Origin of the sequence: uncultured Desulfovibrio sp. (assembly GCF_944324935.1) — a bacterium.
Taxonomy (GTDB): domain Bacteria; phylum Desulfobacterota; class Desulfovibrionia; order Desulfovibrionales; family Desulfovibrionaceae; genus Desulfovibrio.
In genome coordinates this window covers 1-83,886 of sequence record NZ_CALUYG010000005.1, presented here as the reverse complement: position 1 = coordinate 83,886, position 83,886 = coordinate 1, and the positions used below count along the sequence as shown (strand labels likewise).

The 83,886-nt window shown below is 62.6% G+C and carries 76 protein-coding genes, 4 tRNA genes and 3 pseudogenes; 51 read left to right on the top strand and 32 right to left on the bottom strand.

The window, feature by feature from the left end; genetic code table 11:
• Window positions 1–131 precede the first annotated feature (131 nt).
• The 3 genes from Q0J54_RS02365 to rpsB all read right to left on the bottom strand — a co-directional run bounded on the left by Q0J54_RS02365 (window position 132) and on the right by rpsB (window position 3,590).
• The gene (locus Q0J54_RS02365) at window positions 132–1,688 is read right to left on the bottom strand and encodes a transporter associated domain-containing protein (RefSeq protein ID WP_296303715.1); all 1,557 of its coding nucleotides are present in this window, start codon (window positions 1,686–1,688) and stop codon (window positions 132–134) included.
• Window positions 1,689–1,841: 153 nt separating this feature from the next.
• Window positions 1,842–2,699 carry a translation elongation factor Ts gene (gene tsf / locus Q0J54_RS02360; protein WP_296303713.1) on the bottom strand — a complete coding sequence of 286 codons (858 nt, stop codon included), beginning with the start codon at window positions 2,697–2,699 and terminating at the stop codon, window positions 1,842–1,844.
• A gap of 147 nt (window positions 2,700–2,846) precedes the next feature.
• Window positions 2,847–3,590 (bottom strand): 30S ribosomal protein S2, encoded by a 744-nt coding sequence (rpsB, locus tag Q0J54_RS02355; protein WP_296303712.1) that lies wholly within the window; start codon window positions 3,588–3,590, stop codon window positions 2,847–2,849.
• 963 nt (window positions 3,591–4,553) lie between these two features.
• Here rpsB and Q0J54_RS02350 point away from each other — a divergent pair.
• Genes Q0J54_RS02350 through Q0J54_RS02335 form a run of 4 tightly spaced genes read left to right on the top strand, consistent with a single transcriptional unit; the run spans window position 4,554 to window position 10,501 of the window.
• Window positions 4,554–7,469 carry an insulinase family protein gene (locus Q0J54_RS02350; RefSeq protein ID WP_296303711.1) on the top strand — a complete coding sequence of 972 codons (2,916 nt, stop codon included), beginning with the start codon at window positions 4,554–4,556 and terminating at the stop codon, window positions 7,467–7,469.
• A complete protein-coding gene (locus tag Q0J54_RS02345; RefSeq protein ID WP_296303708.1) occupies window positions 7,469–8,428 on the top strand; it encodes a glycosyl transferase family 1 in 960 nt (319 codons plus the stop codon). Before Q0J54_RS02350 ends, Q0J54_RS02345 begins: the two co-directional genes overlap by 1 nt.
• Window positions 8,425–9,207, top strand: coding sequence for a cobamide remodeling phosphodiesterase CbiR (gene cbiR / locus Q0J54_RS02340; RefSeq protein ID WP_296303706.1), 783 nt, complete (start codon window positions 8,425–8,427; stop codon window positions 9,205–9,207). Before Q0J54_RS02345 ends, cbiR begins: the two co-directional genes overlap by 4 nt.
• 37 nt (window positions 9,208–9,244) lie before the next feature.
• Window positions 9,245–10,501, top strand: a complete 1,257-nt coding sequence (locus tag Q0J54_RS02335; RefSeq protein WP_296303705.1) for a phosphoesterase — start codon at window positions 9,245–9,247, stop codon at window positions 10,499–10,501.
• A gap of 146 nt (window positions 10,502–10,647) precedes the next feature.
• Here the strand turns inward: Q0J54_RS02335 and Q0J54_RS02330 are convergent, their stop codons facing one another.
• Window positions 10,648–11,871, bottom strand: coding sequence for a polysaccharide deacetylase family protein (locus Q0J54_RS02330; RefSeq protein WP_296303704.1), 1,224 nt, complete (start codon window positions 11,869–11,871; stop codon window positions 10,648–10,650).
• 218 nt (window positions 11,872–12,089) lie between these two features.
• Between Q0J54_RS02330 and Q0J54_RS02325 the strand changes: the two genes are divergently transcribed.
• From Q0J54_RS02325 to trbJ, 12 genes are all read left to right on the top strand, one after another.
• A tRNA-Val gene (locus tag Q0J54_RS02325) sits at window positions 12,090–12,165 on the top strand.
• A 5-nt stretch (window positions 12,166–12,170) separates the two neighbouring features.
• A tRNA-Asp gene (locus Q0J54_RS02320) sits at window positions 12,171–12,247 on the top strand.
• A 477-nt stretch (window positions 12,248–12,724) separates the two neighbouring features.
• Window positions 12,725–13,702, top strand: a complete 978-nt coding sequence (locus Q0J54_RS02315; protein WP_296303703.1) for a helix-turn-helix domain-containing protein — start codon at window positions 12,725–12,727, stop codon at window positions 13,700–13,702.
• Window positions 13,703–13,727: 25 nt separating this feature from the next.
• Window positions 13,728–14,051, top strand: coding sequence for a TraK family protein (locus Q0J54_RS02310; protein ID WP_296303702.1), 324 nt, complete (start codon window positions 13,728–13,730; stop codon window positions 14,049–14,051).
• A gap of 12 nt (window positions 14,052–14,063) precedes the next feature.
• Window positions 14,064–14,792, top strand: coding sequence for a conjugal transfer protein TraL (locus Q0J54_RS02305; protein ID WP_296303701.1), 729 nt, complete (start codon window positions 14,064–14,066; stop codon window positions 14,790–14,792).
• Between the two features lie 8 nt (window positions 14,793–14,800).
• On the top strand, window positions 14,801–15,232 hold the full coding sequence (locus tag Q0J54_RS02300; RefSeq protein WP_296303699.1) for a hypothetical protein: 432 nt from the start codon (window positions 14,801–14,803) through the stop codon (window positions 15,230–15,232).
• Window positions 15,233–15,234: 2 nt separating this feature from the next.
• The gene (trbB, locus tag Q0J54_RS02295) at window positions 15,235–16,212 is read left to right on the top strand and encodes a P-type conjugative transfer ATPase TrbB (RefSeq protein ID WP_296303697.1); all 978 of its coding nucleotides are present in this window, start codon (window positions 15,235–15,237) and stop codon (window positions 16,210–16,212) included.
• Window positions 16,205–16,408, top strand: coding sequence for a Com family DNA-binding transcriptional regulator (locus tag Q0J54_RS12190; RefSeq protein ID WP_367172216.1), 204 nt, complete (start codon window positions 16,205–16,207; stop codon window positions 16,406–16,408). Before trbB ends, Q0J54_RS12190 begins: the two co-directional genes overlap by 8 nt.
• A complete protein-coding gene (locus Q0J54_RS02290; protein WP_296303696.1) occupies window positions 16,401–16,718 on the top strand; it encodes a TrbC/VirB2 family protein in 318 nt (105 codons plus the stop codon). The genes Q0J54_RS12190 and Q0J54_RS02290 overlap by 8 nt, the downstream gene beginning before the upstream one ends.
• 8 nt (window positions 16,719–16,726) lie before the next feature.
• The gene (gene trbD, locus Q0J54_RS02285; protein ID WP_296303695.1) at window positions 16,727–17,029 is read left to right on the top strand and encodes a conjugal transfer protein TrbD; all 303 of its coding nucleotides are present in this window, start codon (window positions 16,727–16,729) and stop codon (window positions 17,027–17,029) included.
• Window positions 17,029–19,452 (top strand): conjugal transfer protein TrbE, encoded by a 2,424-nt coding sequence (locus tag Q0J54_RS02280; RefSeq protein ID WP_296303694.1) that lies wholly within the window; start codon window positions 17,029–17,031, stop codon window positions 19,450–19,452. Before trbD ends, Q0J54_RS02280 begins: the two co-directional genes overlap by 1 nt.
• Before the next feature lie 9 nt (window positions 19,453–19,461).
• Window positions 19,462–20,259 carry a P-type conjugative transfer protein TrbJ gene (gene trbJ / locus Q0J54_RS02275; RefSeq protein ID WP_296303693.1) on the top strand — a complete coding sequence of 266 codons (798 nt, stop codon included), beginning with the start codon at window positions 19,462–19,464 and terminating at the stop codon, window positions 20,257–20,259.
• Window positions 20,260–20,314: 55 nt separating this feature from the next.
• Here the strand turns inward: trbJ and Q0J54_RS02270 are convergent, their stop codons facing one another.
• Complete coding sequence (locus Q0J54_RS02270) at window positions 20,315–20,668, bottom strand: hypothetical protein (RefSeq protein ID WP_296303691.1); 354 nt, start codon at window positions 20,666–20,668, stop codon at window positions 20,315–20,317.
• On the opposite strand from Q0J54_RS02270, the gene trbL reads away from it, so the two are divergent.
• From trbL to Q0J54_RS02195, 15 genes are all read left to right on the top strand, one after another.
• On the top strand, window positions 20,667–21,767 hold the full coding sequence (gene trbL / locus Q0J54_RS02265; RefSeq protein ID WP_296303690.1) for a P-type conjugative transfer protein TrbL: 1,101 nt from the start codon (window positions 20,667–20,669) through the stop codon (window positions 21,765–21,767). The two genes, Q0J54_RS02270 and trbL, sit on opposite strands and share 2 nt — an antisense overlap.
• Window positions 21,768–21,787: 20 nt before the next feature.
• The gene (locus tag Q0J54_RS02260) at window positions 21,788–22,510 is read left to right on the top strand and encodes a VirB8/TrbF family protein (RefSeq protein ID WP_296303688.1); all 723 of its coding nucleotides are present in this window, start codon (window positions 21,788–21,790) and stop codon (window positions 22,508–22,510) included.
• Window positions 22,510–23,433 carry a P-type conjugative transfer protein TrbG gene (trbG, locus tag Q0J54_RS02255; RefSeq protein ID WP_296303687.1) on the top strand — a complete coding sequence of 308 codons (924 nt, stop codon included), beginning with the start codon at window positions 22,510–22,512 and terminating at the stop codon, window positions 23,431–23,433. The genes Q0J54_RS02260 and trbG overlap by 1 nt, the downstream gene beginning before the upstream one ends.
• Window positions 23,430–23,936 carry a hypothetical protein gene (locus tag Q0J54_RS02250; protein ID WP_296303686.1) on the top strand — a complete coding sequence of 169 codons (507 nt, stop codon included), beginning with the start codon at window positions 23,430–23,432 and terminating at the stop codon, window positions 23,934–23,936. The genes trbG and Q0J54_RS02250 overlap by 4 nt, the downstream gene beginning before the upstream one ends.
• Window positions 23,933–25,141 carry a TrbI/VirB10 family protein gene (locus Q0J54_RS02245; protein WP_296303685.1) on the top strand — a complete coding sequence of 403 codons (1,209 nt, stop codon included), beginning with the start codon at window positions 23,933–23,935 and terminating at the stop codon, window positions 25,139–25,141. The genes Q0J54_RS02250 and Q0J54_RS02245 overlap by 4 nt, the downstream gene beginning before the upstream one ends.
• Before the next feature lie 14 nt (window positions 25,142–25,155).
• The gene (locus Q0J54_RS02240; protein WP_296303684.1) at window positions 25,156–25,611 is read left to right on the top strand and encodes a hypothetical protein; all 456 of its coding nucleotides are present in this window, start codon (window positions 25,156–25,158) and stop codon (window positions 25,609–25,611) included.
• On the top strand, window positions 25,608–27,611 hold the full coding sequence (locus Q0J54_RS02235; protein ID WP_296303683.1) for a type IV secretory system conjugative DNA transfer family protein: 2,004 nt from the start codon (window positions 25,608–25,610) through the stop codon (window positions 27,609–27,611). Before Q0J54_RS02240 ends, Q0J54_RS02235 begins: the two co-directional genes overlap by 4 nt.
• A 2-nt stretch (window positions 27,612–27,613) precedes the next feature.
• Window positions 27,614–28,150 (top strand): S26 family signal peptidase, encoded by a 537-nt coding sequence (locus Q0J54_RS02230; protein ID WP_296303682.1) that lies wholly within the window; start codon window positions 27,614–27,616, stop codon window positions 28,148–28,150.
• Complete coding sequence (locus Q0J54_RS02225; RefSeq protein WP_296303681.1) at window positions 28,150–28,335, top strand: hypothetical protein; 186 nt, start codon at window positions 28,150–28,152, stop codon at window positions 28,333–28,335. Before Q0J54_RS02230 ends, Q0J54_RS02225 begins: the two co-directional genes overlap by 1 nt.
• A complete protein-coding gene (locus Q0J54_RS02220; RefSeq protein WP_296303680.1) occupies window positions 28,322–30,598 on the top strand; it encodes a zincin-like metallopeptidase domain-containing protein in 2,277 nt (758 codons plus the stop codon). Before Q0J54_RS02225 ends, Q0J54_RS02220 begins: the two co-directional genes overlap by 14 nt.
• A complete protein-coding gene (gene topA / locus Q0J54_RS02215; protein WP_296303679.1) occupies window positions 30,595–32,736 on the top strand; it encodes a type I DNA topoisomerase in 2,142 nt (713 codons plus the stop codon). The genes Q0J54_RS02220 and topA overlap by 4 nt, the downstream gene beginning before the upstream one ends.
• A gap of 12 nt (window positions 32,737–32,748) precedes the next feature.
• Window positions 32,749–32,925: a hypothetical protein gene (locus tag Q0J54_RS02210; protein WP_296303678.1), complete on the top strand. Its 177-nt coding sequence runs from the start codon at window positions 32,749–32,751 to the stop codon at window positions 32,923–32,925.
• Between the two features lie 11 nt (window positions 32,926–32,936).
• Complete coding sequence (gene rdgC, locus Q0J54_RS02205) at window positions 32,937–33,827, top strand: recombination-associated protein RdgC (protein WP_296303677.1); 891 nt, start codon at window positions 32,937–32,939, stop codon at window positions 33,825–33,827.
• 106 nt (window positions 33,828–33,933) lie between these two features.
• Window positions 33,934–34,185, top strand: coding sequence for a hypothetical protein (locus tag Q0J54_RS02200; protein WP_296303676.1), 252 nt, complete (start codon window positions 33,934–33,936; stop codon window positions 34,183–34,185).
• The gene (locus Q0J54_RS02195) at window positions 34,160–34,738 is read left to right on the top strand and encodes a hypothetical protein (protein ID WP_296303675.1); all 579 of its coding nucleotides are present in this window, start codon (window positions 34,160–34,162) and stop codon (window positions 34,736–34,738) included. The genes Q0J54_RS02200 and Q0J54_RS02195 overlap by 26 nt, the downstream gene beginning before the upstream one ends.
• A gap of 12 nt (window positions 34,739–34,750) precedes the next feature.
• Here Q0J54_RS02195 and traI read toward each other — a convergent pair whose 3' ends face one another.
• The 5 genes and pseudogenes from traI to Q0J54_RS02165 form a co-directional block, all read right to left on the bottom strand.
• Window positions 34,751–36,547, bottom strand: a complete 1,797-nt coding sequence (gene traI / locus Q0J54_RS02190; RefSeq protein ID WP_367172215.1) for a TraI/MobA(P) family conjugative relaxase — start codon at window positions 36,545–36,547, stop codon at window positions 34,751–34,753.
• Complete coding sequence (locus Q0J54_RS02180) at window positions 36,544–36,882, bottom strand: conjugal transfer protein TraJ (protein ID WP_296303672.1); 339 nt, start codon at window positions 36,880–36,882, stop codon at window positions 36,544–36,546. The genes traI and Q0J54_RS02180 overlap by 4 nt, the downstream gene beginning before the upstream one ends.
• Window positions 36,883–37,003: 121 nt before the next feature.
• A pseudogene (locus tag Q0J54_RS12185) lies at window positions 37,004–37,351 on the bottom strand (transglycosylase SLT domain-containing protein); the annotation flags it as partial.
• The gene (locus Q0J54_RS02170; protein ID WP_296303670.1) at window positions 37,348–38,394 is read right to left on the bottom strand and encodes a Rha family transcriptional regulator; all 1,047 of its coding nucleotides are present in this window, start codon (window positions 38,392–38,394) and stop codon (window positions 37,348–37,350) included. The gene Q0J54_RS02170 and the pseudogene Q0J54_RS12185, both read right to left, overlap by 4 nt.
• 78 nt (window positions 38,395–38,472) lie before the next feature.
• On the bottom strand, window positions 38,473–39,342 hold the full coding sequence (locus Q0J54_RS02165) for a site-specific integrase (RefSeq protein ID WP_296303669.1): 870 nt from the start codon (window positions 39,340–39,342) through the stop codon (window positions 38,473–38,475).
• Between the two features lie 52 nt (window positions 39,343–39,394).
• On the opposite strand from Q0J54_RS02165, the gene Q0J54_RS02160 reads away from it, so the two are divergent.
• The 8 genes from Q0J54_RS02160 to Q0J54_RS02125 all read left to right on the top strand — a co-directional run bounded on the left by Q0J54_RS02160 (window position 39,395) and on the right by Q0J54_RS02125 (window position 48,993).
• Window positions 39,395–39,467: transfer RNA gene (locus tag Q0J54_RS02160), tRNA-Asp, on the top strand.
• 288 nt (window positions 39,468–39,755) lie between these two features.
• Window positions 39,756–40,499: a ribosome maturation factor RimP gene (rimP, locus tag Q0J54_RS02155; protein WP_296303668.1), complete on the top strand. Its 744-nt coding sequence runs from the start codon at window positions 39,756–39,758 to the stop codon at window positions 40,497–40,499.
• Between the two features lie 62 nt (window positions 40,500–40,561).
• Complete coding sequence (gene nusA, locus Q0J54_RS02150) at window positions 40,562–41,896, top strand: transcription termination factor NusA (RefSeq protein WP_296303667.1); 1,335 nt, start codon at window positions 40,562–40,564, stop codon at window positions 41,894–41,896.
• Window positions 41,874–42,128 (top strand): YlxR family protein, encoded by a 255-nt coding sequence (locus Q0J54_RS02145; RefSeq protein ID WP_296303666.1) that lies wholly within the window; start codon window positions 41,874–41,876, stop codon window positions 42,126–42,128. Before nusA ends, Q0J54_RS02145 begins: the two co-directional genes overlap by 23 nt.
• Window positions 42,121–45,126, top strand: a complete 3,006-nt coding sequence (gene infB, locus Q0J54_RS02140) for a translation initiation factor IF-2 (RefSeq protein WP_296303665.1) — start codon at window positions 42,121–42,123, stop codon at window positions 45,124–45,126. Before Q0J54_RS02145 ends, infB begins: the two co-directional genes overlap by 8 nt.
• A gap of 166 nt (window positions 45,127–45,292) precedes the next feature.
• Window positions 45,293–46,321: an IS30 family transposase gene (locus Q0J54_RS02135; RefSeq protein ID WP_296303664.1), complete on the top strand. Its 1,029-nt coding sequence runs from the start codon at window positions 45,293–45,295 to the stop codon at window positions 46,319–46,321.
• 646 nt (window positions 46,322–46,967) lie between these two features.
• On the top strand, window positions 46,968–48,302 hold the full coding sequence (sat, locus tag Q0J54_RS02130; RefSeq protein WP_296303663.1) for a sulfate adenylyltransferase: 1,335 nt from the start codon (window positions 46,968–46,970) through the stop codon (window positions 48,300–48,302).
• 460 nt (window positions 48,303–48,762) lie between these two features.
• Complete coding sequence (locus tag Q0J54_RS02125) at window positions 48,763–48,993, top strand: hypothetical protein (protein ID WP_296303662.1); 231 nt, start codon at window positions 48,763–48,765, stop codon at window positions 48,991–48,993.
• A 255-nt stretch (window positions 48,994–49,248) separates the two neighbouring features.
• On the opposite strand, the gene Q0J54_RS02120 is transcribed toward Q0J54_RS02125, so the two are convergent.
• Window positions 49,249–49,325: transfer RNA gene (locus Q0J54_RS02120), tRNA-Arg, on the bottom strand.
• 97 nt (window positions 49,326–49,422) lie between these two features.
• On the opposite strand from Q0J54_RS02120, the gene Q0J54_RS02115 reads away from it, so the two are divergent.
• Together Q0J54_RS02115 and Q0J54_RS02110 are read left to right on the top strand one after the other, a co-directional pair.
• A complete protein-coding gene (locus tag Q0J54_RS02115; protein WP_296303661.1) occupies window positions 49,423–50,028 on the top strand; it encodes a UbiX family flavin prenyltransferase in 606 nt (201 codons plus the stop codon).
• On the top strand, window positions 50,025–50,723 hold the full coding sequence (locus tag Q0J54_RS02110) for a metal-dependent hydrolase (RefSeq protein ID WP_296303660.1): 699 nt from the start codon (window positions 50,025–50,027) through the stop codon (window positions 50,721–50,723). Before Q0J54_RS02115 ends, Q0J54_RS02110 begins: the two co-directional genes overlap by 4 nt.
• Window positions 50,724–51,056: 333 nt before the next feature.
• On the opposite strand, the gene Q0J54_RS02105 is transcribed toward Q0J54_RS02110, so the two are convergent.
• The 5 genes from Q0J54_RS02105 to Q0J54_RS02085 form a co-directional block, all read right to left on the bottom strand.
• The gene (locus tag Q0J54_RS02105) at window positions 51,057–51,518 is read right to left on the bottom strand and encodes a hypothetical protein (protein ID WP_296303659.1); all 462 of its coding nucleotides are present in this window, start codon (window positions 51,516–51,518) and stop codon (window positions 51,057–51,059) included.
• A 537-nt stretch (window positions 51,519–52,055) separates the two neighbouring features.
• Window positions 52,056–52,994, bottom strand: coding sequence for a DUF4928 family protein (locus Q0J54_RS02100; protein WP_296303658.1), 939 nt, complete (start codon window positions 52,992–52,994; stop codon window positions 52,056–52,058).
• Complete coding sequence (locus Q0J54_RS02095) at window positions 52,981–54,063, bottom strand: DNA cytosine methyltransferase (RefSeq protein ID WP_296303718.1); 1,083 nt, start codon at window positions 54,061–54,063, stop codon at window positions 52,981–52,983. Before Q0J54_RS02095 ends, Q0J54_RS02100 begins: the two co-directional genes overlap by 14 nt.
• A 53-nt stretch (window positions 54,064–54,116) precedes the next feature.
• Complete coding sequence (locus tag Q0J54_RS02090; RefSeq protein WP_296303717.1) at window positions 54,117–54,548, bottom strand: very short patch repair endonuclease; 432 nt, start codon at window positions 54,546–54,548, stop codon at window positions 54,117–54,119.
• Window positions 54,549–54,680: 132 nt separating this feature from the next.
• Complete coding sequence (locus tag Q0J54_RS02085; protein ID WP_296303657.1) at window positions 54,681–56,987, bottom strand: hydratase; 2,307 nt, start codon at window positions 56,985–56,987, stop codon at window positions 54,681–54,683.
• 317 nt (window positions 56,988–57,304) lie between these two features.
• On the opposite strand from Q0J54_RS02085, the gene Q0J54_RS02080 reads away from it, so the two are divergent.
• Window positions 57,305–58,213, top strand: coding sequence for a DMT family transporter (locus Q0J54_RS02080; protein ID WP_296303656.1), 909 nt, complete (start codon window positions 57,305–57,307; stop codon window positions 58,211–58,213).
• An 84-nt stretch (window positions 58,214–58,297) separates the two neighbouring features.
• On the opposite strand, the gene Q0J54_RS02075 is transcribed toward Q0J54_RS02080, so the two are convergent.
• The 6 genes from Q0J54_RS02075 to Q0J54_RS02050 form a co-directional block, all read right to left on the bottom strand.
• Window positions 58,298–59,779 (bottom strand): APC family permease, encoded by a 1,482-nt coding sequence (locus Q0J54_RS02075; protein ID WP_296303655.1) that lies wholly within the window; start codon window positions 59,777–59,779, stop codon window positions 58,298–58,300.
• A 256-nt stretch (window positions 59,780–60,035) separates the two neighbouring features.
• Entirely contained in the window at window positions 60,036–61,565 is a 1,530-nt protein-coding gene (locus tag Q0J54_RS02070) for an aldehyde dehydrogenase family protein (protein ID WP_296303651.1), read from the bottom strand.
• 245 nt (window positions 61,566–61,810) lie between these two features.
• Window positions 61,811–62,476 (bottom strand): Crp/Fnr family transcriptional regulator, encoded by a 666-nt coding sequence (locus Q0J54_RS02065; RefSeq protein WP_296303654.1) that lies wholly within the window; start codon window positions 62,474–62,476, stop codon window positions 61,811–61,813.
• A 108-nt stretch (window positions 62,477–62,584) separates the two neighbouring features.
• On the bottom strand, window positions 62,585–63,736 hold the full coding sequence (locus tag Q0J54_RS02060; protein WP_296303653.1) for an iron-containing alcohol dehydrogenase: 1,152 nt from the start codon (window positions 63,734–63,736) through the stop codon (window positions 62,585–62,587).
• Window positions 63,737–63,869: 133 nt separating this feature from the next.
• On the bottom strand, window positions 63,870–65,192 hold the full coding sequence (locus Q0J54_RS02055) for an MFS transporter (RefSeq protein ID WP_296303652.1): 1,323 nt from the start codon (window positions 65,190–65,192) through the stop codon (window positions 63,870–63,872).
• A 238-nt stretch (window positions 65,193–65,430) separates the two neighbouring features.
• The gene (locus Q0J54_RS02050) at window positions 65,431–66,960 is read right to left on the bottom strand and encodes an aldehyde dehydrogenase family protein (RefSeq protein WP_296303651.1); all 1,530 of its coding nucleotides are present in this window, start codon (window positions 66,958–66,960) and stop codon (window positions 65,431–65,433) included.
• A gap of 220 nt (window positions 66,961–67,180) precedes the next feature.
• On the opposite strand from Q0J54_RS02050, the gene Q0J54_RS02045 reads away from it, so the two are divergent.
• Window positions 67,181–67,603, top strand: coding sequence for a hypothetical protein (locus tag Q0J54_RS02045; protein WP_296303650.1), 423 nt, complete (start codon window positions 67,181–67,183; stop codon window positions 67,601–67,603).
• Between the two features lie 164 nt (window positions 67,604–67,767).
• The gene (locus tag Q0J54_RS02040) at window positions 67,768–68,565 is read left to right on the top strand and encodes a sulfite exporter TauE/SafE family protein (protein ID WP_296303649.1); all 798 of its coding nucleotides are present in this window, start codon (window positions 67,768–67,770) and stop codon (window positions 68,563–68,565) included.
• On the opposite strand, the gene Q0J54_RS02035 is transcribed toward Q0J54_RS02040, so the two are convergent.
• From Q0J54_RS02035 to Q0J54_RS02015, 5 genes are read right to left on the bottom strand one after another with little or no spacing between them, the layout of a single operon-like run.
• Window positions 68,525–69,031 (bottom strand): GNAT family N-acetyltransferase, encoded by a 507-nt coding sequence (locus Q0J54_RS02035; protein ID WP_296303648.1) that lies wholly within the window; start codon window positions 69,029–69,031, stop codon window positions 68,525–68,527. The two genes, Q0J54_RS02040 and Q0J54_RS02035, sit on opposite strands and share 41 nt — an antisense overlap.
• Window positions 69,022–69,414: a TIGR04076 family protein gene (locus Q0J54_RS02030; RefSeq protein ID WP_296303647.1), complete on the bottom strand. Its 393-nt coding sequence runs from the start codon at window positions 69,412–69,414 to the stop codon at window positions 69,022–69,024. Before Q0J54_RS02030 ends, Q0J54_RS02035 begins: the two co-directional genes overlap by 10 nt.
• A 19-nt stretch (window positions 69,415–69,433) precedes the next feature.
• Complete coding sequence (locus Q0J54_RS02025; protein ID WP_296303646.1) at window positions 69,434–70,039, bottom strand: class II aldolase/adducin family protein; 606 nt, start codon at window positions 70,037–70,039, stop codon at window positions 69,434–69,436.
• Between the two features lie 2 nt (window positions 70,040–70,041).
• Window positions 70,042–71,079 (bottom strand): thiamine-phosphate kinase, encoded by a 1,038-nt coding sequence (thiL, locus tag Q0J54_RS02020; RefSeq protein ID WP_296303645.1) that lies wholly within the window; start codon window positions 71,077–71,079, stop codon window positions 70,042–70,044.
• Window positions 71,080–73,383, bottom strand: a complete 2,304-nt coding sequence (locus Q0J54_RS02015; RefSeq protein WP_296303644.1) for an ATP-dependent helicase — start codon at window positions 73,381–73,383, stop codon at window positions 71,080–71,082.
• 160 nt (window positions 73,384–73,543) lie between these two features.
• On the opposite strand from Q0J54_RS02015, the gene Q0J54_RS02010 reads away from it, so the two are divergent.
• Window positions 73,544–74,125 carry a hypothetical protein gene (locus Q0J54_RS02010; protein ID WP_296303642.1) on the top strand — a complete coding sequence of 194 codons (582 nt, stop codon included), beginning with the start codon at window positions 73,544–73,546 and terminating at the stop codon, window positions 74,123–74,125.
• A 233-nt stretch (window positions 74,126–74,358) separates the two neighbouring features.
• Here the strand turns inward: Q0J54_RS02010 and Q0J54_RS02005 are convergent, their stop codons facing one another.
• From Q0J54_RS02005 to Q0J54_RS01995, 3 genes are all read right to left on the bottom strand, one after another.
• Window positions 74,359–74,919 carry a Spy/CpxP family protein refolding chaperone gene (locus tag Q0J54_RS02005; RefSeq protein WP_296303641.1) on the bottom strand — a complete coding sequence of 187 codons (561 nt, stop codon included), beginning with the start codon at window positions 74,917–74,919 and terminating at the stop codon, window positions 74,359–74,361.
• A 47-nt stretch (window positions 74,920–74,966) separates the two neighbouring features.
• A complete protein-coding gene (locus Q0J54_RS02000) occupies window positions 74,967–75,173 on the bottom strand; it encodes a hypothetical protein (RefSeq protein ID WP_296303640.1) in 207 nt (68 codons plus the stop codon).
• Between the two features lie 615 nt (window positions 75,174–75,788).
• Complete coding sequence (locus tag Q0J54_RS01995) at window positions 75,789–76,217, bottom strand: periplasmic heavy metal sensor (RefSeq protein ID WP_296303639.1); 429 nt, start codon at window positions 76,215–76,217, stop codon at window positions 75,789–75,791.
• Between the two features lie 180 nt (window positions 76,218–76,397).
• Between Q0J54_RS01995 and zraS the strand changes: the two genes are divergently transcribed.
• From zraS to Q0J54_RS01965, 6 genes are all read left to right on the top strand, one after another.
• Window positions 76,398–77,891 (top strand): two-component system sensor histidine kinase ZraS, encoded by a 1,494-nt coding sequence (zraS, locus tag Q0J54_RS01990; RefSeq protein ID WP_296303638.1) that lies wholly within the window; start codon window positions 76,398–76,400, stop codon window positions 77,889–77,891.
• Window positions 77,888–79,261: a sigma-54 dependent transcriptional regulator gene (locus Q0J54_RS01985; protein WP_296303637.1), complete on the top strand. Its 1,374-nt coding sequence runs from the start codon at window positions 77,888–77,890 to the stop codon at window positions 79,259–79,261. Before zraS ends, Q0J54_RS01985 begins: the two co-directional genes overlap by 4 nt.
• Before the next feature lie 19 nt (window positions 79,262–79,280).
• Window positions 79,281–79,901, top strand: coding sequence for an HD domain-containing protein (locus tag Q0J54_RS01980; protein WP_296303636.1), 621 nt, complete (start codon window positions 79,281–79,283; stop codon window positions 79,899–79,901).
• Between the two features lie 108 nt (window positions 79,902–80,009).
• Entirely contained in the window at window positions 80,010–81,161 is a 1,152-nt protein-coding gene (locus Q0J54_RS01975; RefSeq protein ID WP_296303635.1) for a tRNA(5-methylaminomethyl-2-thiouridylate) methyltransferase, read from the top strand.
• A 123-nt stretch (window positions 81,162–81,284) separates the two neighbouring features.
• Window positions 81,285–81,647 (top strand): RNA polymerase-binding protein DksA, encoded by a 363-nt coding sequence (gene dksA / locus Q0J54_RS01970; RefSeq protein ID WP_296303634.1) that lies wholly within the window; start codon window positions 81,285–81,287, stop codon window positions 81,645–81,647.
• 116 nt (window positions 81,648–81,763) lie between these two features.
• On the top strand, window positions 81,764–83,395 hold the full coding sequence (locus Q0J54_RS01965; RefSeq protein ID WP_296303633.1) for an NFACT RNA binding domain-containing protein: 1,632 nt from the start codon (window positions 81,764–81,766) through the stop codon (window positions 83,393–83,395).
• A gap of 154 nt (window positions 83,396–83,549) precedes the next feature.
• On the opposite strand, the pseudogene Q0J54_RS12180 reads toward Q0J54_RS01965, so the two are convergent.
• Window positions 83,550–83,636, bottom strand: a pseudogene (locus tag Q0J54_RS12180) (DUF3825 domain-containing protein); the annotation flags it as partial.
• Window positions 83,637–83,732: 96 nt separating this feature from the next.
• Window positions 83,733–83,886 (bottom strand): annotated as a pseudogene (locus Q0J54_RS01960) (IS30 family transposase); the annotation flags it as partial.

The window sequence follows — 83,886 nt, the reverse complement described above, 5'->3', positions numbered from 1 at the left end:
TCCGGTGACAGGACAACTGTGGAAAAAATGAGGGAAGACGGGGTCTTCTGTGTGTCAACTTTCGTTTGACAATCTGCTGAAAAAAATCCCCCTTTTCCCCCGCAAAAAATACCGCAACGCGACAGCGACGCTTAGGCTCCGCGGCGGACGGCGCGGACTTCGTCGATGCGCTGGCCGTCCATGCGGCGGATCTCCATAGTCCAGTCGTCGATGCGGCAGGTTTCGCCTTCGGCGGGGATGTGTCCCATTTTTTCGAGGAGGAGGCCGGCGAGGGTGGCGCTGCTGCTGCGGGCGGGGATATGGATGTTGAGCCAGGCGGTCACGGCGTCCACGGAGAGGCGTCCGGGCATGAGCCAGCTGCCGTCGGGCTGGCGGCAGGCTTCGGGGCCGGCGGGCATGTCGCCCATCTGGCCGGCCAGCACGCCGAGCAGGTCATTGGGGGTGATGACGCCGACGACGCTGCCGTATTCGTCGCGGACGAAGGCCAGGGGCACGGGATCGTTGCGGAATATCTCCAGCAGGTCGGACAGGCCGGCGTGCTCGAAAATATCGGGCGCTTGGCGCAGCAGCGGGGTCAGGGACCATTGGGCATCCGGGCGGCCGGCGCTGACGGCCAGGTCGCCCGCGTGGACGACGCCGAGCACCTCATCGTGGTCGGTATCCAGCACGGGCAGCCAGGCCAGCGGCGCGGCGGCGGCAAAGGCGCAGGCGGCCTCACGGTCGGCGTCGCTGGCCAGCCAGCGCACCCGCTGACGGGGCGTCATAATGAAGCGGGCGGTGCGTCCGCTCAGGCGGATGACGCGGGCCACCATATCCCGTTCTTCGGGGGCGAAGAGGGCGTCGCTGTCCGGCTCGGTGGCGAGGGCGGCGGCGTCCAGCCGGGCCTCCTCCTCGCCGTAGCGGCTGCCGCCCAGCAGGCCCAGCACGGCGCGGGCCGTGGATTCGCGCATATCACGCATGCTGATACGCTTGCGCCGGTTGCGCAACGCGATCTGGTTGCAGCATTCCACCAGCACGGAGAAGCAGATGGCCGCGTAGAGATAGCCCTTGGGCAGATGGAAGCCCAGGCCGTCCATGACGAGGCTCAGGCCGATCATAAGCAGGAAGCCCAGACAGAGGATGATGACCGTGGGATGCTTTTCCACAAAGTTGGTGAGGGGCGCGGCGGCGAGCACCATGACGCCCATAGCCGCGATAACGGCGAGCATCATTACCGGCACATGGCTGACCATGCCCACGGAGGTGATGATGGAGTCCAGCGAGAAGACCGCGTCGAGCACGAGGATCTGAGCGATGACCTGCCAGAAGTTGGCGTGGCCGTCCTGCGCGCCGTAGTCCAGCATATGGCCTTCGAGGCGTTCGTGCAGTTCCATGGTCCCTTTGAAGAGCAGGAAGACGCCCCCGGACATAAGGATGATGTCCCGCCAGGAGAAGGGCTTGCCCGCCAGGCTGAACAGGGGCTCGGTCAGGCCCACGATCCAGGCCACGGCGGAGAGCAGCACGAGCCGCATGGCCAGCGCAAGGCCGAGACCGGTCAGGAAGGCATGGCGCCGCTGATGGTCGGGCAGGCGCTGGGTGAGGATGGAAATGAACACAAGGTTGTCGATGCCCAGCACCACCTCAAGCAGTACGAGCGTCCCCAGACCGGCCCAGGCCGAGGGATCGGCGATCCACGTCATATCCCACATGATGATTGCTGACTCCCGCGCGCAGCGCGCTTTCCGATGTTACACGGCATTACGCTATGTCGTGAACTGTTACAAAAAAAAGGGGGGGCGCAAGCCCCCCTTCGTTCAGCAGCAAAAAAGCGTTTTGTCCGACATATATCCGTCATGCCCGCCTTACTCAGCCGCAAGCTGGATGCGGGTGAAGCCCGCCACCTTGATGTCGTCGCCCACGGCCTTGGCCACTTCACGCACCACATCGGCCACGCTCTTCTTGTCGTCGCGGATGTAGGGCTGTTCCAGCAGGCAGACTTCCTTCTGGAACTTCTTCACCGCGCCGTCAGCGATCTTGTCCACGATCTGGGCGGGCTTGCCTTCCTCGATGGCCTTCTGGCGGTAGACTTCGCGTTCGCGGGCCACGGCTTCCTGATCGAGGCTGTCGGCATCCAGGGCCAGGGGGTTGGTGGCGGCCACCTGCATGGCCACGTTCTTGGCCAGTTCCTTCACTTCTTCCTTTTCGGCGGTCTCGGCCTTGCCGCAGTGCAGATCGACGAGCACGCCGATCTTGCGATTGGCATGGATGTACTGGCCGATGACGTCGCCTTCGCCGGACTTGCTGTGACGGGCGAACTTGCCGAGCTGCATGTTTTCGCCCACGGAGGCGATGAGCTGGGTCACTTCTTCGCCAATGATGTTCTGCAGGGCGTCGGCATCGGCGGGATCAGCTTCCAGCACGTTCTGGGCGACCTTGCCGGCAAGGGCTTCGAACTGCTCGCCGCGGGCCACGAAGTCGGTCTCGCAGAGCAGGGAGGCCATGGCCACATGCTTGCCGTCGGCGCTGACGGCCACGGTCACGAGGCCTTCGCTGGTGGCGCGGCCGGACTTTTTGGCGGCCTTGGCCATGCCCTTCTGGCGCAGCCAGTCCACGGCCTTTTCGAGGTCGCCTTCCACTTCCACCAGGGCTTTCTTGCAATCCATCATGCCCGCGCCGGTCTTTTCGCGCAGTTCTTTCACCAAGCTAGCGGTAATAGCCATTTTTCTTCTCCATTATCCGGCATGGCCGGTTACGGCAAAAATACGGAAGGCGGAAAGCGCGCCGTGCGTCCTTTCCGCCGGGGACGGCAGGCGCGTGGCAGGAGGCGTTCCCGTCACGCGCCGACCGGGGAGCGTCCGCTCCGGCAATTATTCGGCAGCGGCTTCGGCGGCCTTCTGCATGGCCTCTTCGGCGTTGACGTCGCCCTTGGCCATGGCGGCGCCTTCCTGGCAGGCTTCGGAGAAAGCCGTCACGAAGAGCTTGATGGCGCGGATGGCGTCGTCATTGCCGGGGATGATGTAGTCGATGACGTCGGGATCGCAGTTGGTGTCGGTGACGGCCACGATCGGGATGCCGAGCTTGCGGCATTCCTTGACGGCGATGTCTTCACGGTTGGGATCGATAATGAAGGCCAGCTGCGGCAGGCGATCCATGTTCTTGATGCCGCCGAGGGTCTGTTCCAGCTTCTGCATCTCGCGCTCCAGCAGGAGGATTTCCTTCTTCTGGTAGCGGTTGATGCTGCCGTCGGCGAACATGCCTTCCAGCTTCTTCAGGCGATCGACGCTCTTCTGGATGGTGACGAAGTTGGTGAGGGTACCGCCCATCCAGCGGTTGGTGACGTAGTACTGGCCGGCCTTGGTGGCCTCGGTGGCCACGGCTTCCTGAGCCTGACGCTTGGTGCCGATGAAGAGCACCTTGCCGCCCTTGGCCACGGTGTCCACCACCTTGTCGTAGGCCACGCGGAAGAGCTTCACGGTCTGCTGCAGGTCGATGATATGGATGCCGTTACGGGCGCCGAAGATGTAGGGGCGCATCTTGGGGTTCCAGCGGCGGGTCTGATGCCCGAAGTGCACGCCGGTCTCCAGCATCTGCTTCATGCTGACATAAGCCATTGTTCGATCCTCCAAAGGGTTGTTGTCTTCCACCCCGGCCCTGACCCTGCAACCGGCCGCCGGACGATGCGCCACGACGGCAGGCACCCCGGGCCGCTGCCAGAGTGTGCTTGATGAACGGGGCTGTATAGCCCGGATGCGAAAAAATGGCAAGGGGGGCCGCGGGCCGTCCCCCGGCTTTCGTGCGGGGCGCTGCCGATTCGGGGGAGGATATGGGCCGGCCCCGTCAGGCCGGCCCTGCGAAAAACGGCAAAAGGCTCCCTTTGCAAGGGAGCCTTGGCCTGCGACCGGGAAGCGGGACGCCTCACAGCGCAAGACGGCAACGCCCCGCATGACCGTCGGGAGACGGCGCCGGAATGCGGTGGGGACTGCGTTACCTGGGGGCGACCTGTCGGGGGGCCGCTGCCGTCGCGGGGGCCGTTGCCGGGCCCGGAATCGTCGCGCGGCCCGTAGCCGCCCGCTCCGTTGTTCCGGGGCCGGAAGTTGCCGCCGCCCTGTCCCTGCCCGCGGCCGCGTCCGTCACGCGGAGACCGGCGCTGTCCGTTGCCGGTACAGTCCCTGCCGGAGCGGGGGCCGTCGCCGTCGGGGCCGATACCGTCGCCGTAGCGGGCCTCCGCCGTCCGCGGGAAAGCGTTCATCAGTGCCAGTCCGACACAGGAAAGGCCAAGGGCGGCAAAAAATCGTCCGCGCGTCATGGGGGTTCTCCCCTGCCCGCGATGAAGATGTCGCCCCTGCTCTTGCATCGGGCGTGCCAGTGCGAAAAACGACGAATGGCGCGGGGCTTCCCGCCTCAAGCTGTATAAAAAATGGACAGCAGAGGCGGTCCCGCCCTGTCCGCTGTCCAGAAAATAGGCAGCCGGCGGACGTTGCAAAGCGCGGCACAATCCGTATACTGCTTCCACTCGACATCGCGCGGCGCTCCCCTTCCAACAGGGACGCCGCGGCCAGCCCACAGGACGACACATGAAGACATACGGCTTTGAGATCCTCACCGAACGCGCCCTGCAGGAAGTCCACGGTACCGCCCGCCTCTGGCGGCATGCCGTGACCGGAGCGCAGCTGCTTTCCATCAGCAACGACGATGAAAACAAATGTTTCGGCGTGAGCTTTCGCACGCCGCCGGCGGACTCCACGGGCGTCGCCCATATCCTGGAGCATTCCGTGCTCTGCGGCTCGGACAAGTATCCGGTCAAGGAGCCGTTCGTGGAGCTGCTCAAGGGCTCGCTCCAGACCTTCCTCAATGCCTTCACCTTCCCGGACAAGACCTGCTACCCCGTGGCCAGCGCCAATCTGCAGGATTTCTACAATCTCATGGACGTCTACATGGACGCCGTCTTCCATCCGCGCATCAGCGAGGACATCTTCCGGCAGGAGGGCTGGCACATCGAGGCCGAGTCTCCCGACGAGCCGTGGTCGTACAAGGGCGTGGTCTATAATGAGATGAAGGGGGCCTATTCCTCACCGGATTCCGTGCTGGCGGAGCAGAGCCAGCAGGCCGTCTTCCCGGATACGCTCTACAGTCTGGACTCCGGCGGCAATCCCGAAGTGATCCCGGATCTGACGTACGAGGCATTCCGGGATTTCCACAGCCGCTATTATCATCCTTCCAATGCGCGTTTCTTCTTCTGGGGGGACGACCCGGAGGAAGAGCGCCTGCGTCGCGTGGCCGACGTGCTGAGCGGCTACGCCGCCCGGCCCGTGGATTCCGCCGTGCCCCTGCAACCACGCCGCGAGACGCCCCGGCATATCGAAGTGCCCTATGCCGCGGCGGATGGCGAAAAGCGCGCCCTGTTCACGGTCAACTGGCTGCTCGGGGAGCGCGGCGACGTCCATCAGGCCCTGCTCATGGAGATGCTCGAGCATATCCTGGAAGGGCTCCCCGGTTCGCCCCTGCGACGGACGCTCATCGCCTCCGGGCTGGGTGAGGACACCACGGGCTGCGGTCTGGAAACGGATCTGCGGCAGATGTATTATTCCACGGGCCTCAAGGGCGTGGACCCGCGCAAGGTCCCGGAAGCCGAACTGCTCATTTTCGAGACGCTGGCCTGCCTCGTGGAAGAGGGCATCCCCGTCGCCGCCGTGGAGGCCGCCGTCAACAGCGTTGAATTCGCCTACCGCGAGAACAATTCCGGCCGCTTCCCGCGCGGGCTTGCGGCCATGATCCAGGCGCTCTCCACCTGGCTGTATGACGGCGACCCGCTGGCCGCCCTGGCCTGGGAAGCGCCGCTGGCCGCCATCAAGGCACGGCTTGCCGCCGGCGAAAAGCTTTTCGAGGAGGCCATCCGCACCCACTTCCTCGACAACATGCACCGGGCCACCGTGGTGCTGCTGCCGGATCACGGGCTGGAGAAGGCCCGGCTGGATGCCGAAGCCGCCCGGCTGCGGACGGCGCAGGAGGCTTGCGACGCGCAGGCCCGGCAGCGGCTGGTCAGCGAGACCGCCCGGCTCCAGGCGGCGCAGGAAGCGCCCGACAGCCCCGAGGCCCTGGCCACCATCCCCAATCTGCATGTGGCCGACATGCCGCCGCGCAATACGCCCCTGCCCTGCGCCGGGCAAAGCCTGTCCTCCGGCAATACCCTGCTCTGCCATGAACTGCCCGCGCAGGGTATCGCCTATGTGGGGCTGCTCCTGCCGCTGGATACGGTGCCGCATGAGCTCCAGCCGCTGCTGCCGCTCTTTGCCCGCTGCCTGACCGAGGCCGGCACGGCCCGTCGGGATTTCACGGAGCTGGGCGCGTACATGGCCGCCAAGACCGGCGGCGTGGGCGCGGACATGGTGCTGGCCACCCACCGGGAAAACCGGGGGGCGGTGCGTTATCTCGGCGTCATGGGCAAGGCCGTACAGGACAAGATCCCCGATCTGTTCGCCATTTTCCGGGAGATCCTGCTGGAACCCCTGCGGGAGAGCGATGTGCTGCTGGAGCGCATGGGCCAGATGCTGCTGGAGGACAAGGCCCGGCTGGAGCATGGCCTTGTGGCGGCGGGCCATGCGGCCGTGGGGCTGCGGCTGCGGGCCCATTTCACCGAACTGGGCCGGCTGGCCGAGCGCACGTCCGGCCTGAGCTATCTGCAGGAGGTGCGTCGCCTGCTTGAACGGCTGGAACAGGACCCCCAGGGGGTGCTGGCCGATCTGGAGAGCCTGCGACAGCATGTGGTGGCCCGGCCCGGCGCGCTGCTGGACGTGACCGGCGAGAGCCCCGCCCTGCACCGTGTGGAGGAAGAAGGCGCCCGCCTGCTGCGCAGCCTGCCGGACGTGCGGGCGGGCGAGCCCGCTGCCGTGCGGCCGCTGGACCTGCCGGATGCCGAAGCCTTCTTTGCCCCGGCGCAAGTCAACTATGTGGGCAAGGCGGCCAACCTCATCGATCTGGGGTATCCGTACCGCGGGTCCATGAGCGTGGTGCTGCGTTCCCTGCGCATGGGCTATCTCTGGGAGCGGGTGCGGGTGCGCGGCGGCGCGTACGGAGCCATGTGCACGCTGGATCGTCTGGGCGGCAACCTCGTGCTTGCCTCCTACCGGGACCCCAATGTGGACGAAACGCTGCGCGCCTATGACGAGCTGTCCGCCTTCCTGCGGGCCAATCCCCCGGACGCCGCCCAGCTGGAGCGGGCCATCGTGGGAGCGGTCGGCGATCTGGACGCTTATCTCCTGCCGGATGCGCGGGGGGCGCAGGCCCTGAGCCGCTACCTGACCGGCGATACGGATGAGCTGCGCCAGCGGATGCGCGAAGAGATCCTCGCCACCACGGCCAGAGACTTCCTCGATATGGCGGACGTGCTGGAGGAAGTGGCCAAGGCCGGCGTGATCTGCGTGCTGGGCGGCGCGGCGACCCGTGCCGCCGCCGAGGCCCACGGCTGGGCCGGACAGGAGATCATGGCCTGATGTCGCTGCAGGAAAAACGCCATCTCACGCTGGTGCTGGGCATGCATCGCAGCGGCACCAGCGTGCTGGCCCGGGCGCTGCCGGTGCTGGGCATACAGCTGGGGGAGCATCTGCTCCCGGCGCATCCCTGCAATCCCAAGGGCTTTTTTGAGGACGCCGACATCAATGCGGGCAACCGCGCCCTGCTGAAGGAACTGGGCACGAGCTGGGAGAGCCCGGTGAGTTTCCGCGATCTGCAGGGACATCTACGGCGGCTGGCCACCTCGGGATACGGACAGGCCGCCCTGGCGATCATCCGGGAGCGGGGCGAGGCCGCCGACAGGCAGGCGGCGGAATGGGGCGAGGCCCTGCCCGCGCCGCTGGCCTTCAAGGAGCCGCGCATGAGCCGTCTGCTGACGTTCTGGCGGCCCATCTTCCTTGCGGCGGGCTGCTCCCCGCATGTCTGCCTTGCCCTGCGCCATCCGGCGCATGTGGCCGCGTCCCTGACGGCGCGCAACGGCTTTTCGGCGGCGCAGGGCTGGCGGCTCTGGCTCTACCATACGCTGGACGCCCTGGACGGCAGCGTCGGTCTGCCTGTCCTTGTGGCGGACTATGACGCCCTGCTGGCAGCGCCGGAGGCGCAGCTCCGACGCTTGGCCCGCCATCTGGGCCGTCCCGTGCGGGAAGAGGCCCTGCGCGTTTTCAGCGAGTCCTTTCTGGACAAGGGGCTGCGACATCACGCCGCCGCGCCGGGCGGAAAGGCGGATGAGAGCGCGGCCGCCGCGGGAGAGCTGCCGGGCGAGGCGGAGATCCTCCTGGCCGAGGACATGTACACCGCCCTGCGCGCCGCGGCGAGCGATCAGTATGACGTGACGGCCCCGGCCTTTGCCCGCCGCCTGCTGCGCTGGCGTAACGCGCTGGAGGCCCTGCCCCCGGCTCCCTGCATGACGGCGACCATTGATGTGGGAGGGGGAAAATGAGCACTGTGCCGGACGCTCCCTCTTCCCCGCCCTCTTCCCCCGCGCCGGTAGCCGCGCCCTCCTTCGTTCTGCCGGGGACCATCGCCGAAAACGCCCGTTTCCTGGCCGGCCGGGTGGAAGAGGTGGCGCTCTGCTTTTTCGAGAATGCCGCCTGCCTGGCCTATACGGAACGGGATCTGCCGCCTGATCTGCGCGATCTGCCCTTGCGCTGGCATGTGCACCTCCCCTTTGATCTGCCGTGGCCGGAAGACGCCACGACGGCGGCGGCCTGCCGGCCCGCGCTGGACTGCGTGCAACGCCTGCTGGACAAGATCGCCCCTCTCTCGCCGCGCTGTGCCGTACTGCATGCCCCCAATGCTCCGACGGACATCCGTCAGGAGCAGCTACGGCATGCTTCCCGGTTCTGGCATGAATACCATGATCTGCCGCTCCTGCTGGAAAACACCTATAATTGCGATGTGCTGGAGCTGGGCGATGGTTTTCTGGACGAAGCCGGCCTGGGGTTCTGTCTGGACGTCGGACACCTTCTGGGCTATGCTCAGCATGCCTTGCGGGCAAGCATCCTGCCCTCCCGGGCGGCACTGCTGCACTGGAGCGCGCCGTGCGGGCGGGATGCGCATGCCGCGCTGACCCGCTTCACGGACGAGGAATATGCCCTGCTGCGGGAGCTGATGCCGCGCCTGTCCGCCGAGGCTGTCCACTTGCTGGAGATTTTCCGCTGGCGGGCGCTGGAAGAATCCCTGTCCGTGCTGGCCCGGCTGCGCGCCTGCCCGGCGTAGCCCTCCCGTCACGAGCAAAGCAGAGCAGGAGCGTCGCATGAGCGCCACATCGCCTCTTGTCGCAGCCATGCGTCAATGGCGGCACACCCTGAGCAAGGAAGAACGCTGGTGCATCCTCATCGTGGCCGATCCTGATGCGCTGGCGGCGGCAATGGCCCTCAAGCGCATCATGCAGCACAGGGTCAAGGCCGTGGACATCATGCGCGTCAACGAGGTCACCCGGCCCGACAATCTGGCCATGATCCGTTACCTCCACATCCCGGTCAAGGCCTGGCAGCCCGAAAAGGCCGCCTCCTACGACCGCTTTGCCGTGGTGGACTCCCAGCCGCATCATCACGTCTGCCTCAAGGACATCCCCTTCAGCCTGGTCATCGATCATCATCCCCTGCCGCCGGAACCCTACAAAGGGGCGCAGTTCTACGACGTACGGCCTGATGTGGGCGCGACCTCAAGCATGATGACCCGCTACCTGCAGGGCCTGCGCATCACGCCGGCTCCCCTGCTGGCCACGGCCATGCTCTACGGCATCCGCACCGATACCGCCGCCTTCGAGCGCAGCGGCGGCGAGGACGACTTCCGCGCCTATCAGTGGCTTTCCCGCTATGCGGACACCGCCATCCTGCGCCGCATCCTGCGCAGCGAGTACCTGCGGGAATGGCTGCCGCTCTTCAGCCGCGCCTTCCGCTCCCTGGTGGACTGCCGGGGGGCCGGGGCCCAGGCCTGGCTGGGAGACGTGAGCAGCTCCGATCTGCTGGTGGCCGTGGCGGACTTCTTTACCCGCGTGCATGGCCTGCGCTGGATAGCCGTCAGCGGTATCGTGGCCAGGAGTACGGTGGTGGTGATCTTTCGCGGCGACGGCAGCCGCGACATCGGTCGCATGGCGGATGCCTGTTTTTATGATGTCGGCTCGGCCGGCGGCCATCGGCGGCTGGCGCGGGCCGAATTTCCCCTGGCGGCAGTCCCCGAAGGGACGAAGCCGCAGGATTTCGTCTTGCGCCGCCTGCAAACGCGCAAGCTGCGCGCCATCACCGCGCGCCCGGCAGCGCCTGAGAACGGCACGGAGACCACCGCCCAGGTCGAAAAGCCCGCCGCAGCTCCCACGCCCCCCGCAGCTCCCGCCGCTGCCGAGGCTGCCGGCCGCCCCACGGCCGACCGGACGGCCGAGCCCCGGCCTGCCCGCAAGGCCGCGCCTGCCCGCCGCCTGCGGGAACATCCCCGCCGCAGCACGCCCGCGCCGGACAGCCACGGTGGCCAGACCGACATGGACGAAGAGAGCGGACGCGAAAACGACTAGGGTCCGTCAATATTCTTCGCCGCCTGATTGAGGGGAGGGGGACCGCCCCGCCTCGTGCAGGCGACGCCTGATGCCCGGGAACCAGGTTGTGCCCGGGCGTTTTCTTTTTGGCGAGGCGACTGTGCGGCGGGAGGAAGGCTGCCGCCCTACAGCGTGTCGGACGAGGCCGCCGCGCGTGAACGGCGTGGTTCGGGCGTTTCCGTACGGCCCTTGATGCTGCGGCCGGCGCCGGCCTGGGCGCCCTGCGGCAGGGGATAGGGCTGCACCACCCGGTAGCGCGGCGCGGCATTGTCCCGGCGCGCCGCTGGCGCGGTCGGCCGCGGATGCACGATGCGGTACACAGGGGCTTTTTCCCGCCGCGCGGCGGCGGGCTGGGATGGCCGGCGCGGGCCGGTTTCGACGGAAGCTGCCGCCGCCGGTGCGGGAGCTGCCGGAGCGGCGCGCGTCGCGTCGAGGGCAGCGGCGGCAGCGGGAGCGTCGGCGGGCTGCGACTGACCGGCCGCCGGGGGCGTCCACGGATGACTGCAACGGGCCATGGGAACCGGCGTCGTCCCGGCCGGGATGGCGCTCGAGGTCGCCATCATGGCATCGGGGAAGCTCTCCGGCGGCATTTCCTCCGCCTGTTCCGAATGCGGGGGCGTCCGCTGGGTCATAAGCAGAGGCGGCGTTTCATCCAGCACATCCAGATATTCGCTGACGGTCACGAAACGCTGGCAACCCCCGGCCCGCAATTCGGCAATGATGCGCGGCAGATCGTCCACCGTCCGCTTGAGCGAATCGTGGAAAAGAAAGATGCCGCGCAGCTCGCCGGGACCGTACACATGGCCGAGCGTATTGGGCAGCAGGGCATAGTTGACGGGCAGGCGTTTCCAGTCGTGGCTGTCCTGCGACCAGAGCATGATGGCAAGGCCCATCTCATCGGCCAGAGCCAGCGTATCCTCATTATATGCGCCGTAGGGAGGACGGATGTAACGGGGACGCGCGCCCAGTTCCCGCAGAAGCGTGTCCGTCCTGGTCAGTTCCTCGAGCTGCTGCTCCTTGTTCAGGGCCCGCAGCTTGGGGTGAGACCAGGAATGGTTGCCGACCTCATGCCCTTCGGCCACGATGCGCTGGACAAGCGCGGGGCGCAGGGCGGCATTTTTGCCGAGCAGAAAGAACGTGGCATGGATGCCGTAGCCGGACAGCATGTCCAGCAGGCGGCTCGTGTTGCGGGACGGGCCGTCGTCAAAGGTGATGGCGCAGAGGTTTTCCCGCATCTGCTGCCGGCTGATGCTCGGGCCGTCATAGACGACCGCAGCCCCGCGGGCGATGCCGCCCAGTGGCGGCCATGCCGCCAGACACAGCAGCACTATCAGACTTCTCCAGCGCATACTCCGCAACCCCTCTCTTCTGCCTTTTTGCGGCTTTTGCCGCCTCGACGAGGCTGTATCTACCATCGGCCGGAGAGCGCCGCAAGCAAAGCGGCAGCCAAAGCACGACAATTCTTAAATTATTTCATAATGTTAAAAATTTTATACAAAAAATTCCTTTTTTTGAAAAAACTTCTTGACGGAGGGGGTGGTTTTGCGTAGAACCAATCTTGCGACGAGGGCAGTTAGCTCAGCTGGTAGAGCACCGCCTTCACACGGCGGGGGCCACAGGTTCAAGTCCTGTACTGCCCACCACACCCGGAGCGGTAGTTAAGACGGTTATAACGCCGGCCTGTCACGCCGGAGGCCGAGGGTTCGAGTCCCTTCCGCTCCGCCAGAACGCACCTCCCCCAAGGGAGTACGATACCTTTACCCTGGAATGCTTCGGCATTTCGGGGTAAAGGTGTTTCCGCATTCTTTTTCGTTTTCCTCCACTCATCCTGTGCTTTTTTCGCGCATCTCCTCAGCCCCATTGGCGTTGCAGTCCGCAGCAACGTCAATGGGGCTTTTTCTTTTTTCCATCAGCTACTTCGATAAGGCGAAACGCGGCCGACACCTTTGTGACCGGGCGCGTCGTCGTGGGATCGGTATCCACGGCCTGACGAGCCAGCCGCTTGCACCGCTCAAAGGAGACGCATTGAGCAAAACGTAGGACACAAGAAAAAAGGCTTTCGTGTAGCACCACGAAAGCCTGATCTGCGGGAGTGATCCACCACAGATTTGATGGATCGACTCTAGCCGGAAGGCTTAGCGGCGTCAAGCTCCGCAGCTCTCTTTTACGCTTTTTTTTGTGGCCTGTCTGGAGTGATCACTCATGGAAAAGGAAACTTTCCGCCCCCGTGGCAATATTTCAGGCCCCATTCTCCCGCGCTACGCGCTGACGCTGAAAATCTCGCTTGGAGCAAAGATGCTGTACACATTGCTGTGTGATTACGCCGGTGACAAGGATCACTGCTGGCCCTCGCAGGCGACGCTTGCCCGTCTGCTCGGTTGCAGCGTGTCCAGCATCAAGACGTATCTGCGCGAACTTGCCGGGCAGCGGCTCATTGCCGTCGAGCTGCGCGAATGCAGATCCTCGACCTACTACCTGCTCAAGCCGTCCTTTCTTTCCGCTCGCGCGGGCCAGTCAAATTCTGACGGGGGGGAGGCAAATTCTGGCTACATAACGAACTGTAGGAAGAAAGAAACAAATTATCCCCCTACCCCCACGCCTCCGACAGCAAAAGAACCTCCTTCGACGCGACAGCCTCGCCGGGGGGTGGGGGATTTTTTCTCTGCCAATTTAGATTTTGAAAAGCTGTGCCAGGCATACCCGCGCAAGGAGGCCAAAGAGCTTGCCCGCGCGGTGTGGCATCGGCTCTGGCGGCATGGTCAGCTTCCTGGGCTGGATGTGCTGATAGCGGCGCTGGACAAGTTCAAGGCATCGGCCATGTGGCTTAAGGAGCATGGCCGTTTTGTGCCGCAACTCGTCAACTGGCTGCGCGGGCAACGCTGGCTGGATGAGCTGCCGTCATCTCCTGCCGCCGTTGCGACGGACAATGACGCCAAGGTGCGGGCCTGGGAGGCCGCACAAGAGCGGCGGCAGGCCGATCCCGATCTTGAGGCGATGCGGCCGCAATTCGAGGCGTTCCTTGCCCGCTTCCGGGATACACGCCTGCGCGGTCCGGCATGGGGTCTGTGGACGCTGCTGCACAAGGCCGGACGCGCCCCCCAGGCGCACGACGTGGCCGATACCGCTTCCTGCTTGTTGCCGCTTGATTTTCTAAAGCAATGGAAACGCGCCCATGCGTAGTTTCCAACGAAGCATGTGAACGCCAATGGAAAAAAAATGTCTGCCGGGTGAGGCGCGAGTGCAGTTCATAGCGTGTCTTGAGCGCATTGAAAGCATGGTGGCCAAGGGACACACCATCAAGTCAATATACAGGACACTGTGCTCCGAAAAGAAGATTTCCATGACGTACAGGACTATGTGCACGTTATGGAAAAAACGGCATCCAAAAGAGAAAAAGCATCCAGCCTCGCCTGCCGGGCAGGCCACCCTTCCCGTTGTGGCGGAACATAACAATGCGCCTGCCGTTGCCGCTGAGGAAAAGAAATCATTCGGACAAGACCCGCCGAAGGAATACACGGACATCATATAAGGGAGTTTTACGATGGCAACAACGCATTTCATCTTGCAGGGAAAGGGCGGCGTCGGCAAATCCATGATCGCCGGCCTGCTGTATCAGTCCCTGCTGAAGGCAGGAAAGGACGTATGCGCCTTTGATACCGACCCGGTCAACGCCACGCTTTCGGGCTATGCGGAGTTCAACGTCACCCGCATCGAGATCATGCGGAACGGCGACATTGACCCGCGCCAGTTCGACCAGCTTTTTGAGGGGCTGATGTCGGCTCCCGCATCCTCGCATGTGCTTGTGGACAATGGCGCGTCCTCCTTTGTGGCCCTCGGCGCGTACCTCCAGCAAAACGAGGTGCTGCCCACGCTGGCCGAGGAAGGGCACACCGTCTTTTTCCATACGGTCGTCACCGGCGGCCAGGCCGTGGTCGATACGGCCAGGGGCCTTTATCTGCTCGCGGACAGCTTTCCGACCACGCCCCTTGTGGTGTGGCTCAATCCCTTCTTCGGAGAGATCGTCCTTGATGGCAAGCAGTTTGAGGAGTTCAAGGTCTATCAGCAATTCAAGTCGCAGTTCCATGCGGTCATCCGCCTGCCTGACGCGCCCAGGGCCACCCTGGGCAGGGACTTGGAAGAACTCTTTGCCAAGCGGCACTCATTCGAGGCGGGCATGGCCTCCAGCACCACCAATATCGCCGTCAAGAGCCGTCTGCGGCGCTACTGGGCCGAAGTGTACAGGCTCATTGAGCAGGCACAGATTTTCTAGGAGCGGCCATGAGCGAAGTGAATGAAGAAAGAGCCGCTGAAAGCGGTGCTCCAGCTCCCCTGCCGGATGGCGTCGGCCTGAGCATAGAGGATGTCCGCGAACTGCTTTTCAGGCGGCACAATGTCGCGGTTCCGGCTGACGACCCGACGCTCATGCAGGTGACCATCGCCAATGCCCTGCTCACGGAACAGGAAAAACTCCATGAGCGGCACAAAGAGGCGCTGACCCGCTTCATGGGGGAGCTGACCGACGCCTATGCCGCCACGGTGCGGGAAGGCGCGGAAAAGGTGACGGATACCCTGTCCGCCCTGACGGCGCAGGGCCTGAATGAGGCGGCGCGGGATATGGTGAAGTTTCGGACGACGCTTTTTCTCTGCACGGCCATAAGCGCGGTGTCCGCCCTGCTGATCGTGGCCGTCTTCGTGCTGAAGGGGGCATAGCCATGCTGGATGACGCCACACGGGAACGGCTGCTCAAGAGCCTGGAACACAACTGCGGCCCGGTCATCATGGATGCCGTGCGCGATCCGGCGGTCATTGAGATCATGCTCAATCCCGACGGGAAGATTTGGACGGAAAAATATGGGGAAGATCAGAAATGCGTCGGCGAACTTTCGCAGGCCCAGAGCCGTCTGATCCTGTCCCTTGTGGCCAGCGCGCTGGATGAGACGGTCAGCGCCCGCAGTCCCGTGGTGGAAGGGCTGTTCCCTCTGGACGGATCGCGTTTTGAGGGGACATATCCGCCCATTGTCGGGCCGTGCGCGTCCTTCTCCATGCGGAAAAAGGCGTCGCGCATCATCACCCTGCCGGAATACCTGGAACAGGGAGTGATCACGCCCGATGTCATCCCGCTGCTGAAAGAGGCCATACTCGCGCGGCAGAACATTGTCGTCGTCGGCGGCACCAGCTCCGGCAAGACCACCTTCGTCAACGGCGTCATCCACTTTCTGGACGAACTGTGCCCGCATGATCGCATCGTGATTCTGGAAGATACCGCCGAACTCCAGTGCCAGTCGCCCAACGCGGTCTTTTTCCTGACCTCGGAACTGGCCGGCATCACCATGCGCGACCTGACAAAGGTCTGCATGCGCTACGCGCCCAAGCGCATCTTTGTGGGCGAAGTCCGGGATGCCGCCGCTCTGGAACTGCTCAAGCTGTGGAATACGGGACACCCCGGCGGCATCGGCACGTTCCATGCCGATTCGGCCACCGACGCCCTGGAGCGGCTGGAAGAGCTGGTGGAAGAAGCCGGCGCAGGCCCCAAGCAAAAACTCATCGGCCGGGCCATTGATCTCATCGTTTTTATGACCAAGACGGCGCGCAATACCCGCGAACTGCGGGAGATTGTCCGCGTCAAGGGCTACAGCAAGAAGGATGACGCCTATGTGACGGAAGTCGTCTATCGGAGGACGGATGGATAAGGCGTCCCTCACCAATGTCCACGGCCTGCAAGCGATACGATGCGGGAAATGCCGCAAGATCATCGCATATGGCTATGTCATTCGCGGGCATATCGAACTGAAGTGCGCTTCCTGCGCAACCATAAACACCTTGAGGGTCTTGAACCCCAACCACGAGCCGCATGACGGCCCCACACAAGAGGCTTCTCATGCGTAACGCCAGATTCCTTGCTTTCGTTCTCCTTGCCTGCGGCCTTCTGTCCCTGCCGGAAGCGGCTTTTGCCTCCGGCGGCATCTCGGAATTTTCCGGGCCTCTGGAAAAGGTGGTGGGCACGGTGACCGGCCCTGCCGGCAAATGGATCTCCATCGTGGCAATGGCGCTCTGCGGCATCATCTTCATCATGAACAAGGATGACATTTCGGGCGGCTTCAAGCTGCTGCTGTCGGTGGTGTTCGGCATTTCGTTCATTGCGTTCGCGTCGAGCATCGTCAACAGCGTCTTCAGCTTTTCCGGGGCGCTCATCTAGGTTCGGCAATGGAAGTCCGCAAGATTGCCGTGCATCAATCTCTCCAGCGGCACAACTTCGTGATGGGGGCGGAGCGTGAGCTTGTGATGACCTCCGCTCTCATCGCGCTGCTTGTGGGCATCGGCGGCCTGACGCTGCTTTCCGGCGCGGCAGCCGCCGTCTTCTGGATCGTCGCGGTCTTCGTGCTGCGCCGCATGGCCAAGGCCGATCCCATCATGAGCAAGGTCTGGATGCGGCACGTCAAACAGAATGACTTTTACAGCGCAAAGGCAAGCCGCTGGCGGCCTTTGGGCGGGTTCAGGGTGAAGTGATGCTTGACCTCAAAGGCTTTCGCTCCAAGGCGACAGGATTGCCCGATCTGCTGACCTATGCCGCGCTCGTTGATCCGGGGATCGTTCTGCAAAAGGACGGCTCCTTTCTGGCGGCCTGGGAGATACGCGGACAGGACACGGCCAGCTCCACGCCGGAAGAACTGGCCTACGTCTCGGAACAGTTCTCCCAGGCGGCAAAGCGCCTCGGCACGGGCTGGATGCTCCATGTGGATGCCTGCCGCGCCACGCAAAAAGCCTATCCCGAACCGGAACGCTCCCACTTCCCGGACAGGGTGTCGCAAATGCTGGACGACACACGTCGGGCCTTTTTCGGGCAGGATGTCTGCTACAGCACGGCCACCTATCTGACGGCCACCTATCTGCCGAACTTTCACGCGGCCAAGATGGCCGGGGTGGCAAAGATCGGCGTGGAAAGCCAGTCCGCATTGGAAAAGGGGCTGGAGACCTTCAAGACGACGCTGCTGGAACTCGAAGACGCGCTGTCCGCCGTGCTGCGTCTGACCCGCCTGACGGAATATGAGCTGTTCGACGATGCCGACGCTCCTTTCATCCATTCGGATCTGCTTGCCTTTCTGGAGTATTGCATCACGGGCCGCCTGCATCCCCTGCGCGTACCGCATACGCCCATGTATCTGGACGCCCTGCTTGGCGAACTGCCCCTTGTGGGCGGCCTGATCCCCTCCTTTCAGGATGGAGCGGAAACGCGGCATCTGGCCGTGTTGAGCATTGACGGCCTGCCGCAGGAATCCTGGCCGGCCATGTTCGCCATGCTGGATTCCGCCCCCTTTGCCTATCGTTTCAGCTCGCGTTTCATCTGCCTTGACCAGTTCGACGCCGAAAAGGAGGTGACAAGCTACGTCAAGGGCTGGAATCAGCAAGTCCTGGGCTTTCTGGATCAGTTTTTCAACAATCCCAACGCCAAGGTCAACCGCGACGCCCTGCTGATGCGCGAAGATGCGGAAGTGGCCAAGACGGAGATCCAGGCCGGCATCGTCGGCGCGGGCTACCTGTCCTCCTGCATCATCCTCATGGATACGGATGTGAACGCCTTGCAGGACAATGCCCGCGAATTGCGGCGACAGATCCAGACAAACGGTTTCGGCGTCCGTATCGAGTCCATCAATGCGCTTGAGGCATGGCTCGGCAGTCTGCCGGGCAACGGCTATGCCAACTTGCGCCGTCCGCTCGTCAATACGCTCAACCTTGCGGACTTTCTGCCGCTGCAAAGCATCTGGGCCGGTCAACCGGCCTGCCCCTGCCCTTTCTATCCGCCCGATTCGCCGCCCCTGGCCGTATTCGTGACGGAAGGGGAAACCATACCTTTCTGGTTCAATCTTCATGTGGGCGATCTGGGGCATACGCTGATCTTCGGCCCGACAGGCGCGGGCAAGTCCACGCTGCTGGCCACGCTGGCCTGGAACTTCCGGCGCTATGCGGGGGCGCGCCTGTATGCCTTTGACAAGGGCATGAGCATGTATCCGCTCTGCGCCGGGGTCGGCGGCGATCACTATGACGTGGGGCAAAGCCTTTCCTTTGCGCCGCTCCAGCGCATCGCGGAGTCGGCGTCGGAAATGGCGTGGTGCGAAGAATGGCTCATCGGCCTGCTGGAACTCCAGAAAATAACGGTGCTGCCGTCGCACAGGAACGCCATACACGAGGCGGCCCTGCTGCTGGCCGAACAGCCGGAGAACATGCGTTCCCTGACCAATTTCGTGCATCTGGTGGCGGATATGTCCATCCGGGAAGCCCTCATGCACTACACCAATGCCGGGGCTATGGGCCGCCTGCTGGATGCCGAAACGGACAACCTCGGTTTTTCTCGCTTCATGGTCTTTGAGATCGAAGACCTCATGAATCTGGGCAATGAGAACCTGATCCCCGTTCTGCTCTACCTCTTCCACCGTATCGAAAAGAGCCTGGACGGCGCGCCCTCGTGGATCATCCTGGATGAAGCGTGGGTCATGCTGGGGCATCCCGTGTTCCGCGCCAAGATCCGCGAATGGTTGAAAGTGCTGCGAAAGGCGAATTGCGCCGTCATCATGGCCACGCAAAGCCTTTCGGACGCCCGAAACAGCGGCATCATGGATGTGCTTGTGGAGTCCTGCCAGACGAAAATCTATCTGGCCAACCCCTTTGCCCGAGACGACGAACAGTACGAGCTTTACAAGTCCTGCGGCCTGAACGACCGGCAAATCTCCATTCTGGCCCGCGCCACGCAGAAGCGGGACTACTACATAACCAATGCCTATGGGCGGCGACTGTTCCAGCTCAAGCTCTCCCGGAAGGAACTGGCCTTCGTCGGCGCATCGGACAAGGAGAGCATCGCCGCCATAAAGGCCCTGCAAGGGGAATACGGCGAGCACTGGGTCGAACATTGGCTTGAACAGCGCAATGCGCTTTAGGAGGCACACATGAAGAAAGGGATACTGACGCTTTGCTGGCTTGCTCTTGCGGCTCCGGCATATGCCGGAACCGTCTATTGCACGAACTGCTCCACGTCCGCCATGCAGGCGTTGGAACGGGCCATTGCCGACTCACAGCTTGCGGAACTGAAGACGGCCTATGACCAGTATGTGCAGCAGACGGCCGCGCAACTGCAAATGGTACAGCAGAATATCGAGCAATATGCCAACATGGTGCAAAACACCGTACAGCTTCCGGCAAACCTCATCGGCGAAATATCCGGCGAACTGTCCAAACTGGGGAAGATAACCGGCACGCTGAACACCCTCCGCAATGACATTACAGGCATGGCCGGCGTTTTTGACGAGTTGTACCGCACGCGGGACGAACTCAAGGAACTGGCGAACATGCCCAAGGAACTGCTGTCCGGCGAAGGTTCGACCAGGTATGAGGGCTATTGGGACAACTGGTCGAAGCGGGTGGATGACGCCGCCAAGTCCACGTTCCAGCTTTCCGCCAGCCAGTTGCAGGAGCTGGAAAACTCCGGGCAGCTTGAGGACTACATCAACCGCCTGCTGTCCACGCCGGACGGCCAGCAGAAGGCGATCATGGCGGGCAACCAACTGGCCGCGCTCCAGATTCAGGAATCCCGGCAACTGCGCGAACTGGTGGCCACCAAGTTCCAGTCGGATCTGTCTGAACAGCAAATGCGGCAACGGCAGAAACAACTTTCGGAGGAGATCAACCGAGCCAAGACGGATTTCTCCTCACTTAACTTCACTCCCAAGGATGACCCGCGCTACTGATGCAGAAAAAAGGCGGCCTCGCCATTGAGGCCGCCCCTGTGGACTATTCGGCAAACTATTTTGGACACTCTATGCGTTTATACGCTCTACCTTCTGTCGGCGATGTCTGTTTTTTCTTGCTCACCATGAAAGACTCATCGGTGATGGATTCTCGTAAAATATATCGAATGGTTTCTCGCTCTTTAAGTTTTGGATGCCTTGTTTTCATAATAATATGTGTATCTGTTTCTTCAAAATTTAGCTCAAATTCAACATCGTTTGCAATTTTTTTATAATAATTATCATTTATTTCATAGTTGCTTCCATAGGATCGCCAACATCCTTTCAGTTTATCAATGTCAGAATCGGCATTGCAGACGCCAATGGAGAAAAGCACCATGCAACAGGCAAGCAGAATGATTTTTTTCATGGGGATACTCCTTGTGGTGTGTGTTTTCTTTTCCGAAAACGCCAGTGCCGCATCTGGAGCAAATTCTGACATAATTGCTAACATTGTCAATAAATATCGTGAGCAATCTCAACAAATTATCAGTGTAACGACAAAATATGCCCAGAACCTCTTTGGTCTCTGTGTCGTGCTGGAAATAGCCTGGCTGGGCGTCAATGCTGCACTGGGCAGGGCGGATATGGGGGATGTTATCAAGAAATTCTGCATCACTCTTGTGGTGTGTGGTTTCTTTCTTGCGGTGATCAACAATTTCTATCCCTGGACACAGCAGGTCGTGAACGGATTGCAAGACATTGCCGGAGAGGCTGTCGGTTCAAATGATTCCTCTGACCTCGCCTTCAAGAAAGGACTCCAGCTATGCAACGATATGTTTACAGCAATAGATGAGATGGATTTTATGGATGATGCCGGATTAATATTGCTGTGGATTTTTACTCTGCTCATTGTTCTTGTCATTTTCTGCATGATTGCGGCTCGTGTCATCGTCTACAAATGCGAAGCACTCATTGCTATGGCCGCCTCTTGTATCCTGTTGGGCTTCGGCGGTTCCAGCGTCATGCGTGAATTTGCCATGAATACCCTGCGCTACATCCTGTCCGTGGGCTTCAAGCTGTTCACCATGCAGCTCATCATCGTCGCCGGCTACCAGTTCATCACTGATCTGGTGATGCAGGAGCCTGACGTGCCTCTGGCCCTGACCATCCTCGGCTGCGTCATCGTGCTGTTTGTCCTGCTCAATACGCTGCCCGGCATTGTGGCCGGGCTGGTTTCCAGCGCGTCCGGCGGTTCCGGCACTGGCCTCGGCGCTCTGGGCAAGACCGCCCTCGGCGCGGCTGCCGTTACCGCCGCCGGGGCCTATGCCGCCGGTCGCAATGTAGGCATGGCGGCCTCCATTGCCCGCGCGGACGGGGCAACAGGGCTGGGCCTGGTGAGCGGCACGGCCCGGAACCTGTGGAACGCCTCGCGGGATTCCGCGCACAACAGGGAGGATCGCCAGAACACTGTGGGTTCGTCGCTGCGGACGATGCTTGAAGCCACAAGGTCGAAAAATCTCAAGTGAACAGGGAGGGAGGATATTCCATGGGATTCTTCAAGAAAAAAGCGCCGGTCGAACCGGAAGGCGAAAAGCGCCCCTCTTCTGCCGGCAACCCCTATCTCAACGCCCGCACGGAATGGCTGGAACGCTATGGCTCGTACATCAGCCGGGCCGCGCAATGGCGCGCCGTGGCCTTCATCACGCTCATCATTGCCGTGATGTCCATCGCCTGCAATGTGATCCAGGCAAATCAGGTGAAAACCGTGCCGTACATCATCGAAGTGGACAAGCTCGGCAAGTCCATCGTGGTTAACCGTGCGGACACGGCAAGCGCGGCCCCCCTGCGACTGGTACAGGCGACCATTGCCAACTGCATCCAGGAATGGCGCACGGTCACTGCCGACATTGAGCTGCAACAACAGATGATCCAGCGGCTTTCCTTCTTTTTTGCCGGAAGCGCCAAGGGGGTGCTGAAGGAATGGTACGCCACCAACAATCCCTATGAGATCGCCAAGGCCGGGCGGCTTGTCCATGTGGAGATCAAGTCCCTGCCCTTGCGCGTGTCGGAAAACAGCTACCGCGTGGAATGGCTGGAAACCACCCGTTCCCACGCTGGGGCCACGCTGGAATCCCGCATGTATGAGGCCACCGTCACCATCCAGATCACGCCGCCCACGTCCGAAGCCGTACTGATCCACAATCCCGGCGGCGTCTACATCACTCAACTGTCGGCAAGTCGCATCTTTGCCGCCTCCAGGAGCAACTGATGAAAAAGCTGATCCTTGCCCTGCTGTTGGCCCTGCCCTCCCCTGCCCTTGCGGCGCAGGCGGCGCAACCGTCCGGCTATCCCCCGCAACTGGACTACGGCTCCGGGGGCACGGCGTCCGCAAAGCCCCTGCCGGATTATCTGGGGCTGGATACCGTGCCGCTGACCAAGGGCGAACAGCGCGCCCTGCGCCTCTCGCGGGAATGGACGGGGCGCGGGCCTGCGCCGGTGCTCTCTTTTTCCGGCAAGCTGATCTACGTCCACGGGGCCAGTATGCCCACCATCCTCGCCTCGCCCATGCAGGTCTGCGACGTGGAACTCCAGAAGGGAGAGAAGGTGCACGAGATCGTCATCGGCGACTCGGCCCGCTGGATGATCGAGAGCGGCACGGTCGGAACAGGCTCCGGGGAAACCGTGCATCTGTTCATCAAGCCGGTGGATGCCGGGCTGGAAAGCACGGCCGTCGTCACGACCGACAGGCGCGTGTACCATCTGCGCCTCATTTCGCAACGCTCCGGGCACACGCCCTATGTGGGCTTCACTTACGCGGATCAGTTGAAAATCGATCTGGCCGAACGGCGGGCGGCCGAAGTGCGCGCGGCGCACTGGAACTCCACCGAGGTCGAGGGACAGCGCGTCGATTTGAGCAAGCTCAACTTCGGCTATGTGGTCAAGGGGAAAGCCGCCTGGAAGCCGCAACGGGTCTATGACGACGGACAGCAAACCTTCATCCGCCTGCCCGACGGGAACAAGACGGCTGAAATGCCGGTGCTGCTCGTCCGCAAGGGCAAGCAGGATGTCATGGTCAATTATCGCGTCGCGGACAAGGCCATGATCGTTGACGGCATCTTTGACACCATTTCCCTGGTGCTGGGCGTCGGCTCGGCGCAGGAAGAAGTCATCATCAGCAGGAGCGGGAAATGAAGCGTCTTCTTTTGCTCATCCTCTGTCTGGGCCTCACGGCCTGCGGCTACAAGGGACTCGGCGGCTCCTTTGTGGGCAGCCTGCCGGATGCCGACGCCACGGCGGCCATTGCCTCGGATGCGGCCGCCTTTCTGGCCTCGGAATACGCTCCGGGCCATACGACGATTTTTGTGCCGTCCCCGGAAAAAGATGCCCAAAACGGCTTCTCGACCGCCTTTGAGGCGGCATTGCGGCAGCGCGGCTTCAGCGTTTCCCCGGAAAGCGGCGGAAATGCGCTCACCGTGGCGTATACGCTGGATGATCTGAAGGGGGAAGACGGCAGCAACGGCGGCGCATGGTATCTGCACCTTCGTATTTCCGACGGACAAGCCTTTGCGCGTTCCTACCTGCCTTCCGGCCGTCCCGAAGCCGGACGCAGTGCCACCACGCTGGAAAAGGGCCTCGGCGGCAGGCTTTCGGACAAGGCGTCCGACACATTTGACGCGGCCAGGGAGGCCCTATGAGCGGTGATGCCTCGCCCAACGGGCTGCAACTCAACGCGCAACCCCGCATCGCCAGAATGGGCAAATGGCCCATTTACGCCGTGCTGCTGGCTCTCCTGATCCTGGGGGCCGTGCTCGTATACAGCGTGAATTTCGCCCACGATCAGGAGGAAAAGGAGGAAACCAAGGAAGCCGTGGTGCGGGAGGAAGACAAGCCGCTCTGGTTGGTGGAAGGCTCCGGGCTGGCGCTCAACCCCAACGGAGACAGGACAAGCGGCGTTCTGGCTCCCGAACGTCCGCAGGAGCCTGTCGTCATCATCCAGCGCAACACGGAAGAGCAGAAACAGGTCGATCAGGAGGCCGAAAATATCCGTCGCCAGCGGGCGCAGGCGTATCTTTCCGCGCTGTCCGCGCCGCTCATGGCCAAACGCGAAAAGCGGGAGGACGGCGGGCAGGCCGCGGCCCCTGCGGCAGGCGGCGGGAACGCCGGGATGGATACGATCTCCGCCGATCCGGTTTCGCAGGGTTCCTATGATCCCGCCGCCGACAGGGACAAGGAAGCCTTTTTCTCGCGGGCGCGCAAGGATACCTCATGGACGCTTGCGGAACAGCGGACGGCGGGGATGCCGCTGGAACTCAAGACCGGCGCGGTCGTGCCCGGCGTGATGCTGACCGGCATCAATTCGGACTTGCCGGGCAACATGATCGCGCAGGTATCGCAGAACGTCTATGACACGGCCACGGGGCGGAACCTGCTCATCCCGCAGGGGGCGCGCCTTTATGGCGTCTATGATTCCCGCGTCGTCTACGGTCAGCAGCGCGTTTTGATCGCCTGGAACCGCATCATCTTCCCGGACGGGTCGTCCATGTCCATCGGGGCCATGCCCGGCGCGGATATGGCCGGCATGGCGGGTTTTTCCGACGAGGTAGACAATCACTATCTGCGGATTTTCGGCTCGGCCGTGCTGATGTCGCTGGTCACGGGCGGCATGGCCTACGCTATGGATTCGGCCAACAGCAACGTCGGTTCCTCGGATAACGGCACGTCCATGCAGGATGAGATGACCTCGGCTCTGGCCGCACAGCTCGGCCAGACGACGACCACGCTCCTGCAAAAGAATCTGAACATCAAACCGACGCTGGAAGTGCGGCCCGGCTATCAGTTCAACATCGTGGTGACAAAAGACCTGGTCTTTCGGCAGCCCTATCAGGCATGGGGACGCTAAACATGGGGGAAAGCATGGCTGACGAACAAAATAAACGCTGGCTTGTCACGCTGAATCTCAACAATACGTCTTTCGTTTCGGAAGAAGAGCTTATTGATAAAGATTTTCAGCGGGAAAATACGAACTGCATGATTTGGGGAATCGGCAGCACAAGGGAAGATGCCGTCAAAAATGCTGTTGATAATTTGTTGGTCGATGATGTGTTGCATTGTTCACTGTCAGATTCCGATCTCTGTGACTTCGTCGAAAACCACGGAGGTAGGGAAGCCGTTATCCACTCATGGTTCGATGACGATGGCGATCCTCATTTGCTACCTTATGGGGAGGTGCTGGCGGATTTTTGCAAGCGCCACAACCTTTCCCAAGCGGCACGCTTGGAGCTTTCCAATTTATTCAGCCTTTCCTGGAAAAGGGGTGATACTCCCGACATGTTTCTCCCCTCGCCGGGCAAGAACAGGAGGGGGGTATGAAGCACAACTACGGTATACAGGAAACAGCCGCAAAGGGCGGCAAGGGGCTGAAAACCGCCCTGCTGCTCTGCGTCCTCGCGCTTGCGGGCCTCGCGGCCATGTGGACGGCAACGGAAAAGGCGGCGTTCGAGTACGGCTTTCAGCCCGCGCTCGGCAAGCCCCTGTTCGTGACCGGCGGCTTTGCCTGGTATCCGCCCTGGGCCATTTTCTCGTGGGCGGACGCGCTTGACCCGGACGTGCTGGACAGGGCGCAGACGCTTGGCCAGATCGTCTTCATCCTGCCGCTGCTGCTGGGCGGCGCGCTCTATGCCGCCTCCCGCAAGCAAAAGGGCAATGCCACGCTGCACGGTTCGGCCCACTGGGCCACCAGGGCGGAAATTGAGGCCCTGTCCTATTTTTCCGGCAAGGGCGTGTACGTCGGCGGCTGGTGGGACAAGAAAGCTCGGCAACAGCGGTATCTCCGGCACAACGGGCCTGAACATATCCTGTGCTTCGCGCCCACGCGCTCCGGCAAGGGCGTGGGCCTGATCCTGCCCACCCTGCTCTCGTGGCCCGGTTCGTCCATCGTTCTGGACATCAAGGGCGAAAACTGGGCGCTGACGGCCGGCTGGCGCAAGCAGCAGGGCCATACCGTGCTGCGGTTCGACCCCTCCGATGCGTCCGGCTCCGGCTGCTGCTTCAATCCTCTGGAAGAAATACGCCTGACGACGCTGGAATGTATCCAGGATGTCCAGAATATGGCGCTCATGCTCGTTGACCCGGACGGCAAGGGGCTTGACGATCACTGGACAAAGGCGGCCTTTGCCTTCTTCTCCGGGGTGATTCTGCATTGCTGCATCACGGTAAGGGCATATCAAAACCGCACGGCAACGCTCAATGACATCGTGCTTATGATGTCCGCCGAAGATAAGGACATCAAGACGCTGCTTCAGGAGATGATGCAGGAACCCCATGACGTGCTCATGGATGGCTTTGCTCCTGACGCGGATAAGCGCGTCGGTGCCGCCTGCCATACCTTCATTGCATCCTCGGCCAAGGAAATGGACTCCAAGGCGGAAAACGAGGCATCCGGTGTCCTCTCCTCGGCGCTGGTCAACATGGCCCTGTATCGTGATCCCATCGTCGATCTTAATACCCGTACATCCGACTTCCGCATCCATGACCTCATGAACCGCGACAAGCCGGTTGACCTGTTCCTTGTGGTCAGTCCGGCGGCCATTGACCGGGTGCGGCCGCTCATGCGCCTGATCGTCGATCTTATCATCCGGCGCATCTGCGCCTCGATGGAGTTCAAGGACGGCGCAAGCGTGGCCGCCTACAAGCATCGCTGCCTGTTGATGCTGGATGAGTTCACCTCGCTGGGCAAGCTGCCCATTGTCGAAAAGGCCATTGCCTACATCGCCGGATACGGCGGCAAGATGTATATCATCGTTCAGGATACCAAGCAGTTGAACGGCGTATACGGCAAGGACAACGCCATTATGGCCAACTGCCATGTCCGTATCGCCTATGCGCCCAACGACCCCGAAACAGCGGAACTGCTGTCGAAGATGACGGGCCAGACGACTGTGGTGGAAAAAAAGGTGTCCATCTCCGGCGGCAAGGGGGGCACGTCTCGCTCCACCAGCATCTCGGAGACCGCCCGGCCCCTGCTGACGGCCGATGAATGTATGCGCCTGCCCGGCGCACAGAAAAATGCGGAAGGCAAGGTGACGGCTCCGGGGCACATGCTCATTTTCACGGCCGGCAATTCCCCCATATACGGGATGCAGATACTCTATTTCCTTGACCCGGTCTTCAGCCGCCGGGCCAAGATTCCCGCACCGGGCATTACCCCCCGATTCCCCGCCGGCATTTCCGACTCCCTGTACCATCCGCGCCCTGCGGACTGGTACGGGGAAGGGGAGGCCGTCGAACCGACAGCGGCACAGCCGGAAGCCCCGAAAACCGCGCCGGAAGCACAGCCCGGAAAGCGGTTTGCGGATTTCCTTGAGGGCTGATCATGAAACGCCTTCTTCCCCTTGCCTGCTTTTTGCCCGCTTTGCTCATGGGCCTTGTCGCCCTGGGACTGACCGGCGGCTATGCCGTCAACGTCACCCCCTCGCTTGAGCGGGGCATCTACAAGGCTTCGACGGCGTCTCCCTCCCGTGGGGACATTGTCGGATTTTGCCTTGACGGCGCAGGCGCGCATCTTGCGGCGGAACGCGCCTACCTTGCGCCCGGCTCCTGCACGTCGGGACTCCGGCCGCTGCTGAAGTATCTGGCCGGGATGCCGGGGGATGTCGTCACGGTGACGCCGGACGGCATCCTTTGCGGCCCTGCCGCCGGGCCGCGCTGCCTGTGGCCCGTCAAGGCTCTGCCCGTCGATTCGCAAGGCAGGCCCCTGCCCCCTTCCCTGCTGCATGACGGCGTCATCCCCGCCGGGCAAGCCCTTGTGCTGACCGCGCATCCCGGCGGATTCGACAGCCGCTATTTCGGCCTTGTGCCGCTGGCCGGGCTGACAACCTATACCCCCTTTTTCATGACAGGAGGTCGCTGATGGACAAGGAATATGCCAATGCCGCCGCGCGTGATGCCTTTTTGCAGGCGGAAGACGGCTTTGCCGTGGAACTCGACCCGGAACTGGCCGACGCCCTGGGGGCGTTCACGGAAGAGGCCCTGACCCTTCAGGATATCCTGGAGGACATTCAGGAGGCGCAGGAGGGCACGGATGTCGGCGAGTAAAGCGTTCCATGAAGAGTTTGCCGCCAGGGTCATCGCCATGCTGGAAAACGGCACCGCGCCCTGGCAAAAGCCCTGGACGCCCGCGAAGGAACTTGCGCCCTACAATCCCATTTCCGGCGTCACCTACAGGGGCGGCAACCGCCTGTGGCTGTCCATGCTCTCCACGGGCGATCCGCGCTGGATGACGTTCAAGCAGGCCGTCAAGGCGGGCTACAAGATCAGGAAAGGCAGCAAATCCGTTCCCATTGAGTATTTCGTCACGCAGGTGACGGAAGACAGGCTGGATGAGAACGGTCGCCCCGTCCTGGATGAGGACGGCAATCCCGAACGTGTGACCCGGCATTTGGAGCGGCCCATGCTCAAGATCCATCGGGTCTTCAACGCGCAGGATGTCGAGGGCTTGCCGCCCCTCGAAGTGTCCAAGCCGCTCTATGAATGGGAACCGCTGGAAAAAGCGGAGGAAATCCTGTCCAGGTCGGGGGCCGTCATCAAGCACGATCAGGCGGATCGCGCGTTCTACAGCATTGCGCGGGATGAGATTCATCTCCCGCCCAGGAGCAACTTTGACGCGCCCGACAAATACTATGCCACGGCGCTCCATGAGCTTGGCCACTGGACGGGTCACGAAAGCCGCATGGATCGTCCGTTCGGGGTACGCGGTTCGGAAGGCTACGCCAAGGAGGAACTGCGGGCGGAAATAGCCTCCTGGATGCTCGGACAGGATATCGGCGTGGGGCATGATCCCGGTCAACATGCGGCCTATGTCCAGTCATGGATAGCCGACTTGAAGGACGATCCGCTTGAGATACTCCGCGCCTGCCGTGATGCCGAACACATCAAGGAATACCTGATGGGCCTTGAGCGCGAGCACTCGCTCCAGACGGAACGCGAAGCGGACAACGAAAAGGGGCGGCGTTCGGCGGTTCTGGACAGGGGCGTTCCCGATGTCGGGCGCGAACCGTCACGGGCCGCTCCGGCTTCGGAAAAAACGTGGCTGGCCGTCCCCTACTCGGCCCGGCGGGAGGCAAAGGCCCTCGGCGCCAAATGGGATGCTCGCGAAAAGCAATGGTATTGCCCGGAAGGAGGCGATTTGGCTTCCCTGCAAAAGTTCATGCCGGGGGAAAAGGCCCCTGCGCCGGAAAAAACATGGCTGTCCGTACCCTACAGGGAGAAAAACGACGCCAAGAGTCTGGGGGCGAAGTTCGACTGGAACGAAAAACGCTGGTTCGCGCCGGAAGGTGTTGACCTTGGGCCGCTGCAACGCTGGCTTCCCGCCGTGGAACAGGATCGGCAGGAGCATCTTGAGCCGGCGCAGGAATTTGCCGTCAAGCTGGCCGAACTCGGCCTTGACCTGAAGGGGCAACTGCCTGTCATGGACGGGCAGATCCATCGTGTGCCGCTGCTGGCCAAAAACGGCCGGGGTCTTGACGGCGCATACTGCCTCCATGCCGACGGCATCCCGGCCGGCTGGGCGCAGAATCACGTCCAGGGCGACAGAGTCAAGCTCATTGCCTCCGGCGTGAGGCTTTCTCAGGCCGAAATGGAGCAACAGCGCGCGGAACGTGCGGCCCGGATTCAGGCGCAACAGCAGGCCCGTGCGCTTGAATACGACAATGCCGCCGCCCGCGCTCAAAGGCTGTGGGACAGCTTTGGACCCGCCGGAGATCATGCCTACCTGCAAGAAAAGGGCGTTGAGGCGTTTGGCATCAGGCAAGTGGAAGTGGAAGCGGGCAAGTCGCGTCTGGTTGTGCCGCTCCACAATATCGACGGTGAGTTGCGAGGCTATCAAACCATTGATGACGACGGGCGGAAAAGATTTTTCGCGGGCATGGAAAAGCGCGGCAATTTTTGTCTGCTGGGCGACGAGGGCAAGGACTTGTCGCAAGCGGAGATCGTCATTTGCGAGGGCTACGCGACGGGGGCCAGCATCCACATGGCCACGGGCGCGCCGGTGGCCGTGGCCTTTGATGCGGGCAATCTCAAGCCGGTGGCCGAAGCCCTCAGGGAAAAGTATCCCAACGCCGCCATAACCATCTGCGCCGACAACGATCACGGCAAGGAACAGGAGACGGGCAGGAATGTGGGCGTGGAAGCCGCCCGCGACGCCGCCCGTGCGGTTCAGGGCAAGGTCAGGATCCCGATTTTCACAGCCGATGAAAAGCAACAGGGTTTGACGGATTTCAACGATTTGCACAAGGCTCGCGGGCTTGATGCGGTGCGGCGTCAGCTCGGCCGGGCGCAGGAAAAAGGAGTGGAGCGATGAAGCTGCTGATTGTGGAAAGTCCCGGCAAGATCAAGAAGCTGCAAAGTATTTTGCCGGCGGAATGGCGGGTGGCCGCCTCCGTGGGCCATATCCGCGATCTTCCCCAGGAGGGCTACGGTCTTGAGCCGCCCGATTTCCGGCCGGTGTATCAGATCACGCCGGAAAAGAAGGACGTGGTGGCCAGACTCAGGACGCTGGCCGCGGAAGCGGATGAAGTCTATCTGGCCTCCGACCCTGACCGCGAAGGTGAGGCCATTGCGTGGCATCTCAAGGACGTGCTCGGCCTGTCGGCCTGCAAGCGCGTGACCTATACGGCCATAACGAAAGACGATGTCGAGGCCGGCATTGCCGCGCCACGCGACATTGATATGGCCCTTGTCCATGCCCAGGAGGCCCGCCGGGCGCTGGATCGTCTCGTGGGCTACAAGGTTTCCGGGCCGCTTTCCCGCGCCTGCTCGGAAAGCCGCCTGTCGGCCGGTCGCGTCCAGAGTCCCGCCGTGCGGATCGTCGTTGACAGGGAACAGGAGATCAGGTCGTTCGTCTCCACCACGCATTACGGCGTGGAACTGACCTTTGACCGCGTGGAAAATGTCTCCGAAGGCTGGAACGCGGTCTGGCTGCCCAGGGAAGGCTGGCTGGATGAGGACAATCCCTATGTGCTTGACAAGGCCGTGGCCGACAGGGTGGCCGCCGTCAGAAGTCTGGATGTCCTTGCCTTTGAGGAAAAGGAGGCTGCCACGGCTCCGCCCGCTCCGTTCACCACCTCCAGCTTGCAGCAGGCGGCGGGAAATGCGCTGAAATTCACGCCCAAAAAGACGATGGAGCTTGCCCAGAAGCTCTATGAAGCCGGACACATCACCTATATGCGGACGGACAGCCCGAACCTGTCCGAAACAGCCATAGCGGAGATTCGCGCCTATGCCGATGCCCGGGGGCTGCCCCTGCCGCCCGCGCCCCGAACGTGGAAAAGCAAGGATGGGGCGCAGGAGGCCCATGAGGCGATCCGGCCCACGCATATCGACGTGGAAGAAGCCGGAGAAAATGCGGATGAACAGGCGCTTTATGCGCTTATCCGGCTGCGCGCGCTGGCCAGTCAGCTTGCCGATGCGGTCTTTGCCGTGCGAGTGGCCCGCCTTGGCGCGGATGTGGACGGCAGGCAGGCGATCTTTGAGGCCAGAGGCCGCACGCTCGTGCATCCCGGCTGGAAACAGGTCTTGGCGGCCGATGCCGCCGATGATGAGGATGCCGAACCGTCCAACAGTGTCCCCCTGCTGAAGGAAGGGGCAACGGCTGTCGTGCAACAGGGCACGGTCTCCACGAAAAAGACCAAGCCCAAACCGCGCTACAAGCAGACAACGCTTATCCGGGAAATGGAACGGCGCGGTATCGGTCGTCCGGCTACCTATGCGGCCATTCTGGACAACATCATTGTCCAGAAAGCCTACCTGCGGGAGGAAAAGGGCTGGCTAGTGCCCACGCCACGGGGCGAAGCCATTGTGGCCGCCATGCAGCCTGTCTTTTCCTTCATGAATCTTGATTTCACCAAAAGACTTGAGGACGCCCTTGACGATGTGGCCGGCGGCAAGACTTCGTATGCCGACTGCGTGGGCCTCGCCTATGACACGCTCATGGCCGAACTGGCCACGTTCCGCGAAAAGACGGCTGTCCCCTGCCCCGCCTGCGGGAACAGGGACACCTTCTATCACAACGTCAACCCTGAAAGGGGCTGGAATTACTGGAAGTGCAAGGAGTGCAACGCCTCGTTTGAGGATGACGGCGGCCGCCCCGGCTCCAGAAAGGAAAAGAAGGAGATCCCGCTGTCGGAATTTGACTGCCTCGCCTGCGGTTCCGCCAAACTGCGCCGCATTACGGGCACAAAGAACGGCGCGGCCTACGATTTCTTCAAATGCTCGGACGACAACTGCGGCGCGACGTTCAACGCCGTTGACGGCAGGCCCGTTCCGCGTGAGGAACCGACCCTCTCCGAATTTGCCTGCAAGCAATGTGGCAAGCCGCTGTCCGTCAAGCCTACGCGCAAGGGAGGCATCTACTTCTCCTGCACGGGCTATCCCAAATGCAAGCAACGGTACTGGGCAAAGGACGACAACTCGCCGGATTATGACAATCCCCCGAAATAAGGAGACGACAGAATGACGCCAGAGGAAAAGCTGTATACGTTGATGGCCCATGCAGAGGACTTACAGCAGCACGCGCAGACCTTGCAAACCTACGCAAAGACAACGCTGGAAAAGCTCGACAGGCAAATTGCTATCTTTCAGGATATGGTAGGAAATTTAGGAAATCAGAACGGCAGTTCGTCGGATTAAGGAGCGTGGTTATGGCAGGCTTTCTCGGAAACACGACCTCTTTCAGCCTCTTTGAGGCTTCCGTCCCCCAGCGGATGGATTTTGCCGATGCGGTGCGCGCCCTGCCCTTTTCCGATGCCGTCACGCCGGAAGGAAAACGCATGGGCTGGGTGGGTCTCGGCAATGCTGTGGACACGGATTTTTCGTTCGGTATCGACCACGGGCGCTTTGTCGCCCTCTCCCTGCGGGTGGACAGCCGCAAGGCCCCCGGCGCTGCCCTGAAACTCCAGCTTGCCGAAGCCGTCCAGGCGGAACTTGCCCAGGGCAAAAAAGTCTCCGGCAAGCGCAAAAAGGAGCTGAAGGAAGCCATAACGGCCAAGCTCATTTCCCGTGCGGAATGGACGCCCGCGCTCACTGACTGCCTGTGGGATCTGGAAAACGGCCGCCTGCTTGTGGCCGCTTCTCCCAAGGCCGCCCTGCCCCTGCTGGCGCAGTTCAAGGCCACCTTCGGTGTTGACGCGCAAGCCTTTGCCGCCGGGGCGGAGTTGCCGTCCTTCTTTGCCCGTCTCTCGCGGGAAGATGTCGCCCTGAACGGCTGGGAACTCTCCTGCGCCGGGTCGGCCACGCTGGCCACGTCCGCCCAAACGGAAGACAAGGGGGCCGTGGCCGTCCAGAATTGCGAAAGCTCCATCGCCTCGGCCCTCAATGAGGGCCTGACCATCCAAAAACTGGCCATGACGGCCGTACCCGCCGACACCCCCGATGTGTCGTTGTCCTTCTCCCTGGACACGTCCATGACGGTTTCCGGCCTGAAACTGCCCAAGGCGGAAAAAGGCGCGGACGCGGATACCGACTTCCTGCTGAAAGCGGACACCTGCGCCCGGACGGCCGATCTCGCCCTGCACATAGCCGGTCTGGCGTAAACTGGAAACAAAGGCCCGCTCCTCTGGGGGCGGGCCGTGTTGCGCCTGCTGGACAAAGAACCAATGCGCTTTTATCCTGTTTCAAATTTACGTCAGGGAGGCCAAGATGAATCTCATCGGAGAACCGAATTTGCGAGAGTATACGGAAGATGAAGTTTTGGAAATGGCTGTGAGAAGCGGTTTATTGCTTGAGGAAGGAAAAGAGGCGGAAGCCGCGAAGGCGATTGCTGACATACCGCTTACTCCTGATGCTGCTCAAGCATTAAAGGAAATATATGGCATGAGCTGGCTTATCGAACATAATGTGAACCTCTCTGTAGCGGTAAAAAAATATGGAAAAGACTGGCTTAACTCTTGATGAGGTGGCTGGCCGTTTGTCTGCGGCAGAGACCATTCAGCGTAGAATGGAAAAGACAAAGCTAGCCAAGAGTTTCGCTGGCAATCTTTATGGAGTATCCAGAGAGTTTGCCAAAGCTGTACACGAGAAAGACTTTGACAGGATTCTAAAACTTGAAAAGATTGCCCAGACTTTTGAAAGGATATATGCCAACAATGAAAAGGAACTCGAAGCGATAGAGGCCGTCTACAAAGTTGAGAAGGACATTGAACAGGCATGGGAAAATGGCAAGAAAGAAGATGTCGTCCGTGAAATGTATGCCGATTTGTTTGGCAAGAAAATTGAGGAGCTGACCCCCGCACAAAGACAGGACACGGGGATGAAAAAGCACATCAATGCCAAGCTGAGGCATTTGACAAAATTTGCTGTGGGTACGGCCAACCAAGCCGAAAAGGATTTTTTTCTTGCGCGAAAAGCAGCCCTTGTTCAGTTGGGTATTGCCCATCAAAAAAACATAGATCGCGCTTTGGGGGTGGAGCAGAAAAAGGCACACGATCTAGGCAGAAATCCATAACTCCCGCGCAAGTTATCGTCCCCTCCCCTGCTCACGTTGCCGTTGCCGTGACGCGGCAGGCCGTTCAAACTGCCGCTGCCCCTCATCCACGATCTTCTGGCCGTCGCTCAGGACAAGCACGGCCCTTCCCTTGCCGTCCTTCTCCAGACGCCGCACATGCCATTTGGCCGCCATGTAGGCCAGGGCCGTTTCCCGTGCGGACTCGCTGAAGCTGATCCGCCTCCCGGTATCGCAAATGCTGCCGCCGTTGGGCAGGGTGTAGATGATGACGCCATGCCGGGAAATTTTCATCGTGGCTCCGGGGGCGATACTCCGCATCAGGGCGTCGCTGAGCAGCGTTTTTTTCAGGCGGTCGGATACGCCCTTCCGCTCAAGGATTTCCGTCTTCCGGGCCTGCAAATCCGTCTGGCGCTGTATCTTTTCCTGTTCGGCCGCGAACTGTTCCGGCGCAAACTCCTCATGGCGGGATCGCAGGACGGCCAGCGCGGTTTCATTGCCCTGGGCCGCCTTTTGCCGCAGGAAGTCCATCCAGTTTGCCGGATAGCCGACAGTCAACTGATGCCGTTCCTGGGCGGCGTATTGGCGGGCCATTTTCAGGCCCGCACTCCGTGCTCGCCTGCCCACGGGCCTGCGCTGCAAGTCATCGCAGTAGTCCAGCCATTTCCGCTTGCTCGCCTCCAGCCTTTCCTGCTGCTCCTGCCGCGCGGCCTGAAATTCCTCCCACAGCTCTCCCCGGTTGGGCGCTTTCTGCAAGGGGGCTGCGCCATATCTGACACGGCTTTCCGGCATCTTTTCCTTGTCCGCCGCTGCAAACCTGCCGAAGCGTTCCTCCAGCTTCTTCAGCGACAGAGCGCGGTCGGCGGCGCTGGCCTTGGTCATCTGCTTGCCGTGCCGGTTCCGTATGACCAGCCCCGCGCCGCGCTTCTGCAAGACAAGGCCGCGTTCGGCCAGCAACGTATGCAGCTCCTCCCACGTTTGCAGGCTGTCCAGTCCGGCCACGATCTCCGACGCCTGTTCCTGGGCGTAGCCTTCAAAGGACTGCCGGCCGCTGTGCGCCTCCACGGTGGCCGCCGCGCTGCCCAGAGTCTTTTCCGGCCGCTTTTCCCGTCCGTTGTCCACCACAAGGCCATATTCTTTTTCCAGCTCGCGGCACAGCTTGTCACGGGCGACATAATCCCGCCACGGCTCCACGCGGGTCAGCTTTTCGGGATGGATCAGATTATAGGCAACGTGCATATGCACGTTTTCGGTATTGATATGCACGCCGCAATGGCGCTGATGCCCGGCAAGGCCCAGAGCCGCCGCAAAGCGTTCTTCAATGGCGCGGTAATCGTCGGGCGTCAGCCGGGGGGCGTCTTCCGGTCGAAAACTGACAATGAGGTGATACGTCTTTTCCTTGGTGGTGCGCGTGTTCAGGGCCTGGGTGTCGGCTACTTCCCGGATGCCAAGCTCGTAATCATCGCCTGCCCAGCAGCCGGACGCCCATTTCAGCAGGCACTTTTCTCCTGCGGCACGATCTGCGTCCCGTCGCAAACCAGCATGGGCTTGTCGATCAGGGCGTGCATCAACTGACAAAAGACTTGCACCTGATCTTTCTTCGCCTTCTCGTCCCTGACGATGTGCCAAACCGAGTTCGGACAGCCGACGCAGGCGGTTTTCGGCAAGGCTTCCAAGCTCTCCAGGGTGATGCTGCGGCGTGTAGGTTCTGACATTCTTCCGCTCCCTTGTGTGGTCATGACCGGCAATATAGTTCGCCAGCCGTGCATAGCTGTCGTTGGCGGGATGACAGGCGATGCGTTTGCTTATCATAGCTTGAGGATGCGCTCTTTCAGCATGGCTTGCATCTGATCAATCGTGTGCAACAGGCCGTGGATCCGTTCCCTGCTCTGCCCCTGGCTCAAGGCTTGCTTCAACAAGCCGCCCAGACGGCCCAAGTCTGCGTTCACCTTCAGCAGCTCCCGCCGGGCCTGCTGGTCTTCCCTGCTCTCCACCCTGCTGCCCAGACATACCTTCCTGGCGTACTCCGAAAGTGATAATCCTGCCCTTTGGCTGGATGCCAGGATTTCGCCATATTCCGCCATGTTCACGTTCACCGTGATGCTCCGGCCCCGTTTTTGGGTGTCCGGCAGTTTGGGCCGTCCCATGCTTCCCTCTCAAATGCCGCCAGACGCGCCATGCGTAGCGTCGCCCACGTTCCTTGTCCGGCGAGTGATATTTCCCCACGGCCTGCCAGTTGAACCCGTGCCGCCGGATTTCGCCGGCCAGAATGTGGACGCCGATTTCCACATTCCTTTGGGGGTCAAGCAGTTCCTCCGCCGTAATGCCCAACTTCCCGAACCATTGATTGTTGATTTGCATCAGGCCGACGTCATAGGACTTTTTTCCGGCCTCCGCCCTGCGGATGTAGTCGAGGGCCTGCCCGACGCTGCGCGGCCGCAGGGAGTGGCCCTGGATGTTGATGGCAAGATGGTTCAGGGAGGATTCCTGCCGGGCTATGGCGACGGCCAGCTCACGCGGTATGCCCGCGCGGGCGCACGGTTCGCTGAACACGTCGCCCGCACGGGATACTTGTGGCCACCATGCCAGCAGGCAAAGCAGCAGCCATTTTTTCATTCGCTGATTTCCTTGCTTATGGCGTTCCAGTCCACGGTATGCTGATAGGTCTGGTGCAAAAGATAGCCTGCGGTGGAAAGCATCTTCCCCACGTCATGGGCGGAAAGCCTGCCGGGATGCTGGGGATTGATGCCCGTCAGCTTCTCGAAATACTCCGCGAAGTCCTGATCCCGCGTAAAGCGCCACTGCCCGCACGCCGTCAGCATGTGGCGCAACATGGTCATTTCATTTTGCGTCGCGCCCGGCCCTTCCATGTCGCCCGTGGGGCGGTTGCTCACTTCCCACAGATAATCGAAGGCCGCCTGGATGCGCTTGCCGTTTTCCTCCTCGGTGATGTCCTCCAGCCGTTCAAGCCCCACATGGATGGCCAGGGCCAGTTCCGCCACGGCGTAAGGCAGCTTGTCCACAAAGGCCCAGTAGGCAATCAGGCCGCGCAGGATTTTGATGATGCGCTGCTGCCGCACGTCGTCCGGCTCCGTGGGCGGCAACGGCAGGCAACGGCCCGGCGCGGTCAGCCAGCGCTCCATCGCGTTGAACGCCTCCAGGAACTTCTCTTTCCAGACGGCCGCCCTTTTCCCGGTGAACCCCATTGCGAGAAAGGCAAAACCGTCGCGGGTCAGCCGGTAGGCGGGGCGCATCTCTCCCTTGGCGTCCTTGTATTCAACGGGCTCAAAATTGAGCTCGTTGAATAACGCCGAACACTCCAGATTCTCAATATCGCGCAGGACGTTTTTATGTTCCTTCTCGAACGCCTGCGCTACGATCAGCGACGTGGTGAACATGCCGCGAGCGTCAGCTTCAACAATGTTTTCGACGGGTTGCGCGGCAAGTTCCTGTGCGCTGTTCTGACAATCTTCCATGTCCTTTGCTCCTTGTCTTTGAGCGTTGAGCCGCAGGCGAATAAGCAGCCCCCCACGGCGATTGAGTGGGCAGGACGATGTAAAGCACATTGCTTTACCTGTCCTGCCCTCTGTATTTGCTGCTTTTCTTCTGTCTTTTAATGCATTTTTCGCTTTCTCAGCAATATTTTTTTCAGAATGCAAAGAAAAGCACAAAAAGTCATACAAAATGAAAAGAAAAGCAATGGCGGTCAGAAAAAGTGTAAAGAAGTGCTTGCCATTTTAGGGCAAGACAGATATGCACAAAGAGTCGACGGCAGCTCGGTGCTGACTTGGGGCAAGATGGGCATACCGCAGGGTCATTTTAAGACTGGCATGCCCAAGAAGCTGACTCACCACCTGCAAAGGAACGCCCCCCTGTACCAACCAGGAGGCAAACGTATGCCGCAGGGTATGGAAGCAGACTTGTGAGCGCCTGTCCGAGACTCCAGCGTTGAAACCGCATTGACGCACGGCCTCACGAAAATGTCGTGAATAAGGGTTGAGGGGATTTCCCTTCGCATGGAAGAGCGGCAAGGCGGATTCGCTGACGGCAAGATGTTTTTGTGCTATGTTCATCGCCGTGTCATTCAACGGAATTGACCGGGCATGAAAGGTCTTGCTTTCAAGGATATGGCACTCGCGGTTGGTCAAATCGATCTGGGATGGCAACAGCGATAGCAGTTCTCCGCGCCGTAGCCCCGTGTTAAGGTCAAAAACCGCGACATCAGCCCATATTGGTGAAATGGTGTACAGGGTGGACACGAGGTTCGCCGCTTCGGAATGTGTCAGATAGCGAATTCGGCGATTATCGAATTTCGGCATACGAATTTTGGGAACTGGCCCCGAGTACAGACCCCATTCAACGGCGCGGTTGAGAATTCGCCTGAGAAGGGATAGGCAGTGACAAACGGTTTGTGGAGCAAGTTTTTTTTCAAGCAGCGTCGCTCGGAATTTTGCTATCGTCAGCGCATTGATCTGCTCCAGCTCGTATGCCGCCAGCTCCGGTGCAATATGATGTTGCCAGCGTCCAGTCTCCGTTTGACGGCTACGGCTGGATGTGGCACACAGAACGTAGTCGTGGTACAATAAAAAGGCATCATGGATTTTCATTGGGAAACCTCCAATCAGGATTGATGGATATGGACATCCATTTCCCCAAATCGGAGAAGGTTGCACTAGCTGTTCCCGGCCTGTCACGCCGGAGGCCGAGGGTTCGAGTCCCTTCCGCTCCGCCAGAAAGTAAAGCGCACTGCGAATGCAGTGCGCTTTTTCTGTTCCCACGGACTGTGACGCCCCCTCCCCGTCGCGACCGCCGGCCTCCCGGCTGTACCGTGAGAGCGCGTGCGGCGCGGTCGCGGATGGCTTTGCGGAAAAAGGCTTGACAGTCGCTGGGAAGGGAGGTAAACATTGTTAATTCAGTGTCAACGGCCCTGCCGAATGACGACATCCTGCGGCAAGCGTTCCGGGGTGGCCTGAAAAGGCCCCCTTTTTTTATTATCTGCAAAGCGGCCGGCGAGAAGAACATGGATGAGAACCCGATTGCGAAGGCGGTCCGCCGCCTTGCCGCCCCGGTGGTGGAAGCCCTGGGGCTGGTCATCTGGGGGGTGGAGATCGCCCAGAGCGGCCGGATGGTGGTGCGCCTTTTCGTGGATGTGCCGTCGGACGGACGCAATCCCCACACCGTGGCGGAAGCGCTGGCCGCCATGCCACAGGATGACGGAGAGCCCGGGGAGGCCGCGCTCCCCTCGGCGAGCATCGACCAGTGCGAAGAAATCTCCCGCCATCTGGGACTTGCGCTTGAGGTGGAGGACATCATCCCCCAGGCCTATATTCTGGAAGTGTCCACGCCCGGCTTCAACAGGCTGTTTTTTGCGCCGGAGCAGATGCGTCCGTATGTGGGCGACATGGTGGAGGCCCGCATGCAGGCCGCCTACGCCCCGCGGGCGGACCTGGCTCCGCGGCGCACCTGGCGCGGACGGCTCGAAGCGGTGGAGGCCGACGCGCTTGTGCTCGCGCCCGCCGGCATCACGCCCGAGGGGCAGGTGCTGCCCGAAGCGATGGAGCCTGTGCGTCTGCCGTGGGATATGACCCGCCGCGTCGCCCGCGTGCATGTGTTCCGCGCGCCGGAGAAGCCCGGCAGATCCGGCGGGGGAAGTCGGCGGAAAGGGCGGCAGGAGGCGCGGTCCGCGTCCGGGCCCGAAACGGCCCGGAAGCCGCGCAAAAATGACGCGCTGGACGATGATGTGGCGTCCGCACTGAAAGGATAGCGACCCGGCGAGATCCTGTGCCGGGAAGATTTTGAGGCCGCCAGGGCGGCACGGAGGCGATTATGAATCTTGAACTCAAGAAGGCCATCGACCAGATCAGCAAAGATAAGGGTCTTGACCGCGATATGCTCATCGACACGCTGGAAGACGCGGTACGCACTTCCGTTCTGCGCCGCTTCAGCGAGGACATGGATGTGGAAGTGTCCTACAACGACGCGACCGGCGACATCGAAGTCTATCAGTTCAAGATCGTGGTGGAGGACGACGACCTGCTCAATCCCGATACGCAGATCGAGCTTTCCGAAGCCCGCACGCATGATCCGTCCGTGCAGATCGACGACGAGATGGGCTTCCGCGTCAAGGTCGAAGATCTCGGACGCATCGCGGCCCAGTCCGCGAAACAGGTCATCATCCAGCGCATGCGCGATGCCGAACAGGAGATCATCTACGAGGAATACAAGGACCGCGTGGGCGAGATCGTTTCCGGTATCGTCCAGCGCCGGGACAAGGGCGGCTGGGTGGTCAACCTCGGCCGCACGGAAGCCATCCTGCCGCGTGACGAGCAGATTCCCCGCGAACATTACAAGCGCAATGACCGGGTACAGGCGCTGATCATCGAGGTGCGCAAGGAAGGCCGCGGTCCGCAGATCGTCATTTCCCGCGCGCACCGCGATTACATGGCCGCGCTCTTCCGACGCGAAGTGCCGGAAGTGGACGACGGCGTGGTGCAGATCATGGGGGTCGCCCGCGATCCCGGCTCCCGCGCCAAGGTGGCCGTGCTCTCGCGCGAGCGCGATGTGGATCCCGTGGGGGCCTGCGTGGGCGTGCGCGGTTCGCGCATCCAGAACATCGTGCAGGAGCTGCGCGGCGAGCGCATCGACATCGTTGTCTGGAGCGCGGATATCGCCACCTATGCCCGCAATGCCCTTGCGCCGGCGCTGGTGTCCCGCATCGTGGTGGACGAGGAAGAAAATCTGCTGGAAGTCATCGTGCCCGACGATCAGCTGACCAACGCCATCGGCCGCAAGGGACAGAATGTGAAGCTGGCCGCGCGCCTGCTGGGCTGGAAGGTCGATATCTTCACCGAAAGCCGCTACAACGAGGCCAATGCCATCGGCCACGGCCTGCAACAGGTGGCCAGCGTGGCCGAAGTGCCCATGGAAACGCTGCTGGAAGCGGGGTACTCCTCGCTGGAAAAACTGCGCGAAGCCACCAATGAGGAACTGGCCGACAAGCTGGCCATTTCCGATGCCCGCATTGCGGATCTGCGGTCCGCCATCAACTTCCTTGCGCCCGTGGTGGAGAAGGATCCCGAGCCCTCCGCCGTGGAATGGCTGAAAGTGACGGAAGAGGCGGAGACCGCCCGGGAAGCCGATGGCGAAAAGCAGGAAGATTAGGGAGCGTGACGCCACGCCACATGTTCCTGAACGCATGTGCGTTATCTGCCGGGAGCGCTTTGCCAAGGCCGCGCTCTCGCGGCATGTGAAGGACGAGCAGGGAAATTTGATCATCGATGCGACCAAGACCCGCCCGGGCAGGGGCTGGTATGTGTGCGACAGGCCGGAATGTCTCAAGCGATTCGAGAAATACCGGCCCAACGCACGGCGCAAGGGGGGTAAGAATGCCTGAAACGAAGCTGAAAATCAAAGATTTGGCCGCCGAACTCGACGTGCAGCCCAAGGAAGTGCTGAATGTGGCCCGCGAACTGGGCATATCCGCCAGGCAGAGCACGGCGTCGCTGACGCCGGAAGATGTCGGCCGCGTGCGGGAGTACTTTGCCGCTTCGCGGCAAAATGAAGTGACGCGCCGCGAAAGCGAGTCCGGCGTCATCGTGCGGCGTCGCCGGCGGGTCGCCGACGAGCCCGCTTCCGTCGCGCCCGCTGCGGCGGAGCAGGAGGAAAAGGCCGCCGGACCAGTGACGGAAGCCGCCGCGCCGGCCGAAGAAAAGGCGGAAAGTCCGGCCAGCGCCGAAGCTGAGCCTGCCGCTGCCGCCGTGGCGGAAGCGCCCGCCGCATCCGCTGTCGCGGACGCCGGACAGGCCGCTGGAGCGGAGGCGGGAGCCGCCGCGCCGGAAAAGGCCGCCAAACCCCGGAATGCCCGCATCATCGCGCCTGCCCGCGTCATCAGCCGTCCGCAGGATGCGGCAGCCGAGCCTTCCACCGTGGAAACGGCCTCTGCCGCCAGAAGCGAAGAGCCCGAAGCGACGCCCCCCGTAGCGCAGACGACCGCTGCGGGATCGGCTGCCGACGCGCCGTCCCGTGCGCCGGAGCAGCCGCAGGAGAACGAGGGAGCCGAAAAGGCGCGGTCTGCCCGCCACGCCCGCCCCGATGCCTCTGCCGTGCCCGAAGGTTCTTCCGCGCCCACCTTGCCCCCGCGTGCGCCGGAACCCCGGGAAAAAACGCCGGAAGAGGAGGCCGCCCCCGAAGTGGCCACGGCCCAGCGTGCCCGGGTCATCGCGCCCGCGCCGCAGGTGCGCGTCATCAGCCGTCCCGCGCCGGGCAGCACGCCTGCGCGGGACGCCTCCGCCCGTGACGACCGGGGAGGCCGCCGCGACGGCCGTTCCGGCGAGGGACGCGACAACCGCGACCGTGGGCCGCGTCCGGGCAACCGGCCGGGCTTCGGCGAAGGCCGCGGGCCGCGTCCGGCCACCGGCGGTTATGCCGCGCCCGCCCAGCCCGCCCCGTCGGACAGCCGCGACGGCCAGAGCAAGAAAAAACGTCTCAAGGGTCGCCGCACCGTGGATTTCCAGCAGGGAGATTTCGGACATCAGGATGAGGATGATGTGCCGCGCATGAATCGCGGCAAGAGCCGCCGCAAGCCCGGCAAGACCCTGCCCGCCGTCCAGCAGGCCACTCAGCCTCTCAAGGCCGCCAAGCGCAAAATCCGCGTGGATGAGGCCATCGTGGTCTCGGACATGGCCCACCAGATGGGTCTGAAGAGCACCGAGATCATCAAGGTGCTGTTCGGCCTCGGCGTCATGGCCACCATCAACCAGTCGCTGGATATCGATACGGCTACCCTCGTGGCGGCGGAATTCGGCTACGAAGTGGAAAAGACCGGCTTCTCCGAGAGCGATTACCTGCTGTCCGGCGAGCCGGACAAGCCGGAAGATCTCAAGCCGCGTCCGCCCGTCGTGACCATCATGGGCCACGTCGACCACGGCAAGACCTCCCTGCTGGACGCCATCCGCAAGTCCAACGTGACCAGCGGCGAAGCGGGCGGCATCACCCAGCATATCGGGGCCTACCATGTGAAGACCAAGCGCGGGGAGATCGTCTTCCTCGATACGCCCGGCCACGAGGCCTTCACGGCCATGCGCGCCCGAGGCGCGCAGGTCACGGACCTTGTCATCCTGGTCGTGGCCGCGGACGACGGCGTCATGGAGCAGACCCGCGAAGCCATCAACCACGCCAAGGCGGCCAATGTGCCGATCATGGTGGCGGTCAACAAGATGGACAAGCCCGGCGCCGATCCCGACCGCGTGCTGCGCGAGCTCTCCGAACTGGGCCTCCAGCCCGAAGACTGGGGCGGCGACACCATCGTGGCCCGCGTGTCCGCCAAGACGCGCGAGGGCCTGGATGAACTGCTGGAAATGGTAGCCCTGCAAGCGGAGATCCTCGAACTCAAGGCCAACCCGGACAAGCCCGCCCACGGCCGCATCGTGGAAGCCAAGCTGGACAAGGGCCGCGGCCCCGTAGCCACGGTGCTCATCCAGGAAGGCACGCTGCACCAGGGCGATACCTTCGTCTGCGGTCAGTTCTCCGGGCGCGTGCGCGCCCTGCTCAATGACCAGGGCAAGAAGGTGAAGGAAGCCGGACCGTCCATTCCCGTGGAAGTGCAGGGCTTTGACGGCGTGCCGGAAGCCGGCGAGGAATTCTTCTCCGTGGCCGACGAAAAGCTGGCCCGCCGCATTGCCGATGCCCGCGCCGTCAAGCAGCGCGAAAAGGAACTGGCCAAGGAATCCCGCGTCACGCTGGAGACCTTCCTCTCGCGCCGGGCCTCGGATCAGGAAGCCCTCACCCTTAATCTGGTGCTCAAGGCCGACGTGCAAGGCACGCTGGAAGCCATTACCGAAGCCCTCAACAAGCAGAGCACGGACAAGGTGCGCATCAATGTGGTGCACGGCGGCACCGGCGCCATCACCGAGTCCGACATCCTGCTGGCCTCGGCCTCCCAGGCCATCATCATCGGCTTCAACGTCCGGCCTACCGCCAAAATCAAGGATGTGGCCGAACGGGAAAATGTGGATATCCGCTTCTACGACATCATCTACAAGCTGGTGGACGACATCAAGAGCGCCATGGCCGGCCTGCTGGCCCCCGTGCAGCGCGAGGTCTACCTTGGTCAGGCCGAAGTGCGCAATACCTTCAGCGTGCCCAAGGTCGGCATCATCGCCGGCTCCTATGTGGCGGACGGCAAGATCGCCCGCAATGCCGGCGTACGCCTGCTGCGCGACGGCGTGGTGGTCTACACCGGCAAGATCAGCTCCCTCAAGCGCTTCAAGGATGATGCCCGCGAAGTGGTCAAGGGCAACGAATGCGGCGTCGGCCTCGAAAACTTCAACGACATCAAGATCGGCGACATCATCGAAGCCTTTGAGACCGTTGAGGAAGCCGCTACGCTCTAATTTGACGGCAACCCCCGGCTGATACTGGGGAAGCCGTTTACGGCGAGGGGGAGAGGGAAACCGTTCTGGCAGATTGTCAATTGAAAGGTAACAGAGGGCTTGCCAAAAAAAGAAAGCCCCATGACAGTTGTTTTGTGAACAAACACCTCAACAACGAGGAACTGTCATGGGGCAAAAACACCTTACCAAAACTCACAGAGAAATCATAGAGCGGCTTCTGGGGGAAAAATCCCTCAGGAGCATTGCCGATCTCCTCGGCTACAGCCCAGCGGCCATTTCAAAGGAAATCCGGCGAAACGCCAATAAAAACGGCAGGTATGATGCACAGGCCGCGCAAAGGCGGGCCGACTGGCGTGCCTCAAAAGATAAGAACGCGGGAAAACGGACGGCTTTTCTTACCGCCTCTGTGCAGGAGGGCTTGAGGAATTACTGGTCCCCGGAGCAAATTGCGGGCCGCCTGCGACAGGAACTTCCCGAAGATCCGGCACGACACATTTCCTTCAAAAGTATGTATCGCTGGATCAGCAAGGATTCCCGACAATACGAGAAGGGAAGGCCGCTCAGAGGGTTTGGGCGCTACCTTCGACACAAGGGTCCGGGCAAGCGTCTTGTCCATGACAGGAAAACGAGGATTTTTGCGCTTCCCTGCATATCATCACGGCCTGAGGAGGATTGTTACGGCCACTGGGAATGTGATTTGATACATGGGAACCGCAAAAGTGGCTACATCATTACAGCTGTCGAACGCAAAAGCGGTTTTCTCATGGCAACGTACAGCGCGGATCGCTCAAGCGCCGTTGTCGCGGCAGGGATCAAACAGCTTTTTTCACGAGTTCCTGCCTGGTTTTTCAAAAGTATCACCTATGACCAGGGCAAGGAATTTTTCAATGACAAGCAGATGGACCACCATTTTGGTACGGCAAGCTCTTTCCGCCACGCCGGCTGCCCCGGAGAGCGGGGCTCAATGAGTGGACAAACGGCCTGCTCCGGCAATTTTTCCCCGCACTTGAAGCTTCAGGGGCCTTGGGGAGCACGAGACAGCGCGGGCGGTGGCCTTCATAAACCACCGCCCGCGCAAGAAGTTCGATTACAGGACAACTGTGGAAAAAATGAGGGAAGACGGGGTCTTCCTTGTGTCAACTTTCATTTGACAATCTGCCTTACTGTTCTCGCTGTCCGTCAGCCTTTGCGATGACTCAGAAGGGGGCTGCTTTTTGTCCCAACCCCTTACCGGAGCGACGTCCTCCACCGTATGCGTATTCCGTCATCCTGCTTGCCGCCGTAAGCGCGTCATGGCGCGGAGGAGATCGCCGCGCCGGAGGCGCGGAAGCTCCGACGCCGCCCGGACGCTCGTCCCGCGAGAAGGCGGGACAGCGGGAGGGCGATGCCGTATGACGCGCGGCAGGGAGGAGAGCAGGGCAGGGCCGCCGCCCGCCGGATACCCGTCAACGATGGCTGCCCCAGGGCGGGGTTGGGGGTCATAGGGGGTAAGGGGCCGCCGAGGCCCCTTATCCCCTGCCGCCCGCCGCGCAGGCGACCACGCTTGCATGCCGGGCCGAAGCCGTCAGACCCTGGAGCGATGAAAAAAGAAAGCAGCCGCTTACCCCCTGCCGCATCTCTGCTGTCGATGCCCGTAAGGCTCCTTCGCCGCCTGACGGGCACGGCCCCGCGGGCCGCCACTCGGTCGCCCGCCGCGCAGGCGACCACGCCCGCATGCCGGGCCGAAGCCGTCAGACCCCGGAGCGATAAAAAAGAAAAAGGACTGCCTTACCTGCGTGCCTCCTCTCGACGCTCAGGAGCAAGTCTGGCATGGTGAAGAAAAGACGCTTCAGGAGGTCAGCATGGACAGGAACACTACCGCCACCGCCCACGAGAACGCCTTTACCGTTTCTGACGATCTGCCGCCGCCACACGGCGGCAGGGGCCTGCAGAGCTGTCAGGTCTCCCCTGAAGAAACGGCGGAACTGCTGGCCCGCGCCGTCAGTCTGCCGCGTATCGAGGTCAGCTCCCGCGCCGAAGGGGATATCCTCATGCTGGGGAATGGGGCTTTCTCGCCCCTTCGCGGTTTTATGAACCGGGAGGACTGGCGGAGCGTCTGTCGCGACATGACCCTGGCGGACGGCACGTTCTGGCCCGTGCCCATCACGCTGGACGTGCCGGAAGAGGTCGCTGCGGCGCTGCGTCCCGGACAGGAGGCGGCGCTCTGGCGCGAGGGGCGCTGTCTGGCGATCATGCAGGTGGAGGAAGTCTGGCTCCTGACGATGGATGACCGCCGCCGGGAGTGCGAGCTGGTCTTCCGTGGACAGGGCCCGGCTTCGGAACGCTTCTGGGAGACGGCGCCTGATGACCATCCCGGGGTAAAAGCGGTGCTGGCCCAGCAGCCGTACAATGTGGCCGGGACGCTGCGCGTGCTGGCCCGCAGCCGCCTGGCGGAACAGTTCCCGGATCTGCTCCTTGATCCCCAGCCCTTGCGCGCGACGCTGCGGGAGCGCGGCTGGCGGGATGTGGCGGCCCTGCAGTTGCGTAATCCCATGCACCGCTCGCACGAATACCTTGCCAAGATCGCGCTGGAAGTCTGCGACGGAGTGGTCATCCATTCACTTGTGGGTGCGCTGAAGCCCGGCGACATCCCGGCGGACGTGCGCCTGCGCTGCATCGATACGCTGGTACGGCACTATTTCGTGCCACAGCACGTCATCCAGGCGGGCTATCCGCTGGACATGCGCTACGCAGGCCCGCGCGAAGCCCTGCTGCACGCGCTTTTCCGCCAGAATTACGGCATTTCCCGCCTTATCGTGGGCCGGGATCATGCCGGCGTGGGTGATTACTACGGTCTCTTCGAAGCGCAGGAGATCTTCCGCCATATCCCCCGGCCTGCCGATCCGGCCAAGCGCCTGCACACGCAGGCCCTGCCGCTGGACTGGACCTTCTACTGCACGGCCTGCGACGGCATGGCCAGTCTGCGCACCTGCCCGCACGGGCCGGAAGAACGGATCATCCTCTCCGGGACCCGTCTGCGCAAACTGCTTTCGGAAGGGCAGTCCGTGCCAGATCATTTCGGCCGCCCGGAAGTGCTGGAGATATTGCATGCATACTATGCCGGCCTGAGCGAGGCCGACCGCCCCGTCATCCGCCAGCAACAGGCCTCGACGCGGCCGGACGCGCCGCGGCCGTAAGAGCGCTGGCCGCGGCATCCGCAACCTTCCGGCATGAATGGGCTTTTTCCCGCCTGCACGATGTCCCGCAGCAAGATGTCTGCGGGACATCGCGTTTAGCGAGCGAAGAAAACGACAATTAGCGTCCAGTATCCGGCCTGTCGCGCGGCAGACCTCGCATTTCCTCCTTCTTTCTGGATCCCTGAGCTTTTTTCGTTTGAAACGCGAAGCGTTTCTCGCTCTACGGCCTGCCGTTTCGCGGAAAACCACGTTTCCCGCTCATGGTGGGCTGGACGGCGCAGTGCTGCACCTCGCGCTCCGCCTTTTTCAGGGGCAAAACGCTTGCGACACTATTTATAAATTTTTATTTATTTGACAATATGTATTGCAGTCATGGCCAGGCACGCCGGGAGCGCCTTGCCGAAACGCATCTGTAAGACCTCTTGCCTCTTGCTATGGAAAGATATTTGGAGGTGCATACATGCCGCTTGAACATGAATTTTTCTCACAAGAGCAAATTGCCGCTTTGCACAATCTTGCAAAAGAGCGTGGCATTCCTGTTGATTCCATGCGATTCAATGAAGTTATCGATTATTTATATAAAAATGAATATACTTCAATCGGAATGTTGCTTTTCAGCTCAGCTGTGGCTGGCGGCTGCCTGCATCACAACCTGTTTGGAGGATGGCCAGTACGCCTTTTGACTTCCTGAAAAACAGGCGGCTCTCGCCCGGCCGCCTTCCTGTCGGGGAGCGGCTGCGCCCGGCCCTGCCCCGTGCTTCATGTCACGGGGCTGTCGTTGCTGGAAGAGATACCCCGACGGGCGCATGCCGCCGCAATACAGGACGCTTATGCCCAGGATGGGCATTGTTCAGGGGAAATATCGAAAAATAGCCGTCAGGTGCGAAAAATGATGCGAGAAAAGAAAAGGGACGTACAGCCATGAACTGTACGTCCCTGAAATCTCTGGCGCGCCCGACAGGATTCGAACCTGTGGCCTTTGGCTCCGGAGGCCAACGCTCTATCCAACTGAGCTACGGGCGCGCAGGGCTTTACCATGCCTTCCCCGGCAGGTCTTGTCAATGAAAAAATCTTGTGCCGCGGGCTGTCAAGACGGGCCGTTCTCCCCTATACTACCCGCATGACGGTCCGTAAAACCCTTCTTCTCGGCGTCAGCGGCGCCAGCGGCATGCCGCTGGCCCTGCGCTTCCTGCGGCAGTGCCGGGCGCTGCCCGGGCTTGAGCTGCACCTCGTCCTCTCGCAGGGGGCGGAGGCCGTGCTCAGGGCCGAGGCCGGCCCGCGGCCGGAAGAGCTTTTCGAGCTGGCGCATGTGGCGTATGCGGCGGACGATATGGCAGCGCCCCCGGCCAGCGGTTCCTGGCGGCACGACGGCATGGTCATCGCGCCCTGCTCCATGAACACGCTGGGCGCGCTGGCGGCCGGGGTGACGGGCAATCTGCTGCAACGGGCGGCGGACGTCTGCCTCAAGGAGCGGCGGCCGCTCGTGCTGGTGACGCGGGAAAGCCCGCTCTCCCGTATCCATCTGCGAAACATGATCGCCGTGCAGGAGGCCGGGGCCGTCATCATGCCCTTTTCCCCGGGTTTTTATCTGCATCCCCGCACGCTGGACGAGATGCTCGACCAGTTTTGCGGCCGCATCCTCGATCAATTGGCCATCGATCATCCCCTCGGACGCTGGGGCGGCGCCCCCGCCCCGCAAACGACCGCGCACAAGGAGCGACCATGAGCAGCATCACCTGGTACGGCCATTCGGCCTTCGTCATCAGCAGTGAGGTGGACGGCGCGCGCCGCAGCCTCTGCATCGACCCCTTCCTGACGCCCGCTTCCGGCACGGATGCCGACGGCCTGGGCCCGCTGGACATCGTGCTGGTGACGCACGATCACGCGGACCATGTGGGCGAGACCGTGAACCTTTGCCGCAAGACCGGGGCCATGCTGGGGGCCATCGTGGGCACGGCGGAAAAGCTGGCCGCGCAGGGCGTGCCTCAGGCGCAGCTGCTCAACGGCATCGGCTTCAACATGGGCGGCACGGTGGAGCACGCCGGTTTTGCCGTGACCATGGTCCCGGCCTTCCATTCCAGCGAATCCAGCTGCCCGGCGGGCTACATCATCCGCACGCCCGACGGGCTCACGGTCTACCACGCCGGGGACACCTGTCTGTTCAGCGGCATGGCCCTCTGGGGGCAGCTCTATCCGCTGGACGTGGCGCTCCTGCCCGTGGGCGGCGTCTTCACCATGGACGCCCGGCAGGCCGCGCAGGCCTGCGCGCTGCTCGGCTGCAAGAGCGTCATCCCCATGCACTGGGGCACCTTCCCGGTGCTGGCGCAAAATACGGAGGAATTCAAGCATGAGCTGGGCCTGCGCGCCCCGGATTGCCGCTGCATCGACATAATGCCCGGCAAGACCCTAAGCTTTGCCTGAGCCGCTCCGTAAGGGGGATAATTTCCTGCCGGACGGCAACATCTTCCTCCGTCCAGAGGGACAGGGGGCACTTCCGAAAATATCACGGGGGACGTCATCACGCCTGAACGCGGACGTCCCCCGTTCGCTGTCATCCGGCCGGAGCCGCTGCCGGGACTGTCGGCCCGCCCCGCCGTACCGGGTATGGGAACCAGAGCGTTTTGCCGTTGAAAAACACATGACGCGAGCGGCGGTACAGCGTCACCCGGCCCCAAATGGACGGAAAACCGCGTTTTTCCGCGAAACGACAGGCCGCATGATGTGAAAGGCAAGGCCTTTCACGCGAAAAAGGCTCTAAAAAGAGACCTGCCAGCGCTCCCAGGAAAAATTGCTCAGGAATTGGGGGGTTATTCGCGGTCCCAGAGGAGGATGGATGATGCCGCATCTGCCCGATACTTTATGCACGGCTCCCCAGTGCCTTTCTTCCGCATCGTCCCGGGGAACAAGATATCCCTCGATGATATAGGCATCCGGCGTTTCCGCAACGATGTCTCCCACACGGAACGAGAGATGTTCCTCACCGATCTCCTGCAAAAAACGCGAGAACCGCTTCCGGATACACTCTCGGGCTTGTGCCGCGGTGATGGTCGCCTTGTCCGCCATTATCGTCGAAACGTCTTGTGCCATCGTCCGATCCCGCATGGCCTGAACAGGTGCATTTCTTATGTCGTCGGACCGACCTTCAGCGCAGGCGGATGAGGACAGCAGGAGCAGTGCGGCAATAACGAAGCCTTTTTTCACACAAAACGCCGGCATGCCCGCCTACCTGAAAAACGTGGACCGGACTTTTTTCTAGGGCGTGCACAGTTTGGGCGGAGCTGAGAGTCGTGTGCAGTCCTCACCGTAAAGTGAGCTTTCTTGGAGGACCGTTTCCGGTCCGAACACCTTGGAGTCGGGCATATCGAATATATTGCTGGCATACAGCAGCTTGTGTGTCGCGTTATCAAGTGTTTTATAAAATGCCGGTTTATGATAGGCCAGAGAGAAACAAACTGTCATAGATAGCGCAGACTCTGGCTATGTAGCATGGCGATTCGATGGAGAAGCAGTTCGTTTCAGCATATTCCCGCATCTTTATGAAAAAGGCATAATAGCAGTAGGGAACAGCCACAAAAGCAGGAAAAGGAAAAGAGCACATTTTTCATGGTTGTACTCGTAGGACAGGAAAGCGTTTCTTGATGTCAGCAGTTATTATGGCAAGTAACGCATCTCAGCCGCCATTTCCGCAGTTGTGCAGGGACTAGGAAGAAAGGCCAAAAAAAGCGATGGGATAAAGAAATTTGTTGAGGCGTTCTACTTGTTTCCCATAGTAATTTTTAGGCTTGGGTCTGTTTCGACTTCTTCAATAATTTTGTTATAGCGTGAGATGAGGCGTTCTGCTTCCTTACAGCGAGAATTTTCAGCAAAACCGCTCCATTCCAGAATATTTGTCGCTATGAATTGTTCAGCCTCAATGATTTCGATGCGGCCTTCAATCGCAAATCCCTTAGCGATAGATTCTATTCCTGCCCTGCTTTCAGCGATAGTTACGATGACAGGGCGTAAGCCCGCAGTGATATTTGCCTCACATTTACGAATAAGAGCTTCCGTCGGCGCTGTAGTCACATGAATAGCTACCTCATCCAAGACGAAATCGCCTGCGCGTGCGGTAGGTCCATCTGCCACATTGGCTCCATAATGCTTAAGATGTTTTTCTTCTGGCAAGATTAGATCAAGTTTGGCTCCGACAAGATGCTGCAATACTGTTCCTGCATATGTGGTGCCGGGGTTATCTCTCTGTCGCTTTGCCGCTTGGTCCAGCAGATCGGCGATAATGGATTGCAGGGATTTTCCGGGATCAAGTTTAAGTGTGAACGGCTTGCCGTTGAAGTATTCTCGAACGCGAGCGACCCACCAAGTCTCGATGACTTTTAAATCTATCGCGTTGTCTTGATTGAGCGTATTCAAAAAATCCGCATAAATCGCAGCGGCACGCAAACTTCCTCGACTGGTTCGGCCGCCTTCTTCGGCAAGAACTCGTTTTATGCCGTGATCCTTAAGGATCCCCTGCACACGATTCTTGCCGAGGCCTTTGACTTGACCTTCCTGCTCCGTTTTAAGGGTATTGACGTCAATCGGCAGCCCATTTTCAATAGCCAATCGGGAGATATGGAGCATTACAGCTAGTTGCCCTTTGGTCTTGAGGGCATGAATATTGCGAAATTCCGTCAGGGCTTGCTCAAGAAGCGTCATGGCAGACCTCTGCAAGAGGGGAGAGAATATGTTTTGCTAGATGCGCCGCTACAGGAGCAGCGACGGCGTCGCCCATAGCCTTGTAGCCGTCATTGAATGTGCCGGGAAGCTGGAAGGATTCAGGAGCGCCCATAAGGCGGGCTGCTTCTCGCGGGCTAAGGATGCGCGTTCTCCATCCATCCTTCTTTTTGATGACGATATACTGCCGGCTGCTTCCGCCAGTAGGCGTCCTCAGACATCCCGCAACTTCGTCGAAACGTAGTTCCAGCACCTGCTTTTTATTGCGGATGCGTTTATAGCCTGGCACCGCAGCAAGGCCGCATTGTTCCAGCAGACGTCGGTGCGCCGGAGGAATCATGGCCAAGTTCTTTTTGCTTGTCGGCTCATCCTGACAGGGAAGAGAATAATCTACTATTTCAGAAAGTCTTGTCGTAGGCTGTTCAGGTTCAGGCAGGCGCCACCAAATCCAGTGAGGCAAGTCGGCTGCAATATTGCGAATGACCGTCGGATGCGTCCAATTGGGCGCATCATCCACAAGATTTTGGGGAAGAGAAATGCGCTTGTCCACTGCAACCACAAAAATCCTAGGGCGAGACTGCGGCAGCCAGCGTATGGCGTCGAGCAACATGGCGCCAATTCGATAACCTCTTTCCTCCAAGGCAAGATGAAGTTCTCGATAATAAGCTCCTTTATTGGCGGACATCAACCCTAGCACATTTTCTGCCGTCAGAATTGGCGGACGCTGCGGCATTTCGTCCATAACACGCAACCATTCCCACACAAGTCCGCTTCGTTTTCCCCTAATGCCTTTCCCGACGCCTGCCAGCGATAAATCCTGACAAGGAAAGCTCGCCCACGATAATGTGCTCATCGGCAATCCGGCTCCGTTTACGTCCGTTATGGAGCAAAGACAGAATGGAGCGTTAGGGTGATTGGCATGGAAGACTGCCGCCTTTTTGGGGCAAACGTCATTTGCCCAGACCTCACGAAAATATGGCCTGAGAGCATGGCTTACCAGCCCGCTTCCTGCAAAAAAGTCGAGGAGCGGTGGGCGTGAGTCGTGCGGCAATGATGCAGCGCCTGATTGCAGAGTTTGTCCTTGCAGCATTTGACAGCCTTGGTTCATGCTTTTGAGGCTGTAGGTGAAGTCGTTGAGAAGAAGTGAGATATTCTCTCTTGAAGTGCCATAGTATCTTTGATTTCGCATTCCCAAATTACGAGAACATGCCATCCGGCACATTCCAAAGCCGCCTTGGACAATTTGTCGCGCTCTACGTTCCGGTCAAACTTTTTTTGCCAGTAGGCGGCATTTGCCGTGGGAGTCGAAGCTCGTTTACAGTTGGGATGACGGTGCCAAAAACAGCCATTGACAAAAATTGCCGTATGGAATTTAGGCAAAACAATATCAGGGCTGCCGGGAAGATCTTTTCTATGGAGTCTGAAACGGTAACCCATGCGGTGAAGAAGAGAACGCACAATTTTTTCGGGGCGGGTATCGCTTCCCTTCACCTGTGCCATGATTAGGCTGCGTTTTTCTGGAGTTACCCTATCCATTGACTGTGCCGTGTATTTTAAATGCATTAAGTTTCGGCGTCATTTTTGCGGAGGCGGATTCCTCGCTACGGCGCCTCCCCCCTTCTTCCGTACATGCGTCGGAGAAAAGGAGGGAGGGCCTGTCAACAGCCTCTAGCGGTTGTAGAAGTTGATCAGGCAGCCGTCGAGGATGATCTGCCGTTCGTCGTCCGTCAGCTCGCCGAGGCGGAAGGTGCAGGGTCGGGCCGGGCCGCCGTCGGCGGGCAGTATCCAGCCGGCGATCTCGCTGGCCTTCGCTTCCACGGCCTCGCGTACGGCAGGCAGCAGGATGCAGTCCTCGACGGCAAGGCTCTCCGCCAGTCCCGCATCGCCCAGCAGGGGCAGCATGCCCCAGTTGATGAGATTGGAGCGGTAGCGCTTGGTGGCGTACTCCACGGCGATGTTGGCCCAGCCGCCCAGCACCTTCTGGCAGGAGGCCGCCTGTTCGCGGGCCGAGCCGTCGCCGGGCTTGCGGGCAAAGACCACGGAACCGATGCCGATGCGGGACAGGTCGGCCAGCATGGCTTCACAGAGGGCGGGCTCGATCTCCCGGAAGGGCGCGCACCAGGTCTCCAGCGCGGCGCGGACGGTAGCCTCGTCCTGGGCGAGGCGGGCCGTTTCCACAGCCTGCGTCTCCTTGGCGCGGCCCACATAGGCCGGGTCCTTGCGCGACAGGGTGAACTCCGCCAGCTTGAGCGGATTGGAGCGCAGAGAAGAGGTCTCGCCGGAGGGGATGAGCTCGTCCGTGGTGGTGACCGGGTCCGTGATGACCGAGGCCACGCGCAGCAGCAGATGCGGCGGCAGGGCGCTCATGGCCGGCCAGTCGGCGATATTGGGGCCGCGCTTGAGTTCGGCGTCCGCTTCGGGATGGTCGAAGCCGTTGTAGACGCGGCGTCCGTAGACCAGCGGATCGAAACGGTAGCTCAGATCGACGTTCCTGAGGCGCGCGCTGTCCCAGTCCAGTTCCGTAGCCGGAGTGAGACGGCCGCCGTTGGCCGCCGTGGCGGCGATGGAGCGCGCGTCCATGAGGGCCACGCCGGACACCTGCCCGTTGCCGGGCTTGGAGCCTTCGCGGTTGGGGAAGTTGCGCGTGGAGTGCCGGATGGAGAGCGCCCCGTGAGCGGGCGTATCGCCCGCGCCGAAGCAGGGACCGCAAAAGGCGTTCTTGATGACCGCGCCCGCTTCCATGAGCTTGGCGATGGCCCCGTTACGCACCAGCGCCAGGGCCTGCGGTTCGCTGGCCGGATAGACGGACAGCGAGAACTCGCCGTTGCCCGTGCTCTGCCCGTCCAGGATGGCCGCCGCCATGCAGCAGTTCTCAAAGGAACCGCCCGCACAGCCGGCGATGATGCCCTGATCCGTCCACAGGCCGCCGTCATGGAATTTTTCGCGCAGCTTGAGGCCCTCGCCCGCCGCGCCGAATTGCTTCACGGCCTCGGCTTCCACGGCGGCGAGCAGTTCCTCGCCGTGGCGGGCCACTTCGGCCACGGGATAAACGTTGCTGGGATGGAAAGGCAGGGCCATCATGGGCGGCACGGCGGCCAGATCGACCCGTACGAGGCGGTCATAGCAGGCCGGGCCTTCGGGCCGCAGGGGCGCGTAATCGGCCTCGCGGCCGTGCAGGGCCAGGTACTCGCGCACCTTGTCGTCCGTCACCCAGATGGAGGAAAGACAGGTGGTCTCCGTGGTCATCACGTCGATGCCGCAGCGGTATTCCACGGAAAGACCTTCCACGCCCGGCCCGGCGAATTCCATGACCCGGTTCTTGACGAAGCCGTTGGCAAAGACCGCGCCGATGATGGCCAGCGCCACGTCCTGCGGGCCGACGCCGGGCTGCGGCGCATTTTCCAGCCAGATGAGCACAACCTCCGGGGCGGGCACGTCATAGGTCTTGCCGAGGAGCTGCTTCACGAGCTCCGGCCCGCCTTCGCCGATGGCCATCGTGCCCAGCGCGCCGTAGCGGGTGTGGCTGTCCGAACCGAGGATCATCTTGCCGCAACCGGCCATCATCTCGCGGGCGTACTGATGGATGACCGCCAGATGCGGCGGCACGAAGATGCCGCCGTATTTGCGGGCCGCCGTCAGACCGAAGAGGTGGTCGTCCTCGTTGATGGTGCCGCCCACGGCACAGAGGCTGTTGTGGCAGTTGGTCAGGGCGTAGGGCACGGGGAAGCGCGTGAGGCCGCTGGCCCGCGCCGTCTGGATGATGCCCACATAGGTGATGTCGTGGGAAGCCAGGGCATCGAAGCGCAGACGGAGGGTCGTCTCCCCTTCCGGGGCGGTATCATGGGCCGAGAGGATACGGTGGGCCAGCGTGGCCCGGCGGGCGGCCGCGTAGTCGATGCCGCGGGCGGCGGCTTCCTCTTCGGAGAACAGGTGACCGTCATCGACGATGACGGGAGAATCGTGCAAGCTGATCATGGCATTCCCTGTGGGGTGAAAGGTCTCTGGATACGGATCCGTCCCGCCGGAAGCCGGGCGCATGGTATCGCATTTCCCGGACAGACGGGCCGGACAGACGATTTTCCGCTGGATGCGCGCCGTGCGGCACGCGGCGCAGTATGCCACAGGGGCGCCCCCCTTGCAATGCGGCCCGGCTGATCCGGGCCGCCCCGCCGGCCACGGCGGGCGCTGCGGCCGAAAGAGAACGGGCTTGGGAAAAAAAGCACGCTCCTTCTCTTGCCGTCGGCTGCCGTTTTGGGCACACTTCCCCCGAACATCGCGGGAGGTTCACGAACATGGGGTTCTTTTACGGCTTGTTTTCCTCGGCGACCTTCGGCCTCATTCCCTTTTTCAGCATCCCTCTCATGCAGGGAGGCATGAGCGCCGAATGCGCCCTGTTCTACCGCTTCCTCATCGCGTCCCTGACGCTCGGCCTTTTCCTCTGCCTGCGCGGCGAGCGCTTTCGCGTGCCGCTGCCCATGCTGGCCGGGCTCTGCCTGTCGAGCCTCTTCTACCTGCTGGCCGCGCTGCTCCTCTTCTGGAGCTTCCACCACATGCCCAGCGGCATGGCCTCCACCATCCAGTTCCTTTATCCGGTGCAGGTCATGCTGATCATGGTGGTCTTTTTCCATGAGCGTTTCTCATGGGTGACCGCCATAGCCATCGCCCTGGCCGTGGCCGGGGTCTACATGCTCGGCGGGGACAGCACGAGCGGCGACATCTCCCTGCTGGGGCTCGGCATGGCGCTGCTCTCGAGCCTCTGCAACGCGCTGTACATCATCGGCCTGCACGTCACCCGCAGGCCCGGCCCCAGCGGCCTCGTGGTCACCTTCTGGGTACTGGCCTTCGGAGCCGCCATGTCCTTTGTCAGCGCCCAGATGACGGACAGCGTCCGCCTGCTCGCCTCCTGGGACGAGCTGCTGCATGTGCTGGGGCTGGCCATCATCACGGCCCTGCTCAGCAATCTTACGCTGGTGCTGGCCGTGCAGCGCATCGGCTCCACTCTCACGTCGGTACTTGGCGTCATGGAACCGCTCACGGCCGTGGTGGTGGGCATCATCGTCTTCCATGAGCCCTGCACGGCGGCGGTCTTTGCCGGCGTGGGGCTCATCTGCGGTTCCGTGCTGCTGGTCATGCTGGCTCCCCAGCTGCTGGCCCGCCTGCGGCGGCGGGACGGCCTGACCGGCGACGGGCAACGCGCCTGACCGGCATCGACGACAAAAAAGGAGGCCCCGCAAGGGGCCTCCCGCATGAAGGAGCGGCGGCATGCCACTGACGGCCGATCCCGTCTAGGCGGCGTCCTTCTTGAAGAAGACCGGCAGATCCCGGCTGCCGAGCACGCGCTCGCGCATCTCCTCTTCGGGGATCCTGCTCCATTCGGCCCGCTTGGTGAAATAGAAGATCACGCCGAGAGTGATCCAGGCCAGCATGATCCAGCGCGGCGCGGGCCCGATGAGGGCGGGCGAGCCGGGCGTCAGCAGGAGCACGATGCAGAGCACGGACACCGCCGCGCCGATGATGCAGATGAGCGGCTTGCTGCCGCGCTGCTCCGCCGGCCGGCTGCTGGTCAGCCGGTAGCCGGCAAGGCAGGTGTACAGGTAGGCGATGGCCGTCCCCACGGCGGACATGTCCACGATCCAGCCCACCACGGCGCGGCCGCACCAGGGCGTCAGCAGCACGATGCAGATGGTGAAGACGATGGACTTGTAGGGCGAGTGGAAACGAGGATGGATGTCCGCGAACCACTGAGGGATGATGCCGCCGCGGGCCATGCTGAGCAGCAGGCGGGTGGTGGCCACATAGAAGCCGTTGATGCCGGTGCAGACAGCGCCCAGCACGGCCGTGGCCAGCACCACGGCGCCGAACTTGCCGTAGGCCATCTCGCAGACCACGCCCGTGGCCCAGGCCGTTTCGCCCCTGGCCTTGAGCGCGGCCATGTTGGCCAGCATTTCGGGATAGGGGATGGCGATGGCCACGGCAAAGGTCACCATGGCATAGAGCAGCCCGCCCCAGATGATGGCCGCCAGCATGATGTTGCGGGCCTTCTTGGGCGAGAAGGAGAATTCCTCGGCCACCTGCGGCACGGTGTCGAAGCCCACATAGAGGAAGGGGGAGATGGCCACGATGGCCAGGATGGAGGTCATGGGCGAACGCCCTTCGGCGAAGACGGGGTTCAGGTTGCTGAGCTGAGCGGTCTCCAGCGACGTGGAGCCGAAGAAGAGCAGCAGGATGCCGACGCTGAGGGCAAAGGCGAGGATGACCTGGAGCGTGCCGGCGATGCTGATGCCCCGGTAATTCATAATGCCGAAGAACAGCGTGGCCGCGCACATGAGCAGCACTTCGCCGGTATAGACCTTCCAGCCGGCGATGGTGTAGAGCTCCCCGAAGTCGAAGACCCCCGGCAGCAGGAAGCGCACCAGCAGGCCGAGGGCCGAGATGTTGATGCAGATGATGACCGCATAGCCCAGCACCAGGGCCCAGCCGCAGATGAAGGCGGCCGTCGGCCCGTAGCCGATGTAGGCATAGGCGTATTCGCCGCCGGCCACGGGACAGTATTCGATCATGTAACTGTAGACCACGGCCACGAAGCAGAGCAGCAGCGCGCCCACGCCAAAGGCGATGAGCGTGGCCAGCGGGCCGGAATTGGGCAGGAAGGAGTCGCCGGGCAGCACGAAGCAGCCCCAGCCGACGATGCAACCAAGGGCCAGCGCCCAGACCTGTGAGGGCTTGAGCGTCTTTTCAAGGCGTTGCGAGGGTTGGGTATTCGCCATGAGCATCCTCCAGAGAGAACGGGTTGATGCGGCGCGGCCGCATGAATCGGTCCTGGCCGGCGTCATTGCGTCGGGATGCGTATCCTGAAACCGGGGGCGAGTCTCCTCCGGCGGCAACGCGCCTTATGGGCTGTATCAGAGCGGATACGGGCGGGGAGGACGGGCCTCCCCGCCCCTCGTAAGCACGATGTGCGGAGCCTGTCCGCGTAGCGGGCGTCACGCCGGCGGCATCACGTCCCGAGGACAGGCCCGGCCGCTAGGAGGCCACGCAGGAGCGGATCGAAGCGGACTTGGGCGCGTCCTGTCCCTTCTGGCCCCTGGGATCATAGGTACGCACCGTGGTGATCTTGTTCTGGGTGAAGAAGTCCAGGCCGTCCTTGCCCTGCACCTTGTCCGTCCCGAGCAGCGAACCCTTGATGCCGCCGAAGGGCACATAGGGATGCGGCGCGCAGATGCCCACGTTGACGCCCACCATGCCCACTTCGGCCTCGCGGGAGAAGACTTCGGCATAGTGCATGTTCTGGGTGAAGATGCAGGCTCCGTTGCCGTATTCCGAAGCATTGATGACGTCGAGGGCGTCGTGGATGTCCGCCACCTTGATGGTGGCCACCAGCGGCCCGAAGACTTCGGTGGTGAACAGCGGGTTGCAGGGCGTCACGTCGCGGATGATGGTGGGGCCGACGAAGAAACCATTCCTGTTCTTTTCCGGAAGATCGACGTTGAGGCGGTCCAGCACCATCTTGCAGCCCTGACCGTGCTTGAGGGCCAGCTCGGCGTAATGGTGCACGTTCTCCACGGCCTTGCGGGAGATCAGCGGTCCCATGTAGACATCGGGGTCGAAGGCGTCGCCCACCTTGACGGTTTTGGAGGCTTCCACCATGCGCTCGATGACTTCTTCATACACTTCCGGGACCGCGGCGACGATGGAGCCGGCAAGGCAGCGCTGGCCGGCCGAACCGTAGCAGGAGTTGAGGAAGTTGTTGATGAAGACGTCCATGTCGCTGTCTTCCATGACAAGGAGCACGTTCTTGGCGCCGCCCAGCAGCATGGAGCGCTTGGCCCCTCTGGCGCAGCCCTCCGCCATGGCCTTGGCCGTGGGCGTGGAGCCCACGAGGCAGACGCCGGCCATGCGCTTGTCCTCGTACCAGGTGCCGGGGATGTCGCGATGACCGTGCACCACATTGACCACGCCGGCGGGCAAGCCGATCTCCATGAAGATCTCGCACATGAGCTGCATGAAGTAGGGCGACTGGGTGGACGGCTTGAAGATGAAGGTATTGCCCGCCACGATGGCGTAGGGGATGAACCAGCCGAACACCAGCGCCGGAAAGTTGAAGGGAGCCACCCCGCCGAAGACGCCCAGCGGCTGCCGCACGACCTTGGCGGAGATGTTGGTGGACACATAGTCCAGGACGTCGCCCTGGATCATGGACGGCGCGGACGCGGCGGACTCGATGATCTCGATGACGCGTTGCACTTCGCCGCGCGCTTCGGAAATATGCTTGGCCTGATCAAGGGCGATGGCATGCGCCAGCTTTTCGGCGTCGCGGATCATGCACTCACGGATCTTGAGCACATAGGCCACACGCTTGCCCATGGAAAGGTTGCGCCAGCCCTTGTAGGCGGCATGGGCCGTGGCAATGGCCTTTTCCGCCGTTTCCAGACTGGAGATGGGGACGGTGCCGATCTCCTCGCCGGTGGAAGGATTGTACAGGGGAACGCGCTTGCCGTTGACCTCGTCCTGCCATTCGCCGTTGATGAAATTGCGGATGATGATGTCTGACATGGAACTCCTGCCTGTGTAAAGGTTGAGACATCCCCTTGGCAGGATTCACGGCTGGAGAAAAGGGCATCTCGAGATGTTCGCGCCAAAGAAATGTCTTTGCTTCAGGATAGCCCAACCGTCATAACGCTGCAAGCGAAAAGGACGTCACTGTGATACGGATCCGTGCAACCCCCTCCTTCCCTCGGGGGACACCCGCACACGACTGAAAAAATCGTGTCGGCATCCCCGCTGCGTTCATAACGCCGTCAGGCCAGCATTGCGAGCCTCTTGAGCTGCGGCAGGTCAAGAATGATGACTTCCCGCTGGGTAAATCGGGCTATGATGCCCTTTCTTCTGAGTTTATGGATGATGCGAAGCAATGTGGTACGATGGATCCCGAGCAGTGAAGCCATTTCCTTCTGTGTCATGGGGCAGGGGAAACGTGTTTCAGTGTTATGGCATTGTGATAGCTCAAAAATAAACCGACATACATGAGACTCATGATTCCCAACACCCATATCAGCGAGAAATGTATAATGGATAAGCATTTTAACTCCCATTGACCATAGTAAATTTGAAATATGCCGTGGATAAGCGGCAATAAAAGATTCATCTTGGAGAAGATCCTTTGGGAATCTCCATATAATGCTCTTTTTTGTACAGTAAAAAACACCTTCTGGATTACATTGAGCAAAAGTTCTCGCCTCATTGAACAGGCAGCCAGGCTTGATCCGCAGGGTAAGGCGCTCCTGTCCATCATGGGCGACATAAAAGATGGAAACAGCTCCGCTGGCAAGATAATAAATTCCGCCTAATTGCGCGTGCGGTATGATGGAATCCTTTTCATAGGTATGGCGCGTGGCCATATCAAAAATTTCTTCCCAGCAGGTATTCAGCCCGCTAATGGTCGCCGCCCGCACGTAAAATTTCATACCGCGTCCTCAATTTCCCACTTTTTTCACTATGCTCATCTCCGCCACTTCCATTTTGTCATGGAAGCGGCGGAGATGTTTTTATGCTTTGTCAGTCCACCGCGCTCGTCAGAAAAATTCTTCCAGGAGCCTTTCAAGATCGTCGGCTGTCCCCTTGCGAGGATTGCCGTCCATCAGCCGCTTGTAGGCGGCGCCTTTTTCGGCGATGGCGCGCAGGTCGCTTTTCTTGATGCCATAATGTGAAAGCCCCTGCCTGATCCCAAGGTCATCCATGAGCGCGGCGAACCCCGCCGCGGCGGAACGGGCTTTTTCGCGTACGGAAGCGCCCGCGGGGGCACTGCCCAGGATCTCGGCGATTGTGGCGAACTTTTGTGGGGCGGCCAGGGCGTTGAAGCTTATTCCCATTGGGGCGCATACGGCCATCATCAACCCATGCGGGATATGCAGTTCATTGGAGACGGACATGCCGAGGGCGTGGATGATGCCGTTTTGCGTATTGGAAAAAGCCATGCCGGTCATGGCCGCTCCATACAACATCTGCTCGCGTGCCCGAAGATTCCCGCCATTGGCATAGGCCTCACGGATATTCTCCACCAGCATGCGCAACCCCCTGATGTTGAGCGCATCGGTAAAATCCGTGGCATTGAGATTCACAAAGGATTCAATGCCGTGCACAATCGCGTCCAAACCTGTGATGGCCGTGTAGAAAGGGGGGAGCCCCAAGGTCAGCTCCGGGTCAAGCAGAACGAGACGGGCGTAGAGATAGTCGCTGACCGTCCCCATTTTGCTGTTGGTCTCCGGGTCATTCAGAACGGCGTTGGAGGTCATTTCGCTTCCCGTTCCCGCCGTGGTCGGGACGAGGATGGTCGGCAGGCAGGGGGAAGGAACCTTGTGCAGGCCGAAATACCGGCTCATGGGGGCTTCATTGGTGGCAAGGACAGACGTTGCCTTGGTGCTGTCCAGGGCGCTGCCCCCTCCCAGCCCCACAAGCATGTCCACGCCGCTTTCCTTTACCCAGGCCGCCGCCTTTTCAATGGAAGCCGGCGAGGGGTCCTTTTCCGTATCATCATACAGCAAGGCTTCGATGCCCGCCTTTTCCAGAGACGCCATCAACGGCAGATGGATGCCGGCAGCCACAAGTCCTTTGTCCGTTATCAGGGCTACCTTGCGCGCCCCCAGATCAAAAGCCTCCTTCCCAAGTCTGGCCGCTACGCCATTGCCGTAAAGGACGCGCTCCACAGTTCGAAAATTCGCAAACATGTTTTTGATCCTCCTCGATAGAGCATTTTCAGTTTGAAACGCTCTCATGCCGCTTTTCAAAGAAAGCGGGCGCTATCAGTGGTGAGAGAATGCCGTCCTTCGCGTGTTTTCCCGTCCGCTTCGCGCGGGGGCGCTATGAGGCGATCTCCTTGCTGTAGCCGCGCCGCTGCAACCGGCTCATGTACCAGCAGGAGATGACACTGATCATGCCGACGGCGAAGGTAAAGGCGCAGAGATACCAGGGCGCGCCGTCATTCCACTCCACCAGGGCAATACAGATCATGGGAGCGAAGCCCACAGCCGGGATGCCGGATATCTGGTACACAAAGCCCATGCCGGAGTAGCGCACCGAGGGAGGGAAGCATTCCGCGAACAGGGACGACATGATGCCGAACATGCCGGAATAGATCACGCCGAACGTCAGCCCCAGGCCAATGCAGCACATGAGGAAGGATGTGGCGTGATTGTAGAAGATCCAGAAGGCCAGAAAAGTCAGGAAAGCCAGCAGAAGGGAGTTCTGCCCAAAGGTGCGGGCCTTGCCGATGCGGTCCGCCAGCACGCCCCAGAACGGCATGCAGACCCCCATGATGGCGGAGGCCACGGCCACGACCATGAGCGACCACGAACGCTCCATGCCATGCTGGGTCAAAAACGTCAGCGAATAGACACTGAAGATGGCGAAGACCAGCCCCTCGAAGCAACGTGCGCCTATGGCCGCCAGCATGATCTTGGGATAATTTGTAAAGGCTGTCAGCAGGGGGACTCCCACCTTTTCCCTGCTGGCCTTGGCTTCCGCAAAGTCCCTGGTCTCGCCGACCTTGTTGCGGATATAGCTGCCAACACCAAGCAGGACGATGGAGGAGATAAAAGCGATCCGCCAGCCGTAGCTCATGAAGTTGGCGTCGCTCATGCTCAGCGACAGCAGGCCGATGACCCCGGATGCCATGAGCAGGCCCACCGCCAAACCCACCTGGGGCAATGTCCCGTAAAAGGCGCGCTTGTGCGCGGGCGCCGATTCAATGGACATGAGGATGGCTCCGCCCCACTCTCCCCCCAGGCCCAGTCCCTGGCAAAAACGGCAGATGATCAGCAGGATGGGCGCCATGATCCCGATCGAGTCATATGTGGGGATACACCCAATGGCGAAGGTGCCGATACCCATCACGTAGAGTGTGAGCACCAGCATCTTTTTGCGGCCCAGCTTGTCGCCGAAATGACCGAAGATGACCGCGCCGGAAGCGCGGCCCACATAGCCGACGGCAAAGGTGGCATAGGAAAGGATCGTCCCTGTCACAGGGTCGAAGCTGGGGAAATAGAGAGGAGCGAAGACCAGACCGGCAACGGCGCCATAAAGGAAGAAGTCATACCATTCAAGCGTCGCGCCGACAAAAGAGGAAAGAACGGCTCGCCTGAGTTGACCAGCATCATGAGCATCACATGAGGAATTTTGCGACATGGATATTCTCCTTCATGTTGTTTCATTTGATGTACAATAATGAAATCATGCACTCGTTATGATGTATGACCGCACTATGGATATATTGCCTCCATTTCGTCGAATCCTGTTGAAAACCCGCTCTGGAGGAGCGGAAAGAAAACCCCTCTCCGCTCCCCGCGCAATGCCGCCTCCCCCGCCTGCCGCGAAAGGCTGGGCCGCCTATGCCCTTTTTCGCGTGACGGGGGTGGGGAACTGATCAGGAGGCCACGCAGGAGCGGATCGAAGCGGACTTGGGCGCGTCCTGTCCCTTCTGGCCCCTGGGATCATAGGTACGCACCGTGGTGATCTTGTTCTGGGTGAAGAAGTCCAGGCCGTCCTTGCCCTGCACCTTGTCCGTCCCGAGCAGCGAACCCTTGATGCCGCCGAAGGGCACATAGGGATGCGGCGCGCAGATGCCCACGTTGACGCCCACCATGCCCACTTCGGCCTCGCGGGAGAAGACTTCGGCATAGTGCATGTTCTGGGTGAAGATGCAGGCTCCGTTGCCGTATTCCGAAGCATTGATGACGTCGAGGGCGTCGTGGATGTCCGCCACCTTGATGGTGGCCACCAGCGGCCCGAAGACTTCGGTGGTGAACAGCGGGTTGCAGGGCGTCACGTCGCGGATGATGGTGGGGCCGACGAAGAAACCATTCCTGTTCTTTTCCGGAAGATCGACGTTGAGGCGGTCCAGCACCATCTTGCAGCCCTGACCGTGCTTGAGGGCCAGCTCGGCGTAATGGTGCACGTTCTCCACGGCCTTGCGGGAGATCAGCGGTCCCATGTAGACATCGGGGTCGAAGGCGTCGCCCACCTTGACGGTTTTGGAGGCTTCCACCATGCGCTCGATGACTTCTTCATACACTTCCGGGACCGCGGCGACGATGGAGCCGGCAAGGCAGCGCTGGCCGGCCGAACCGTAGCAGGAGTTGAGGAAGTTGTTGATGAAGACGTCCATGTCGCTGTCTTCCATGACAAGGAGCACGTTCTTGGCGCCGCCCAGCAGCATGGAGCGCTTGGCCCCTCTGGCGCAGCCCTCCGCCATGGCCTTGGCCGTGGGCGTGGAGCCCACGAGGCAGACGCCGGCCATGCGCTTGTCCTCGTACCAGGTGCCGGGGATGTCGCGATGACCGTGCACCACATTGACCACGCCGGCGGGCAAGCCGATCTCCATGAAGATCTCGCACATGAGCTGCATGAAGTAGGGCGACTGGGTGGACGGCTTGAAGATGAAGGTATTGCCCGCCACGATGGCGTAGGGGATGAACCAGCCGAACACCAGCGCCGGAAAGTTGAAGGGAGCCACCCCGCCGAAGACGCCCAGCGGCTGCCGCACGACCTTGGCGGAGATGTTGGTGGACACATAGTCCAGGACGTCGCCCTGGATCATGGACGGCGCGGACGCGGCGGACTCGATGATCTCGATGACGCGTTGCACTTCGCCGCGCGCTTCGGAAATATGCTTGGCCTGATCAAGGGCGATGGCATGCGCCAGCTTTTCGGCGTCGCGGATCATGCACTCACGGATCTTGAGCACATAGGCCACACGCTTGCCCATGGAAAGGTTGCGCCAGCCCTTGTAGGCGGCATGGGCCGTGGCAATGGCCTTTTCCGCCGTTTCCAGACTGGAGATGGGGACGGTGCCGATCTCCTCGCCGGTGGAAGGATTGTACAGGGGAACGCGCTTGCCGTTGACCTCGTCCTGCCATTCGCCGTTGATGAAATTGCGGATGATGATGTCTGACATGGAACTCCTGCCTTTGATAAGGTTGCTGCCGCACAGGCGGCCGTACATGACGTTTTGCCCGAAAGCCGCGGTCTGCGGGCTTGCCCTGGCCGCGTTCTGGTTTTCGGATTCTTGTGAAGAATAGCTCATGTTGCGCGTAATGCATGTTGCATTTGCGACATCGCAAGATAAATTTCTTGAAGTCCTTTCGGGAAAGAGAGAGAAAAAAAACCTTGCCTGCATGCGCCGCGGACGCGACAGTCCGGGGCAATGGCCCGGAGACGCATCGGGCACGCTCGCCAGGCAGGCGGCCTTTTCCGCTGAACGACCGCATCCCGATTGCACGGGCCATGACCGCTGGCCGGCCGCCATGACCGGGGTACGGCTGAAGGAGCTGGGACTCAGCGAAAAAGCCGGTGGCTACGACAAGGTCGAGGTCGAGTTGCTGGCTTCCGAGCCGCTTCCCGCGGAGCGGCACGGCCGCCCGCTCTTCCGGCAGGTGCACAAGGTGACCATAGCGGACGGCGGCAGGACCTTTACCGCCATCACGATCAGCACGTCGTCATTTGAGGAATGTTCGGAATCCGGGGGCGACGTGTCCTTCGTTTCCATCGAATGCCCTGCCAGTGGCGACTGCCGGCGACGCCGTCTGCCGGGCAGATAGGTCAGGCCCCCTCTCGCGCGTGTCCGCAGCGAGGGTTCTCCCATGTTGACCGGCGCGACGATTTGTTACACATCAAGGGTTGCGCCGCACGGCCCGGACCGCCTCAGCGTCTGACCTCGAATGACCGCGTGACGCACCAACGACGCATACAGGAGCAAGCGGACATGTTGAGCGCCATTTTCATGTATTGTTGTCTCGGGGCGTTTGCGGGCATCCTTGCCGGATTGCTGGGCGTGGGCGGCGGCATCGTCATCGTGCCCATGCTGGTCTTTGCCTTCGGCTGGCAGGATTTCCCGTCACAGTACATCATGCTGCTGGCCCTGGGGACCTCCCTGGGCAGCATCATGTTCACCTCGGTCTCCAGCGCGCTTTCCCACAGCCGCCGGGGGGCGGTGGACTGGCGCGCCGTGGCGCGCATCGCGCCGGGCATCATGCTGGGGACGTTCTGCGGCTCGCATCTAGCCGCTCTCCTGCCCAAGAAGGGGCTGCAGATCTTTTTCGTCTGCTTTCTGGCCTATGTGGTCAGCCAGATGCTGCTGGGCAAGAAGCCCAAGGCCAGCCGCGAACTGCCGGGCATGGCGGGCATGAGCTGCGCGGGCGGGATCATCGGCGTCATATCCAGTCTGGTGGGCATCGGCGGGGGCACGCTTTCCGTCCCCTTCCTCATCTGGCATAATGTGGAGATGCACCGGGCCATCGGCACGTCGGCGGCCATCGGCTTCCCCATTGCCGTGGCGGGCTTCCTGGGATACCTCGTGGCCGGCTGGGACGCGTCCGGCCTGCCGGCGGGCTCGCTGGGCTATGTCTACCTGCCCGCCCTGGGCAGCCTTGTGGTGTGCAGCATGCTCACCGCGCCGCTGGGCGTACGCATCTCGCACAGCCTGGACGTGCCGCGCCTCAAGCGCTGCTTTGCCGTGCTGCTCATCGTGGTGGGCGCAAAGATGCTCTGGGACGTGATCTGACGGGCGGGGGGCCGTCCTCCCACACCAGATGCAACAGAGGATACGGCCTGCCGTCATCATCCACCGGCGAACGTCCGCAGACCCGAAAACCATGACGGGCATAGAAGGCGCGAGCCCCCGCGTTCTGTTCGTTGACGTCCAGCTCCACGCGGCTCTTGCCCGCGCAGGCATGACGCAGCAGAGCCGTGCCGACGCCCTGTCTGAAAAAGGGCGGATCCACAAAGAGCATCTCCACCCGCAGGGCGTCGCCTCCCCAGAACCCGGCCGGACGGCCTTCCCGTTCCAGCAGCCAGAGACCACGCATGGCCGGCAGATAGACGCGCGGCATGGCGGCATCGATGGCCTCAAGATCAGAGGCCTGGAGAAAGTGATGCGTGGCCTCCACGCTGCGCCGCCAGAGGGCCGCCAACTCCGGCCAGTCGGCGGGGCAAGCCGGACGCAGGCTCTCCTGCCGGTTCAGCGGCATCCGCCCCTTCCTTCCGCTCCCTGTTCGGAAGCGGGCGGCACGGCCACCGCATCCGTTGCTTCCAGCTTGAAGATGACGGGCCGCAGGCCGTCATTGCAACAGACGATGGCCACCCCGGGTTTGTCTATCCAGTCGCCGTAGTAGAAAAGCCCGCTCTCCGCGCCGTGGGCCAGCGCGAACACATACTGATAGATGGCCTTCCAGGCCTCATCGCACAGACCGTCCGGTTTGGCGTAGTCCGCGACGAACGTCTGTCCGGCCTGATGCATCGGGCAGGGGCCGAGCCCGGGGATGCCGTACCGGCCGGCCAGTTCATGGTCCAGCGTCGTCTTGAGCACCGTGATCCTCACGCGCCGCATGGTGCGCGGAGCCGTCGTCGTCATGTCCACCCTCCTTTCATCGTCAGATGCCGCTCAAGAGCTGGATCTGGGCAAGATGTTCAAGCTGTTCGGTGAGGCCCAGCGCCTCATCGAGCGTTTCCCCGCAGGCGCACAGGCCGTGGCCGCTCATCCAGACGGCGGGAAAGCGCCGCGCCACTTCGGCCACGCCCGCCGCCAGAGCGGCCGTGCCGGGCTCGCAGGCAGGGGCCACGCCGAGCCGCGCCCGCCAGACCTCCGACTCGTAGAGCGGCAGGCGCAGGAGCGCTTCCATGCGGTCAGCCAGCCGGATGCCAAGGGCCAGCAGATGCGGCGGATGGGTGTGCAGGATGGCCCGGCAGGACGGCCGGACCGCATAGACCGCCAGATGCATGGCCCCTTCCGACGAGGCCGGGCCGCCGGCCAGCAGACGACCGTCCGGGTGCAGCAGGCAGATGTCCGCCGCGCGCATGCGGCCCTTGCAGACGCCGGAACGGGTCATAAGGATGCGCGGGCCGTCCGGGCTGTCCCAGAGAAGACTGGCATTGCCGTTGAAGCCCAGCAGGCCGCCCGTGCGCCAGGCCTCGCGGCAGCAGGACAGGAGCGCCTCGCAGAGGGCGGCGGGGATGTCCGCAAGAGGGGCGTCGGGCATGCTCACTCCGCCTCCGCGGCAAAATGGTCAAAGCCGTGCAGGCCGGACAGGTTCTCGTTGTTGCACTCGATGCCGGGCGCATCGGTCACCACGCCGATGCTGTGGAAATTGGGGATGGCCGTGTGCAGCACCGGCAGCATGTCCGGCGCGCAGGAGCCGAGCAGGCAGTAGTCCTCGCCGCCGAGAAGGGCCTCATGAACGGGATTTTTCCCCTCCTGCAGGGCATGGCGCACCACCTCGGGATGCAGCAGCCCCTGTGGCAGCAGCAGCGAGGCCCCCAGTCCGGCTCCCTCCGCCCGCGCCGCGCCGCCCGCGCCGCTTATGCCCAGCAGGCGCGGCAAGTCGCGCATGATGCCGTCGGAAAGGTCCATCAGCGCCGGCGGTCGGGCATTGAGGCCGGCCCGGGCCAGCATGAGTCCGGCGTCCACCTGCGGTTCGGGCCGCAAATGAGCGGCACAGGCGGCCGGCCAGCGCTCCAGCGCCGCGCGCCCGTGAGCCTCCAGCTCCCGCAGGCCCACGCGGGCCAGCCCCGGCAGGCCCACCAGGAAGAGACAGTCGCCGGGCATGGAGCCGCCGCGCAGCAAAAAGGCCGCGCCGTCGCTCAGGGGTTCGCCCCAGACCGTGATGCAGATATGCAGCCTGTCGCTGCGGGAAAGATCGCCCCCGGCAAGCGCCATGCGATATCGGCCGGCCAGCGCGGCCATGCCGCGAAAAAAGAGGTCCAGCCAGTCGGCGTCCGCCCAGGCGGGCAGGCCGAGCCCCAGCGTGAAGGCCAGCGGACGCCCGCCGCAGGCCGCCACATCGCTGATGTTGACGGCAAGCGCCTTGTGGCCCATGTCCTCCGGCGTGAAGTAGGCCCGGCGAAAGTGTACATCCTCCAGAAAGAGATCCGTACTCACGCACAGGGGCTGCCCCCCCCGGAGCACGGCGCAGTCATCGCCACGGCCCAGCAGCAGGGAAGGGTGGGTCGCCGGAAAATGGCGGCCCAGCAATTGCAGGATGGCGTCCTCGGATAATGCGGACGAAGCGGGTTTGGGCATCTAGGCGTCCTCCATGAGCAGATATTCCGCAAGAATGACCTTGAGGCCGAAGCCGGGGAAATTGACCTGCACCTTGTCCGGCGGCAACTGGCGGACCACCTTGCCGCGCCCGAAGATACGGTGGCGGCAGTAGCCCTGCGGCAGACGGGGGCCGCCGGCGGGAGCCGCCGCGACGTCCCGCGTGGCAGAAGGAGCGGCGGGGGAGGCCGCAGGCGCGGGGGAAAGGCGCTCTTCCGGCGGCAGCTGGCAGTCCTCCGCGTCGGAGAGAGCAGGGGTGGCGCCGCGCTCCTTCCCCCGGAACGAGCCGGCGGCCGCCCGCGGCGAGGTGGCCGGCCCGCCGGGCAGGTCATGCCCGCCCGTGGCCGCCGGCGTGCCGAAGCCGCTTTCCCGGCGGCGCAGGCCGCCGCCGAAGCCCTCCAGCCACTGCTCGGCAAGCTGCGGCCCCATTTCCCGTACGAAGGGACTCTGGTTCACATGGGTCATGCCCTGCTCGGCGCGACTGTACAATGTGGCCGGCGCGTAAAGATCGAGCTGCTGCCGGGCGCGCGTGCAGGCCACATACATGAGCCGCCGCTCTTCCTCGAAATCTTCCGGCCGCGCCAGGGCATGCCGCGAAGGGAAGCGGTCCTCCACGAGGTCGATGATAAGCACGGCGTTCCACTCCAGCCCCTTGGCCGAATGGATGGTGGAAAGGGTGATGCGGTCCTCGCCGCCTTCCTCCTCTTCCGGGGATTCCAGCGCCAGATCGGCCAGGAAGAGGTCCAGCTCCGTATACCCGGCCGCCATTTGCAGCAGTTCTTCCAGCGCCTGTTGCCGCCGGGGCCAGTCCTCGGGGTAGTGCAGCTCCAGCAGGGGCCGGTACTGCTCCAGGATGGCGGCAAGCGTCAGAGCCGGGGCCTGCGGGCGCGCCCGCAGGCTCTCGATGAACTCCATGTCCGCCCGAAACGCGGCGTGCCGGGCAAAGGCCTTGCCCATGCGGGCGGTATCGCCGGAAGCCGCGGCCTCATAGAGCTTTTGCGCCGTTTTGGGCCCGATGCCCTCGTGCAGGGCCGCCAGCCGTTCAAAGGCGGACATATCCAGCGGATTGAGCAGCAGGCGCGCAAAGGCAACGACGTCCTTGACGTGGGCGGCCTCGGCATAGCGCAGGCCGCCGTACTTGCGGAAGGCGATGCCCGCCTGGTTGAGCGCCATCTCCAGCGCGAAGGAATGGAACCCCGCCCGGAACAGCACGGCGATCTCGTGCGGCAGATGCGTCCGCAAAAGCTCGCGGATGCGCTCCACCACCAGACGGGCCTGGGACTTGTCGCTCAGGGGCGTCACCAGCCGTACGGGGCTGCCGCCCTCGCGCCGGGTGAAGAGCGTCTTGCGGAAGGACTCGGCCGCATGTTCCAGCAAATTGTTGGCCACCGCCAGAATGGGCCGGGTGGAGCGGTAGTTCTCCTCCAGCCGGATGATGCGGGCCCCGGGGAAGAGCCTGGGGAAATCCAGGATATTACGGACATTGGCCCCGCGAAAGGCGTAGATGGACTGGGCCTCGTCGCCTACGGCCATGACGTTGCCCGGCGCTTCCCCCTCCGGTCCGGCCAGCAGACGGACTATGCGGGCCTGCACGAGGTTGGTGTCCTGATATTCGTCCACGAGGATATGGCGGTACCGCGCGCGCAAAAGCTCGGCGGCCCGTGCATCGTGCCGCAGGAGCGCTTCCAGCTCGAACAGCAGATCGTCGTAATCCATGACGCCGGTCTCCCGCCGGAAAGCGTCGTACCGGCGGCCCAGCTCCGTCAGGCCGTCGGCATAGGGCAGGAGGTGGAAGGCCTCGCGCTGAAGGATCTCGGCAAGGGGCAGCTCCTTGTTGCGGGCCTTGCTCAGCAGGCCCACGATGGCCTGCGTCTTGGGGAAGGCCCTGTCCCCCTTGCCCAGGCCCAGCGCTTCCTTGCAATGCTTGACGGCGGCCGTGATGTCCGCGCTGTCCATGACGGTAAAGGGCCTGTCAGCGAGCCATTCCGGCCGGAAACGCCGCAGGATGCCGTAGGCGAAGGCATGGAAGGTCCCCCCCTGCACCCCGGCCAGCGCGTGATCGCAGAGCAGGCCCGCCCGGTGCAGCATCTCCTGTGCGGCCTTGCGGGTGAAGGTCAGCAGGAGCATGGATTCCGGGGACACCCCCTGTTCGGCCAGCCAGGCCAGCCGGTAGGTGATGGTGCGCGTCTTGCCGCTGCCCGCGCCGGCCACCACCAGCACCGGGCCGTCGCCGCAGGTGGCGGCCGCGTACTGCGCCTCGTTGAGCGCTTTGGCGTAATCGATCATCCTGTCAGGTTAGCATAAAGACGGCTGCCCCGCCAGAGGCGGCGCGCCGCTCCTCCCGGCGGCCTTTCCCGCAGCATGCGGCGGCCGGGCCCGTCTGCGCGCTTGACGGCGGCGGAGCCCCCTTCCTACACTGCCGGCACATCATCTACGGGAGGACGGTATGACACAGGAAAATGACGCCATCGCCCCGGATGCGGCGGAACGCATCCTCGAAGCGGTCATGTTTGAAAGCTGGCTGCGCTTTACCTTTCTGGAGGAAGTGCCGGGCGAACGGCCGGAAGACGAGCCGCGCCTGTTCATCCGCCTTGACGAGGCCGCCCGCCAGCGTCTGGCCGGAGAGGAGGCCCATCTCCTGCCGCTGGCGCTCATGGTGGACGGGCGCGAGGCCAGCTTTGCGAACTCCCGCGAGGCCGTCTGCCGCTTCGTGCTGGAGGAGCTGGAAGGGCGGGGCATTCCCCAGGGAACGGCCGCATCCGTGCTGGACAGCCCGGATTTCCAGTTCCGCCTGCAATTGTTCAACAACTGGTTGCAGGAACAGGAAAGTATGCTTGAGTGCACGCCGCATGACTTTTCCGACTGGCGCATCAAGTTCGCCCAGTGGCGCAGCCGCCCGGATGTCCGGGAGCAGGCCCGGGCGGCGGTGAGCCCCGCCGCAGATCCCGCCGGGGCCGCCGGGGACGGCGGCGCGCGGGGCCCGCGTCTGCTTGACGCCGCCGATGTGCAGGAAGAGCCGCATCGCTGACGCCTTACCCGCCTGGCGGGACCGGCGGCCGCAACAACGCAACAGGCCGCCGGGGGGGCGGCGGCCTGCGCGAGAGAGGGAGGATGTTCCAACGGTTAAAGGTTACTGTTCACGTGAGGAGGAGTTGCCATTGGTTAGAGGTTGATGAAAGACTGTGAGGAGGATGTATGCTTTCCGCCTTTGGCGGGAAGTTTCACGAGATGCGTGTCTTTGCGCGTCGTTCGTGGGCCGTGTTACTGCTGGTTGCGGCCTCCGCCGGCAGGGCCGTTGCCGGGCCGGCCGGCAGGACCGTCAGGGAAGCCCACTTCCCTGGATATCTTTTCCATCATCTCATCGTGCAGATCGGCCATCTGATTGTGCAGCTTGACCAGTTCCTCGGCGGTCTGCCGCACCTGCTTCACGTCGGGGCTGCTGGCGTTGCGCAGGGCACGCAGCTCCTGCCGCTTCACGAAGATCTGATCGCGCAGGGGCTCCAGACGCGGGCTGTATTCATTGACGATCTTGTCCACGGCGGCCCGCTGCTCGGGCGACATGGCACGGTAGCCGAAGCCGTGGCCGTGGCGTCCGTGTCCCCAGCCCATGCCGGGGCAGCCGCCGCGGAAGTCAGGGCCGTCATAGCCGGGGCCGTAGCCGGGGCAGGGGCCGTAACCGCGACCGTCATAACCGGGGCCGTAGCCGTAGCCGTCTCCATGACGGGGGCCGCCATGATGCGGACCGGCAAAGCTTTCAGTGGCCACGAGGCTGCCGCCTGCGAGAACTGCCATCAACACGGGGATCATCAGCTTCTTGTTCATTGTCTGCTCCTTGGAGATTCATCTGTCAGCAGAGATATTCGTTCACGTCAGCAGCCGTGGCCGTCGCCGTGATGGCCGCCGTGGCCCCGCCAGCCGGTCTCAAGTCCATTGCCGGCGGCATCGTCGCTGCCGAAACAGGAGATCGTCCCCTTGTCGAAATCGGCGCTCCCCTGGGCGGCAAAGCTTTCGGAGGCGAAAAGGCCGCTGCCTGCGATCAGGGCCATCAGTACGGGGATCATCAACTTCCTGTTCATACGCTTACTCCTTGCGAAAACGTCGTGTCAGCGACGGCGGCCCGGAGCTTGTCGTTCCTGTGACAGATACGCCACCGGCAGGAAGCCGGGAAGCGGCATAAGCAGAATCGCCGCGGCAAGTATCAGGGTCGTCATCCTGTCTCCTATGTCATTGTTTGCCGGGCGACCCCTTCGTCGCCCTCGCCTCTCTTATAGCAACCCGTGTGCCAAACTTAATTTTTATTTTTATTTTAATATGTTATATAAAAAATTATTCTGGCGGCATCCGCCGGGACGGCGAGCGCGCAGCGGCATTGCTCACAATTTGTACACCTGCCGCGCCGCCATGTTTATTTTTTGAACACCTGTTCAAATTTCGCACGCTTCGTCGCCCGCCGTGCGGGACGTCCCCGGGAACGGCAGGGAAAAGCCGGGCCCCGCCGCGCTGGCCGAAGGCCTGCGCTGGCCTGCTGGCTGTTCCACCGGATGCGCCGTGCCGCCGTGCGCGGCGCCCCCTGCGGAAGGGACGCCTGTCCCGGCGGAGGAAAGGGACGCCGCCGCAAAAAAAGCGCCCCCGCTTCCTCGTGGGAAGCGGGGGCATTTTTCGGACAGCGGCAACGGTCGTTCCGCAATGCGTCATTGCGGGAAGGCCGGCCTGGTCATGCTCCGGCAGCCTCGGCCGCGCTTGAAGGGGAAGTTCACGCCCGCCTCGAGCTGGAGGCGTTCGCGCACCCGCCCATACCGGCTACGCAGGCTTTCCCGCAGGGTTTGCAGTTCCCAGCCCAGCCGGGGCAGGGCATCCGAAGGGGTATTGGCATTATAACTCAGGCTGTCCAGTTCATCCATCTTGGCGTGGATGCGCTCCCGCAGATCTTCAATGGCGGGACGCTCCTCATCCAGTATGGCGCGTGCGCGGTCCCGCTGGTCCACGGGCAGTTCGGACAGCCAATCTTCCACATCACGATACTGCCGGTGTCCGCCGCCATGCCCATGCCCCCCGGCCAGCACGCCGGTCGGCAGGGTCAGGCTCAGCAGGAGCAGCAAAACGATTACCAGAGTATGCATCGTCCAATCCTTGAGCAGAATACGGCCTCAGCTTCTGCATACCAACAAGCATGCCATGCGCGCAAGTCCGGCCGCATGAAAAAGATTGCAATAATCAGGCCAGGGTCTGCCACCGTCAACGGCCGGCAAGCGTGACGCCGCCGGGATGACAGGCTTGCCGTCCGTGCGTATACTTTGCCCATGACACAGCCCGCCGTACAGGAAGAAACCACCGACGTTCCCGCGTCCGCGCCGGCAGCCCCGGGCGACCCGCGCGGCAGCGCGCCGCCCATAGGCCTCGTGCTGGGCGGCGCGGCCTTCATCTTCGTCTTCATCGTGGCCCTCGTGGCCGTGGGCTCCATCCATCGCAACGAGGACGCCATGGGCCGGCTGCTGGCGGAAAAGGGCTCCACCCTCGTGGGCACGCTGGAACGCGTCCTCGGGCTGGGCCTGCGCAGCCAGGCGGGCATCCCGCTGCAAAGCCTGCTCGACACCATGGGCAACAGCCGGGATGTGCGCTTCATCGCGGTCACCATGCCGGACGGGACCATCCTCGCGCACAGCGAGCGCAGCCGGCGGGGGGAGATCCTGTTGCTTGACGGCCGCGAGATGGACGAGGCCCGCATGGCCGAGCTCCACCCTGACGGCAATATGCGCTACGGATTCCTGAACATGGAAAACAAGCCGGTTTTCGTGGTTTACCGCCAGTTCATGCCGCCTCCGCCGGAACTGGCGGGGCGCTTCCCCACGCCGGTCATCTTCCTCGGGCTCGACCCCTCGCCCTTCGACATCACCCGCCGTCAGGACAGGGACTACATGATTATCCTGGCCGGCGTGGCCCTGCTGGTGGGGCTGGCCCTGCTGGTGGCCCTTTACTACGCCGAACGTGCCCGGCAGTCTCGCCGGGGCCTGCGCAGGGCGGAAGGGCAGGTGCGCCGCCTGGAAGAGGAGATGCGCCGCAAGGAAAAGCTGGCCGCCGTCGGCACGCTGGCCGCCGGCGTGGCCCACGAGATCCGCAATCCCCTCAGCTCCATCAAGGGATACGCCACCTATTTCGGGCAGCGCTTCCCCGAGAAGAGCGACGACCGCAAGGCCGCCGAGGTCATGGTGCGCGAGGTGGACAGGCTCAACCGCGTCATCACGGATCTCATCGGCCTTTCCCGTCCCACGGACATCCATCCGCATCCGGCCCGCCTGGAAGAAGTGGTGGGGCATGTGCTGCGGCTCATCCGGCAGGATGCCGCCCAGCATCACATCGAGCTGGAAAGCAACGTCGCACCGGGCCTGCCCCCGGCCAGCATCGACCCCGACCGCCTGGGACAGGCCCTGCTCAACATCTGCCTCAACGCGCTGGACGCCCTGCAGGGCGGCCCGGACGACACGCCCCCGGGAGGCCGGGCCCGTCTGCGGCTGGACATTGTCCGCGAAGGCCGTATGCTGCGGCTGGACGTGACGGACAACGGCCACGGCATCGCCCCCGAGAACCTGCGGCACATCTTCGATCCCTACTTCACCACCAAGGGGCACGGCACGGGGCTGGGTCTGGCGACAGTCCACAAGATCATGGAGGCCCACGGCGGCAGCGTGACCGTGCGCTCACGACAGGCGGAAAACGGGCAACGCGGCGAGACCGTCGTCAGTCTGCGGCTTCCCGTCGCCGGGGATGACCGGCACAACGTCAAGGAGAAGGCATGAGTTCCCGTATTCTTGTGGTGGATGACGACGATGCCCACCGCGGCATGCTGCGTATGATGCTGCGCTCATGGGGCTACGAGGTGGACGAGGCCGACGACGGCGAGGCCGCCGTGGACGCCGTGCGCGCGCATCCCTACGACGCCGTGCTGACCGACGTCCGCATGGCCCGCATGGACGGCATCAGCGCCCTCAAGGGCATCCTGGCCTACAATCCGGCCCTGCCGGTCATCCTTATGACCGCCTACTCCTCGGTGGAGACCGCCGTGGACGCCCTGCGGCTCGGCGCCAGCGACTACCTCATCAAGCCGCTGGACTTCGACGCCCTGCGCCAGTGTCTGCAAAAGGCCATCGAGCAGTCACAGTGCAGCGTGGAGAACCGCGAGCTGCGCCGTCAGCTCGCCGAGGCCGCCGCCGGGCCGGAGATCCTCGGCCGCAGCCCGGCCGTGGAAGAGCTGCGCTCCATCATCGCCACGGTGGCCCCCACCGAGGCGACCGTGCTCATCAATGGCGAGTCCGGCACGGGCAAGGAACTGGTGGCCCGCGCCCTGCACATGGCCAGCGAACGGGCCTCACGGCCGCTGGTGACGGTCAACTGCGCGGCCCTCGCCGAGAACCTGCTGGAGAGCGAGCTCTTCGGCCATGAGCGCGGCGCGTTCACCGGGGCGGACAAACGCCGGGAAGGCCGTTTCGTGCAGGCCGACGGCGGCACGCTCTTCCTCGACGAGATAGGAGAGATGCCCCTTGCCCTCCAGGCCAAGCTCCTGCGCGCCCTGCAACAGGGCGAAGTGCAGCGCGTGGGCTCCGACAAACCGCTGACCGTGGATGTGCGCGTCATCGCCGCCACCAACCGCAACCTTCAGCAGGAAGTGGCGGAAAAACGCTTCCGCGAGGACCTGTATTTCCGGCTCAACGTCATCAATATCGAGGTCCCGCCCCTGCGCCGCCGCCCGGAGGACATCCCCCTGCTGGCCGCGCACTTTCTCCAGCGCTATGCCGAGCGGAACCGCAAGGCCATCAAGGGCTTTTCCCCGCAGGCCCTGGACGCCATGCTGCGCTATGAATGGCCCGGCAATGTCCGCGAGCTGGAAAATGCCGTGGAGCGCGCCGCCATCCTCTGCACCGGGGACCTGATCACCCTGCGCGAACTGCCTCAGGGCGTCTCCGGGGCGCTCAACGCGCCGCTGCCGGCCGGGCTGGCCCCGGAACAGGGCGACGGCTCCCTGGCCGGGCTCAAGCTCGACGACGTGGAACGCCGCGCCATCGAGGAGACGCTCCGCCAGACGGGCGACAACAAGAGCGAGGCCGCCCGCCGCCTCGGCATCACCCGCGCCACCCTGCACAACAAATTGCGCAAGTACGGCATGGAATGACCACCCGCACGGAGAGAACATGAACAGGGACGCCACCTCACAGACCGCGCCCGCCCTGACGGCGGGACAGCGCGCCAGACTGATCGACCTCTTCCACGAGGCGGGCATGCTGCGGCATACCCCGCGCAGCGGCTACGCCTTCCTCGGTTCCGGCAGGGAAAGCGTGGCCGAGCACAGCTACCGCATGAGCATCATCGGCCTCGTCCTGGCCCGCCTGGCCGGAGCCGATGCCGGACGGGTGCTGGAACTCTGCCTGCTGCACGACCTGCACGAGGCCCGGACCGGGGATTTCAACTACATCAATCACCGTTACAACAGCTGCCGGGCTCGCGATGCCCTGGCCGATGCCGTGGAAGGGACCGGCCTCGAGGAGGAGATCCTGTCCGCTCAGGACGAATTCGAGGCACGCGAGACGCTGGAGGCACGGCTGGCCCGCGACGCCGACCAGCTGGATCTCATCTGCAACCTCAAGGCCGAACTGGATCGCGGCAACGCCTTTGCGGCCCAATGGCTGGAAAGCGCGGTGCAGCGCCTGCGGACCCCCTGGGCAAAGGAGCTGGCCGGGGAGGCGCTGGCCGCCGACCATAACCGCTGGTGGTACGGGCGCGTGGAGAAGCAGTGGTGGGTCGAGCGGCGGTAGGGCGGACAGCGACGGGCCGCGGGCTCTCTCTCCCGCGCCGCCGGGGCCTGGCACAGCATGCCGCCCTTTTCGCTTGCCATCCGCCCCTTCCATCCCGTACAAGGCGGCATGCCGAACATTCCCCATACGTCTTTTCCTCCGCAGGCCATCGTCCTCTTTTCCGGCGGGCTGGACAGCATCCTTGCCGCCAAAGTGCTGGAAGAACAGGGCCTGCGCGTCCGCTGTCTGCACTGTCATTCTCCCTTTTTCGGCGAGCCGTCCGCCGTGCCGCGCTGGCGCAAGCGCTATGCGCTGGACATCGACACCCTGGATGTGGCCGACGACTTCTGCGCCATGCTGCGCGAGCGGCCCGCCCACGGTTTCGGCAAGACGCTCAATCCCTGCGTGGACTGCAAGATCCTGCTCCTGCGCCGGGCGCGTCAGTACATGGAAAACGTGGGAGCCGCCTTTCTGGCCACCGGCGAGGTGCTCGGTCAGCGGCCCATGTCCCAGCGGCGGGATGTGCTCAACGTCATCCGGCGCGAGGCCGGGGTGGGCGACATCCTGCTGCGGCCCCTCAGCGCCCCTCTGCTGGCTCCGACGCCGATGGAGGAGAGCGGCCTCGTGGACAGGGAGCGCCTGCCCGCCATCAGCGGCCGCGGCCGTCAGGGCCAGCTCCAGCTCGCCCGGCATTTCGGCCTGGCGGACATCCCCACCCCCGGCGGCGGCTGCAAGCTGACCGAAAAGGAAAATGCCCGCCGCTACTGGCCCGTGCTCGCCCATCTGCCCGCCCCGGACAGCGGGGACTTCGCCCTGGCCAATCTGGGCCGGCAGTTCTGGCATGAGGAGGACGGCCGGCGCTACTGGCTGGCCGTCGGCCGCAACAGCGGCGACAATCAGGCCCTGCAGGCCGCCACGCGGCCCGGCGACGCCCGCATCTTCCTTGCCGACATCCCCGGCCCGCTGGCCGTGGGACGGCTGGCCTCCCGATGGCCCGAGCACATCCTTGCCGCCGCGGCGGCGCTCATGGCCTCCTATTCCGGCCGGGCCGTCCGCGAGGCCGGGGAGGCGGGCTCCGTGGGCGTTCGGGCGCAGTGGCACACGGCAGAGGGACGGACAGACGGCTGGCAGGGCAGGGTCATGCCCGCCCGCGAGGGTATCTGGCAGGAACCGCAGTGGGAGCCCGCCCGCGAGGCCATCCGGGCCGAACAGAAGATCCGCCTGCACGGCGCGCCCTGCGGCCCGCAGCCGGACGGGGAAGAGGAAGAAGGGGCAGCCTGAGCTTTCCCGCCGGGCAGTCTGGCGGCAGAAGATGGCTTTACAACGTATCTTTTACCCTGTAAAAGTCGTCAGTTCAGCTTACCCTGATTAGGGGAGGCGACAGCTTGCCTCCCGGGAGGTTTCATGGATCACAAGGACTTGGAATATTTCCGCAATCTGTTGAACCAGATGCTCGAAGAGGCGCAGCAGAAGGGCGACAGCACGCTGGAAGAGATGACCGACAGCAACGAAGTTTTCGCTGACCCGGCCGACCGGGCCACTGCCGAATCGGACCGTTCCTTCACCCTGCGCATCCGCGACCGCGAACGCCGCCTCATCCGCAAAATCCAGGCTGCGCTGCAACGTATCGAAGACGGCAGCTACGGCATTTGCGAGGAGTGCGGTGAAGAAATCGGCGTGGCCCGCCTCAAGGCCCGCCCCGTCACCCGACTCTGCATCAACTGCAAGGCCAAGCAGGAAGAAGACGAGAACCTGCGCGGCGATTAACACCCCGGGCGGCTGCCGATCGTGGCGGCCGCCTTTTTTTCGGCGGACAGGCGGCTGCCGGTCCTGCCCCCCCTCTTTCTCCCGGCCGGCGATACCGCCGGCACTGACGCCATCACATGGACGCGCATCTCTTCCTTCGCTTCTGCCGCGCCGCCCTTCCCCGTCTGGAAGGAGCCTGGCTGGAAAAGATCCAGGAGCCCCTCCCCGGGCTCGTCTGCTTCAGTCTGACCCTGCCCAACCGCAAGACGGATCGCAAGGTACAGCTCTGCCTCTGCGCCCGGCGCAAGGAGCCCTTCCTTTTCCTCTCCAGCCAGCGCCTGACGGCCGGCAAGGCCCCCGGCGCACCCGTCATGCGCCTGCGCAAGTATACGCTCGGCCGGCGCGTGACTGCTTGCGTGCCCCGCTTTGCCGAACGCCGGCTCTGGCTGCTCATGGGCGGGCAGTCGCAGGCCGCGGCGGATGCCCCCGAAGGGACAACCATCTGGCTGCTGCTCGATCTGCGGGATGGCCCGGCCCTGCGATTCCTTACGCCGGAGGAACAGCCGCAGGAAGACGTTTTGCGCTGGCCTGAGCCGCACGAACTGGCCGAAGCCTGCGCCCGCTGGCAGGAGTGGCCCGTGCTGACCCCGGCCCTGCGGCGGACGCTCCAGCTCTACGATGACCCGCTGGACCGACAGGCTCTGCTGGAAGATCTGCGCCTCGGGGATGGCGATCTTTTTCTCTACCGCCGCAGCGAAACGCTCCCCGCGGGAGAACCTGCCTGCCGCCTCAGCGCCTGGCCGCTGCCCGCGGCCCTGCTGGGAGCGCAGCCCGAGAGATGGCGGGAAGAGTGCCGGGAAGACGTGCTGGAAGCCGTGGAAGAGGCCGACAAGCTGCTCGTGCTCGACCCGCTTTCCCGACAGGCGGCGCAGGCGGCCGCGCTGCCTTTGACCCGCCGCGAGCGCAAGCTGGAGCGCCTGCTCGACAAGCTGCGGGAGGAGGAAACCCGCCTGGCGCGCATGTGCGCGGCCCAGCCGGACGCGCTGGCGCTGCAGGAGAACTGCTGGCGCTGGCCCGCCGATTTTCGGGCGGAGCGGGTGGAGGTCCCCGCCGGGGCCCACGGCCCGGCCCGCAGCGTTGAACTGGATGTGCGCTACAGCCTGCGGGAGAATATGGCCCGCCTGTTCCATACCGCCCGGCGCGGCCGACGCGGGGAGGAACATCTCGTGGCGCGACGCCGCCAGCTCGAGCAGGAGCTCGCCGCCCTGCGGACAGCCCGCGACGCCGCCCGGCTCGGCGGCATCGCGGCGGATGCCGTGGCCGAAAACACACGCCTCCCGCTGCCGCCCAGCGTGCCCAGAAACGTCCAGCTCTTCGTGAGCGAGGACGGTTTCGTCCTCCTGCGCGGCCGGGACGCCAAAGGCAATCTGGCGGCGCGCAAGCTGGCCGCGCCCCATGACATCTGGCTGCATGCCGACGGCGGGCCCGGCTCGCACGTCATCATCCGCCGCGCCCATGCCGGTCAGCCCATCCCGGACCGCACTCTCGAACAGGCGGGAGGCCTCGCCGCCAACAAAAGCTGGCTGCGCGACGCCGCCCGCGCCCGCATCCTGTATGCGGAGGTCCGCCATATCCGCGCTCTGCGCGGCGCGGCCCCCGGGACGGTACGCATGGACAAGATATGGCTCTCACGGGAAGTGACGGTGGACCCGTCGCTGGAGCTGCGCCTCCTGCCGGAGGAAAGCGTGCCCGCCGCACGCGATGCCTGAGGACCATTGCCGTTATCCGATCCCTCTACTGGGGGCAAGAGCCCCCGGAATGCCGTCGATGTCCGCAGGTCTCCCGTATGTTCGTGGGCACCGACGGCAAAGCGGGGCCCTTCCCTGACAACACGCAAGAGAGCCTGAATGCGTTTTTCAGGCCTCACCCTGCCAGGGTAAGCCAGCTGGTGTCAGGCGCGCAAATGAGCCGCGCATTCTGATAGGCCATTTCCAGCGTCAGGATGGTATGTCCTGAATATCCCCCGGCAGATTGTCAAACGAAAGTTGACACACAGAAGACCCCGTCTTCCCTCATTTTTTCCACAGTTGTCCTGTCACCGGACTTCTTGCGCGGGCGGTGGTTGATGAAGGCCACCGCCCGCGCTGTCTCGTGCTCCCCAAGGCCCCTGAAGTTTCGCGTGCGGGGAAAAATTGCCGGAGCAGGCCGTTTGTCCGCTCATTGAGCCCCCGCTCTCCGGGGCAGCCGGCGTGGCGGAAAG

What these genes read in the sequence shown, in the direction of transcription:
- rimP (WP_296303668.1), top strand. Translation starts at nt 39,756, where the DNA reads ATGGATGAGAACCCGATTGCGAAGGCGGTCCGCCGCCTTGCCGCCCCG.
- Q0J54_RS02345 (WP_296303708.1), top strand. Translation starts at nt 7,469, where the DNA reads ATGTCGCTGCAGGAAAAACGCCATCTCACGCTGGTGCTGGGCATGCAT.
- infB (WP_296303665.1), top strand. Translation starts at nt 42,121, where the DNA reads ATGCCTGAAACGAAGCTGAAAATCAAAGATTTGGCCGCCGAACTCGAC.
- Q0J54_RS02010 (WP_296303642.1), top strand. Translation starts at nt 73,544, where the DNA reads ATGACACAGGAAAATGACGCCATCGCCCCGGATGCGGCGGAACGCATC.
- Q0J54_RS02110 (WP_296303660.1), top strand. Translation starts at nt 50,025, where the DNA reads ATGAGCAGCATCACCTGGTACGGCCATTCGGCCTTCGTCATCAGCAGT.
- Q0J54_RS02075 (WP_296303655.1), bottom strand. Translation starts at nt 59,779, where the DNA reads ATGGCGAATACCCAACCCTCGCAACGCCTTGAAAAGACGCTCAAGCCC.
- trbG (WP_296303687.1), top strand. Translation starts at nt 22,510, where the DNA reads ATGAAAAAGCTGATCCTTGCCCTGCTGTTGGCCCTGCCCTCCCCTGCC.
- Q0J54_RS02330 (WP_296303704.1), bottom strand. Translation starts at nt 11,871, where the DNA reads ATGCGCTGGAGAAGTCTGATAGTGCTGCTGTGTCTGGCGGCATGGCCG.
- Q0J54_RS02310 (WP_296303702.1), top strand. Translation starts at nt 13,728, where the DNA reads ATGGAAAAAAAATGTCTGCCGGGTGAGGCGCGAGTGCAGTTCATAGCG.
- Q0J54_RS02300 (WP_296303699.1), top strand. Translation starts at nt 14,801, where the DNA reads ATGAGCGAAGTGAATGAAGAAAGAGCCGCTGAAAGCGGTGCTCCAGCT.
- Q0J54_RS02220 (WP_296303680.1), top strand. Translation starts at nt 28,322, where the DNA reads ATGTCGGCGAGTAAAGCGTTCCATGAAGAGTTTGCCGCCAGGGTCATC.
- Q0J54_RS02240 (WP_296303684.1), top strand. Translation starts at nt 25,156, where the DNA reads ATGGCTGACGAACAAAATAAACGCTGGCTTGTCACGCTGAATCTCAAC.
- thiL (WP_296303645.1), bottom strand. Translation starts at nt 71,079, where the DNA reads ATGCCCAAACCCGCTTCGTCCGCATTATCCGAGGACGCCATCCTGCAA.
- Q0J54_RS02050 (WP_296303651.1), bottom strand. Translation starts at nt 66,960, where the DNA reads ATGTCAGACATCATCATCCGCAATTTCATCAACGGCGAATGGCAGGAC.
- Q0J54_RS02100 (WP_296303658.1), bottom strand. Translation starts at nt 52,994, where the DNA reads ATGACGCTTCTTGAGCAAGCCCTGACGGAATTTCGCAATATTCATGCC.
- Q0J54_RS02115 (WP_296303661.1), top strand. Translation starts at nt 49,423, where the DNA reads ATGACGGTCCGTAAAACCCTTCTTCTCGGCGTCAGCGGCGCCAGCGGC.
- Q0J54_RS01975 (WP_296303635.1), top strand. Translation starts at nt 80,010, where the DNA reads ATGCCGAACATTCCCCATACGTCTTTTCCTCCGCAGGCCATCGTCCTC.
- trbB (WP_296303697.1), top strand. Translation starts at nt 15,235, where the DNA reads ATGCTGGATGACGCCACACGGGAACGGCTGCTCAAGAGCCTGGAACAC.
- sat (WP_296303663.1), top strand. Translation starts at nt 46,968, where the DNA reads ATGGACAGGAACACTACCGCCACCGCCCACGAGAACGCCTTTACCGTT.
- Q0J54_RS02280 (WP_296303694.1), top strand. Translation starts at nt 17,029, where the DNA reads ATGCTTGACCTCAAAGGCTTTCGCTCCAAGGCGACAGGATTGCCCGAT.
- Q0J54_RS02195 (WP_296303675.1), top strand. Translation starts at nt 34,160, where the DNA reads ATGGAAAAGACTGGCTTAACTCTTGATGAGGTGGCTGGCCGTTTGTCT.
- Q0J54_RS02035 (WP_296303648.1), bottom strand. Translation starts at nt 69,031, where the DNA reads ATGCCGCTGAACCGGCAGGAGAGCCTGCGTCCGGCTTGCCCCGCCGAC.
- cbiR (WP_296303706.1), top strand. Translation starts at nt 8,425, where the DNA reads ATGAGCACTGTGCCGGACGCTCCCTCTTCCCCGCCCTCTTCCCCCGCG.
- Q0J54_RS02235 (WP_296303683.1), top strand. Translation starts at nt 25,608, where the DNA reads ATGAAGCACAACTACGGTATACAGGAAACAGCCGCAAAGGGCGGCAAG.
- tsf (WP_296303713.1), bottom strand. Translation starts at nt 2,699, where the DNA reads ATGGCTATTACCGCTAGCTTGGTGAAAGAACTGCGCGAAAAGACCGGC.
- Q0J54_RS02065 (WP_296303654.1), bottom strand. Translation starts at nt 62,476, where the DNA reads ATGAAATTTTACGTGCGGGCGGCGACCATTAGCGGGCTGAATACCTGC.
- Q0J54_RS02045 (WP_296303650.1), top strand. Translation starts at nt 67,181, where the DNA reads ATGCGCCGCGGACGCGACAGTCCGGGGCAATGGCCCGGAGACGCATCG.
- Q0J54_RS02200 (WP_296303676.1), top strand. Translation starts at nt 33,934, where the DNA reads ATGAATCTCATCGGAGAACCGAATTTGCGAGAGTATACGGAAGATGAA.
- nusA (WP_296303667.1), top strand. Translation starts at nt 40,562, where the DNA reads ATGAATCTTGAACTCAAGAAGGCCATCGACCAGATCAGCAAAGATAAG.
- rpsB (WP_296303712.1), bottom strand. Translation starts at nt 3,590, where the DNA reads ATGGCTTATGTCAGCATGAAGCAGATGCTGGAGACCGGCGTGCACTTC.
- Q0J54_RS02055 (WP_296303652.1), bottom strand. Translation starts at nt 65,192, where the DNA reads ATGTCGCAAAATTCCTCATGTGATGCTCATGATGCTGGTCAACTCAGG.
- Q0J54_RS02305 (WP_296303701.1), top strand. Translation starts at nt 14,064, where the DNA reads ATGGCAACAACGCATTTCATCTTGCAGGGAAAGGGCGGCGTCGGCAAA.
- Q0J54_RS12190 (WP_367172216.1), top strand. Translation starts at nt 16,205, where the DNA reads ATGGATAAGGCGTCCCTCACCAATGTCCACGGCCTGCAAGCGATACGA.
- Q0J54_RS02090 (WP_296303717.1), bottom strand. Translation starts at nt 54,548, where the DNA reads ATGGATAGGGTAACTCCAGAAAAACGCAGCCTAATCATGGCACAGGTG.
- Q0J54_RS02070 (WP_296303651.1), bottom strand. Translation starts at nt 61,565, where the DNA reads ATGTCAGACATCATCATCCGCAATTTCATCAACGGCGAATGGCAGGAC.
- Q0J54_RS02365 (WP_296303715.1), bottom strand. Translation starts at nt 1,688, where the DNA reads ATGTGGGATATGACGTGGATCGCCGATCCCTCGGCCTGGGCCGGTCTG.
- trbJ (WP_296303693.1), top strand. Translation starts at nt 19,462, where the DNA reads ATGAAGAAAGGGATACTGACGCTTTGCTGGCTTGCTCTTGCGGCTCCG.
- Q0J54_RS02005 (WP_296303641.1), bottom strand. Translation starts at nt 74,919, where the DNA reads ATGAACAAGAAGCTGATGATCCCCGTGTTGATGGCAGTTCTCGCAGGC.
- Q0J54_RS02165 (WP_296303669.1), bottom strand. Translation starts at nt 39,342, where the DNA reads ATGAAAATCCATGATGCCTTTTTATTGTACCACGACTACGTTCTGTGT.
- topA (WP_296303679.1), top strand. Translation starts at nt 30,595, where the DNA reads ATGAAGCTGCTGATTGTGGAAAGTCCCGGCAAGATCAAGAAGCTGCAA.
- Q0J54_RS02250 (WP_296303686.1), top strand. Translation starts at nt 23,430, where the DNA reads ATGAAGCGTCTTCTTTTGCTCATCCTCTGTCTGGGCCTCACGGCCTGC.
- Q0J54_RS02225 (WP_296303681.1), top strand. Translation starts at nt 28,150, where the DNA reads ATGGACAAGGAATATGCCAATGCCGCCGCGCGTGATGCCTTTTTGCAG.
- Q0J54_RS02080 (WP_296303656.1), top strand. Translation starts at nt 57,305, where the DNA reads ATGGGGTTCTTTTACGGCTTGTTTTCCTCGGCGACCTTCGGCCTCATT.
- Q0J54_RS02180 (WP_296303672.1), bottom strand. Translation starts at nt 36,882, where the DNA reads ATGGGACGGCCCAAACTGCCGGACACCCAAAAACGGGGCCGGAGCATC.
- Q0J54_RS02145 (WP_296303666.1), top strand. Translation starts at nt 41,874, where the DNA reads ATGGCGAAAAGCAGGAAGATTAGGGAGCGTGACGCCACGCCACATGTT.
- Q0J54_RS02315 (WP_296303703.1), top strand. Translation starts at nt 12,725, where the DNA reads ATGGAAAAGGAAACTTTCCGCCCCCGTGGCAATATTTCAGGCCCCATT.
- Q0J54_RS01985 (WP_296303637.1), top strand. Translation starts at nt 77,888, where the DNA reads ATGAGTTCCCGTATTCTTGTGGTGGATGACGACGATGCCCACCGCGGC.
- Q0J54_RS02015 (WP_296303644.1), bottom strand. Translation starts at nt 73,383, where the DNA reads ATGATCGATTACGCCAAAGCGCTCAACGAGGCGCAGTACGCGGCCGCC.
- traI (WP_367172215.1), bottom strand. Translation starts at nt 36,547, where the DNA reads ATGATAAGCAAACGCATCGCCTGTCATCCCGCCAACGACAGCTATGCA.
- trbD (WP_296303695.1), top strand. Translation starts at nt 16,727, where the DNA reads ATGGAAGTCCGCAAGATTGCCGTGCATCAATCTCTCCAGCGGCACAAC.
- Q0J54_RS02245 (WP_296303685.1), top strand. Translation starts at nt 23,933, where the DNA reads ATGAGCGGTGATGCCTCGCCCAACGGGCTGCAACTCAACGCGCAACCC.
- Q0J54_RS02270 (WP_296303691.1), bottom strand. Translation starts at nt 20,668, where the DNA reads ATGAAAAAAATCATTCTGCTTGCCTGTTGCATGGTGCTTTTCTCCATT.
- Q0J54_RS02105 (WP_296303659.1), bottom strand. Translation starts at nt 51,518, where the DNA reads ATGCCGGCGTTTTGTGTGAAAAAAGGCTTCGTTATTGCCGCACTGCTC.
- Q0J54_RS01965 (WP_296303633.1), top strand. Translation starts at nt 81,764, where the DNA reads ATGGACGCGCATCTCTTCCTTCGCTTCTGCCGCGCCGCCCTTCCCCGT.
- Q0J54_RS02030 (WP_296303647.1), bottom strand. Translation starts at nt 69,414, where the DNA reads ATGACGACGACGGCTCCGCGCACCATGCGGCGCGTGAGGATCACGGTG.
- Q0J54_RS02060 (WP_296303653.1), bottom strand. Translation starts at nt 63,736, where the DNA reads ATGTTTGCGAATTTTCGAACTGTGGAGCGCGTCCTTTACGGCAATGGC.
- Q0J54_RS01980 (WP_296303636.1), top strand. Translation starts at nt 79,281, where the DNA reads ATGAACAGGGACGCCACCTCACAGACCGCGCCCGCCCTGACGGCGGGA.
- Q0J54_RS02260 (WP_296303688.1), top strand. Translation starts at nt 21,788, where the DNA reads ATGGGATTCTTCAAGAAAAAAGCGCCGGTCGAACCGGAAGGCGAAAAG.
- dksA (WP_296303634.1), top strand. Translation starts at nt 81,285, where the DNA reads ATGGATCACAAGGACTTGGAATATTTCCGCAATCTGTTGAACCAGATG.
- Q0J54_RS02040 (WP_296303649.1), top strand. Translation starts at nt 67,768, where the DNA reads ATGTTGAGCGCCATTTTCATGTATTGTTGTCTCGGGGCGTTTGCGGGC.
- zraS (WP_296303638.1), top strand. Translation starts at nt 76,398, where the DNA reads ATGACACAGCCCGCCGTACAGGAAGAAACCACCGACGTTCCCGCGTCC.
- Q0J54_RS02000 (WP_296303640.1), bottom strand. Translation starts at nt 75,173, where the DNA reads ATGAACAGGAAGTTGATGATCCCCGTACTGATGGCCCTGATCGCAGGC.
- Q0J54_RS02210 (WP_296303678.1), top strand. Translation starts at nt 32,749, where the DNA reads ATGACGCCAGAGGAAAAGCTGTATACGTTGATGGCCCATGCAGAGGAC.
- Q0J54_RS01995 (WP_296303639.1), bottom strand. Translation starts at nt 76,217, where the DNA reads ATGCATACTCTGGTAATCGTTTTGCTGCTCCTGCTGAGCCTGACCCTG.
- Q0J54_RS02230 (WP_296303682.1), top strand. Translation starts at nt 27,614, where the DNA reads ATGAAACGCCTTCTTCCCCTTGCCTGCTTTTTGCCCGCTTTGCTCATG.
- Q0J54_RS02085 (WP_296303657.1), bottom strand. Translation starts at nt 56,987, where the DNA reads ATGATCAGCTTGCACGATTCTCCCGTCATCGTCGATGACGGTCACCTG.
- Q0J54_RS02335 (WP_296303705.1), top strand. Translation starts at nt 9,245, where the DNA reads ATGAGCGCCACATCGCCTCTTGTCGCAGCCATGCGTCAATGGCGGCAC.
- Q0J54_RS02350 (WP_296303711.1), top strand. Translation starts at nt 4,554, where the DNA reads ATGAAGACATACGGCTTTGAGATCCTCACCGAACGCGCCCTGCAGGAA.
- trbL (WP_296303690.1), top strand. Translation starts at nt 20,667, where the DNA reads ATGGGGATACTCCTTGTGGTGTGTGTTTTCTTTTCCGAAAACGCCAGT.
- Q0J54_RS02290 (WP_296303696.1), top strand. Translation starts at nt 16,401, where the DNA reads ATGCGTAACGCCAGATTCCTTGCTTTCGTTCTCCTTGCCTGCGGCCTT.
- Q0J54_RS02135 (WP_296303664.1), top strand. Translation starts at nt 45,293, where the DNA reads ATGGGGCAAAAACACCTTACCAAAACTCACAGAGAAATCATAGAGCGG.
- Q0J54_RS02125 (WP_296303662.1), top strand. Translation starts at nt 48,763, where the DNA reads ATGCCGCTTGAACATGAATTTTTCTCACAAGAGCAAATTGCCGCTTTG.
- Q0J54_RS02025 (WP_296303646.1), bottom strand. Translation starts at nt 70,039, where the DNA reads ATGCCCGACGCCCCTCTTGCGGACATCCCCGCCGCCCTCTGCGAGGCG.
- rdgC (WP_296303677.1), top strand. Translation starts at nt 32,937, where the DNA reads ATGGCAGGCTTTCTCGGAAACACGACCTCTTTCAGCCTCTTTGAGGCT.